The following is a 115,343-nucleotide window of genomic DNA, read 5'->3' on the forward strand; positions in this document are numbered from 1 at the left end:
ACTGCCACTAGGTGGGAGAGTATGTCGTCGCCTTTCTTTTAAACCTTCATTATTAATTTAATGAAGGTTTTTTTATGATTTTAATTGGGTTATTTAGACTCACTAATATTGTAACTTTTTTATATAACCTATCATTTTAAATGGTAGGTATTTTTTTGAGAATAATCAGCTTAATTTAAATAAGCATTAGTAAAACAAAACCATAGTAAAACAAAAATAAATAGAGACAGATGAAAGCGATTAAAGAAAAGAACGGAAAGAATATAACTGCAATTGTTATAACAAATACTATTGCGAAGCGAAAAATTTGGACAAATAGAAGAAGATATTCATTTTAAATAAATGAAAATTATTAAAATTCTCATTATAACATAATGAGAATTTTTTTTGCTAAAATTGAAAATATTATTAAATAATTACATTATAACCCATTTTTCTAGTTTCTTTGTGAAACCTAATGAAACATATTTTAATCATAGCGATTTTATCTATTTCAAACTTCACTTTTGCACAAGTGGGAGGTGAAAACGTATTTAATTTTTTAAATGTTAGTACGTCAGCACGACAGGCTGCCTTAGGTGGTGAAGTATTAACGTTATATGATGATGTTAATCAACCTTTGTGGAATCCATCAACTATAAACAAAGAAATAGACAATCAGGCTTCTGTTAGTTATGTTGATTTTTTGGCTGATATTAATTATGGTTCAGCAACATTTGCTCATTTAATTAATAGACGAATAGGTACATTACATGCCGGAGTTACCTATGTAAATTATGGAACGTTTATCGGTGCAGATGAGTATGGTCAAGAAACTGGAACTTTTAAGGCAAAAGATCTTGCTTTGTCAGTTGGCTATGCTTATAGAATTCCTAAAAGTAATTTTCACGCTGGTGCTAATCTAAAATATATCAGTTCTAGTATTCAAAATTATACATCAAATGGAATAGCCGTTGATTTTGGCTTAACTTATTTTAATGATAATAAACCATTTATAATATCAGGAGTTATAAGGAATATTGGTTATCAGATTAATGTTTTTGATGAGGAAAGAGAAACTTTACCTTTAGAAATTGCTGTGGGTGCATCTTATAGATTGACTAATGTTCCATTACAATGGCATGTCACTCTTGATAATTTACAAAAGTGGAATGTGGCTGTAAGGAATCCATCTGATAGTCAAACGAGTATAGACGGAGAAACTTCAAATGATAATATTTCATTTTTAGATAATGCTTTTAGGCATGTAGTGGTAGGAGCAGAACTTTTTCCTGACAAGGTCTTTAATTTGCGTTTAGGCTATAGCTTTAGGAGAGGTAAGGAATTACGATTAACAGAAAGTAGAACTTTTGCTGGACTATCGGCTGGGTTCGGTTTACAATTAGGTAGATTAAAGTTTAATTATGCTTTTACGAAATACCATCCGGTAACGAATACAAATACATTTACCTTGAATATTAATTTAGCCAAGAAAAATTTTAATAAGTAATGTCAAAAAAAATAATTATTGCTATAGATGGGTTTTCATCTACAGGTAAAAGTACTATAGCCAAGCAATTGTCTAAACAATTAGGATATGCTTATGTTGATACAGGAGCTATGTATAGGGCTGTAACTTTTTATGCAATGCAACATAATTATGTAAGTGCTGATTTTTTAAAAGAGGAAGAGTTAATTAAAAATCTTAAAGAAATTAGCCTGAAATTTAAGTACAACGAAAAACTGAAATTTTCAGAGATGTATTTGAATGATAAAAATATAGAGAAAGAAATTAGGACTATGGAAGTTTCTCGTATGGTAAGTAAAGTTGCTGCGATTTCAGCAGTACGTAGAAAGTTAGTTGAACAACAACAAGAAATGGGGAAGGATAAAGGACTTGTAATGGATGGTAGAGATATTGGTACTGTTGTTTTTCCTGAAGCTGAATTAAAGTTGTTTATGACTGCTTCTGCAGAAAAACGTGCAACTAGACGCTATAAAGAATTATTAGATAAAGGAGATAAAGTCAGTTTTGAAGAAGTTTTACAAAACGTTCAACAGAGAGATCATATTGACTCTACCCGTAAAGATTCTCCACTTATTCAAGCAGAGGATGCTATTGAATTTGATAATAGTGATATGGGGTTAAAAGAACAATTTGAGAGAATATTGTCCTTAGTAAATATTAGACTTGCAACTTTAGATAGTTAATCATTAATATTGAGAATAGTAAAGAAATCTTTCCATGCCCAGTTTTGAGCTATATAAGCTTTAGGAGATTCTAATTGCGTTCCAGCATCGGGACCTGATACTGCGTATCCAAAAATATTATAAATATTTTCTTTAGAATCAGTAATGATATTTGGGAATTTATCTTCTTTCAAAAGTGATAATGTAACATTTTGAGGTTCATAATATGAAGTGAAAAACTTCATGCTTTTACTCCCTATAATAATTGCGGACCGTTGGTTTAATGTAGTGCTTACCGATTGTATTCCAATAGAGAAATTTTCATATTTGAAAAGTTCAATTTCTTCATCAATTTTTTTATTGAAAATACCATATGTAAAATCTGCATTTCCCAAGATTGATTCAGCTCTTTTTTTAAAAATAGATTTGTTTTTTATATTGTGGTTGAAAACTTTGGCATCAGGAAAATAATCTTTTACAAGTTTCCAATGGGTTTCTATTAAATTAAAATTATCCAAGGATTTATCAGCAAATTCTCCTTTTATCCCTTTCATAAGCATTTGAGACCAATACATTGTCAAATTTTCGTCAGATGGAACCATGTTATCTTTGTATAAATAACCAGAAGCTATTAAGTTGTAAATCTTATCGTTAATTTTTCTATTAAAACAAATGGCACTTTTTGTTAATGGACAAAAAGATACAGCGATATAGTGATCGTCGAAAAAATCATTTATGATTTCAAAATGATTTGTATAATAATAAGGATAAACACGAACTTCCTTTTTAAAGCTTATAAGTGCGACTTTTGAGCTGTCGTTTAAATCACTAATTTCATTGACAGATTTAAAATTTGGGGTATTCATTAAGTCAAAAAGACCTTTACCTCCAGTAATATTATTATTGTTTATAGTCCACTCTTCTTGTTCAGTTATTTCAAATTCATCACTAACTGGAGAATTATCTTGACAAGACCAAACTATTATTACGAGTAATATGTTTAAAATATTTCGTAGCATATTACGTAATTGTCGAAAAAACAATACAATCCTTACACTCTCTTAAGGGATATTTAAATATTTATGTGTTTGTAATGAAATTTTCCATTTTGGATTACTCATAACATAATCAACAATCATAGGTGTCATTTTTTCTTGATTGCTCCATTCTGGTTGTAAAAATAAAACACAATCATTACCAACTTTGCTAGCTTGTTCTTCTGCAAACTGGAAGTCATTTTTATTATAAATAATTACTTTTAGCTCGTTCGCTCTATCATAAACTTCTTGTAATGGTAATTTATTTTTTTTAGGCGAGAGGCAAATCCAATCCCATTTTCCTGTTAAGGTGTATGCACCTGAAGTTTCAATGTGAGTTTTTAATCCTTCTGATTGAAGGTGTTCTGTTAAATAATCCATGTTATACATCAGAGGTTCCCCTCCTGTAACAACTATGGTGTCGCTATATTTTTTTGCGTTTTGAACTATTAGATTTGTCATTGTAGCAGGATGTAAATCTGCATTCCAACTTTCTTTTACATCGCACCAATGACACCCAACATCGCAACCTCCAACTCTAATGAAATAAGCTGCTGTACCTGTATGGTAGCCTTCTCCTTGTATGGTATAGAACTCTTCCATTAATGGTAGAATTTCACCTTTATTTAATAATTGTTGCGTTTTATCATCTATCATGTTGCAAAGATAGTCGGATTGTGTTAATAATGCTATAATTTTAGTATTTGGATTCTCACTTTAATTTTTTAATCTTACTTTTATAGTCTCAAATGACACTGAAAAATTATGAGCAAAAAAGATGAATTCTTTAATTATATAAACGAAGGATATAAAGCGAAAGGAGAATATATAACTTTAGGTTCTGCAATGTTAGGCGAAGAAACGGTTACTGAAGCTTTTGTAAACATCCCATTAAAAACATTAAATCGACATGGTTTAATTGCTGGGGCAACTGGAACAGGTAAAACAAAGACGCTGCAAGTTTTAGCTGAAAATCTATCTGAAAAGGGAATTCCTGTTTTATTGATGGATGTAAAAGGTGATTTAAGTGGTTTGGCGAAGGCAAGTCCTGGGCATGCTAAAATTGATGAACGTCATACTAAAATTGGTTTGCCGTTTGAAGCAAGAGGATTTCCTGTTGAAATTTTAACTTTATCTGAGCAAGATGGTACGCGATTGAGAGCTACAGTTTCAGAATTTGGTCCTGTTTTATTATCAAGAATTTTGGATTTATCAGAAACTCAGAGTGGTATAGTTGCTATACTCTTTAAATATTGTGATGATAATAAATTGCCGTTATTAGATTTAAAGGATTTTAAAAAGGTATTACAATACGCAACACAAGAAGGCAAGAAGGAATTAGAAAGTGAGTATGGACGAATTTCAACATCTTCAACGGGTTCTATTCTGCGGAAAGTTGTAGAAATTGAACAGCAAGGTGGAGAATTATTTTTTGGAGAACGTTCATTTGAGGTTAGTGATCTAACAAGGGTTGATGATAATGGCAAAGGAATGATTTCTGTTTTAAGATTAACGGACATTCAAGATAAACCAAAGTTGTTTTCAACTTTTATGTTGCAGTTATTAGCCGAAATTTATGATACTTTTCCTGAGCAAGGAGATTCTGGAAGACCTGAATTAGTACTTTTTATTGATGAGGCTCACCTAATATTTAATGAAGCATCAAAAGCATTATTGAATCAAATTGAGAGTATTGTAAAATTAATCCGATCTAAAGGTGTTGGTATTTATTTTGTGACTCAAAACCCTAAAGACGTTCCTTCAGATGTTTTGTCGCAATTAGGTTTGAAAATACAACATGCATTGCGGGCTTTTACTGCAAATGATAGAAAAGCGATAAAACTCACAGCAGAAAACTATCCTGATTCTGACTATTATGATACCGCTGAAGTACTGACTCAATTGGGTATTGGAGAGGCGTTAGTATCTTGTTTAAATGAGAAAGGCATTCCCACTCCATTAGCAAGAACAATGTTAAGAGCTCCTATGAGTAGGATGGATGTTTTAACAGATAAAGAGTTGAAAGAATTAATTGCTCAATCTAAAATTGCAAAAAAGTATAACGAGGAAATAGATAGAGAAAGTGCTTATGAATTATTAGGAGAAAAAATTGAGAGAGCGGAGGAATTAGAAGTAAAAGAGAAAGAAGCAAAATCTAAAACAAGTCGTAAAACTTCAACAAGAAGTAGCACAAGAATGAATCCTATTGTTAAATTGTTGACGAGTGCTACATTTATGAGAGGTGTTTTGGGAATATTAAAAAAAGCAATGAAATAAATAAAATTTTATGAAAAAGTTAGTACTATTAATTTGTGTTGTGTCGTTAACCATGATTCAATGTAAAGAAGAAACAAATTATACTATAGCTAAAGAGCAAGTAGGTAAAATAACAGGGATGACTCAAATACAGGAGTTAGAATCAATATTTAAAAACGATTCAATTGTATCACATTTAGGTAAAGACAACGTTGCTGAAGCATCTTATGATGAATATTTAGTATATAGTAAGGAAGGAGATCATTTATTAACCATTGTTCCTAAAACAGAGCAAGACTCCTCTTCAACTATTGAGAATATCCAAATTTATGATAAAACCTATAAGACGACTAAAGGATTAGGTGTAAAGGGAGTTTTTAAAGATATTGTAGATAATTATACTGTGAATAAGGTGCAATCTACCTTTAGTACAGCTGTTTTATTTGTAGATGAACTAAATGCTACCATTACTATTGATAAAAAAGAGTTAGGTGTAAAAGATTTTGGTACTCAAAAAATTAAATTGGAGCAAATACCTGATTTAGCAAAAATTAAGGGAATTACGCTTTGGTTTAAATAAGGATGAGAGCAACACCAGAAAATTTAGCAGAGTTATGTAAAGAGAAAAAAACGGAGACAACGAAGTATTTTGCAAAACTCCGAAAAAAAACTCCTAAGAAGTTAGATTTGACAATGCAGGAGTCGCATGATGATGAATTTGAAAAATTTGATTGCTTAACATGTGCAAATTGTTGTAAAACAACAAGTCCAATTTTTACGAATAAGGATATATCTAGAATTTCTAAACATTTTAGAATGAAGGAAATTAATTTCATTTCAACTTATTTAGAAAAAGATGAGGATGATTTTATGATACTAAAGCAAGCACCATGTACTTTTTTGGATGAAAGTGATAATACGTGTACGATATATGACGTGAGACCTAAGGCGTGCAGTGAATATCCACATACGAACAGAAAAAAGTTTATTCAGTTAACAAATCTTACCTTAAAAAACACTGAAATTTGTCCCGCTGTATATAATATTATTGAAAAATTGAAGGTAAAATTACCATTATAAGATTTGTTAGGAATTTTCTTACGCAACCATATTTCTTTTTAACATCTTAATAGTATCAATTCATTACTATGGTACGCAAAGCATTTTTTTTATTGGTTTTATTAGTTTCATTTAATTCATGTGATACTGATGATGAAGCAGCTATTAGTGATTTTGAAATAGCCAAAGCCAAATGGGAAAAGCTCCAATTTAAAGATTATACCATTCAAGAGAATACCTCCTGTTTTTGTGGTGGATTGTTAGAATGGACAACTAAAGTGACTAGTAACGAAAAAGACACTGTTTATTACGATGATTCTAAACTGTATAAGGGGCAAACCTACCAAATGGTTTTTGATGGTGCTAAAACAATTGATGAAGCTTTTGATTTTATAGAACAATTTGATGTAAAAACAGTATATTATTTTGATGTAGTATACGATGAGCAATTTGGATTTCCAAAAAGTATTTCTATAGATTATGTAGAAAATATGGCTGACGATGAAATCACATATTTATATAGTAATTTTACACCCACGAAATAATCTTTACGATTATTTTAGAAATATCTGTTCTAATTGATTCCCCAATTCCTTTATTTTAGCGTTAGATAAGTTTGATAAAATAACGATAACTACTTTTTCTTCTGGATACATTAATAGGAGGGAAGAGGCTCCAATACCTCCGCCAGAATGGGAATAGCGATGCGTTTCTTTTTTTGTAGTATTTGTAGCAAATCCAATACCGTAATTGGTTTTTTTACCATCATTTATTACTTGTGATGTTACCAATTCAGTTACAATTTTATTGTTTACTAATGTGGGGTTGATAATTTCATTACCAAATAGAATTAGGTCATTTACTGTTGATAGAAAGCCACCCCCAGCAGCTTTAAATTCATTATTAACCACAGGGCCAATAATTATATCACCAGCATTGGTTTTTTTGTAAAATTGAGTTTTATGAGGTACAATTGAATCTGCTATTTCTAAAACTGTATTATTCATTTTTAAGGGTTCAAAAACTTCATTTTTCATATAAATAGAAAAAGGTTGATTGGCAGTTTTTTGAACTACTTCACTCAATAAATTCCATCCATAAGTACTGTATTTATAATCTGTACCTGGTTTAAATAATAAAGGATCGTTTTTGAATATACTTAGGCCTTCAGTAATATTCATTTTTTTGTTTAGTAGAAACTCTTTTCCTTTATAATGCCTAATTCCTGCAATGTGACCGGCAACTTGTTTTACTGTAAAATCATATTTCTTTTTAGGATAATTAGGTAAATATGCATAAATACTTGTATTAAAATTTAGTTTCCCGTCTTCTACTAGTTTAGCCAAAGCCAAAGCAGTTAGTGATTTAGAGATACTCGCAATTCGAAATTGTGTTTTTGCAGGATCAACTTTAGATTGTTTTTCTAGATCTCCATATCCCAAACCGATTGAATAAATGATACCATCATTTTTAGAAACGGCTATGGCTAAACCAGGAATTTTCTCTTTTTGTAAAAATCGAAGTGCTATAGCACTAGCAGAGTCACTCTCCTTTTGGTAATTAGAAGGAGGTGGTAAAGATCGTTTTGGAGGAGCTGATTGTGCGGTACAAAAATTATATGCTAGGATTGTTATTACAAAAAGTAACTTCTTCATTAATTATAAATTAAATATTTTAATCTTATTTTTTTAAAGTTTTCAATATCTGCTTGCCAAGTTTTTTTAATCTCATTTGAAGTTAATCCTTGTTCAATTTGTTGTTGCATTTTTTTTGTGCCTGCTAGTTTAGGCATAAAGCTGTTGAAAAAATTCTCCTTATCCTTACTTTTATTATAGGTTTCAATAAGCCATTCCAAATTAATAGAATTTAACTTTTTGACAGTTCTTAAATCTTTTCCATAACACAACTCACCTTTAAATTTAGGGTTTTTAGCACCTTCATTTGATTGCGGTTTAAAAGTGAAATTTGCCTTTGGTAAAAATGGAGCTCCAAATATTTGGAATTGCATTTCAGTACCTCTACCAGCACTTATTTCAGTACCCTCAAAAAAACATAGACTAGGATATAAATTTATTGATGTGTCATTAGGAAGGTTTGGTGAGGGTTTAATAGGGAGACTATATGGTGTTTGATGTGTATAATTTTTTAAAGGCATCACCGTTAAGTCACATTTTACATCATTTTCTAGCCATTTTTCACCATTTATCATTTGTGCATATTCACCTATTGTCATTCCATACACAATAGGTACAGGATGCATACCTACAAAACTCTTATATTTTTCCTCTCTCATTGGTCCGTCAATATAATGCCCATTCGGGTTTGGGCGATCAATTACTATTACAGGAATATTAGCTTCAGCACAAGCCTCCATCACATAGTGTAAAGTTGATATATATGTATAGAATCTTGTACCCACATCTTGTATATCAAAAATTATAATATCTAAATCTTTTAACTGTTCATAAGATGGTTTTTTATTTTTACCATATAATGATATTGTTGGTAAGCCTGTAATAGGATCTTTACCATCGGCAATTTTTTCACCAGCATCTGCTTTACCTCTGAAGCCATGTTCAGGTGCAAATACTTTTTTAATATCAATATTTAAAGAAATTAAGGTGTCAACAAGATGCGTAAAATCATTTTTTTTATTTTTCACTACACTCGTGTGATTACCTACAATCCCTATACGTTTTTGTTTAATTGAACTTAGATAATTTACTGGTGTAGAAATTATTATATCGCTAGCAATATCTGATAGTGACAAGCTGTCATGTACTGTATTTTGACTAATTTGGGTGTTATTTATTGTATTTTCACTTGCCGATTTATCTTTACATGAAATCAATGTGAAAACCAAAATAGAAACCCAAAAGAAATACGTATTTTTGAAATTGAAATTTATCATAAGGTTTGAACTACGAGTTATTTTTAGCTAAAAGAATTATTACTGGTAAACAGCATAAAAGTAGTATATCTTCATCAATTATAAAAATTGCTATAACGGCAATTGCTTTAGGAATTATTATCATGCTAATTTCTATTGCCACTACTGTTGGTCTTCAAAAAAAGATTAAAGAAAAAATATCTGGTTTTAATGGTCATATTCAAATTGCGAATTACGAGGATAATAATTCTCAAATTACTGTAAGCCCAATTTCTATAAATCAAGATTTCTATCCCGAATTTAAAAATGTTGAAGGAATAAAAAACGTTCAGAGTTTTGCAACCAAGGCAGGAATAATTAGAACGGAATCAAATTTTGAAGGTGTAATTTATAAAGGTGTAAATACTGATTTTGATTGGTCATTTTTCAAAACCTATTTAGTAGAAGGACATCTATTAAATATTACAGATAAAACATCTAATGATGTTTTAATATCTAAATTTATCTCCGAAAGACTGAATCTGAAATTGAATGATAAGTTTAACTTATTTTTTATAAAAGATGACGGTTCTCCACCCAATAGAAGAGTACCAACAGTTGTGGGTATTTATAATTCAGGGTATAAGGAATTTGATGAAAATTTTATTATTGGAGACATCAAAACTGTACAACGGTTAAACAAGTGGGAAGCAGATCAAATTGGAGGATTTGAAGTGATATTAGATGATTTTGATCAATTAGAAGAAAAAGGGACAGAAGTTTATAATCAAGTGGGGTCTACACTCAATGCACAAACCATTTCTGAAAAGTATGCACCTATTTTTGAATGGCTAGATCTTCTTGATACAAATATTATTGTCATAATTATAATCATGATATTGATAGCGGGTATTAATATGATTACGGCGTTGCTTGTATTAATTTTAGAACGCACACAAATGATTGGTATTTTAAAATCTTTAGGGAGTTCTAATTGGAGTATTCGTAAAATATTTTTATATAACGCCTCATATCTAATAGTAAAAGGATTATTTTGGGGTAATATTATTGGTATAGGCCTATTATTAAGTCAAAAATATTTTGGCTTTATTAAACTAAACCCTGAAAATTACTATGTAAATGAGGCTCCAGTTTATATCAGTGTTAATATGGTCTTAATACTTAACATTAGTACATTAATTTTATGTTTGCTAATGTTGTTAATTCCATCTTATATAGTTAGTAAGATTAACCCTGTAAAAGCAATAAAATTTGATTAAATTTGTAATCGAGTTTTTTAAATAAAGTATCTGTTATAAAGATTTAAGAATAAAAAGATAAATATTACAAAATGAAATACGACGTAATTATCATAGGAAGCGGACCTGGAGGATATGTAACTGCAATTAGAGCATCTCAATTAGGTTTTAAAGTTGCTATTGTTGAAAAAGAAAAATTAGGTGGAATTTGCCTTAACTGGGGTTGTATACCAACCAAAGCTCTATTAAAAAGTGCTCAAGTATATGAGTATTTAAAACATGTGGATGCTTATGGTTTAAAAGCCAAAGAAATAGATAAGGACTTTTCTGCGGTAATTCAAAGGAGTCGTAATGTTGCTGATGGTATGAGTAAGGGGGTTCAATTCTTAATGAAAAAAAATAAGATTGACGTAATTGAAGGATTTGGAAAAATTAAAGCTGGAAAAAAAGTTGATGTTACTGATACTAATGATAAAGTTACTGAGTATTCAGCTGATCATATTATAGTGGCAACGGGTGCTCGTTCTCGTCAATTACCATTTTTACCTATTGATGGTAAAAAAGTTATTGGTTATAGAGAAGCAATGACTTTACCAAAACAACCTAAAAAAATGATTGTTGTAGGTTCTGGGGCAATTGGTGTTGAGTTTGCTTATTTCTATCATTCAATGGGAACTGAAGTAACCATAGTTGAATATTTACCGAATTTAGTGCCTTTAGAAGACGAAGAAGTTTCTAAGCAATTTGGACGTTCTTTCAAAAAGTCAGGTATAAAAGTAATGACTGAAAGTAGTGTTACTAAGGTTGATACTTCAGGTAGTGGAGTAAAAGCGTTTGTTAAAACTAAAAAAGGCGAAGAAGTATTAGAAGCAGATATTATTTTATCAGCTGTTGGAATAAAAACGAATATTGAAAACATAGGTTTAGAAGATGTTGGTATTGCTACGGACAAAGATAAAATTATAGTAAATGATTTTTACCAAACCAATTTACCAGGTTATTATGCTATTGGTGATGTGGTTCATGGTCCAGCTTTAGCTCACGTAGCTTCTGCAGAAGGTATTACTTGTGTTGAGAAAATTGCTGGATTAAATCCCGAAGCCATAGATTATGGAAATGTTCCAGGTTGTACGTATGCTACTCCTGAAATTGCTTCTGTTGGAATGACTGAGGCTCAGGCTAAAGAAGCGGGTTACGAATTAAAAGTTGGTAAGTTTCCTTTTTCTGCATCAGGTAAAGCTCAGGCCTCTGGAAACCCTGAAGGATTTGTAAAAGTAATCTTTGATGCGAAGTATGGAGAATGGTTAGGTTGTCATATGATTGGAGCAGGTGTTACAGATATGATCGCTGAGGCTGTTTTGGGTAGAAAATTAGAGACTACAGGTCATGAAGTGTTAAAAACTATTCATCCTCACCCAACAATGAGTGAAGCTGTTATGGAAGCTGTGGCTGATGCATATGATGAAGTGATTCATTTATAATTGATCATATAAATAGAATAAGCTTTTAAAGCTAATTTTATTATTGTAAAATAAATAATAAAAACCCAAAGTATTTTGCTTTGGGTTTTTTGCTTTTAAGAAACGTTTTTTTATTCTTTGGTAATTTGATCTTACGGATTACCTTATCATAAAAACCCTAAATACAGGGGTGTTATGTAGAGTTAGCTCCTTTAGTTTTGTGATTGAAATCATTTAAACGATAAAGACTATACCATGATACTAAAAAGAATAATTGTACTCTCACTTTTTTCAATTGTATTTTATGCTTGTAATAATAACATTGATGAAAATTTGAATAATCAGGTAAATAACATTTCTGTACAGAAACCATCAGCTTATGATCAAAAATTAATAAAAATTGCTTCTATTGATAAAAGCTTTACTAATTATTCGGTTAGAGCTTTTGAAGTTTATAATGATTATATCAGTTTGTTTGGTAGTAACCCGGATAAAATGGAATTAGATACAATTGTTAAATTTTCTCAAATTGACGATTCTCAAATACATTCTTTAAAGCTTTTAGATAGTGCCATCACATTACCCGTTTTGAAAGAGCTAAATCCTTTAATTAGATCCTATAAAATAAATGCAAGAGCCTTTGCGGTAACCATTAATAGCTGTAAGTCTTATTATACTAAGAAGGAATATAAAAAAGATAAATATAATCAGGCAGGTGTATTGCATAAACTAACTATAGACATCTATTCTAAATTTAAAAAAGCAGATAGTATTTTAAGAATAAAAAGCGAAAAAATAGCTCAAAGTTTAGAAAACGAATATTTATACTCCTTGAATAAAGCAGGATTAGAAGTTGAATATTTAGCAATAGTAGGGAAAAAGGATGTGGATAATTTAAACACCCTTCTTAGTTCTAGTACTTATAATGATTTAAAAGTAGAAAAATTAGCAGGTTTACAATACAAAATTGAATCTAATTTTAACAAGTTAACAGAGTTAAAGCAATCTGACCTGAAGCAATTCAATCATAATACTACAGTTTATTATTCAAATTTAGAACAATTGAATCATTCTTTTAATGAGCTTATTCAACGTAAAAATGATAAAAAAAAGTTTTCAAAAGACGAATTGAAAAAGTTAAATAAAAATAAAATAGCTGCTAGTTCCGTAGATGGCTCAATAGAAGCTGTATTACTATCCTGTGAAAAATTAACGGATTCTTTTAAGGATTATAAATCAGATAAGGCTTATCCTAATCCTAAAATAGCGAGCACAAAAACCGAAATTGCCAATAGTGTTAAAATACCTAGTGCAATTAAATAAATTAGAACTAATTGACGGTTTTCTGATCTTATAGAGCTAAAGTAATTGTGAGCAAAAGGAATGATGATCGGTAAAAATATAAGCAATAGGGTATAGCCTATGGTTTTTGTAATTGTTGGTGTGTCATTATCTTTTTTAATATAGATTGCTCTTGCGGTAAAATGGCAAATTATTGGATAAGAAATTAAGAGTCCTACACTATTAACCCACTCCGAAAGAGCATAAAAAACATAGCTTAATTCTTCTTTTATTATTGGTACGGAAGATAAGCCGATATTAAAAATTAGATAAAAAAAGAAAAACAGATATGCAATACGAAACCATTTAAAAGGAATACCTAAATCTTTTTGACCTACAGACTGTACTGCACCTTTTAACCAAATTATTATAATTAAAACGGGAATTAAAAAGAGATAATTAATGGTCGAAGTTAACGTTGAAATAAAATTTTTAATAGTGTTACCAGAAGTCTCTATATTTTGATTTGTTACTGAAAGCGTTGTGTGTAGAATCATTAATACCAAAGGAAGTATTACCACTAAAATGGCTAATTTTTTTGAAGAAATATTGAAAATAAAATTGGAAATACTTTTCATTTATTAGTAACCTTCTTGTTACGTTTTTAAATAACGCAATGCACTCTCAGATAGTGTAAATAAATGGTTATAAAGAATATGAGCTATCAATAAATGTGAGTAGCTATACTATTATTTTAATTCTAATGGGTTTGGTTTATTTCTAGGGTCTTGGTTTAACAATATAACCATACTTAAAAATAACTCAGGTTCATTATCATAAAAATGATGCGGTTTTTCAAAAAATGTTTCTAATGAAACAGAGAAGAGTTCAATTAAATTACTTCCGGCATAATCTCTTAAAACAACATTTTCTTTATTTTTTATTTTCAGATACTTTAAATGAGCATGCTTTTTCCATTTTTCAAAAGCACTTTCTTTAAAAATTCTACTCAAATAGGATCTTGCAGTATTTTCAAAAATCAAACAATGTCCAAATTCATGAATGGCCAAATTTAATGCATCATCATTTATTTCAAACCCTTTTTTAACGGTAGGCCATGACATGTTAACGCGTTTTGTACGCAAGTTTACATCGCCATCTAAAAGTACATTATTATGCTTATAAGCATATGATGAAGGTGTAACAAATACATGATTGAATTTGGATAAGGTGTGCATGTTTAATCCAAATGTTATTTGAGCAAAAGCACTTGAAATAATGGTTTTCATTTTTTGCGTCAATATAAAATCAGGTTTAGAATCGAAATTGGTTCTAAAGCGAAAAATTAAGGTTCTAACAAGAAAGGTTTCTTTCTTGTTCTGCGACAAACCTTCATAATAAAAATTAGAATTTATTAATATTTTATGACACTCCTCTTTTGTAGATGATTTAAAAAGGTAACTAAGCGATTTGTAAATTAGTTTCAAGTTAATCTAATAATTAGTACAATTACAAAGAACTAAATCCAACTATATCATTCCTAGTTTCTGTTTCTTCGAAGTTATTTTCTGTTTGATTAGGTTGACCTAATAAAGTGAGGAAATGTGTTTTTAAATCTGGAAACTCTAACATCAATTCTCTAAAACTAGTAGTGGCTGCTTTTGATATAAAATAGCTAATTAATTTGACAAAAGATTTAATAGATGCTTTGCTAATAATTAGAATGTTACCAAAATTAGTGTTAAAAGCAGTGAGTTGCGAGTAAAGAGTAATTGCGGCCTTTTTTATACCATGTTTTTTTACATGAATATATGCCAATCTTAAATGGGCTTCATAGGTTACAAGTACTGGAGGTAAAGTACAATTTTCGAATTGCTGTTCAAATTGCTGGTCGGTTAATAGTTGGTGCTTTTCGGTCATGACCTAGGTTTATTTTAAATGTTATATTAATAAATAATTGGTTAGGTTATTTAATAATTTATATTGTATTCTTTATAATCATAGTTCCATAGGTGTACAATATTTATTATTCTTTTACAACACCTAACGTTGCTATTTGTCCCATTCTAATATTCCAATCTTTTTCAGAAAGCAAATATCCTTTTTCGTCGAAGATTCTAATTTCTGCCGTATTTGGACCAGAAAAACCTTCATTAAGGGCTTCAATGTCTATCCGATTATAACCTTTTATAAGGTCTATATTTATAATGTAATAGAGTCCCTTTAAACTTATACTAGATTTTAACATTTTCTCATTTAAGAAAACACGTATTCTATCTCCGTCAACAAGACTATGGTCTCTCACTTCAATTCTCACCGTATTAGAACTACTATGTAACGTTCCTAAACTAAAGTCGCTAGAACGTTTTACATTACTAACATCTTTTCCGTTAAAGTATTTTTTTGTGAGTATGTCATCTTCATCTTCATCTAGTCCAGAACTAGTCATAAAATTAGAGACTTTTTTCTTTGAAATTTCAGGTGGGTTAAAATATTTATCAACATTTGACTTGAACCCCAGTAAATAAGGCTTTTTTTCTACATTAAAAATGGATTCTTTTTCAGAAGTGTCTAAAATAGATAAATCGATTGTTTTTAATACTTTTTGATTATCATTTATTAAAAGGATTGTTTTTCTTGGAACAGAATCTAGTTGTGCAATTAATTGATAGCCACTTCCTATTAATAGGATCAGGCAAAAGAGAGGTTGTATAAAACGATTTAAATACATTGCTACTATATATCAATAGTTATACCGAAGATTAGGTTTTCGGTTACATTAGTTGTCAAAAGTAGATAAAAATAGTATGTGATTTTGTTAAAAATTAATTAATACTTGTAGTAATGTCATTTAAAACCTTAGGAAACGTCAAAATTATTTAATTTTTAATGTATTTTTGGAAAAAGATAAAACAATAATTATGGCAGCAATAACTTTAAAAGGAAATAGTATACACACAACAGGTGAATTACCAAAAGTTGGAGCACAAGCTCCTGATTTTAAGTTGGTAAAAACGGATCTTTCAGAATCTACCTTATCAGATTATAAAGGTTCTAACGTAATATTAAATATTTTTCCAAGCGTTGATACAGGCACATGTGCAGCTTCAGTAAGACATTTTAATAAGGAAGCATCAGAACTAAAGAATACAAAAGTTTTATGTATTTCAAGAGATTTACCTTTTGCACAAGCACGATTCTGTGGTGCTGAAGGAATTGAAAATGTAATTAATTTGTCCGATTTTGCCACAGGTGATTTTGGTAAGGATTATGGATTAACAATTTCTGATGGACCTTTAGCTCATTTACATTCAAGAGCCGTTATTATTTTAGATGCATCAGGTAAGGTAATATATGAAGAGCAAGTACCAGAAATAGTTGACGAACCAAATTATAAGGCGGCATTAGAAGCTTTACATAGCTAATAGTTTGAATTATTAGTTTAAAAAATAATTTTCGCCTACACATAAAAAGTAGTAGATTCTTTGTGTGTAGGCGAAACTTTTGATTGATGTAGAAATATTAATTAAATGAAAAATCCGAACGATAGTTTTTTAAAGGGCAGGCTGAGAAGTTTGAAATTTGCTCTAAGGGGGGCCGTTTTACTAATTACTACAGAGCATAGTATAATGGTGCAGTTTTCTATTGCAATACTAATAACCATTTTTGGTTTTGTAATGCAAATTTCTGCTACTGAATGGATGTTTCAATTGTTGGCTATTGGAATGGTTTTAGTTGCAGAGTCCTTAAATACAGGTATTGAAAAGCTTTCAGATTTTATACATCCAGACTACCATAAAAGGATAGGGTTTATAAAAGATATTTCTGCTGGAGCAGCAACCTTTGCTGCAATTATTGCCGTTATTATTGGTTTAATAATTTATATTCCAAAATTTTCTTAAACTTTCGTAACAAAATTAATAACTCTATTATTTTGTGTACTTTTGTCGCTCAATTAGCTCAAGCAAATTTTGTTTAAGTTAATGTGCTTAAAATCAAAGATTACTGACTATTTAACTACAAATGGCAAAAAAGAAAAAGACAACAACTAAAACAGCATCAAAGACCAAGAAAAAGAACGGAATTGTTAGTTTTTTAAAGAGTAAACAGACACATCTTGTTTTTGGAATTTTTTTAGCACTATTTGGTATCTTCTTATTAGTATCTTTTTTATCATTCTTTAATACTTGGAAGGCAGATCAAAGTCAATTGCATTTATTTTCTGATCGATTGGCAGAGACCAAAAACTTATTAGGAAAGATTGGGGCAAATATGAGTCACTTTTTTATTTATAAAGGCTTTGGTGTTTCCGCATTTATTATTCCTTTTTTATTGTTTTTCTCTGGGCTTTATATCTTATTTAATATTTCGTTTAAGGCCATGAGAACGGCATGGTTTTGGGGCGTTGTTTTTATGATTTGGTTGACGGTTGCAGTAGGATTCTTTTTTCCGAAAAATGCTTTGTTATCAGGTGTTATCGGTTTTGAGATTAACGACTATCTCATAGATTTTATTGGTAAAATTGGTATTTTCTTAATTTTACTTTTTACAGCCTTGGCCTATGTGATATCTAAATTTAAAGTAACACCAGAAAGTTTAAAAGCTAATCTTCCTAAAAGGATGACAAAATCTTCTAAAAGTGTTGGTATTGATGATATAACAGATGAAGGCTATATAGCAGAAACTATTCCGGAAAAACCAATTTCAGAATTAGAATTAAAAGTAGCTAAAAAGAAAGTAGAACCTGTTCAAAAACAAGAACCTAAAGTAGTGGTTAAGGAAGAGGTAAAAGTAACACCAAATAAGTTGGAAGTTACACCTACTGTTCATGAAGAAGTGAAGATTGAAGTTGAAAAAACGTTTGAAGAAGATCATCTTGTGGAAAGTCTTTCCAATAAATTAGTTGATGACTTTGGTGAGTTCGATCCAACTTTAGAACTTTCTGAATTTAAATTCCCCAGCCTAGACTTATTAAAGGACTATGGCAATGAGAATATAACGATTGACCAAGAAGAACTTGAAGCCAACAAGGATAAAATTGTTGAGACTTTAAATAATTATAAAATTGGTATTGCAAATATTAAAGCCACTATTGGGCCGACAGTTACATTATATGAAATTGTTCCAGAAGCTGGAGTAAGAATTTCTAAAATTAAAAATTTAGAAGATGACATTGCTTTGTCATTGGCGGCTCTGGGTATTCGTATTGTTGCACCAATTCCTGGTAAAGGAACGATAGGAATTGAGGTGCCAAATAAAAATTCGACTATTGTATCGATGAAATCAGTATTATCAACGCAGAAATTTCAAACTTCTAAGATGGAATTGCCGTTGGCGTTAGGTAAAACAATTTCGAATGAAACTTTTGTAATAGATTTAGCTAAAATGCCTCACTTGCTAATGGCAGGAGCTACAGGTCAAGGTAAATCAGTTGGTTTAAATGCGGTGTTAACTTCTTTGCTTTATAAAAAACATCCAGCAGAGGTTAAGTTTGTATTGGTAGATCCCAAAAAAGTAGAACTGACCCTATTTAATAAAATTGAGCGTCATTATTTAGCCAAATTACCAGACAGTGAAGATGCGATTATTACAGATACAACCAAAGTTATACACACATTGAATTCATTGTGTATTGAGATGGATAATCGCTACGATATGCTTAAGGATGCATATGTAAGAAATATAAAAGAATATAACGTAAAGTTTAAGACAAGAAAATTAAATCCCGAAAACGGACATGCTTTCTTACCTTATATTGTATTAGTAATTGATGAGTTTGCAGATTTAATTATGACGGCAGGTAAAGAGGTTGAAACACCTATTGCTCGTTTGGCACAGTTGGCAAGGGCAGTTGGTATTCATTTAATAGTGGCAACGCAACGACCATCAGTAAATGTTATTACAGGTATTATTAAGGCGAATTTCCCGGTAAGGGTGGCCTTTAGAGTAACTTCTAAAATTGATTCTAGAACCATTTTAGATGCACAAGGAGCAGATCAGTTAATTGGTAAAGGTGATATGTTAATTTCAACAGGGAATGAGGTAACAAGGTTGCAATGTGCTTTTGTTGATACTCCAGAAGTAGATAGAATAACGGATTTTATAGGTTCGCAAAGAGCATATGCTAGTGCACATATGTTACCTGAGTATGTTGGTGAAGAAAGTGGCACAGGTATTGATATAGACATGTCAGATAGAGATGAACTGTTTGAAGATGCCTGTCATGTAATTGTAAATGCACAACAAGGTTCAGCTTCTTTATTACAAAGAAAATTGAAATTAGGTTACAATAGAGCTGGGCGAATCATAGATCAATTAGAGGCCGCAGGTATTGTAGGTAAATTTGAAGGAAGTAAAGCGAGACAAGTTTTAGTGGCAGATATTTTAGCTCTAGAGCAATTATTAAAGGATGAAAAAGGACTTTAGGCTGTAAAAAAAGATTTAAATAGATAAGATTATAATAAAATGAGAAAGATAATTACAACCGTTATATTAATTTTAAGTATTTCATTTGCGTTTGCACAAGATGATGCAAAAGCAAAAAAGTTATTAGATGATGTTTCTAATAAAATAAGTAAATATGAAAATATTTATATTCAGTTTAAGTATAACCTAGACAATACAAAAGAAAAGGTACATCAAGAAACAAGAGGTGATGTGACTATGAAAGGAGATTTGTACAATGTTAATTTCTTAGGTACAAATCAGTTTTTTGATGGTAAAAAAACCTATACTATTATTACGGAAGATGAAGAGGTTAACATTTCTGATGCTGAAGATAATGAAGAAGGCACAATTACACCTTCAAAATTTTTCACATTCTATAAAAAAGGATTCAATTACAAATGGGACATCATTCAAGACTTAAGTGGTAGAAAAATACAGTATATAAAATTAATACCGATTGATAGTAATTCTGATATAAAGCAGATCTTATTAGGTGTTGATATTAATACAAATCATATTTATAAATTGATTGAAACAGGTAATAACGGAACGGTTACTACACTAACGGTTTCTGAATTTAAAACGGATCAAGCAATATCAAAAACACTTTTCACTTTTGATAAATCTAAATATGAAAATTATATTATAAATGATCTATAAGGTTATTTCGTAACTAGATTGAACTGGAATTTTTCATTGCTTATAGTTCGTAATAAATTGGAATTTATATAAGTTTATAAGTACTCCAATGTTTCGCCTATGTTATTCCGAATTAAGCTTTACTTTTGTATTTCATTAAAACATTTTATGTGAAACGAGGATTAAGAAATTTTAAAAATTACTTTAAAAAAGTAAAATGTTTAAAATTTTTAGTGCGAGAGCGTAGCGGTTACATGCGTTCTCAATTTTTTAATTAACTAAATTTGAATTAATTAAAAAGATTAAAACGCATGAAAATCTTAAACAGATACATACTAAAAAGTTTTTTAGTACCTTTTTTAGCAACCTTTTTTATCATACTGTTTGTACTTGTAATGCAAGTACTTTGGTTACAGTTCGATAAAATTGCTGGAAAAGGTATTGGTGTTGGGCATATTATACAGTTTTTGGGCTATATAGCTCAAATGCAGATTCCACTGGCATTACCCATTGCTATTTTGCTTTCTTCGATTATGGCTTTAGGGTCGTTAGCAGAAAATTATGAATTTGCAGCTGTTAAATCTGCTGGTATTTCTTTACAACGTTTTATTAGACCTCTCGTAATTCTTATGGTATTATTAAGTGGTTTAAATTTTTTATTTTTAAACTATGCCTTTCCAAGGGCAGCATTTAAATTTAAAAATATGTTGTCCGATTTAAAAAAAACGGAACCTGCACTTGCCTTAATACCAGGTACTTTTAATGATGAAATTCCAGGGTACAGTATCAAGTTTGACGAAAAATATGGTAAAGATGATAACCTCCTTAAAAATGTTCTCATTTATACTGATTTGGATCAAAATCAGCCCAATGTAAAAATAATTACTGCAGAAACAGGAGAAATTACAACAGAGAAAGGAAGTAAGTATATGACGCTTATTTTAAAAAATGGACATCGTTACGAAGAATTGCCAGAAAAGAGGCCAGATTATAAAAATGGGGCAGCATTACCAGGTACAAAAACAACTTTTAAAGAAGCTCTAATTAATATAGATATAGAGGATATGAGCAATGTTGACTCTAAAGATTATAAACAAGATAGGGAAATGCTGAGTTTAAAACAGCTCAATTATTATTCTGACTCGCTGAAAGTGCCCTTTGATGATTATATAGCCTCTAAAGCAAAAATATTTTTGGTTAGGGCTGGTATTAAAAGTAAAGATAAAGACACCACTGATTTTTCTAAAATTAATAAAAATATTTTAGAAAATTTTGATGATAAGGGCAAAGGTCAGTTATTAAACAATGCTGTTGAACTTTCTAAAAATACATTAGATGATATTGACGGGTTTAATTCTGTATTAAAAAACAAACGTAAATTTTTAAATGTCTATGATACTGAATACCATAGAAGATTGGCATTTTCTTTCGCTTGTTTAGTGTTGTTTTTTATTGGAGCTCCCTTAGGTTCAATTATCCGAAAAGGAGGATTTGGGTTTCCAATGATTATGGCAATTTTAATATTTGTTATTTATTTCTTTATTTCTACGTTAGGTAGAAATATGGCGTGGGCCAGTACGGTAACAGCTTCATTAGGAGGTTGGATGGCTACAATTATTTTATTACCCTTTGGTATTTTCTTGATGATAAGAGCTACCAAAGAAAAAGGTATCTTTAATTTAGATACTTTTTTAAACCCAATTACCAAATTTTTTAAAAACCTCTTTAATAGTAAAGATAAAAAAGTAATTAAGTGATGATTTCAACACAAGTAAATAAAGTACAATTGAATACCATAAAGGAAGCAATTGCTGATATAAAAAAAGGAAAGGTAGTCATCGTAGTTGATGATGAAGATCGTGAAAATGAAGGTGATTTTATTGCGGCTGCAGAAATGGTTACTCCTGAAATGATTAACTTTATGTCCGCCGAAGGAAGAGGGTTAATTTGTGCACCAATTATTGGTAGCAGATGTGAGGAGTTGGGTTTAGAGATGATGGTTCAGGACAATACGGTTTTGCATCAAACGCCATTTACAGTTTCAGTTGACTTAATTGGAGATGGTTGTACAACTGGTATTTCTGTGCATGATAGAGCGAAAACCATAAAAGCTTTAGTTAAAGACGATATAAAACCACACGATTTAGGCAGACCAGGGCATATTTTTCCGTTAAGAGCTAAAAATGGAGGGGTTTTAAGAAGAACTGGACATACAGAAGCTGCTGTGGATTTGGCAAGGTTAGCAGGCTTAAAACCGGCTGGTATACTCGTTGAAATTTTAAATGAAGACGGGTCAATGGCAAGATTGCCTCAATTATTGAAAGTTGCCAAGAAATTTGATTTAAAAATTATTTCAATTGAAGATTTAGTTGCCTATAGAATGCTTCACGATTCTTTAATAGAAAAAGTAGAAGATTTCCCTTTAAAAACACGCTTTGGAGAATTCAGACTTAGAGCTTATAAACAAACTACAAATAGTCAGGTGCATTTGGCTTTAACGAAAGGAAATTGGGGTGAAAATGAGCCCGTTTTGGTTCGCGTAAACTCAACATTAATTAATAATGATATTATTAGATTATTAACGAGTAAGCCAGATGATATGTTTAGTCGCATGTTTAAAATGATTAATGATGAAGGTAAAGGGGCAATTGTTTTTATAAACCAAGAAAATCAATCTTTTAACTTGTTAAGTAGGCTTAACATGATTAAAGATATACAAGAAGACAATACAACTAGAGTACCAAAAATTAAACCAGATACTAAAGATTTTGGTATTGGTGCACAAATTCTACATGATATAGGTATTTCTAAATTAAGAATAATATCAAATGATGATCAAATTAAGAAACGAGTAGGAATTATTGGTTATGGTTTAGAAATTGTTGAAAACGTTGGCTATTAATTAGTATTTATCACCTATGAGTTTCTTGCGAAAAATATTATATCCTTTTTCTTTATTATACGGGGAGATTACATCCGCAAGAAATGTTTTTTATGATAAAGGAATTCTAAAATCAACACAGTTTGATATTCCGACGATTGTAGTTGGGAATTTAAGTGTTGGAGGAACAGGAAAAACACCTCAAGTAGAATATTTAGTAAGACTATTACAAGATAAGTATAAGGTTGCTATCTTAAGTAGAGGGTATAAAAGAAGTACGAAGGGATTTATCATAGCAAGTACAAAAAGTACTGCATCTGAAATAGGAGACGAGCCAATACAGTATTATAAGAAATTCTCAGAGGTTATTGTTGCAGTAGATGCAGATAGAGTAAATGGTATTCAACAGTTAACTCAATTAGTAGATAAGCCTGAGGTTATTTTATTAGATGATGCTTTTCAGCACAGAAAAGTAGAAGCTGGTTTAAATGTTTTACTTACCCCATATAATGATTTGTATGTTGATGATAAAATGTTACCCACGGGTAATCTAAGAGAAAAGGTGAGTGGGGCAGAACGTGCAAAATTGATTGTGGTTACCAAATGTCCCTCTGAATTAAATGAAAAGGAACAATTCGAAATCACTAAAAAATTAAAAGCAGAGGTTCATCAAACGGTTTTTTTTTCTAGGATTAAATATAGCGAGACTATCATTTCAAAAACGACTACAATTACTTTAGATACTTTATCTTTGTACAAGGTGTTATTAGTTACGGGGATTGCGAAAACGGAACCGTTACTTGATTTTTTGAATTTGAAAAAGGTTAATGTTCAGCACTTAAGGTTTGCAGATCATTACAATTTTACAGAGAAGGATATTGAAAAAATAAGCACTACGTTTGAAGGTATTCAATCGGATAAGAAAATAATTTTAACTACTGAAAAAGATTATGTCAGGAGCTTTATAGACACCAAATTTGAGGTGTATTACTTACCCATTGAAACCCGTTTTATAGAGCATCAAGGAGATTTTAATAGGATTATTACAGATTATGTGGAACAAAGTACAAGAAACAGTTAGTTTTTTAAAGGAAAAAGGATTTTTAAATGCAGATTTCGGAATTGTTTTAGGTTCGGGATTGGGAGGTTTGGTTGATAGTATATCAGTTGAACAAAAACTGTCATATTCAGAAATTCCTCATTTTTCTAGATCTACAACACCTGGGCACTCTGGATTTTTAATTTATGGAACCTTGGCAGGTAAAAAGGTAATTGCCATGCAAGGAAGATTTCATTATTATGAAGGTTGGTCTATGCAAGAGGTCGTTTTTCCAATTCGAGTATTGAAATATTTGGGTATTGAAAACTTAATACTTTCAAATGCCTCTGGAGGTGTGAACTCCAATTATAAAGTAGGTGATATAATGATTATCAAAGATCATATAAATATGATGCCAGAGCATCCTTTACGAGGACAGAATGATGATCGTTTTGGTCAACGCTTTGTAGATATGCATGAAGCTTATAGTTTAAAAATGATAGCGAAGCTTAAAGAGGTTGCTTTAAAAGAAAACATCACCTTACAAGAAGGTGTTTATTTAGGATTACAAGGTCCAACCTTTGAAACACCAGCAGAATATAAAATGGTAAAATTAATGGGAGCTGATGCTGTTGGTATGAGCACCGTACCTGAAGTAATTGTTGCCAAACATATGGGGATGAATTGCCTTGGTGTTTCTATCGTTACTGATTTAGGAGTAGAAGGTCAGGTGGTTGCCGTTTCTCATGAAGAAGTTCAGGATGTAGCAAAAAAAGCAGGAAAAACCCTGAGTTTATTGGTAAAGAAGTTTGTTGGTAGTACAAATTCAAAATAAAAACGGGGTCAGTTCGAGTGCCACAGTTTTATGGTGTATCGAGAACAGTTACTAATCTTTAGTAATTCTAAACCCAAAACCGTCGTTTCTAGTTAGTATTGGAGATTGATATCGCACTTCGGGCATATGAATACCAAAAGGCAAAGGTGTATTGGTTTTTGCATCTACAGCATCATAAAACCAACTTACTCCTTTTGATATTTTCATGCTGTCTCTACCAATTTCTGGGCCCTTCGGGTTTTCAACTGAATTTAGCTCATCCAATTCAGGGTTGTACCAATCTGAAACCCATTCGCTAATATTACCAGTCATATCATAAATACCTAATTCGTTTGGTTTCAATTGACCAACTTTATGAAACGTACTGTCAGAATTTTCACCAACCCAACCTACTTCGCGGGCATCATTACTTCCGCTATATGTATATCCTTGACTTTTATTTCCTCCTTTTGCGGCAAATTCCCATTCTGCTTCAGTGGGTAGTCTTCCACCTGCCCAAATTGCAAAAGCATCAGCTTCTTCCCATGTTGCCAGCATTGGGTGTTCATCAACCCAATCGTCAGTATTTATCTTTTCAGCATATGCAGTTTTGATGGGCCGTTTTGGCATTTCCCTATTGGTTTGTTTACAGAACTCTTTAAACTGTTTTACTGTTATTTCATATTTACTGATATAAAAGCTACTTAATTTCACTTCTCTATTGGGACTGGTAAACCCCTTTATGGTATCAAAACTTGAATTAATTACATATTGGTTTTTACCTTGTGTAAAAGTCCCGCTCTCAACATGAATCCAGTCAATTTTGGGATTTTTGTTTTCTTCGTTGCAAGAAAATAGTGATAGAGCTAGTAATAATAGTAAGAGTTGTCTCATTTTAAATGTTTTTATAATTTAGGTTTTATTTTTTTAAAATAGTATCTCGAAGCTTTACCTCATTTAGTTTATTCCAGATGTCATGTTCAAAGTATTTGGGTGAAAATCTAAAAAGAACTACAGCTTTCTTTTTTCTCTCTAGGTAATAGTTTTCTACATGAACATTTAGTGTCATTTTTTTTTGAGTAGTAAAAGCATCAAATATTGAAATCTTTCCCGTATAGATAATCTTATTATTGGTATCTTCTTTTTTATCAAGTTGAGCCAATGTTTTTGGAAGTATTTTGTCTTTATCTTTATTTACACCCGTCATCAAACCATCAAAATAGAGTTGTAAATTTGATTCTATTTCTTTTTCTGATAAGGCTGAATTAGCTTTTACACTCCATGCGAAAGCATATGTCCAAAAGCCATCACTATCTACTTTTGCCCAACCTTTTGCAAAACGAATGTCTTCAAAGCCTTCATATTTAATTTCAGGGGCAAAATGTATCGGAAAAATGAAAATTTCTTGGCCCCAAGTACTATCCGTTTTTATTAAGTTTAGATCTACTTTTTCAAGTTCATTAGAATTAATTTCCAATTCTTTTAAAATTTTTATTCCATGTTCGTTTTTTGGGTTTAATTCTATCGATTTTTTATAGTTTTTGATTGCTTTAATGGTATCTCCCAAAGACAAAAGCACTTCGCCATAACTATCATAAAGATTAAAAGCACGCGGATACGATTCAATGCCGATTTTAAGCACTTCAGCTGCTATTTTAGGTCTATCAGATTGCAAGAATTTATAACTTACTATATTTATTTCATCTTCACTGAGATAGTATGTATCATTATTTTTGATGGATTTATAATGTTCAATTCCCTTAGTTGTACCTTTCTTATTTATCCCATCAAGTAAGGAATAAGCAGCTGATTTTTTTGGAAAGTCATACGTTTTCCCATAGAGAATACCCATAATGCCTTTGGTCATCGCATTTAGTGGAGCTCTCCTTATGTTACTTAAAAGGATCACTGTTGACTTACTAGAAGGAATGCGTGTAAAGATGGCACAAAACCCGTCGATAGTACCGTCATGGGTGACAGTTTCTACTTTACTATTTGAATTTCCTAGAAGCTTGTTTTTTATACTCCATCCATATCCATATTCACCTCCATAATTGGGGTCAGCGATATGTTTAGTAAATACCAAATCCATATACTTTTTAGTTAGTAACTTTTCTGAATATAAAGACTGATCCCAGCGGTACAAATCTTCAACTGTGGAATAAAGTGCTCCAGCCGCGGATGCAGTAGACATATCTACATAATTGGCGTTGTAATAATCTCCCCAACTTTTAAAATATCCTGAAGCTCTATTTTTTTGAAGGGCTCTGTGCTTATCAAAACCTGTATTAGTCATTTTTAATGGTGTGAAAATTTTGTTTTGTAAAACTTCTTCGTATGTCTTTTTAGTAATGGTTTCGACAATTAAACCTAATAAATTATAACCAGCATTGCAATAACTGAATTTTTCTCCTGGAGTAAACTCTAGCGGTAGTGCAGAGAATTCCTGTACCAGTTCCGTTAGTTTATAATTATCAGGCCTAAATGCTTTTTGTTTGGTTGATTCGTAAGAATTTGGAATTCCTGAAGAATGTGTAAGCAGGTTATGAATGGTGATTTTATCTCCATTTTCTTTAGGATAATTGGGTAGATAGGTTGATATAGTTGTATGTAAGTCGAGTTTTTTTTCAGCAACCAATTGCATAATCAGCATTGCGCTAAATTGTTTGGTAATGGAACCAATTCTGAATTTTGTATCTGGTTGATTTGGAATGTCCCATTCCATATTGGCCAACCCGAAACCTTTTTTATAAATAACTTTTCCTTCTTCAACAACTAGTGCCGTTCCATTAAATTCTCCATAATCAGCATAAGTACTGATGAGAGCATCAAGCTTATCTTCATTAGTCTGAGCACAAGATGTCGTAGTAATAGCAATTAAGGTTATTATTGTAAAGAAAATAGTTCTAATAATTGTTTTTACAGGAATATTCATAATGTGTCGATTTTATCTTTGTTATTAATCATTTAATTATGCCGTAAAACTATTATCACTTCAGGTTAAAAGTGTCAAAAAAATGTAAAAGAAGTGTCAATAATTATGAAACCTTATGAAATTGTATGTTATTTGAAGTAATTATGAGTAGCAAATTTATTTATTCCTTTATAGTTTTGATAACCGCTTTGGTTGCAACATGGATGTTGTTGGATTCAGATGATGATAATGAAGAGTTTTCAGAAGTAGTTAAAATCTCTTTACGTGATGCCGGTAATCAATTACTCCTTTCAAACAATGACACAACTTCATTAATATTACCAGTTGTTGCATTAAAAAAATCAAAGTATAAACTATCTTTTCAAAATTCGCTTACTTTTGAACCAAACACTTTGGTTTCAGTTATAAAAAGCAGTTTTCATAAATTAGAACTTCCTAAGTATTATCGTGTTGCCGTTATTCAATGTGCAGACCAAGAAGTAGCCTATAGTTATGAGATAAAAAATGAAACTGAAAACGATATCATACCTTGTGCAGGAAGGTTTTTACCAGAAAGGTGTTATACGATTGAAGTACGATTTACCAATAACACATTTTCTTTTCTCAATAAAAAAATAGTATTGTATTTACTTATAATCCTTGCTTTCCTCGCTTTTCAATTAGTTTCTTATAAAAGAAAACCACGTTTAAAAGCAGAAGGGATAAATGGCACTAATACTACTATTGGCAGTTTTCAATTTTATCCGGAGCAGAGTAAATTAGTAAAAGCGAGTACAGAAATCAACCTTTCGAAAAAAGAATGTGAGTTACTAGCTATTTTTGCTGCCAATCCGAACCAAATTATAAAACGTGTTGAATTGACGAAAAAGGTTTGGGAAGACAATGGTGTTTTTGTGGGTAGAAGTTTAGATACCTATATCTCTAAATTACGTAAGAAACTAAAAGCCGATGATACTATTAAATTAACTAACGTTCACGGTATTGGATATAAGTTGGAGGTGAATTAGGATAGATTTTTTTACCGGACTTCCTAAAAATATATAAACCTTTCAATTAAGTCTGAAGCCCGAATTTTTATAGGTTTTGTTGTAGATAGCCTTTTTTAGAATGGTAAATCACTAGTATCTCCCTCTATTCTATCTATTTTTGTGTTTTCAAATAAATCTTTATTAGCATAGGGACGTCCAATATATTCTCTAGAAAAATAGCAAGCCTCTAGCAGTTCAGCACTAGTCAATAAATACCATTCGTTTTTGTATTTATTTTTAACGTATTTTTTATGTAATGTTTTCTCTAGCTCCTTGAATTTTGGAGTGTGGAAAAATTCCACTAACCTATACTCAAATGGATTTCCAGTCTGTAATTGTCTTAATCTTTTTTCAATATTTTTTGTTAGTCCGATTTTAAATAATCCAGAGTCTTTTATAGAAATAATATATACACCTTTTTGGTTTTTTTCATTTTCAATAATGATATTTTTTCTTATATCTCCTTGACAATATTTAATCCCATCTTTCCAAAAAATCATTGGTTCTTCATCGGAGATTAAATGAAATCCATTTTTTATAAGCATTTCATGAGATGGGAAATACACATCTTTTTCTAAACAATCTCTATCTTCGAATTCCACTTTACATATTACTTTACTTGATAGATATTCTAGTTCATACCCTTCCATTTCCGAAAAATGTAACTCAGCTAAATATTCATCCATTCCGACAACAAACCAATCTTCATTTCCATCTGCACTGGAAATCCAGAACAATGTTTTCCTACAAATTATTTCTTCTTTCTTGTTCATTTGTTAGATTACCTACTACACCCAAATATACCGAATTATTAAATATCATTCTGGCAACAACACCTTTCCACTTAATTCAACTGCAAGTTTTTCATGATCCCTAACTAATTTTCCATTAACCAACACTTGGTCAAAACCTGTTGCTAATTGATGTGGATTTACATAATCAGCAGGTGCTTTTATGTTTTTAGGATCAAAAATGAGAATGTCTGCTTTGTTGCCAATGGTAAGTGTTCCACGTTTTTTTAGTTGTAAAATTTCAGCGGCATATGAAGTCATTTTACGTACAGCTTCTTCTAAATTTAAGATACTATCTTTTACCACATAGGTCTCAATAACTTTAGCAAATGTACCATGTCCACGAGGGTGATGACCTGTTTTACTACCATCAGAACAGATTCCAATAATCGGGTCTTTTAAAAAGGTTTCTTGTAATTCTTTATTCATTACAAAATATGCCCCAGAGGAACCTTGCGGACCTAAATCATCAATTAAAAACTGTTCAAACGGTTTGTTTTTTGAAGCAGCTGCTTCGGCCAATGTTTTTCCAGTATAAGGAGCAGAACCTAATAAGGTCGCTTCTGGTCCATTTCGTAAATTCACTTTGTTTCTAATAAAATCTTCCAATTCTTTTCTCCTGTTTTTCTTAGCTATTGCAAATTGTTGAGGTGTTTTTGACCAATCAGGAAATACGATGGAAATACCTGTATAACTTGCCATATATGGATACATATCGGCTGTTAATTGAATTCCAGACTTTCTGATTTTTTTGATGGTATCTAAAATTTGAATAGCTCGATCTTGTCCTTTACCGTAAACCGATTTTAAATGAGAAATATGAACACGTGCATTTGATCCTTGTCGGCTCAATTCTTTAATAGATTCTATTACCGCATCATCATCTTCATTACGCATATGGCTCATTACCATTTTGTTTTGCTCACCTGCTATTGCTGCCAAGGCTACTAATTCACTTTCTTCAGCGTATAAACCTGGTGCATATTCTAATCCCGTTGACAAACCAAAAGTATATTTTAAACGCTCCTTTAATAATGATTTTAATTTTTCCAATTGAACCTCATTAATTTTAGATTTGACACCAATGCCTGCTAAATTTCGCAAGGTGCCATGCCCCACAAATTCAATAATATTTACGCCTAAATTTTGTTCATTAACGTTGTCTAAATACCCTTTTAAATCTTTACTATTAGTACTAGAACCATCTTGACCCAATACAATACTGGTAACACCCATGGCTAAAAAATTCTCAAAATCAGGAGTACTTAAAGGGTTTCCATGAGCGTGTAGATCTATAAATCCCGGACTCACAGTTTTGCCTTTTGCATCAATTGTTAACCCAATTTTCAACTCAGGGTTGGTCAAATTACCGATGTAAAAGATACTGTCTGCATTTATATAAATAGTTGATGTATATGCTGGTTTACCTGTTCCGTCTATTATGTTTCCATTGATTATAGCTATAGCAACAGCGTCGATGTTAGGTTGAACAACAGTTTCTTGTCTTTCGATTTGAGACTCTTTTTCACTTTTTATCTTTTCATTCTTACATGACGTAAAGCTTATGAATAGTAGTGTAATAATAAAAAGGTAACGTTTTGATGTTATAGTTTTCATTGATTGTTTAAATTAAATTGTTTATAACCTAATATGATATGTACGTCACCCTGAAACAAATTCTGCATGACGTCTTTATATATTATTACTATAACAAGCAATTGGATTATTTAATAATTTTTAATGCCCATTGGTCTTGAGCTTTTAATAAATTTCTTAGGGCGTGTTTTATAATCCATTTTCTTTCTTTAGTAGGATTCACATTCCATTTTTCTATTAAGCTTCTACCAATTTCTGGGTTGTCTTTTAAGATATCGTTGATACAATTAGCCACAGATTTTTGAACATATTTGGAAGGGTCATCTTTTAAATTATTCAAGATGGGAATTATAGTTGTTGGATTTTCTATAAATAGATCCAATTTCTTTGCCCATGGCAATCGTGGCCTGACACCTTCACTAGACAATCTTCTAATATGTTTGTTTTTATGTTGAGACCATGTTGTTAATACATCCAATGTTTTGTCAGTATAACTAACTAAATAAGGTCTAATAGCATATTCTCCTGTATTTCTTTTGGTAATTTCTGCGATGGCATTCATGGAAACATCAAAATGTTCCAAACCATATTTTTCAACATATTTAGCAATAGGCATGATCCAATAATAATTGGTAAACATACCTGTCTCTTTCTCGTTTTCTGGACCTAATATTGTTACAAGTATTTTTATGTTTTCAGGTATTGAACTTCCTAAATGTGTATGGAAGGCATCAGCAATGAGCTCAACACGATCTTTTAATTCTAAAGTATCAATTTTACCAACCACAGTACTAACAAATTTGTCTTTTGGAAAATTGGAATCTTCGTTAAGAATTTTATCTGAAAGCATTTTTGCAAGTTCCTGATTAAACCAATATTTTAACTTTTTGAATGCCATTGATTATTAAAAGGTATTACTTATTCTTTATCTCCCGGATGATATATTTTTTCAGCTTTGGCTTCTACATCTTCACGATAATAAGAAACATCTTTAAATTTTACATCCGCATACCGTTGAGCTTGATCGTCAAAATGAGGAGAATTGGGGTCACCACTTTGTCCACCTGCTAGCATTGATTTCGCTTTTACCTTATCACCAAATTCTACCACAGCCACAAAACTATTACCTCTGGTGCCATAAATACGTTTTGTTTTTTGTCTAGAACGCATTCCAAATGCAGCCAAAGCACCCCATCTTGAAGTTGTTAGGCCAACCGCAATGCTCGGAGCATTATCATCGAATTTTTGATCAATAGCACCCGTTAAGCGTTGGTATCTACTAATTTCTCCCCAAGGGGTATTCCATGTTCCAAAATCTTCAGTGAGATGAGAAACACTTTTCTTCAACATCGTTAATCTTTCTACCAAAGGCGATTTTGTTCCCATAAAAGCAACTTTTTCCATTTCGTTTAATCCATTTGGAAAATTACCTTCACGGAGATAAAATTGACCATAAAAATGAGCTAAAGACATGGCGACACTCTCTTTAGAAACGGAAAAATCCCATTTACGTAAAACATCAATAGCCTCTTTTAATTTATGATCTTTTGGTGAAGATTTGTCATAAGCATCAATTAATCCTGGTATAGAAATTTCAAAAGCAGGCAAATAAGGATCATAAGCCATGGTTATCAGTTTATCAATCGTTAAATCCTTACTTTTTTCTAATAATCGGATGGCATGTACACCTCTAAAATTCTCACGATCAAGTGACATGTAATTTGGGTAATCCTCTTGTTTAGGACTATTTTCACCCGCACTTGTAAAAGGGGTAGAGTTACAATTTTGAATCCAACCCACTTCAGGATTTATCACCGTAATGTTTTCATCAACAGTATGCAACCCGTTCCAATCGGTTTCAGGATTGCTACCATCGACAGGGTTGGTATAATCAAATTTTACATTACGCTTTGGAATAAAATTACCATGATAATATGCTATATTTCCACCCGCATCAGCATATACCGTATTGTTAGAAGAATTGGTACGGATGTTCATCATTTCTCTAAACTCTTGATGTCCATTTAGTTTGGTACGTGTAAAGGATTGCTCCAAGGCTTTTACGGGATCCCACATAATGGCGGTTGTTACCCAATTGGAATCTATGGCATGTGTTATTGGACCGCGATGGGTTCTAAACATTTTAAATTTTTTCTCCGTTAGAGAATCGCCAACCTTGTATTTCAAGGCAACTTCAAGCTCTTTAACAGGACGTTGTTCGTCTCCGTATGTATAGGTATATCCGTTATCTGTTTTAGTAATGTCTTCTGAAAATTCATCTTTAATATCGGTATAGGTTGAGGTATGCATCCATCCCGTTTTTTCATTAAATCCTTGATACACAAAAAACTGCCCCCAAGTAACCGCTCCATAAGCATTTAAACCTTCTTCACTCACCACATGAACTTCACCACGGAAAAAGAAAGAAGTATGTGGGTTAATAAGTAACATAGCTTTACCAGATGCTGTACGCTTACCTGAAATGGCAAATCCGTTAGACCCTGCAGGTTCTTTTTCTAAGAAAGGTTCTTCAGTTTCATTAAATGCAATTTTATCAGTGGCATTTTCGTTTCCATAAAACGCTTCAATTTTTTTAGTTGAAATACCTTCAATATCGCCACCAATGGAGCCTTCACTAAAATACATGGGCATCCAAGGTTCAAAACGGGTTAATAATCTCGGTGTAACTTCAGGATGTGTAAACAAATAATAATTGATTCCATCCGCAAAAGCGTTACATAACTTTTTTAACCACTCCGGACTTTTCTCATAATTAGCAATGGCTTCGTCTTCGGTCATATATAATTTTGCACGCAAATCACTATATAAAGCTTCTTCACCTTCAACTTCTGCCAAGCGACCAGTAGCCCAAATATAATTTTGCTCCACCCGATTAAAATCATCTTCACATTGAGCGTATAGTAAACCAAAAACGGCATCAGCGTCTGTTTTACCATAAATATGTGGTACCCCAAAATTGTCACGAATAATTTCAATGTTTTCTGCTTGAGTTTGCCAACGTTGTACTTCTTTTGAAACTTTTGGAGACTGTTTACAGCCTATAGCAAGTAGTATAATGAGAATGGAAAAATTTTTCATTTCGAGTTTGTATATTAGAGTATGGAAGTAAATGTAGTTAATTTAATTAGTACTGACATAATCATAAATGGTCTTAGAAATTTTCGCCAATTGATCGGTGCCCTTGTCAAAATCTTTTAAATTTTTAGAAAGTAAAACTAATACATATGTACGACCATTTGGTAAATACACAATTCCAGCATCATGATGAACACCTGTTATGGAGCCTGTTTTATGAGCTACTTTCACTTCTTTAGGTAAATACAGTGGAATCATATCATTAAACTGTTGGTTTTTTAAAATGGTAAGCATTGAGGCACAATCTTTTTGAGATCCCGCTCTATCATTTGCTATTGCTTTCATAATAAGCATTAAATCTCTGGCTGTTGTGGAATTACTTAAACCTTTATCATATGCTTTTTGATCTTCTACACCACGCAATACTTCTATGTGTTCAGCTCCTAAATCTCGCATGGTCGCCGTTACTTTTTTGGCATCCACTAATTCGATTAATACGTTAGTAGCTAAATTGCTACTCACGGTAATCATATTATACATTAAATCACTAATAACGACCTTAGAACCAATTTTGTTATAGATTATATCGTCACTGTCATCGATAACGTCCATACTATACAAACTACTGTCAACAATACTTTTAAATTCATTTTTTAGGAGAATAGAATCGTTTAGGTTAAATTTTTCTTCAGCTGCTTGCTTAAAAAGTTCAATCATCACTGGGACTTTCATCGTACTAGCCGCATGAAATTTTTCATCAACATTTATAAACAGACTGCCTTCTGGTGCTGAGAGATTAAAAAAGGCAACGGCTACTGTTCCGTCAATAGAATCAATCTGCGATAAGATTGTTGTTTCAAGGTTTTCTTTTTGAGATGTTTCTTTTTTACAGGAACTAATCGCTACAAAAAAAAGAAGAAGTAAACCTGTCGTCATTGTAATTTTAAGAGTCATTATTCAGTTCATTTTAGGGTTTATTTTCTATAACCAGGACCGTGCACAACTCTTCCTGGCTTTTTATTGGTATGTTCACCATCTTTTAATACTTGTGTACCGTTTACAAAAACATGCACCATTCCGCTTGCATATTGGTGTGGTTTATCAAAAGTGGCATGGTCTTGGACTTTGTCAAAATCAAAAACAACAATGTCGGCATAATTGCCCACTTTAAGGCTACCACGTTTTTTAATTTTGAGATTAGAAGCAGGTAAAAAAGTTAATTTTCGGATGGCTTCTTCTAGAGAGATGACTTTTTCATCTCTAGTATATTTACCTATTACCCTTGCAAAATTACCGTAAGCACGTGGATGTGTACTGTATTTTAAAAAGTCACCCTCAGCTGCGTAAGAACCTGCATCAGAACAAAAGCTCATCCAAGGTAAAGCGACTTGATTTTTTACATTTTCTTCAGACATCATAAAATAAACAGTGCTCACATCACTTCCGTTTTGTACTACTAAGTCCATGGCGGTTTCTTCGGGTGAAGTATTTCTCATTTTAGCTACTTCAGCTAAGGTTTTTCCAGTTAAATATCGAAGGCTATCATTGCTAAATCCGGCCAATATCATTTTCTCAGCAGAGCCTGCAGCTTGCATTAAACTTTCCCATTCAATAGCAGGTTTCCGCATGTCTTCTAATACTTTTTTACGAATTTTAGGGTCTTGTAAACGTTCTGCCCATTTGCTATAACCACCTTCTTGAACCCATGGTGGCATGGACGCATCTAAACCTGTTGAACCTGCAATATAACTATACATATTGGCGGTAATGGTTAATCCAGCTTTTCTTGCAGAGTCAATTTTGGCAACAACGGCGTCATATTTATACCAATTGTCTTTTCCACTCATTTTAAGATGGTAAATTTCGGCTCGAATATTCGCTTCTTTAGCTATTCGAAGGAGTTCATCGATACTTTCTAATAATTTATTGCCTTCACTACGGATATGTGAGGTGTATAACCCATCATATTTTGCAGCAACTTTAGAGATTTCAATTAATTCTTCGGTGGATGAGTAAAAGGCAGGAGCATAAATCAATGAAGAACCGATACCCATGGCACCTTCTTCCATCGCCTGTGATACCATTATTTTCATGGAGTCTAATTCTTCTTCTGTAGGAGCTCTATCTTCATAACCCACAGTATTAATTCGCAACGTAGTGGCACCGATAAAAGAAGCAATATTGGGAGAGACGCCTTTATCAACTAGGGCATTTAATTTGTCGTTTAAAGAAATCCATTCTATAGTATTATTTACTGTATCTACTTTCTTTGTTGGGCCCATAGAAGTTCCTTCTCCAAAAACTTCAAGGGTAACACCTTGTTTTATATCACCAAGAGATCGTCCATCTGTATTTAATGCTGCGGAAGCCCAGCTTAACATATTGATAAAGCCAGGAGAAACCACTAAACCAGTAGCGTCAATTTCCTGATTAGCTGTTTTATTTTTTAAATCGCCTATGGCAGTAATAGTATCTGCATTAATGCCAATATCTCCAATACTAAATGTGTTTCCTGATCCATCTATTATTTTACCGTTTTGTATTAAAATGTCATAATCAGGTTGCTTTGTACAACTTAACATTGATAAAAACGAAAAAAAAATGACAGTTATTTTTAGTATATTCATCTGTAAGAGCGTAGTTTAGGTTTAGGATTAACGAAGTTACAATTATTATGGAAATTGAAGGTAAAAAAAAAGACTATCATTTCTGACAGTCTTATCATCGGTATAAAAATACTTTATTATCTTATTTGTCCACGCATTAAACCTCCAGCATAATCGGTTGAATGTACATTAACGTAAAGGGCATCAGTTTTTATTGTAGAAAGCATATCAGCATCTAAGATCATAGTTTTAGTCACACCCAATTGTGTGTCATCAGTCAACTCAAGGTTGATTTGAACGTCACCGTTTACAGTGGCATCTCCGCTATGCATATGACCAGCAGTAATGGCATCTCCTGTTTGTAAATTTGTAACAGATACATTATAATAAACTTTATCTCCTATAATTCTAAAAATTGCAGTTCCGCTATCATTTCGGTCTGTGATCGAAGGAATTTCATTAGTTGGGGATAACATTACATTATAGGCCTCATCTATTACTTGGTCCAATTGACCACGAACTAATCCATTAGGGTTTTCAGTTGAATGTACATTAACATATACATCATCGCCTAATAGTGTTTCCACTTGTGCCTCTGTTAATTGTACAATTCCCGTGGCTTCATTGCCTTGAAACACAATATCGGTACCATTTACTAAGCTAATAGCAGGTGCACCTGTAGAAACAGGATCGCCGGTATGTAAGTGTGCCACTGTTAATTCATCGCTTGCTGAAAGATCATTAACTACAATTGAAAATTCAATTTGATTTTCTGAATTTAAAACCAATAAAAATGTTCCCGTTTCATCTCTGTTTTCAACAATTGGAATTTCATTTTCTGTAGTTAAGGAAATATTTCCTGACGCAATAATAGATGGTCCTGAACTATCAGTGTCATTACAACTTGTTGTAAAACCTATTAAAACCGTACAAAATATTAATAATAGTGCTTTTTTCATTGAGATATTGTTAAGTTTTACCTACTTCAGTTTTGAGTCTTTTTTCGGCTAGTTCCGACTTAATTAATGATGCCTTAGTTACTGAAGGGTTGTGTGTAAAAATGAATTATTTTTTTGCTATTACAAAATACGCTATAAATGAGAAGTTTAATTGACGCATTTCCATAAGTTGATGGCTCAAATGCAAAATATTGAGCTACTTTTTATAATTACGGTCATTTAGAAGTTTCAATTCGTTTTATGACTAACTAATATTGACTGTTTTTAATTGTTTTATAATAACCGAAAAGTTAGAAAATTTAGTTTTTAATAGTAAAAGATTTTTTTTGAATAAGAAAATTATAAATTTTAGTCTTTTAAGCCCCAAGTAGGGGTAAATGCTTAATCTTATGGTACATTAAAGCCATTGAAATACAGTGCTTTAATTCGGTTTCTGGGATGTTGTCATTAAGTTTAAAAACAATGGCTCTATTCCCTTCAAATTCAAATGTGTCTTTATAAATTGTTTTAAAAGTAGTTACTAATTTAGAAGTGCATTTGAAGTAAATGGCAAATTGTTCTGGTGTTTTAGTCTTCCAATCGATTCTAACAGTACTGCCGTTTTTGGATAGATAACTAGGTTCTCCCCATTTTAAAGTTTCTTCTAAATTTTCAAGGCCTTCAATTTCGGAAGCAGCTTCTATAATTAAAGCTCTTAATTGATTCATTTGTTGTTGAACCTCTAGTGGATAAGCGTTAAAAACTTCTTTAGTTTTTGGGTTAGTGGTTAATTTCATTGTATTCTAAATGTTATTTTAGTTTCCAACATACTACTACTACAAATTCTGATATTAGTAAAAGGATTATTCAAATATAACGATAAAAGCTGAGGTTAATTAAAATATGAGTTCTCTAGTGCTTTAACGATAAATGACTGGTTAATAGGGGGGATTATTTTTGAACATCAGTAGAGGTAATGGTTTTCTCAAGTTTAGATGTATTGTAAAGTTTTATACATCCCATAATTACAACATGAGAAAGTACGAATATGGCTCCAAAAAATAATACACCAAGTGAATTTCCATATCTTATATTAGTAGAATCTAAAAGTACATATAGCATTATTAGTGAATAAATTGCGAAACATAAAGCATTCCATTTGTAAAAGTTTTTATGTTCAGCCGAGAACAAGTTATAAGCTAAAAAAAACAAACATTACCGCATATGCAATGTAAAGGATATTAAATTCGATAGTGGTTGGAATCATTTTTTTGTTTCTATGTTTTACATAACCTTAAAGCTCTAAGGTTAATTTTATTTGTTCAATTTTTATAATGATACAAAAATGATAATGATGACTAAAAATGAAAAGTTACGCCTGATTAAACGTAACTTTTCAATGTTGAAATTTAAGTTTTTATTTTTTAGATGCAATATTTAGGGGTGTATTTTTACACATCTAGTGTAACCACAGTTCTTCCTTTTAATTTTCCTTTTAACATTAAAGCAATCTTTTCATTTAATTCATTTAAAGATATTTCATCAGCAGCTTCGGTTAATCGGTCATTTTTCCATTCCTTAGATAACTTATTCCATACTTTTTCTCTGTAGGTCATTGGGTAGTTTTGAGAGTCTATACCAATTAACGTAACACCTCTTAAAATAAAAGGAAAAACGGTTAAATCAAGCTTTGGAGATGCAACATTTCCGCAGCAAGTTACAACACCCATTGGATGTGTAGATTTAATGATGTTTTCTAGAATAACACCACCGACAGTGTCGATACCTCCAGCAAAACTTGACTTCAAAATGGGCTTTTTGTCCATTGTTTCAAAATCTTTTCGCAATACAATTTCATCAGCTCCAAGTTTCTTTAAAAATTCAATTTCAGATTCTTTACCTGTAATAGCCACAGTTTTATAGCCAAGTTTGTTTAGTATAGAGATACTTAAAGAACCTACACCTCCGCTAGCACCTGAAACTATAATAGGTCCATCTTCGGGCTTAACTATTTCACTTAATCTTAATACTGACATTCCTGCAGTTAATCCTGCCGTTCCAATAGTCATAGCTTCTTTCAGGGTAAGATTTTTTGGTAGCTTAACCACCCAAACTTCTGGTACTTTAACGTATTGAGCAAAGCCACCATCTGTATTCATTCCTAAATCGTAACTGGTGACAATAACTTGGTCTGATACTTTAAATTTATTAGATTCCGATGACACTATTGTACCGGCCGCATCAACTCCTGGGGTGTGTGGATAATTTCGCGTTACGCCTTTATTACCAATACTAGACAACGCATCTTTGTAGTTTAAAGAACTGTAGTGTACTTTAATTAGTAATTCACCTTTTTGCAATGGCGTAAAAGGTATTTCTTTAATTGAAGAAATATAGTTTCCATCTTTCTCTTCTACTCTAAAGGCTTTGTATTTTGATTGCTTGTTCATAGTTGCTGTTTCTATATGTTTTACTTACTTTTACAACAAATTTCGGTCAAAATATTCTGATATACAAGAGCTTACAAATTGTTCACTAACGAACATTTTGTTCCGTTTTGTCTGTTTATAAAGTGTTTAAGCATAAAAAAAAATGAAAAAAAGTTATTGTCCTATTGATACTTTTATAAATACGATTAAGGGGAAAAGAAAAGGCACCATCATTTTACATCTTTTTCAAGGAGATAAGAGGTATAGTGAATTGGTTAGATTAATGCCTGATATTAGTGAACGTATGATTTCTAAACAACTTAAGGAGTTGGAGAAAGATAGTTTGATTCACAGGCAAGTATTCCCAGAAGTGCCACCTAGGGTAGAGTATAGCTTGACAAAGCTGGGCAAAGACATACATCCTGTTTTAAAAGGAATGTATAAAGGTGGCTTACTTTTTGAAAATAGTATTGAAAGTGTAGATTAATTATTAAGCACTATCTCACTTAGCAAATTGAACTTTTAATCTATAAAACAAACATTACTAGGTTTTAATTATTTTCCTTTAGATAATAGTCACGTAGGATAAAAAATGCTTGCTTTTTCATTCCTTTTTCAGATATTAACCCTTTTCTATTAAAATCATCTTGAATTCTTTTTAAAGGACGTCTTGAAGAACGGAAGTCCATCAAAATCCATGGAGATAAACCTGCTAAAAAATCAATATTTCTCATCATCTCAATATTGGTTCTATAGACCTCTGCTTGATATTCTTCTGTCCAACGTTCATTCTTTTCACCATGTAAACCGTATAATGCTCCACCACCAACTTCACTCATAATCATAGGTTTGTTATAGGCACTAGCCCATTTTAATTTTGAACAACTCTCGGTTGATCCAGCATACCATCCACAATAATTATTTATACCAATTACGTCTACAGCTTTTCCAAGAGGATCTTCTATTAAGTTTTCATCTTTGCCATAACCTTGCGTATCTAAAGCAGCGGTAATTAATCGGGTATTATCAAGTTCTCTAGCTTGTTCCACTAGATTCTCTATAAAAGACAATCGTGCCTCACTTTCAGGTGTTTCATTGGCCATTGACCATAAAACAATTGCAGCTCGGTTTTTATCACGCGAAATCATTTCGGTAAGTTGATTCTTTGCGTTCGCATAGGTATCTTTATTTTCAAATTGTATGGTCCAATACACTGGTATTTCAGACCAAATTATAAAGCCCATTTTTTCTGCTTCACGCACCATTGTTTCACTATGAGGGTAGTGTGCCAATCGTATAAAATTACAACCTAATTCTTTTGCCCATTCTAACAGTATTTTGCATTCTTCTTTAGAAACAACACGTCCAGTTTTGAAAGGGGCTTCTTCATGAATACTGATCCCTTTTAAAAAGATATCTTTTCCGTTTAATAAAATTTTAGTGCCTTTGGTTTCTATGGTTCTAAATCCAATTTGATCTGTAATTTTATCCGTTGCTGTTTTTAAAATGACTTCATACGTTTTTGGTTTTTTAGGCTCCCAAAGCACTGGCTTCGCCTTCATAGAAAATTTAGCGATACCATTTTGTACAACGGCATTTACATTTTTTTTAAGTTCAGGGATGCTTACATTTACAGCATCACCATCTTTTCCATTTTTAACAGACACCCAACCTTCAATAGTTTTGGTATTTCCTTTTGGTAACTGAATTGAATAATCGGCTATATGCGATATTGGCGTTTTAACCAAATGTACTGATCTTGTAATTCCTCCATAGTTCCACCAATCTTGATTTACGGTAGGTACATTTTCTTTTTTTCGTTTGTTATCTACTTTTACAACTACAAAATTATTTCCTTCTTTCAATTTATCAGTAACTTCAAATTGAAAAGGTGTATAACCACCTACGTGAGAACCGATACGTTCACCATTAAGATAAACGATAGATTCATAATTAACAGCTTCAAAATATAAAAAAGCCAATTCATTACTATCAATGGTATAATTAAAGTCTTTTTTGTACCAAACGGTACCTTCATAATAGTACAATTTGTCCATTTGTGTATTCCAATCACCAGGAACCATCAATTGCGAACTGGTATCGAAGTTATATTCGATGAGGTCAGAAGGTGATTCCATTTTTTTATTTTTAAAGTATCCATCATCTTTTACCTGTAATCTATGGTTGTAATAACCATTCTCAAGAGGATCGACAATAATATCCCACATGCCATTTAATTCTATTTTTTCTCTCGAGTCAATATTTTGTAATAAGTCAGAAAATCCAGTTTCTTGAGCTGTTAGTGGTGTATTTAAAATGATTACAAATACAATTAGGATGCTTTTAATTAATTTCATGGTTGGTTTTTGTTCAAGGTTATTCTTTTTAACATTTATTTTTTTTAATGTAAACCTTAATTTTTAATAGGGCTAATGCTGTTGAAAACAATAATAAATGTGTTTATGAAAGTGATGTTTTTTAACAGAACTAAGTTAATGAAAGATAATGAGTGAGCAGTAAAATGCGGTTAAAATTTTTCCAATATTATCATCATAAATACTTAAAAAAGTATTTGGAAAAAATTCAAAAGTTATTATTGATTTACTCCTTGTTATTTAGGTGTCTCGCTAATGATACGCCCATACTTGCACAGGCTTGTAATAGATATCCTCCAGTAGGAGCATCCCAGTCTACCATTTCGCCAATACAATATTGATGGGGTAAATTTACAAGTTCAAAATTTTTAGAAATAGCTTTTAAATCAATTCCTCCTACGGTAGAAATGGCTTCGTCAATAGGAGCGGTATTCGTTATTTCTAATGGAAATTCTTTGATGTTTTTGGTTAATGTATCTATATTTAAATAGGATGCTTTTGGTAGATATGTTTTTAATAGATCAATTTGAGATGTACTTAGTTTTAGTTCTTTTTTTAAGGTCTCCGTGGTATTTCTATAAGTAGATAATGTTAGTTTAGAATGAACATTTTCTACAGTAAGCGAAGGTTTAAAATCAATAAAAATCGTTGCATTTGATTTTGCATTCAACTGTTCTCTAATTTGTGGACTTAATCCGTAAATGGAATTTCCTTCTAATCCAAATTTGGTAATAACGGCTTCTCCTTTCTGAGTACTGGAATTGCAAGTAATAGTGATGTTTTTTAAAGGAGTTCCTTCATGCTTTTTAATAAAATCAGGTTTCCAATCAATTTGATATCCGCAGTTTGAGGCTTGAAATGCTTTTGTTTTGATTCCCTTTTTAGAAAAAGTATCTCGCCAGATGCCGTCAGATCCTGTAATTTTCCAACTGCCACCGCCTAATGAGAAGACGGTATAGTCTGTTTGTGTTGATATATTATTAAGTATAGGATTATTATGATCATCCCAACCAGAAAAAGTTTGCTCATATTTGATAATGACTCCTTTTTCTTTGAGGGTATTGAGAATGGCATTTAGCACTTCAATAGGTTTGATTCCTTCCGTAGGATACACTCTTTTACTGCTTCCTATATAGGTGGAAATCTCAATTTGATCAAGCCAATTTCTAAAATCAGTATTGGTAAAGTCAAGTAATGCTTTCTCTAAGAAATTATTTGGAGTATACCGTTTAATAAATTTATCAATCGATTCTGAGTGTGTTAAGTTAAAACCGCCTTTACCAGCAACTAAAAATTTACGACCAGCCGTTTTGTTTTTTTCATAGATAGTAATCGCAAATTTTTCAGCATCTAAAAAAGCAGCCAATACTAAAGCTGATGGTCCGCCACCTATAATTGCAATTTGTTTTTTCATGAAACGAAAATAGTTGTTATTTAAATGCCTAAAACACTATTCGTTAATAGCATACTGTATTTGGTTAAGCTATGATTTAATTTGATGTTACCTCATATATATTATACCACAATACGCCTCAAATATGACGTTTTTGGCACCTTTCAATTTATCTAAATACCTTCAACAAATTTTAAAAAGACTTTTTTATGAAGGTCAAGATCCATATTTGGAGAAAGTGAGGCACGTACAATATAATCTTTATCACCTTCTTTGGTTGTTCCTTGTGTTGAGGTGGCTGGTATTGTCCAATAACATCCTTTTAACTGACCGTAGCTCACACAGAACTTACTCTCATCAGGAATCTCTGTAATCATTAAATTGATTAATTTTAAATTCAAAGCTCTCTTATAGGTCTCTTTTTCTTCATCAGTTTTTCCTTTTGTAGGAAGATCTAATGAAAACACAGAAGGGGTAAATCCTTGTGCTGCCAACTCTTTTGAAACAAAATTAATTTTCGCATCTGGTAATACGTCATGAATAAAGTTTACAAATTCACGCGTATTTTTATAAGCATCAATTATCCTTTGATTCATAGAAGGCAACTGTTTTGCTAATATCTCATATTGAAAAGCTGTAGCTTCATTATCGCAAATTGTTAGATGCAATTCTATTTTGTCCATCAATGTTGCCGTTTTTGTGTTTCCTACACAGTAGCCAGCAGTACATTTTCCACCACTAGGGAATTTTGAGCCACTAGCAAAGGAAATAGTCCTAACGGTTGATAGTATGTCACCTTCGCCTAAAAAGTGGACATTTGGACAAAATGTTTGATCTAAAATAAATACAGGATCAATGGCTATATTACCCGTTGGAGTTTTTCTTTCTTTACGTAAAGCTTCTTTTAATTTTTTTAAATCAGGAACTTCAACTCTTGGGTTTGTTGGAATTTCAGCTATGATGTATGGAATAGCATCTTCTTTGGCAATTTTATCTAAAACGATAGTAATACTTTGTACCATATCATTATCACCATCTACAGGTAAATCTACTATTTCAACATTGTCAATACAAGCGGCAACACGTCTGGATTGATCATTTGTACCGCCATAACAATTTGGAGGAACAATGAATTTGATTGCTTTTCCTTTATGATTTTCTAATGCATCATGAATAAGCCCCATCATAATGGCATATTGAATGGATAATCCACTTGAAGCCACGAGTGGTTTCGTAGTTGTATTTGTAATTTTTACAATGGAATCTAATACACTTGTTTTATTAGGCTCGCTAATATTTTTCTTAGTTTCGATAGAAGATTTTGCTACAAGCGACTTTAAAGCAGCGAGAGCATTAGCTGGCGTCATAGCGATGGTTTCTCTTCGTCTTACATGCTGAATATCGGAAACATAATTTTCATTTTGTTTGCCATTTATAACTAAAATACTACCCAATTGTCCATAAAGCCCTATGAAAAAGTCAATGTTTGGATTTGTATGAATTGCACCAATTTGATCTTGTTCTGAAATAAAGATTGTACTTCCTTTAAACTCAGAAATGTCATCTGTGTTTTCCACTTTCTTTAGCTCAAAGTTGTAACCATACACACGTTTTATGATTTCAGCATCAAAAAAGGCTGGTAAAGCATCTGTATAAACAATTTGTGTATTTTTATGAGCTAATAAATTTTTTCTTAGCACAGCCAAAACTGGAACTGATTTAGATGAAAAGCTGATTACATTTTCTGATTTTAAATCATGTAATTTCGCAATAGCCCATTCGAGTACACAAGATAAAGGATGACCTAAACGAATATAATCATACGCAGTAGGTAAATCATTCAGTGCTGCAGCTTCAGAATTATGATCATTAAACAACGTTTCAAACTGCTCTAAAAATTGAGTTTTTGCCAATTTTTCATCATAAATATCTAATCGATGAGTTGTCATACTCAACCAGCCCGTAGGCATATTTTCTAATACCTCATTAATAAAATTGAGAATTCTATTTTCTACCATTTTTTTCACCTTTATATAGACTGGCAAGGTACAATTAATTAGATTTTTTTTTAGGTATTTCATGGTGTATTATTAGGCTTCGTCAAAAAATAATCAGCAATGACTTTATAGTACACCTAATAAATAACTAAAGAGTTTAACTATTATTTATTCATATAAACTCAATATTTTTTTCACTTCTTTTTTAATAGAATTTATCTGTTCCATTTTATGTAGTGTTACAGCTATATTTTTGGGTATGGGTTTATTTACAATCTGTAAGACTTCATAATAGTAATGCAGAATTTTACTAAAGCCTTTGGGGATGTTTTCAAGGTTAATTTTGGTAAGAATTACTTCAATAGTTTGATGTAAAACATCTATAAACACGCCTTTTAATTGGAATAAACGATCAAACTGTTCTGCAACACGTGCCATAGGAATAGCATTTGCTTCATTGGCAACCAATTTAGATGTGGCCAATGTGAATTCATCCAAATTTAAATACTGATGCGTTATAAGCAACTCTAACCAATCAAAAGCACCGGTACGAATGGGTGTTTTGCTACAAAATAAAGATAAAGTAAGAAATAAATAGCCTGCTTTATGAAGTGGTACTGGGTATTCTGCGTTATATTTTACTACTTCTAAAATAGACTTTGTTTCGCTGGCTTCTATATCTGACAGGTAGTTAAATGCGTTTAAAATTAGGTTTACATATAAAGGGTCTTGTAAATATCCATCTCTAGAAAACCAATGGCTTACATCTGCAATAATAAATTCTGTATTGGTTAAGTGATGTTCTAAGTAACCATTTTGAGTAACGTTTACGGTATAAATATCTGTATGTTTTATATTTTGTACTAAATATGCCCAGCTATATTTTCGATCATCAGAATATCTGCGTGCAACGTTCCAGTCCCATTCTGTAGGCGTTTTATACCAATCTTGGTTTTCATGTTTTGATATGGTCGCTTCAATCGCTTTGTTCGGATTTTTAAGAGCGTAAGCCGTTAGCCAAATGGAATCTAGATTTTTTATTTTTTGGGGATTAAAACTGGCCTTGTCATCTAATAAAAATGCAAGAATGTCATCATGTTCCTGAGATATAGAAGGTCTTTCTTTTGGTATCGGAGACCATCTGTTTAATCTACACATTGCAGAACAGAAATCAGTTTCATCGGGTATTTGATTTGCTTTTTTATAAAGTTCTAAGCGTTCAAAAAAGACAATAGGATCAATTTCAAAATGGTTATGGGTTGGTATACTCAACAATGGAAGTACTTTTTTAAGCTGAATTTGATCTAAGACATAGACCACTCTTTTAAATCGATAATACAACGCATACCATCTATTTGCAGTATATAAAAAACGGTCTTCTTTTTTTACTTTTTGCTCCCATTCCTGTTTTTCCATGCTGAAATTTGATGGAGTAGGCGAGAGCCACATACAAATAAGTTCAGCCACCATAACATGATGTACACCGACACGAGCTGTAATATCTAAATATTGTTCTTCTGCAATTCTTTTGGCTTGTTTTAATGTAGGTTGTAAGGTTTTATAATTGGTGTCTTTGAGGTTATAGTATCTAAGAATACCTTCTAAAAATAATTCGTAATCTAACACATCATTGCTTTTAAGCACTTTAGAAGTTAGAAAAATGAAATCATCTTCATTATCTATATACTGTATCTTGTTTTTGGCATTACATGGTTCTGGAATATATGCTTTTTGTTGATATGTGTCATAAGAAACAGCAACTTCGCTTTCTCCCAATAAAGCACTCAATGCTGACTTTACTTCAGAATGCATTGTGTCTATAAAAGGAAGTAGAGCGTCTTTTACCTCTTCATTTGGTTCAGGTAAAAGTTCATAACATTTTTGTGCAGCCAATTGTACTTTATTATCTTCTTGAATAAAAATAGGGGCTAAATTTACACAGCATAGTTCAACGAGGTTTTTGTCTTTTTTTAATCCTTTGTAAAGAATTGCCAAAGCCGTTTTTAGTCCACCAGTTAATTTTTCTGAATAGACAATGCCATCTAACGAATTTATAAAAAGGTTCCAGTCAAATGATTTGTGGTTCGCAATTTTCTTTAACTCTTGTAATCCAAAATTAACAAGTAAATTTCTATCATTATATAATAGTTGTATCAATTGATTTTGGCAAACACTATTTTCTTCAGCTGTAAAAGCTAAATCTCTATAAATGTTTTTTGCCCATCCATGCGTGGTCTGTTTAAGCGTTGGGTTATTAAAGGCTTCAAATAGCTTTTGCTGAATAGTGGCTCTAGGTATGCGACCACTAGTTACTAATTCTATAATAATGGCAGCTATATTAAATTCTCTATCTAAAAAGAAAGCACTATCTACACCCAATTCCATTTCAAAAACAGCCATTAATATGTCTATTGTAAAATCGTCTTGAGGAAAGAAAGCATAGAATTTTTCTTTCATGTCTTCTTTAAAATCCTTGCTATAACTGGCTCCATGCCATACGTTGAATCGTGTTAAGCAGGCCACAAATATTTGACGATCAAAAGGGACTTTTCCTCGGTTGTATAATTCTCTAATTACGCTGTACGGAATTCTTGTTAAAAAACTTTCCGGAGATGCGATATCAGCTTTTATTTCTTGATATCGTTTTTCAGGATTTTCTAAATTATAAAACACAATTAATTCCGCAATATCAACATCATCAAGTGCTTGTAAATCTATATCTAGTTCTTTTATATTTAAAACACTGGTGTGTATTCTAGCCACAATACGAAGTATAAGACTTTGTTTTGCAGTATAATTCTCAGTAGACAACTTTAGCAAATGCTCATCTAGATATTTCCGTTCTTCCCATACTTTTCCTTTGATCCAATTACAAGTACCTGTTACTTCTTCATTTTTTATACGGAGTTCATAGTCTTTACAAATTTTTTTCATAATTCAAATTCTTCAAGTAATTGTTTTAATTCTTTTTCAGTATTATTCTTTAATATTTGTGTTGCCAGAATATGTTTACATGCACCTCTACTTGTTTGATGAGTGGCAAACCATGTGCAGGTACACAACGTTTTATGAGGCGTAATAATTACTTTATGAAAAAGACCGCTACCTTTTATTTTTGTTTCTGTTTCTTCATCTGAATTTTTCACCCACTCATAGTCCCCCTTTTTTATAAGTTTGAGTGCATTTTTGTATCGCGGATTTAAACTTTCTACGCTACTCATTTTAAAAGGTAGTTTTCGGTAATAGTAGTTACCTTCATTTAAATCAAAACCAAGCAAACCCATGGCCGAAAGACGTGTAGCTACACTTTTAAACTCGATAGAAGGAAGGTCTTTTAAAATAGGGTCATCTGGCGAAAATTCTTCATTAATATGAGCATAAGTATTTAGTTTTTGCATCCATTCTTCAGGAATATCTTCTATCAAATTTTCTAATGTATTTCCTTCTCCAGAAAACCCTCTCCAAAAACTTCTTGAAAGTATGGCTGTAAAGCGAACCTTAGGGAGTTCAAATTGAAAAGCGGTAGCCTGTTCTGACTCGGTAGTATAAATTATAAGTTTCTGAGCAAGTGGACGTAGATTTTCTAAGAGTCGCAACCGATGAATACCACCAATGCAGATACTTCCCTTTGTGTTTATTGGAGATAGAGCCGGTTTTTTACCTCTAAAGCTTAAGTAGTAATCATCTTTAACATCTCCTTTGGGTATTGCTCTATAAAGTAATTGTATTTGCAATTTATCTAGTACGGCTACTTCCTTCATGGCTGCACTTAACAACTGTACGGTTGCCATACCTTTAATCCATCGAATAGGGAGCGAAACTTTTTTCTCAATTACCTTATGATCTCGTTTTTGCATGACAAACTCTTTTTTTCCTATTGAAAAAAAGACATGTTCACCTTTGTTAATTTTGCTTAATGCAGCAATCATTTCGGTATTGAAGTCTACGTTTGTAGTGCCCTGTTGTAAAAACTCACCATCTAATGCTTCAGGTAAAATAGTTACTTTTCCGTAAACGCTACAGCACGATGAAAAACCTTCTAAACGAAGTTTTTCTCCTCCGGCGGTAATTACAGGATCTCGTAATGCACTGCCAAGAGGCATAAAATTAGAAGCTACAATTTTAGATAGCGTTAGTAGGCTTCTAGCAATGGTATACGGTTCTTTAAGTTTTCCCCAAAAGAAACAAGGGACTTCTTTTTCTTCAAAAGACTCGTTATAGTGAGATAAAAAGATTTCGCTTCCGTTCTTTCCTTTTGTAATTGTAGAAGGCTCGTTGTATTGATAGGTAATGTCCATTAAAACGTTGGTTTTTTACTTGTTTTAAAATTTGAATAATCTTTTTTGGAACATGTAATACCGTTCAAAGAAAAACTATTATTTATATTGCTAACGAAAGAAAAACTCTAAATATTACAATTGATATTAAATGCCATGAATTTTGTGAAAAGAAAGTGAAAAGTCATAAAAGTTTAAAATCATTTACAATAATAATTTTTATAAAATTAGTTATGTTTCTTAATCAACTATTTTAGTAATTAAAACTTCCCAATTTAGGAGTAGGGGAAATTTGAGTAAGCATTTTATCACAGTTCTTTGTTGTAAGTGGTTATTTTATTCATCCAAGTGTTTTTTCATAAAGTCGGCAATTACGTTTTTATTAGAATCTGTGCTATTTGAAAGTGAATTGATAATATTTCTCCTTTCATTCGCTGTTTTATTTTGGCTCAACTTTTCTTTAGCTTGTATTTCAGTAACATTTATTTCAAAGGCTACAATTCCTTTTATCATTTTTATTTTAAATTCTTGCGGTAAATTATTCCATTGTTGTTTGTACTCAGTTTCATAATTCTCAATTGTATTTTCCAATAATTGATATACGTTGTCATAATCATTAATAACTTTTCATTGTCCGTAGGCATGGACGGAAATATAATTCCATGTGGGTACATTTAATTCTTTCTCATAATTTTTTGGGGAAATGTAGGCGTGAGGTTCGCTAAAAATAACTAAAACTTTACTTTTTTCAATATCTTTCCATTGTGCGCTTGCTTTGGCGAAGTGAGAGGTTAATATAATATTGTTCTCGTTTTCAGAAACTAGAAACGGCAAATGTGTCGCAATAGGTAAATTATTTTTAGAAGTAATTATTGTTCCAAAACTAAATCGTTTTATAAAATCAATTATTTATTTTTTATCTGTTTGTATGTTATTCTTCGGAATGTACATGTTTTTGATGGTGTCAAATTGATTTTTTACGGCAGGTATAAGGAGCGTTTTATTACTTTTTATAAAATGACGTGGTACTATTTTATTCTAATATTTGTTCTTGTCTAATCAACATTTCTCTAATCTTATTATATTTCAACTCTTGAACGGCCTTATTTTCTTCTATTGCCAAACTAGCAATAACTGCTGAGCTTTGACCTAGAACCATAAATACGGGTTCCATCCTAATTGATCCAAATGCAATATGTGAAGCACTTAGGCAAATGGGAACAATCAAATTAGAACATTCTTCTTTTTTTGGTACAATTGATTGGTAACTGATAGGAAAAGGTGCTTTAACATGAGCTTCTACATTTCCTTCATTTGATACATAACCTTTTGAGTTTACATAGCGTTTAATGTGGTGAGAATCCATTCCGTAGGCAGCCATTCCTATAGGATCATCGACAATTTCAATTCCTTCACAGTTTTTTTGAGTCATTACATAATTGCTAATCATTCGGCGTGCTTCTCTAATGTATAATTGTTGTTGCCAACCATCTTCGCTGTCATATTCATCTTTACATGTTCCCCATTGTGACACCTTATCTCTTACTTTTTTAGGAATACGTGGATGATTGGCTAAGGTCCACATTAATCCTTGTTGATAGTGTAGATGACGTGCTACAATTTTTTGACGTTTTTCATACGAAGCTTCGGGGTATTCCCAGTTCTGTCCAATAAAATCAGTCGAAAAACCCTTTTGATTATTGGTGTCCGTTTTCCGATTAGGCATAGCAGAATTTATCCATGGAACCAAAGCATCACCATAAGTGTACATTTTTTCTATGGGACCGACAGCAGCTTCATAATTACGGAAAAGAAGCTCATATTCAAGTTCGTCATAATCTTTTGGTTTCGTAAATGGTATCCTGTTTTCTGGATGGTCAGTCAACGTCATTCTGAAGCAATAAGCCTGTATTCGTTTGTCACCTTGTCCGTCTATTCCTGAGCCTCCTTCAGTAATAAAAGGGAGAAGCCCGCTTGAAGGATCTCCTTTTACGATATAAGGATCAACGCCATCAATGAAATTATGGTAAATACTATTATTTGATTTTGTGCCGAGTAATGTTTTACTGATGTGCTCGGCCTGAACACCATTTAGAGACTCTCCAAATTGAGAATTAGATTCTCTTCCAATGGTGTAATTCACTCCAGCAGCTGCCATTAGATCACCTTCATAGGTGGCATCAATAAACATTTTACCTGAATACGTTCTACCTGATTCCATAGTAATGGAATTAATAAAGCCATTGTTCTTTGAAACACCAGATATTCGGTTAAGTTGCTGGTTATAAACAATTTGTATATCAAGGTCTTTGATCATGTTTTCGAATACTTTGAGTGCAACTGAAGGTTCAAAAGTCCACATAGCATCTTCCTTTTTGTTAGAACGTGTTTGTCCTCCATCCAAATACTCAGATTTTCGCTGCCAATTCCAATTGGTAGAATCTTGATAGTGTTTTTTTATGTTTTGATAAAACTCACGAGCAATTCCTCCAATTACTCTTTTATTTCCGATGTCAGTCTGACCTAGACCACCAGTGGTAAGACCACCAAGGCGATTTGTGTGTTCTATTACTATAACTGAATTTCCAAGCCTAGCGGATTGAATTGCGGCGGAAATTCCGGTAGAGGTGCCACCATAAATAACTACCTCAGCTGAGTTTAATTTTTCCTTTACTCCTTTTTTATGATCACAAGAAATAAAAGTGCCTATTATTAATAGGGAAATTGTATAAAGTAGTTTTGTTACTTTCATATGTTTTACAATTGGCTTAGTTAGGTTTATACACTTCAATGTTGGTGCATATAATTACAAACGTAATTATGCATCTAATTTAGCAATTAAAAACCATATTTAAAATCAGAAAAGTTATGATTTTGTTAGTGAACGTATTCATAGAAGTAAGCTATTACTTGCAATCAATTATAAGTGTTTTGGGCAATTTTTATTTTATTATATGTTCAAATTTTAACTAGTCATAAATAGTATTATTATTATTAAGTTTAATATTCGCATTTAGTTTTGATATGTTTGCTAACGTATGTGTAAAGATAGTAAAACGTTAGTTTTATTCTCTTTACATAGTGTTAGTTGTTGTTAATCGGAACTCAAAGGCAGTTTCCTTTGAGTTAGTAAGTAAAATAACTTGCCTCTATGGATTTTAGCTAGAGCTAAAAAACGTAGAGAGGAAGACTGTACAGACCAATAAACTTGACTTTGTCATAATAAAACAGTACCTTGAACTCAGTTCGACTTTATATCGTGAAACGATTGTAAATCAGGATTTACTCGATTCCCTGAATCTAAAGTCGGTGTGGGTGTGGGTGAAGGTAATCCCCTTTTTTTATCAATGTCACGGTTATTTTACATCTTATTTCTCTCCATAAACATTGGATTTTACGAACCTCCGAATTAATGACTATTAACAATTGTATAAACGTATTGCGTTTATATCCGTTATAATTATAATAGTTTTATTCTTGTAATAACGAAGCTAAAGAAACAGCACTTCAATTGGGTTGGAGTAGGGGTTTTATTTAGCGACTGCTTACCAAATGTAGCCATAAAATGGCAATAACACAAATGAAAAACTACTCTTAATTATTGTTTGTTGTGAGTCGTTAAAACAGGCTTTTGCTATCGCTACATCAAGGTTACCTTACTACCATAATTATAGAAGGACTTTTGTTGTAAATTAATTTGGTTTTACTGGTTTTTTAGCACAGTACTTTGTTAGCGGTCGTTTTTTAATTAAATAAAATCCCATAGGATATTACAAGTGCTCCAAACCAAAATAAAGAAGCATAAATCTTATAAATATTTTCCTCATTGTTGATTAGAAATTTTATTGGCTGTCTATTAATGTTTTTTTGATTATTTCTTTTGTGAAACCCAACCAATGCTTTAATCATATATCTAACAATAAAGCGGTTCCACAAGTAAATAAATCCGAATAAACATAGGACTTGTAAAAGTTTATATAATATTTCCAAATCTCAATTAAGTTTAAATTTTCGTCCTTCTTTATATCCAATTGGTAATTTTGGACTTTTAATTCCGAATGGACCAGAACCATTATCGTTATAATAGTATTCTTTCTTATCATCCGAATATCTGCCAGCACAAAGCAGATTGAAAGTTGTGCTTTTCCTGCTCGATTTTAGCACATTAATGTCAATCCAAACTGGCACTTTTCCATTCCGATATAGTAATTCGACAACTTCTTTGTCGGTCAAATCCAAGTTCATTTTTCCATCATCCTCTGGATAAATGTCAAATTGGGTTAGATTTGGATTGTCAGTTGAAGCATTTAAAATCACGTTGTATTTAAAATCAGTTGTCAGTTTGTTTTTTACATAATTTTCCGCAAATTTCAATGATACTAAACTTGCTCCCTTTAGATGGAATAAAAATTCTTGCTTCGTCATTTCTCAAATGTTGCCTAACTATTGTATAAACGCAATACATTTATTCCCATTATAATAAGTATAGTTTTTTCTTGTAATTACGTAGCTAAAACAAACAGTAATTCAATTGGGTTGGAGTAGGGTTTTATTTAGCGACTGCTTACCAAATGTAGCCATAAAATGGCAATAACACAAAAGAAATTCTAGTCTTAATTATTGTTTGTAATAAGTTGTTTAAATAGGCTTTTACTATTGCTAAATCAAGAGTAGCTTACTACCATAATTATAGACAGGCTTAATTGGTGCATTAGTGTGGTTTTACTGGTTTTTTAGCACAGTACTTTGTTAGGGTGCGTTTTTCTTATTTTCCTTTATTATTTCAGGTAATATTTTATTCAATTCAGAATATCTCTCCATATTCATTAGGCTATCACGTACTTCTGTTAATTGGTAAATAAGTATTTCGGGAATATTATATTTTACACCAATACTCTTTCTTCTCTCTGTCTCTGTATAGTTTTTGTATTCATCCCATTTAATTCTAGGTGTATTAACTAAATTTATCTGTTCTTTCAAAATATCAAAAAGTTCTTTTGTTTCGTTTGAATTACTTTCAAAGTAACCAATTTGTTTTAAAATGTCTTTTGGTAATGCGTAAGGCCAATTTTCTAAAGAATTTCGTCTATGATTATACCAACTTCCTCTTTTAAAATTATGGATTACAATTTTCTGAAGAACAAGAGTGTCAATTGATACTTCATTCCCTTTTGCAAAGGCTGTTTTAATACTGTTCACTTGTTCAACGGAACTTTCAGCGTGCCATTTTTTAAGTATTTCAATTGTTTTACTGTCGTATTCAATTCCGTAATTTACTTTCGATTTAGAGATTTCTTTGTCAATGTATTCATAGTCCTTTTCGTATCGTTTAAAATAAGCATTATTAAGTTTTTCTTGGTCAACTGTACTTGTTTTAGAAAGTGTAAATGCTGTAATCGTACAAATAAGTAATGAAAGAAATATCCATTTTCCTGCTCGATAAACAAGTCTAACTGAAAACCAACTTTGAGCAAAAAATACAATTGGAATAAGAACAAATAAAATCCAATAATCATTATATAGATTTAACTGGTTATCATAACCTGGAGTTCCAAACAATATAAATGGCAATATCGAACCAAATCGAGCAATCATCATTAAGATTAACCAAAAAATTAATAAAGCATTTGTTCTTGACAGTTGTTTATAAAGTTTGTCCATTTTTCTTGTACGAGTTCGATTACCCATCCAAATCCAAATTGCAAGTCCTAATACAGTTGATAGTGAAGCGAAAAAGTAGTTAAAAAAGGTTAACTCTTGATTTTCTAAAATTAATAAGTCGGCTGACGTACTCGTAAAAAACCGAAAAACTTCTCTTGCTTGATTAAAAGCCAAGGAAATTGATAAGGCTGAAATAAAACCTGCTAGAATTCCAAACCAAAATCTTTGTTTTCCAATATTTTGAACTGATATTTTGCTCTTATTAAAACTTATTCTTGTCATTCAGTTTTTTGAATTCAACGGATTTTTGTCGTAATGCACCCTAACGTATGTGTAAAGATAGTAAAACGTTAGTTTTATTCTCTTTACACATACGTTAGTTGTTGTTAATCGGAACTCAAAGGCAGTTTCCTTTGAGTTAGTAAGTAAAATAACTTGCCTCTATGGATTTTAGCTAGAGCTAAAAAACGTAGAGAGGAAGACTGTACAGACCAATAAACTTGACTTTGTCATAATAAAACAGTACCTTGAACTCAGTTCGACTTTATATCGTGAAACGATTGTAAATCAGGATTTACTCGATTCCCTGAATCTAAAGTCGGTGTGGGTGAAGGTAATCCCCTTTTTTTATCAATGTCACGGTTATTTTACATCTTATTTCTCTCCATAAACATTGGATTTTACGAACCTCCGAATTAATGACTATTAACTATTGTATAAACGCAATGCGTTTATACCTGTTATGTTTATTATAGTTTTTCTTGTAATTACGTAGCTAAAGCGAACAGCACTTCATTTGGGGTGGAGTAGGGTTTTATTTAGCGACTGCCTACCAAATGTAGCCATAAAATGGCAATAACACAAATGAAAATCTAGTCTTAATTATTGTTTGTAATAAGTTATTAAAATAGGCTTTGGCGATTGCTAAATCAAGATTAATATATGATGGGAACTATAAAAGTACTTTTGTGGTAAACTAATGTGGTTTTACTGGTTATTTAGCACAGTACTTTGTTGTGTGCAGTTTTTATTCAGCTATTCTTTTCTTCAAATCCATTCTTTCGTGCAATATTCTCGTTATTTCAACATAATTTTCGTTCAAAGTTCTGTAGAATATTATATGTCGATTTGCACTCATTCCGAGAAGTTGCTTTGATATTCCATCGTAGAATTTCCCTATGTCTGGGCTTTCTGCAATTTCTTGACAATTAGAAATCAGATCAGCGTAATATTTGTCAGCTTGTTTTTCCGACCAAATCTCAAATGTATAATCCCAAATCTTTGATAAATCCTCAACAGCTTTATTAGTCAACTTATATTCAGCCATTCGGGTGCTTTTTCGCTTTTAGAGATTCAAGATGTTTTTTTGGGTCAAAGTCGTGAGCTATTCCACTGTCAATTCCTTCTTGAATTGCTTTTTTCAATGCAATGACTTTACTTTCTTCTTCTTCTAAAAGTCTTAATCCTGCACGAATAACTTCGCTAACGTTTTTAAATCTTCCTTGGCTTATGCTACTTTGCACAAATTGGTCGAAATAATTTCCGAGTGATATTGATGTGTTTTTATTCATTTGAGTACTAATTTAAATCAAATATACCAAAAATTGGTATAATTACCAAATTCCCCAAATTGCACACAACTATTGTACAAACGCAATACGTTTATCCCCGTTATAATTAGTATAGTTTTATTTTAGTAATTACGTAGCTAAAACGAACAGCACTTCAATTGGGGTGGAGTAGGGTTTTATTTAGCGACTGCCTACCAAATGTAGCCATAAAATGGCAATAACACAAATGAAAAACTACTCTTAATTATTGTTTGTAATAAGTTATTAAAACAGGCTTTTACTATTGCTAAATCAAGGTTTCCTAAAGACCAGAATTATAAATGTGCTTTATTGGTAAGTTAATGTGGTTTTGCTGGCTTTTTAACACCGCTCTTTGTTGTAATTAGTTTTTTTTTCTTTTCTACTTCGTCTTTAAAAAAGTCAACTAAATGATGTTTTCCAAATTGTTCTGCTTTATTGTCAAAAGCCATTAGTGTCAGGAAAAATTCAATGGGGCCATATGTTTTTGAGGAAGTAAAAGTCCTTAAGCTCCAAATGATGAATTTTCGAATCCAATCAGGTAAATGCACTATTTTTGGTTTTTTACCCCATGCGTTTAAAGCGAGTTTAGCCAATTCATTTTGAGAAAGCATATCAGGGCCGCCAACGGTAATTTCGTGTTGGTCTGAACTTATCTTATCAACACAAACTTGGGCTAAGTCTTCTCCATGTATAGGGTTCAGTTTAAAATCACCTTTCCCAAAGAGGTACACTTTCCCTTTTTTTGCCATGTCTAGAAAATCTCTCATGTCAGAGAAAAAACCATTGGGTCGCATAATGGTATAATTCAATCCTGAATCTTTGAGTTCGTCTACAAACCGTTCTTTCGCTTCGAAAATTTTAAGATATCTGAGCTTGTCACCACCGATGGCAGAAACATATAGAAGCGAAGCTACACCTGATTGTTTGGCTTCATTTAAAAGGTTAGCATTTCCTTGGTAGTCAACATCCATGTAGGTGAGACCATCTTTTTGTCTCGTTATACCAACTGAAGTAAACACCCAATCAATATTTTTACATACTCCACTTAAACTTTTCGGATCAGTTATTTCTCCAATGAAAAAATCATTTACATCATTGAACAATTTTTTTTGGCTCTCTTTTCTAATTAAAACACGAACGTCAAATTTTCTTTTGGTCAATTCTTTAACAATATACTGTCCTAAATATCCTGTTGCTCCAGCAACCAATACTCTTTTGTTATCCATTTCCTTTTATTAATTGCCAAGTCCAAAAAAAATGGCGGACTTTGGTTAAGCTTGAAACTTTAAATTAAGCACGAAAAATTGTATTAATTAAGCAACTTTATAGCACGTTTTTTTTATCCAATCAGTTTTTCCAAATGTCTTTCTACTTTCATTTCTAAACTGACTAATTCTCCTTTGTAAAAAACACTATTTATAATCCAAGGAATGGGCATTTTTCGACCCTCTTCTTGAGATTTAATGTGGTTAATTTCTAAAGGAATATTTTTCTTTTTCGCATATTCTTTCAATAATTCATTTGTGTAAAATTCTGTAAATGGACACGTATTTGAATAGTATGCTGTAATTCCATTATTATTTGGGCAATTACCTGATTTTGCACTTTCCATAAATTTTGGAAATTCAGAATTGGGATTTGTTTTTAATCCCCATAGTTTAAAGTAAGGTTTTGCCTCGTCAATAATTTCAAACCCTTGATGTTTGAGGAATTTTGGGTCAGTCATAAAAGGTCTTTTTTTATCACTCGAAACTGCAATAATACCGTCCATTCCTTTTGAGTCGGCTAAGCATTGTTCTAATAATCTTTTTCCGTTACCTTTTCCCTTGAATTGTCCAGAAACCCAAAAACAATTTATGACCATAAAATTCTTTCCAATCAATGGAAGCCAAGAGTTTTTTATTGGTACATATTCGATAAAAACTTTTCCTCGAACGTCAACTTTTTGAAAATTATAACCATTTTTAAATTCTTTCTTTAACCACTCTTTTTTCTTTTCATATCCATCCCTACATTTTTTGTCACTTATTGCACAACAAATATGTTCATCTTGAATATTCTTATCGGTAAGTTTTAGAATTTCCATTTTTTTTTTGGCTTTATCAAAAGTAAAATGGTTGTGCTTTTTTATCTATGATAATTATCAACTTTACTAAGTTAATCTAGGTGTCTCTTCAAATGTGCTATAATTATTGGAATATGTAGCGTTTCAAAGCACTCCCATATCAAACGGTTATATATTTAATGTTGTCTGGTTGTTATTTTCCTTTTCATTAAAAATAATTGATATTTTCCAAATCACACTCCACTTTTCTAATAATTAAAACTTCGAAAATTGATAGCCTTCCTTCTTTAAATTAGTAATTAGATCATCTAGTTGTAAATATAATTTATCTTTTCTTTTTGGGCTAGTACCAGGGTGAATAAGCAAATGAAATCCATTCATACTGCTTGATGATTCATAGCTATATATACTTTCTAAAATAGCATTACTTGAGATATAGTTAGACATGTCAGGGGTTGTATAGTCCGCATTGGAACGTGTACCACTAGAGAAATTGATTGTGGTTTGGTTCAATTGTGAAGCTATTTTCACTACTTTTTTATTGTACCATTCATAGGGTGGCATAAAATATTTTGGATGAATATCTAGCTTTTTCAAAGCAAGAAGGTTCTGTAATATATCCTCTTTTATACGTTTTTCTGAATATAAAAGGCTGTCTCTTTTAGTCCAATCGCAATACAAGAGATGTTTATCAGAATGAGCTCCCACAAAGTGCCCCTGTTTCGCAATGTCTTTTACTAAACCCTCATTATTCCTTACAAAATCACCTGTAAGAAAGAATGACCCTTTTACTTTTTGTTTATTTAGAACGTTTAATACAGATTCAAAACCTTCAACATAGTCATGACCTGTAAAACATAGGTAAATATTTTTATTTAAGGTATCAGACCTAACTATTGCTCCTTCCTTATCAACTATACGTTGTGCATAAAGAGATATATTGATTATAGAAAACAGTAAACTTAAAATTATTTTATTCACTACTTAATTTGGTTAAAATTAGAAGTAATTCGGCTGAACCATCCAACGTTGGTTCGTTAGTACTATAATCTGCCCAGTCATCCATGTACTTAATGTGTTTAGGTTGTAAATGAGCGTATTCATCAGGTTCAGACGGTGTAATTCCAATCATTTTATCGTGAATGGTGGACCAAAGTGGGCCATCAACAAGGCTTCCTTTGATAGGCTTTTTATAAATTCTCCAAAATGGCATATGTACATCTACCGGTGTGTCAGCGTTCTCTGGAATTTCTGTAATCATACTCGAATTCCAAGGGTTCAATCCTAATAACCAATCCATATGGTTTTGCATGAGAAAGCGGTACTTTTTTGAACCTGTCATTTCTTCATACAGCATTGCTTGTGTAGCGACAGCAGCAGCCAGATTATTAGAACACCAAATAAACAGATGGCCTACCCCATACGGGTTTTTCTCTGCTCTCTTTTTTATTTTTTCTAAATTGTGTTCATAATACGAGCTCATTTCTTTTTTGTCTATTGAATCACCAACTTGCCACAAGGCATAATGCCCCATGTTTACAAAGGGATACATTTCATAGTGGCTGGCAGTATCTCGCTCCATCCAAGACCAATTACCAATGATTTTAGCATAAGTTCTAGCATCTTTAAGAAATATTTTCTTTTTAGAAATCTTATACAAGGAAGCCGCAGCCCATTCCATATCATCCGCCCAAGTATTTTCCTCATAGCGATACGGAGCTCCAAAGCTGTTACCTTGCTGGTAACCTTCTTGCTGCTTGCCCATGTTGTACAATTCGTGTGCAGCCTTTAAACAGGCTTGAGCAAACACTTCATATTCCTTAAACTGGCTAAACACTTGATACCCTAATGCTAGCGTAGCAGCCGAACGACCGGCTAAATTAGCAATTCCTGTTGCTTTGCTTTTGTATTTGGAAAGTCCTTGGGGCTTACCTGTAGCATAATAAACGGGCCTAAAATTATTTGGTCCCCATCCATAATCGGCATTTTCTTCATGGGGTAATTTAAAGCCTCTATGATCTCTATCATCTGCAACTTGATGATACAGTTCATCGGGACTTGGATGAAGTTTTAAGATCCATTCTAGGCCCCACTTTGCTTCATCTAGTACGTCAGGTAATTTATTTACACCTTTTAGACCTCTAGCATCAACCTTATCCTGAAAACTGCTTGGTTTCATTTGATAGGCCATAAGCAATCTGGCGGTCGTGTTACTGCTCGTTATCAGATATTTTAATTGGTCGCCAGCATCGTGCCAACCACCAGTAGCATCAATTCTGGTAGAATCTAACCTTTTGCCGAAGAAACTTAATCCGTCTTTTTGATGGCAGAACTGTTTGGTATACGGATTAAAACCACAACGTTGTGTTCTTATAAAGCTAACGACATTTTCTTGCCATTTAGGATAAGCACCAATAGTAAAAAATTGACTTTTAATTTGGTGTTCATTTAGTTCAAAGTGATACGTTCCTGCAATTTTAAAATCAGAAAAATCTGCCGTATAATAATGAGAAAATGGATGCCAAGACGCTGCATGAAGTATGGTTTTGTACGTTTTTAGTGTTACCCCTTTCTCATTTTTTAATATCAATATTGGATTGCTAAGTGCTCCTTTACTAAGAATAACCGCTTTTTTTGGCATATTGTTTGGGTAACCCTGTAAGTTAACTCTAATCTCTACTTCAGATTTTGCCTGAGCATTAATGGCAAAAGCCCCAATCATCAGAATGAAAAATACTCGAATAATACTCATAAATCATTGCTTTTTGTACTGCTTAATTTTAGTATTCAATTTTCTTAATGCCGTACAACCGTTCTTGTATGGTTAGTTGTGTGGTTTGAGCAATGAATTTACTAAATAAAACGCGAATGACGAAATTCCGAAGGAATTTTCCAAGTGAGCTATATCTAGCATTTAAGTTTAAATATTGTTAGCTACTATTATGAGTATTTAAGAAACATTATGTGATTTGGATTTGATCGTGTTTCTGATATTTTGAAATTATATTTTCCTATAATCTTAAATCCTATTTTCGTATAAAAATGTATAGCTCTTAGATTTTCTTCCCAAACCGCTAGCCAAATACCTTTTTGATTTTGATTTTTTGATAATTGAATGATAAAATCAAAGAGTTTCGTGCCTAATTTTTGTCCATAAAACTCTTTTAAAAGATATAACCGGTCCAATTTAGTTACGTATAACTCATTGATGTCTTTGTTAGGCGTATTCAATTGAATTTTTGAAAATCCAGCAGCTTTATTGTTGAAATAGATTATATGATATTGAATTTTCGTGTTTTCAAACTCTTTAGATATATTCTTTGTGTTGTAAGTTTTAGAAACAAAACTATTAATATCTTCTGCAGATGCACTGTTTCCGTGAGATTCTAAAAATGATTTTTTTCCAATTTCAGCAATTAATTCAGAATGCTCAATACTTGCTTTTACTATTTTAATCATTGGTGTAAACTTTCATAATTTTTTTCGCATCATTTGTAATATCACTATGATCAATATGCTTACTATTTACCAACGTGTTGGTCTCTTCCGCAAGAACAAAACGATGGTTTAAATGTGATCATTTTCAGATGATGAAGTTGTAAAAAGAAGATGAATTTTAGAATAAAGAGAGCATATATTATAAAAACGTCAAAATGACCTAAATAATATTAACCTCGGCTTCAATAGCAATATTAAATTTATCAAAAACGGTTTTCTGAATTAATTTTGATAGAGCCAATACTTCTTTTCCGGTAGCATTACCATAATTAACCAATACCAAAGCTTGGTTTTTATGGCTTCCAGTATTTCCAATTCGTTTACCTTTAAATCCTGATTGTTCTACCAACCAACCTGCTGGCACTTTAATTTCAGTATCAGATACCTTATAATGGGGTGCATCTGGAAATTTTTCTTGTAGGTTCTTAAACTCAGAAGCTAAAATAACAGGGTTCTTAAAAAAACTACCGCTGTTACCCAAATCTGCTGGGTCAGGTAATTTACTTTTTCTGATGGCGATAACAGCATCTGAAATATTTTTTATAGTAGGGGTTTCAATTCCGTTTTTTTTCAATTCTGCCTGAATAGCCCCATAAGAACTATTTAATTGATGTTTGTTTTTGGTAAGTTTAAAAAATACGTTGGTAATAATATAGTTACCTTTCAATTGGTTTTTAAAAACGGAGTTTCTGTAGCCAAAGGCACACTCCGCATGGGTGAAGGTTCTTGTTTTACCAGTTTCAATTGCTACGGCTTCAACAGTTAAACACGTGTCTTTTAGTTCAACGCCATATGCACCAATATTTTGGATAGGAGCTGTACCTACATTGCCAGGTATGAGTGACATGTTTTCAACACCTCCAAAATTATGAGCAATACACCACAATACAAACTGATGCCAGTTTTCACCAGCAGCAACTTTTACAATTACATCGCTGTCACTTTGCTCAACAATTTCTATCCCTTTAAAGGCAATATGAACTACTAATTTATCAATATTTGTTGTAAGCAACACATTACTACCTCCGCCAAGTATAAAAAAATCTTTTTCTTGTTCTAAAAGGATACACAAAGATTCTATGCTTTCGATAGAAACAAATTGTTTGGCATTTACATCAATACCAAACGTATTATAGGGCAGTAAAGAAATGTTATGTTGAATTTGCATTAGTCTTTGTATACTTTTAAAGCTTCTTTTAATATTGCAACTGATTTGATTAAACTTTCCTTATTTAGTACATATGCAATTCTTACTTGGTTGAGTCCCACCCCAGGAGTAGAGTAGAAGCCAGCTGCAGGTGCCACCATAATTGTTTCACCGTTAACATCAAAATCTTCTAAAAGCCATTGTGCAAAACGGTCGGTGTTTTTTACAGGCAATTCAGCAATACAATAAAAAGCTCCTTTTGGAGTACCTACCTTTACACCTTCAATTTTTTGTAATTCAGATACTAATGTATTTCTACGATCTACATATTCTGTAATAACAGCATCAAAATAACTTTGTGGTGTTTCTAAAGCCGCTTCACTAGCAATTTGAGCAAATGTAGGTGGACTTAAACGTGCTTGGGCAAATTTTAATGCCGTTTGTATTAAGGTCTTGTTTTTAGATACTAAACAACCAATACGTGCTCCACACATACTATATCGTTTAGATACAGAGTCAATTACAATAGCATTTTCTTCTAAACCTTCTTCTTGTAGTATCGAATAATGTTCTAAACCATCATACGTAAATTCTCTATACACTTCATCGGCAATTAAAAAGAGATCATGCTTCTTTACAATTGCAGCTAGTTTTTTTATTTCTTCTTTTGAGTATAAGTATCCTGTCGGATTGCCAGGGTTACAAATTAAAATAGCCTTTGTCTTTGGAGTAATTAATTTTTCAAACTCCTCAATAGGAGGTAAGGCAAAGTTATCGTCAATTTTAGAAACCACAGGCACAATAGTAACCCCTGAAGAGGTTGAGAATCCGTTATAGTTGGCATAAAAAGGTTCAGGTATTATTACTTCATCATCAACATCCATAATGCTACCAAATGCAAAAAGAAGAGCCTCACTACCACCAGTAGTTACGATAATATCGTCATGTTTAACATGAATATCATTTTTAGCATAATAATCCGCTATTTTTTGACGATACACTTCAGAACCTTCTGATCTAGAATAGGCTAGAATTTCTAACGAGTTATTTTTTACTGCGTCTAAGGCTATTTTGGGTGTTTTTATATCGGGTTGACCAATATTTAAATGATAAATGATTTTACCTGCTTTTTGAGCTTTCTCAGCATATGGTACCAATTTTCGAATTGGAGATTGCGGCATTAAGCTTCCTTTTTTTGATACTATTGGCATAACTATAATTAAAATCTGTTCGTAGAACAAAATTGCGAAATTTTATTCAATTTCTACCTTAGAAAATAAAATATTAAAACATCATAATTTCAAAGGTGAATGGCTACTAAATTTAAAGGTTTGAGTTGAGTAATGGATAGTCAAATTCTTAAAAATAAGTCATTTAAAAAGTTAAAGTCTTAAAAAAAATAGGAATTTATTGAATAATTCACTATTTTTAAGAATACTTAAATTCATTTTATAAATTTGAAAGTCAGATTTTTACATATTGTTTTAGTACTGTTTGTTGTTAGTAACAGTTTTGCTCAAGATAAATTTAATATTCTGGGTAATAAGGATAGTTATGCCTTGTCTTTTAAAATGGTTAATAATTTAATTATTATTCCCATTGAAGTGAATGATGTAAAGCTGAATTTTTTATTAGATACTGGTGTTGATAATTCTTTACTGATCAATCTAAAATTAGAAGATTCGCTAAACCTTAATAATGTTGAAGAGATACGTTTAAGAGGTCTCGGTGAAGGGGATCATGTTAATGCAGTAAAATCTAAAAATAACACTTTTAAACTGGGTAAGATTTTTAATGACAAGCATATGGTCTATGCTATACAAAGTGAAAATTTAGACCTTTCTTCACGTTTGGGCATTGATATAAACGGAATTATTGGTGGCGATTTATTTAGAGATTTTATTGTTGAAATTAATTATGCTACGCAACGCGTAAAGTTTTACAATCCAGATACCTATACCTATAAAGATTGTAGACGCTGTGAAGATTTTGAATTGCATTTTTATAAAAATAAACCATACATCTATGCATCAGTTGATGTTGATAAAGAAATACCTGTTAAATTATTAATAGATTCTGGAGGTAGTGATGCCTTATGGCTTTTTGATGAATCTAGTTTAGATATTTCTATTCCAGAAAAACATTTTAATGATTATTTAGGAAGAGGGTTAAGCGGTAATGTATATGGTAAACGAAGTAAGATAAAAAAAATAATGTTGGGTACTTATATACTTAAAGATGCCAATGTAGCCTATCCTAATTATAGTTCTATCGAAAAAGCATATCGGCATGAAGAGAGAAATGGTTCATTAGGTTCAGAAATCTTAAAGCGGTTTAGAATTGTTTATGATTATCCAAACAAAAGATTGACCATTAAAAAACCATCTAAATATTTTAAAGATCCATTCTTATATAATATGAGTGGTATTGAGTTGATGCATAATGGAAGTAAGATGGTAAAAGAGAGGCAATCAGACCTATTAAAATCGAATTCTGAAGGTAGTGATCGTGCAACGGTTCAAATGGTGTATAGTTATGTGTATTCTTTGAAACCATCCTATAAAATTGCAGAACTAAGAAAAGATTCACCGGCTTATCAAGCAGGTTTACAAAAAGACGATATCATTTTAGAAATTAACAGAAAGGCTTCTTATAACTACAAACTTCAAGAAATCACTTATTTGTTTTCTAGTAAAGAAGGTAAAAAGATAAAATTGTTAGTTGAGCGGAATGGCGTAGAATTAAACTTTGAGTTTAAACTTAAAAAACTCCTCTAAAAATATTATTTTTTTTTATAAAATTAAAAAAGCGACCAAAGTTGGTCGCTTTTATAGTATATAAAACTCTAAATTTAAAACTATTTTAATTTCTCTGAAAGCATAGTGCCTTCCACTTTCTACTTCACTTCTCCTATAGGGAGCTCAGAAATGATTTTTTATCAGTTCTAGATGAGGTAAAATAAATTTTTATTGTTCTGGTGTAGCAACCATACTTTTTTCATGGTTTTCTAACTTGGTTAGGCTACTTTCTTTTTTTACATTTCCACGAACTGGTATAACAATTTTAGGTCTATCAGCATTAGAAGTAATTGTTATTGATTTGGCTATTTGGCCAACTCTGTTGGTGTCATATTTTACTGCTATTTCACCAGTTTGGCCCGGCATAATAGGTTCTTTTGGTGCAGAAGGTACTGTACAACCACAACTACCTGTTACTCTAGATATGATTAAAGGTGATTTACCAACATTGGTAAATTTTAATAATCTCACGCCATCGGCATTCTTTTCAATTGAGCCATAGTCAACATTTTTTGTTGCAAATTTAAACTTTGGGGCATTAGGATCTACTTTTGTTGCTGTAGTTTCCTCTTGGGCATTTATTGAAAAACTGATACACCCGATAAATAATAATACTGCTAATTTCTTCATTTTTATTTGTAATTTATTAAAGTATAAAGATATAAAATTATAACGACTAATTTATTTTTGTATTGTTTAGAAATTGTAACTTTGCTAATTGTTTTCAAAAACTATACCAAAATATGAGTATTCCCTCTAAATATGATGCTAGCCAAGTAGAAAGTAAATGGTACAATTACTGGATGAAACACAATTATTTTCATTCAACACCTAATGAAAAAGAACCATATACTATTGTAATTCCGCCTCCAAATGTAACTGGAATTTTGCACATGGGCCATATGTTAAACAATACAATTCAAGATGTATTGGTAAGACGTGCACGTTTACAGGGTAAAAATGCTTGTTGGGTACCTGGTACAGATCATGCTTCTATTGCTACAGAAGCAAAAGTAGTTGCCAAACTAAAAGAGAATGGCATTCAAAAAAATGACCTGTCTCGTGAAGAATTTTTAAAGCATGCTTGGGATTGGACAGATGAATATGGTGGTGTTATTTTAGAACAATTAAAAAAGTTAGGTTGTTCTTGTGATTGGGATAGAACCAAATTCACATTAGATGATGACATGAGTGAGTCTGTTATTAAAGTTTTTATTGATTTATACAATAAAGGCATGATATACAGAGGTTTTAGAATGGTAAATTGGGATCCTGAAGCTAAAACTACCTTGTCAGATGAAGAAGTACATTACGAAGAACGTCAAGGAAATTTATATTATTTAGAGTATAACATTGTTGATAGTGATGAAAAAGTAACTATTGCTACTACACGTCCGGAAACCATTTTAGGGGATACTGCAATTTGTATTAATCCGAATGACGAGCGTTTTACGCATTTAAGAGGAAAAAAAGTAATTGTACCCTTGTGTGATCGAGTAATACCGATTATTGAAGATGAATATGTAGATATAGAGTTCGGTACAGGTTGTTTAAAAGTAACCCCTGCACATGACGAAAATGATAAAAATTTAGGAGATAAACACAACTTAGAAGTTATTGATATTTTTAATGAAGATGCTACGTTAAATAGCTTTGGATTACATTATCAAGGTAAAGATAGGTTTGTAGTAAGAAAAGAAATCTCTAAAGAATTAGAAGAAAAAGGCTTTTTGGTAAAAACAGAAAGTCATTTACATAAAGTAGGAACATCTGAGCGTACAAAAGCGGTTATCGAACCACGTTTGTCTGATCAGTGGTTCTTAAAAATGGAAGAATTAGCCAAGCCAGCGATAAAAGCGGTGTTAGAAAATGATGAGGTTAAGTTTTTTCCACAAAAATTTGAAAATACCTATAGACATTGGATGGAAAATATTCGCGATTGGAATATTTCTAGACAGTTATGGTGGGGCCAACGAATTCCGGCCTACTATTTTGGAGATGGTAAAGAAGATTTTGTAGTGGCTGAGAGTAGGGAAGAGGCTTATGAAAAAGCAATTGCCAGAACTAAAAATCAAAATCTAAAAATTGAAGACTTAAGACAAGACAATGATGTATTAGATACTTGGTTTTCTTCTTGGTTATGGCCAATGAGTGTTTTTGATGGTATTCGTAATCCTGAAAATGAAGATATTCAATACTATTATCCAACCAATGATTTAGTAACAGGTCCAGATATTTTATTCTTTTGGGTAGCTCGTATGATTGTTGCGGGTTATGAGTTTAAAAATGAAAGACCGTTTGAGAATGTATATTTTACAGGATTAGTAAGAGACAAACAACGACGTAAAATGAGTAAGTCGTTAGGTAATTCACCTGACGCTTTAAAATTGATTGAAGACTATGGAGCTGATGGTGTTCGTGTAGGCTTATTGTTAAGTGCAGCAGCTGGTAACGATTTAATGTTTGATGAGGCGTTGTGCCAACAAGGAAAACAATTTGCCAATAAAATTTGGAATGCCTTTAGGTTGGTAACCGGATGGGAAGTTGATGCAACTATTGAGCAACCTAATTCTAGTAAAATAGCTATTGAATGGTATGAAGCTACTTTTCAAGAGACATTGGTTGAAATTGAAGATCATTTTAGTAAATACAGACTTTCAGATGCCTTAATGGCAACCTATAAATTAATTTGGGATGATTTCTGCTCATGGTTACTAGAGATGGTAAAACCAAATTATGGTGCACCTATTGATGCTGAAACTTATAAAAGTATCATTGCTATTTTTGAAAATAATTTAAAAATATTGCATCCGTTTATGCCGTTTTTAACGGAAGAAATTTGGCAATTTATTGAGAAGAGAAGTCCTGAGGATGCCTTAATTGTTGCCGAATGGCCTAAGAATGCAATTATAAATACGGATTTAATAAAACAGTTTGATTTCACTAAAGAGGTTGTTTCAGGGATTAGAAATATCCGAAAAGAGAAAAATATTTCTTTCAAAGAAAAAATCGGATTCTCGATATTAAACAACGAAAATTCTGCAACTATTTTTGATGATGTTATTCAAAAATTAGGAAATTTAGAGAGTATAGAAACCGTTAGTGAAGCGGTGCAAGGAGCGTTAACTTTTAGAGTAAAATCGAATGAGTATTTTATTCCAATAGCTGGAGCTGTAAATGTTGAAGACGAAATTAAAAAACTAACCGAAGAGTTAAATTACACGGAAGGGTTTTTAAAATCGGTACAGAAAAAACTATCGAATGAACGTTTTGTTTCTAATGCACCAGATCAAGTAGTAGCAAGTGAAAAGCAAAAAGAAGCCGATGCTGTTGCTAAAATTGAAACGTTGAAAGCGAGTTTAGCAAGTTTGAAGTAGGTTAGCATAAATACGTTGAGGTAAGTTTTAGTGTAGTTTATTGTTGAAATTATCAAAAATGAAAAGTAAAAAGATAGTACCCTTTATATTTGGATTAATTTTTATAACAATATCTTGTAGCTCAGATGCTGTAGATTTGAATCCAAATTATCCTAGTGAATTTATCAATACCTGGTTAGAATCCTATGAAGAGGACTATGGAATTTATAGACCCTCTGACTATACAACTTTTCCTGAATCATTATATAGACAGTCCTATGCATTTATGATTAATAATGAATGTGAATACTTGGTGTTATCTCCAGTGGATGCTCATTATATTGAAAAAGGTTTTTGGGAATACATTGAAAAAGAGAACGTTATAAATATATATAATCCTGATAAGGAATTATTTAAAAAATTAAAAGTGACTACGATTTCATCTGAGCTTTTACAAATTGAATAAAAGCAAACCTTTTGCCGTGTATAAATCACAGCTATTCTTAGTTAAATTTAAAACAAAATCAATCCAACAGAAATACATATTGTACCTGAAATTCCTGCTCCAATGAGGTTACAGGAATATGGTGTTGGTATTTTTATTGCTGCCTTAACGAAATCAGCTTTAAAGAAAGTAATTAAGAAAAAGTATGTTACGGTTAATGATGTTAGTGCAACTACAGCCACAATAATACATGGAGGTGAGTGCATACGCTTAACCATCCCTAAGGAAGTAGGTACAAATAAGAAACTCATCTTTCCGCTTACAGTTCTATTTGAAGATGAACACTTGGCTGTGCTTCATAAGCCTGCAGGTATTTTAGTCAGTGGTAATAGTTTTAAAACAGTTGCCAATGCATTACCACGAAATATTAAATACAGTAACCTATCTGATGCTACCACACCACAACCTGTACATCGCTTAGATTATGCAACCACAGGCGTTTTATTAGTAGGGAAAACGAGTAGTAGTATTCGTGCTTTAAATAGGTTATTTGAAGATAAAAAAGTTGAGAAAACTTATTATGCCGTGACTATTGGTGAAATGGATAGTGATGGAAAAATTACGACTACAATTGATAGCAAACCATCACAATCGAATTATAAAAAACTAGATGCTGTTTTCTCAGAAAGGTTTGATAAACTTAATCTGGTACAATTGGAGCCTAAAACAGGTAGAAGACATCAATTACGTAAGCATCTGGCAAGTATTGATAATCCGATTCTTGGAGATGCCACTTATGGTATTGAAAACTTGATTTTAAAAGGTAAGGGGTTGTATTTACATGCGTATTCGTTACGTTTTACACATCCCTTTACAAATAAAAAAGTCTATTTTAAGGATGAATTTCCAGAGCGGTTTCAAAAACTATTTAGTTCTAAAATTTCAGAAATTGTTTTTGAAAACAACAAAAACTAAATTTGAAGGCCAGTCTTACTTACAAAAAATAGTTAATCAATAGTTTTAGCAGAGTCAGCTACCAATCGATTAATCTCGTTAAGCTCTTTATCTGTCAAATAACGCCATTCACCAACAGGAGTGTCTAATGTGATATTCATTATTCTAACACGCTTTAATTTAGTTACTCTGTAGTCTAAATGTTCGCACATTCTACGTATTTGTCGGTTCAATCCTTGTGTTAAAACAATGTTGAATTGATTCTTGTTAAGTTGTACTATCTTACATTTACGAGTAACTGTATCTAAGATAGGAATACCATTACTCATTTTTTGAATAAAATATTTGGTAATGGGTTTGTTAACAGTGACTATGTATTCTTTTTCGTGATTGTTTCTAGCACGTAATATTTTATTTACAATATCGCCATCGTTCGTTAAAAAGATAAGACCTTCACTTGGCTTGTCTAACCTACCAATAGGAAAAATACGAGAAGGATATTTAATATAATCTATTATATTGTCTTTTTCTACACGCGAGTCAGTTGTACAAACAATACCAATGGGCTTATTAAAAGCAATGTAAACGGGTTTTTCTTTGGGCTCCGAAATGAGTTTTCCATTTACTCTAACTTCATCTTCAGGTTTAATTTTTGTTCCCAATTCAGGTACGTTACCATTGATGGTAACTCTCCCTTCATTGATTAACTTGTCAGCTGCTCTTCTAGAGCAATAACCTACTTCGCTTAGGTATTTGTTTATGCGTGTTCCTGTATTTTCGCTCACTTGTTTGTATTTGTCTGCAAAATAAAAAGAAAAAACCCATTGAGCAAAGTCAATGGGTTTTTAAATATTGAGTTGCGGTAAGTTATTAAGAAAATAACTTTTCCATTTTTTGTTTTTCTTCAGCTGCTAATTGAGCATCTACTAAAATTCTACCACTATGTTCGTCAGTAGTAATTTTTTTACGAGTAGCTATTTCAACAATTTGTTGAGGTGGTATTGTAAAGAAAGATCCACCAGAAGCACCTCTTTCAACAGCCACTACTGCTAAACCATTTTTAACATTGGTTCTAATTCTTCTATATGCATTTAAAAGACGTTCATCTATCATTCCACTATATTCAGCAAATTTTTTGCCTAACATTTTTTCTTCTTTTTCTGTTTCTGCTAAAATAGCATCCAACTCTCCTTTTTTATGCTTTAAATGTGTGTTTTTATCTTTTAATTTTTCTTTAGCACCATCAATAATTACATTTTTGTGCTCAATTTTTACAGCAAATTCTTTGATGTGTTTTTCTGCTAGTTCAATTTCAAGTTCTTGAAATTCAATTTCTTTACTGATGGAATCAAATTCTCTGTTATTTCTAACATTTTTCTGCTGAGTAGTATATTTTTTAATTGCACTCTTAGCTTCTTCAATTGTATTTTTTCTGTTTTTAATACTTGTCTCCAAATTTTCAATATCATTATTGAAATTTGTTAACCTTGTATTTAAACCTTCAATTTCATCTTCTAAATCTTCAACTTCTAATGGTAATTCACCACGAGTGTTCTTAATTTCATCAATTCTAGAATCAATCAATTGTAAATCGTATAAAGCTCTTAATTTATCTTCTGCGGTTAATTCTTTTTTTGCCATTTGTTTATATGTAATTGATAGGATTTGTATTTGTTCCTGATAAAACGACTGCAAAATTACGGAATTTTTTCGTAAGATAATCTACCAAAAGATTTTTTGTGAACTGTTCACTCTCATAATGTCCAATATCTGCTAAAACAATCTGATTTTCAGCCTTGTAAAAATCGTGATACTTAAAGTCTGCAGAAACGTATATATCTGCACCAGAGTGTTTAGCAGCATCAATAGCAAAACTACCTGAACCACCTAAAACAGCGACTTTTTTTATAGGTTTATTTAATAGATTTGAATGTCTTATCGCCTTAAGGTTAAACTTTTCTTTTAAAAGAGATAAAAAGTCAGCCTCATTCATAGCTTCCGAAAGCTCGCCGACCATACCCATACCGATATGCTGGTGCCTATTATCAGTAGTAACAATATCATAGGCTACTTCTTCGTAAGGATGCGTGTTTAAAAGAGCTTTTAAAACAGCACTTTCTAGATGTTTTTCAAAAATAACGCCAATAAATGTTTCTTTTTCTTGCTGTAAAATACCTTTTTTACCAATAGCAGGATTTGAATTTTCATTTCCTTTATAAGTACCTAAACCACGGATGTTATAACTGCAATTTGAATAATTACCAATATCTCCAGCACCAGCATCAAATAAGGCTCTACGCACTCTGTCAGCTACTTGATCTGGAACATAGGTGGTTAATTTTTTTATGAATCCTGATTTTTGAAGTAAAATTTTAGTCTTAGCCAAATTCAATTTTTCAGCCATCATGGCAGAAACTCCTTTTACGGAATTATCTAATGCTGTATGCATGCTATAAATAGCGATATCATTTTTTATAGCTTTTACTACAACACGTTCAACATAATTAGCACCATTTATTTTTTTTAATCCCGAAAAGATAATAGGGTGGAAGCTCACAATAAGATTACACTTTTTTGCGATAGCCTCATCAACCACAGTCTCTAACGTATCTAAAGTAACCAAAACACCTGTTACTTCGGTTTGGTAATTACCAACTAACAGACCTACATTATCAAAATCTTCGGCATACTGCAGTGGTGCAATTTCTTCAAGTGAATTGGTAATTTCTTTTATGGTCATATTCAAAAGTGTTTCTAAATGTTAGTTCAAAGTCAAAGTTACTAAATAAAGACGAAGAAATTATACTGTTAAGTTACAAAGCAATAAAGTAGTTGTAAGGAAAAATTTAAGTATCTGATTTAGGATGCTTCAATTTAGTTTTTTAACTGTTATCTTTTTTGGTTCTGGGTTTATGAAGTTTTAAATCTTTACTAAGTCATACGAGATGCGTATATTTTTTTTACTATTTTAGTGTTTCTAATTTCACGAACCTTCCAAATGAAAAATTTACTCCAAGTGCCTTTGTTTATAATTGTTGTTTTGGGTGCTGTATTAAGCAGTTATGCCCAACAAACAAAACTAATGACCAATCCCGCTTTAAGCGATAAACACATTGCATTTATTTATGCGGAAGACTTATGGGTAGCTAATCGAGATGGTTCTGAGCCGAGAAGATTAACGATAGATCATGGCATTGAGTCTAACCCAGTTTTTTCGCCTGATGGAACTATGATTGCTTTTAATGCCGAATATGATGGTAATAGCGATGTTTTTATCATTCCTTCTAGTGGTGGCGTTCCTAAAAGGTTGACATATCATCCATATAGTGAGTTGGTCAGAGATTTTACCCCAGATGGAAAAAGTGTATTGTTTATCTCACAACGTAATACCCATACCAACCGTTTTGCACAACTTTATACAATTCCCATAAATGGCGGACAGGTTACAGAACTGCCTATACCAACAGCGTATCATGCGTCTTATGCTGATGATGGAAAGTCGATTGCATATACACCGTTATCTGAGGCTTTTACCCAATGGAAACATTATCGTGGTGGAAGAGTTTCAAGAATTTGGCTTTATGATACAACTAGCCATAAGGTAGAAGAAATTGCAAAACCCGTAGGTGGTAGCAACGATACTAAACCACAATGGATGGATAATGTGGTGTATTTTAAAAGTGATAGAAATGGTGAATTCAACTTGTATAGTTACCAAACGACCACCAAAGAAATTAAACAACTCACTGACTATAAGGATTTCCCTGTGTTGGATATTAGTGCTCACAACGGAGCCGTTATTTTTGAACAAGCGGGATTGTTACATATCTATGATGTCAGTTCTGATAAAGTAAATACGCTAACTATAAATATTTCAACAGATTTGTTGGAATTACGACCTCGTTTTGTTTCAGGAAGTGATTATATCCGCTCTTTATCAATTTCACCTTCTGGGGCACGAGTGGTTGCCGATTTTAGAGGTGAAATTGTCACAGTGCCTGCAAATAAAGGAGATGTTAAAAACTTGACGAACTCGGCAGGAACGCATGAGAAATTCCCGGAATGGTCACCTAATGGAAAGTTTATCGCTTATTTTTCTGATGATTCTGGCGAATATGGCCTACATATTCAAAATATAAAAACGAATACAATTACCAAAATTCCATTAAGTGGTACTGGATTTTATGCTAATGTTCATTGGTCTCCTGATAGTGAGAAACTGTGTTTTATAGACAATGGAAGGAATTTATATGTTGCGGAAATTTCTAGTAAAAAAGTGGTTAAAATTGCCCAAGACGATAGGTTTGTTCCTGGTGATTTGCGTGAGCTTTTTGGCAGTTGGTCACATGATTCTAATTGGGTTTCATATACCAAGATTATTGAAACGAGTTTTGAACAAGCCTTTTTGTATTCTACGGAAGCCAATAAATCGTATGCTTTGTCTGATGGACTTTCAAGTGTGTCAGAACCAATTTTTGATCCTAGTGGTAAGTATTTGTATATGCTAGCTTCTACAGATGCGGGTCCCGTTGTAAATTGGTTTGACCAGTCTAACATAGATATGGAAATGAACTATTCTATTTATTTGGTTACACTTCAAAAGGAAGTTGTTTCTCCATTAGCAAAAGAAAATGACGTTGAAGAAATAGCAGTGGCAGTAGAAGATGAAAACACAAAGGGTAAAGATAAAAAAGGTAAAAAAGAAAAAGAATCGAAGCCTGTTTTAAAAATTGACAGGGAAGGTTTACAACAACGTATCATTAGTTTGCCAATTGGTAAAGGATATTATCACAACCTTCAATCTCCAAATGAAGGAGAATTGTATTATGTGGCTTCCTCGTATCATTCCGACAAGTCTACCTTACAAAAATTTGATTTTAAGGATAGAGAATCGAAAGAATTATTTGAAGCTGGAGATTTTCAGATTTCTGCTAATGGCAAAAAAATGCTATATCAAAACCAAGAGGCATGGTTTGTCGCAGACGTCGGTGAAAAAGCCAAAGAAGCTCCTGTTAATTTTGGAGCCATAAGTGTAAAGATAAATCCCAAAGAAGAATGGAATAATATTTTTAACGAAGCTTGGCGTGTAAATCGTGATTATTTTTATGACCCCAATATGCATGGGGCGGACTGGAATGCCATGAAAGAAAAGTATAAACCATTTATAGAATATGCAAGCACTAAAGGAGATATATACCGAGTTATGGAATGGATGTTTAGTGAAATTGCAGTCGGGCATCATCGTTTTTCAAGTAGAGGAGATCATTTGAATAGTTCTGAACGGATTCAAGGAGGATTGTTAGGAGCTGATTATCAAATTAGTAATAATAGGTATCAAATAAAAAAAATATATGGAGGGTTAAATTGGACACCTGATTTACGTTCACCTTTAACAGAACCGGGTGTAAATGTTGAAGTAGGCGACTATATCATTGCAGTAAATGGTAATAATATTACGGCCGATGCTAATTTTTATAGCTTTTTTGAAAATACAGCAAATAAAATCACAGAGTTAACCATAAGTAAAACTGCCCATGGATCGAATGCAAGAGTTGTGAATGTTACACCTATAGCTTATGATCTTAATTTACGCAATAGAGAATGGGTAGAAGGCAATATTAAAAAAGTAGATAAAGCAACCAATGGGCAAGTTGCTTATGTGTATGTACCAAATACGGCGGGTGCAGGTCATGAGTATTTTAAACGTTACTTTTTCCCTCAAGCAACAAAGAAGGCCATTATTATTGATGAACGTTACAATGGTGGAGGTTCTTTAGCCGATTATTATATCGATATTTTAAAGCGTCCGGAACAAGCTTATTGGAATTTTAGATATGGTAAAGATTTAAAATCGCCAAGTGCGTCTATTCAAGGTCCAAAAGTGATGATTACAGATGAGACGGCAGGTTCAGGTGGTGATTATTTACCTTGGATGTTTAGAAAATTTAAGTTGGGTACCATTGTAGGAAAACGTACTTGGGGCGGTTTAGTTGGAGTGTTAGGTTATCCTGAGTTTATTGATGGAGGTATTGTTACAGCTCCTAATGTTGCTTTTTATACAAAAGACGGTTTTAGAGTTGAAAATGAAGGTGTAGCACCAGATATTGAAGTAGAACAATTACCAGAGTTAATCGTAAAGGGTCATGACCCACAATTAGAAAAAGCCATTGAGGTTGCGTTAGAACAATTAAAGCAAAATCCACCCAAAGAAATACAAACACCAGCGTATCCAAATAAAGTGAAGAATTAAGAGAAATCCAGGTATATATCCATAGAACAATATGTAAGAAAAATAATTATTCATATATAGCTTTATATATATCGAAGATATTTTTAGAGATAGAATTTGAAAATAGTTAAATTAGAATAAATTAAAATGAGCAGATCAAACAAAATCTTTATCAATACCTTACTATTATTTATCATATCAAATTCTTGGGGGCAAATAACTTCAGATAAAGAAGTAGGTAATATACAGGAAAATAAAATTTTAAATTATCTTTTCAAAAGCGATTCAGAAGACTATAAGTGCTTTAGAATTCCTGCAATTGTGACCACAAATGAAGGAACTTTATTGGCCTTTGCAGAAGGGCGAAAAAAAGGCTGTTCTGATACAGGAAATATTGATTTGGTAATGAAAAGGTCTGAAGATAATGGCCAAACATGGAGCAACTTAATGGTAATTTGGGATGATGGAGATAATGTTTGTGGAAATCCGGCTCCAGTAGTTGACAAAATTACAGGAGCTGTACATTTATTATCAACATGGAATCTAGGTGAAGATCATGAGTTTGAAATAATTGCGGGAAAAAGTAAGGATTCACGACGGATTTATACCTTGACTTCTACTGATGATGGTAAAAGTTGGTCAACACCAAAAGAAATTACAACATCGGTTAAAAAGGAGAATTGGACTTGGTATACCACTGGTCCAGTGCATGGAATTCAGTTAGAAAATGGTAAAAATAAGGGAAGACTTGTAATTCCTTGCGATCATATTGAAGCAGAATCGAGAAAATACTATTCCCATATTATTTATTCAGACGATCATGGCATGACCTGGAAATTAGGTGGGCGAACGAATCAAGATCAGGTAAACGAATGTGTGATAGTTGAATTAACTAATGGAAATTTAATGCTTAATATGCGTAACTACGACCGCACTCAAAAAACAAGAAAAATTGCGATTAGTAAAGATGGTGGTTTGACTTGGGGAGATCTTTATGCGGATAATAAGTTGATTGAACCCATTTGCCAAGCAAGTCTTTTAAAAGTAAATGAAAATAAGGAATCAGTGCTGTATTTTTTAAACCCTGATCATGAAAATAAACGTGAGAATATGACACTCAAAAAGAGTTTGGATAATGGCGAAAATTGGACAAGTGTTAAAGCATTATTTGCAGGGGCCTCAGCGTATTCAGATTTAACATTACTTTCTAACGGAAACTTGGGCTGTTTTTATGAAGCTGGGAATGATAATGCTTATGAAGGTATAGTGTTTGAGGTAGTTGAGTTGTAGTTGTTTTGGAAGGTCTTTGGGCTTTTTTAAATTAGAATTATCTGAAGAAATCTTTCGACTTTTCCCAATACACATCCATTTCTGCCAAGGTCATGTCAGAAAGTGCTTTACCTTCCTTTTTTGCGGCTTTTTCTAAGAATTGAAAACGATTGATAAACTTTTTATTGGTTTTTTCTAAGGCATTTTCAGGATTTACCTTTATAAATCGAGCATAGTTTATGAGTGAGAAAAGCACATCACCAAACTCACTTTCAATATGTTCTGTATTACCTTTTTCTATTTCGGCTTCCAGTTCAAAAATTTCTTCTTTTACCTTATCAAAAACCTGATGAGGTTCTTCCCAATCAAAACCGACACCCGCTACTTTTTCCTGAATTCTACTTGCTTTGACCAATGCAGGTAAACTTTTAGGCACACCTTCTAAGACGCTCGTTTTACCTTCTTTGAGTTTTAGTTTTTCCCAATTTTGTTTTACTTCCTCTTCATCTTTTACCTCAACATCTCCATAGATATGTGGATGTCTGTGAATCAATTTATCAGAAATACTATTGGCAACATCAGCAATATCAAAAGCATTGGTTTCTGAACCTATTTTAGCATAAAAAACAATGTGCAATAACAGGTCACCCAATTCTTTTTTAACTTCCACAAGGTCGTTATCAAGTATAGCATCACCCAACTCGTAGGTTTCTTCAATCGTAAGATGCCTTAGAGATTCTAGGGTTTGTTTTTTGTCCCAAGGACATTTTTCTCGCAACTCATCCATTATATCTAATAGACGGTTAAAAGCTGCTAAATGTTCTTTTCTAGACAAAATTTTAGGGTATTAGGGTATTAAGTTATTGCGTTTTATTGGCCTTCATTTAATAGTTTTATTGTCATTCAGAGGTACGAGGAATCTTTTAATCGCAAGTTTTGATTAAAAAGATTCTTCATTCCGTTACACTACATTCAGAATGACATGTTAATTAATGCTTGTGAGCGATGATTGCCAACTCCTACTGCTACTGAAAACTATTCTTCCTCGTCATTACTATCCTCTTTAATAGAAGAGAAATCAAATTTGTTAGTAGCAAGAACATTATACCATTGAACCACTTTTTTTATATTAGAGGCATATACTCTTTCCTCATCATAGTTAGGAAGTACTTCGCTAAAAAATGATTTTAATTTATCGTTACTTTCTTTATGGCTAAGAGCTTCTTCATTACTCAGCTTTTCTGCCATATTTTTAAAAATGATACGCAAAGGCATTTCATCTTCATAGGTGTAAATGGCAATATCATTTAATACACTTACATTTTGCATTGCACTTACCGGAATCCTTTTTTTATCAATTAAAGACTGTACTAACAATCCGCCTTTGGTTTGTGAAACAATTTCGTATAATCCTGGTTTGCCAGTAATAGCAACAATTTTCTCTAATGTCATATAATATTATTTTTTAGGAAATTTCATTCGATAATCAACGTCAATATTCCCTTTACTTATGTTATTTAATTTTTTCTTTAATAATCGTTTTTTTAATGAAGATAACTTATCGGTAAATAAAATACCTTCAATATGATCGTATTCGTGCTGAACAACTCTGGCGGCTAATCCGTCCAATTGTTCAGTATGTTTTTTGAAATTTTCATCAAAATACTCAATCGTGAGTTTTTCATTTCTAAAAACATCCTCATTAATATTGGGAATGCTTAAACAACCTTCACTAAATGCCCATTCATTTCCTTCTTCAGAAGTGATTTTAGCATTTATAAATACTTTGCTGAAATTTTTCAGAAAGTCTTGCTCCTCTTTGCTTAAGTCATCATCTTCAGCAAATGGAGAGGTGTCAACAATAAACAAACGAATGGCTTTACCTATTTGAGGAGCTGCCAAACCTACACCACGAGCATTTTTCATAGTGGCTTTCATGTTTTCAATAAGCTCAATTAAATTGGGATACTCTTTATCTATTTCTGCTCCTACTTTTCTCAAAACAGGATCTCCGTATGCAACTATGGGTAATACCATTTGTAAATTTAATTTTTAAGGTTGTAAAGATACGATTGTAAAATAATTGTCGCACTAATTTCGTCAATTAATGCTTTATTTTGACGTTGTTTTTTTTTGAGACCACCATCAATCATGGTTTGGAAAGCCATTTTTGAAGTAAAACGCTCATCTACTCTTTTTATCGGTATTGTAGGATGCACTTTAGTTAATCTATTGATAAACGGAATGATAAGTGCTTCACTTTCTGAAACTTCGTTGTTCATTTGTTTGGGTTCACCTACCAAGAAAAGCTCTACTTTTTCTTGCTTCAAATAATCGACTAAAAAGTCAAAAAAATCATGTGTAGCAACGGTTGTAAGTCCAGATGCAATCAATTGCAATTCGTCAGTAACGGCAACACCTGTTCTTTTTTTACCAAAATCTATTGCTAAAATACGGGCCATATGTGGTTAAATTTTATACAAAAATAGCTTTTATGTTATAAACAACTAAAATTATGTCGATTTTAAATGAAGGGTTTATATTTGCCTCAACAATAGTAGAATTGTTATTGTTATCATGAATAGATGCGATGCATTGCATTTTGTGTGATAACTTAATAAAAACAGATAAACATAAAAAATGACCGAATTACAGAAAAATATTGAAGCAGCATGGGATAATCGTGAATTGCTTAAAGAGGAATCAACGCAAAAAAATATAAGAAAAGTGGTTGCCTTATTAGATGAAGGTAAATTACGTGTAGCTCAGCCTACCTCATCTGGATGGCAAGTTAACGAATGGGTTAAAAAAGCAGTAGTATTGTATTTTCCTATTCAAAAAATGGAAGTATTAGAGGCTGGTATTTTTGAATATCATGATAAAATACCATTGAAGAAAGGATATAAAGAAAAAGGAATTCGTGTCGTACCAAATGCTGTAGCACGCCATGGAGCCTATATTTCTAGCGGTACCATTTTAATGCCTAGTTATGTAAATATAGGAGCCTATGTCGATGAAGGTACTATGGTTGATACTTGGGCTACCGTTGGTAGTTGTGCTCAAATTGGTAAAAATGTGCATTTAAGTGGTGGTGTTGGTATTGGTGGTGTATTAGAACCATTACAAGCAGCTCCAGTTATCATAGAGGATAATTGTTTTATTGGTTCTCGTTGTATTGTAGTTGAAGGCGTAAGAGTAGAGAAGGAGGCTGTTTTAGGAGCAAATGTAGTATTGACAATGAGTACCAAAATAATTGATGTAACTGGTGATGAGCCAGTTATTACGAAAGGTGTGGTGCCTGCGGGATCTGTAGTGATACCAGGAAGCTATACCAAATCTTTTAAAGCAGGTGATTATAATGTACCATGTGCATTAATAATTGGTAAAAGAAAAGAAAGTACTAATAAAAAAACATCATTGAACGATGCTTTACGTGAATATGACGTGGCGGTTTAGTTATGGCAGAGATCACGAAAATGTTTGGCATGTAATATGTCTTTAACTACTTTTTTATGATGTGATTTGTTGAAGAAAACGTGGGTATAATGCCACATTCTTTCAAATACTTTTTCAAATGGTTGATTTATTAATGAAGCATATTCTCTGCTCATTATTTCAACCATTTCTTTTTTTGGACTAATTCGTGAAAAATTTTCCATTCTTTGGTCAAACGAAAGGGGTTCAAATTTCATTCTATTTAAATCTACCAAATAAAAATTATAACCGTCATTGTTTTTTACAATCAAAGTATTTCCACCAGAATGATCTAAAAAATGAATTCCTTTTTCATGTAGCTTAAACGTAAATCGCGTAAAAGCTGCTAAAATAGTCTCAAATTCAGGGTGATTAGGTTGTTTTAGTAAATCTTTTATCGTGAAATCATAATCTAAGAACTCGCTAATATAGAAACTGTGTTTCAATCCAAACCATGAAAAATATTCAATGTAAGCAATAGGAGTGGGGGATAGAATATTTAAACTAGTAAGCTTTTTGGTGTACTCATACGACCTTTTTGCCTTTGATTTTCTAATATACTTGTAGGCAATTTGATTCATTAAAAACGGAATCTTAAATGATTTTACAACCACAGTTAAATTGGGTAAATCAATTTTTTTTACGCTATTTCTTTTACCAGTTCCAAAACCATTTTCAAATGAATTAAAATTTAAAATAGTTTCAACTAAATCAGCTTTTAATACTTTGTATTTTTGATCAATGTGCATTTTCATTTTGTAAAATTATTACAATAAATTAAATTAATACTAAGAATTATAAAACAAATATTAAATTTGCTGTAACTGACAGAGCTTGAATAGAAAAAATAAAATAACAGCTATTATCCCTACCCTAAATGAAGAGATTCATATACAGGCTGCTATAGATTCTGTTAGCTTTGCCGATGAAATTATTGTCATAGATTCGTTTAGTCGTGATAAGACGATTGAAATTACTGAAAAAAATAAAGTTCGTGTTATACAACGTGAATTTGATGATTTTTCTTCCCAAAAAAACTATGCTATAGAGCGGGCAACACATAACTGGATATACATTCTTGATGCTGACGAGCGGGTAACAGACTTGCTAAGACAAGAAATTATTACGACACTAGATCAACCTAATGAATTTGTAGGTTTTTTTGTGTTTAGAACGTTTTATTTTTTAGGTAAAAAACTAAATTATAGTGGATGGCAACGCGATAAAGTAATTCGACTTTTTAATAGAGAATTTTGTAAGTATGATGGTAAATTGGTACATGAAACCATCGAAGCAAAGGGAAATATTGGATACTTAAAGAATAAGCTAGAACATTATTCATATCGTGGTTACGATCATTATGTCAATAAATTAAACCATTATTCAGCTCTAAAAGCGAAATCGCTGAATGAAAAGGGAAAGAAAGTTACCTTTTATCATATATTAATTAAACCACCTACTCGATTTATAATACATTATATTATAAGATTAGGCTTTTTAGATGGGTTTCCTGGCTTTGTTATCTCTACCGTTCATGCCAATGGCGTTTTAACAAGGTATATTAAATTGTGGATTTTAAGGAGTAAATTATAATACTATGCTACAACCAAAATTTTTATTATATGTATCTTATAAATATGGTTTTCCTATAGTTAGACCTTTGCAAGATGAATTGATAAAAAGGGGGTATGAAGTAGCTTGGTTTATAGAAATTGAAGAAAACAAGAAGTTTTTAAAAACAAATGACTACTTATTAAATTCTATAGAAGAGGTCTTAGAATTTGATGCCGATATAAATTTAGTATCATCCAATGAAATTCCACATTTTTTTCCAGGAATAAAAGTACAGGTATTTCATGGGTTTAGTGTTGACAAAAGGAGTCATAAAAAAGGTCATTTTAGAATTCGCGGATTATTTGATTTGTATTGTACACAAGGTCCTTCAACTACCAGAGAATTTAAAAAGTTATCATATAAACATAAACACTTTGATGTTATAGAAACGGGCTGGTCGAAAGTTGATGATTTATTTCCAACACAAAAAAAAGAGAATAAAAGACCAATAATACTTTTAGCCTCAACGTTTACTAAATCTATGAGTTTAGCTCATGATGATGAGGTATTTGAAGAGGTGAAAAGAATAATTAAATTAAATAAATGGGATTGGTTAATTACACTCCATCCTAAGATGGATAATAAAATTGTTGAAAAATTTAAATCCATTAAAGAAAAAAATGTTACTTATATAGAAAATTTAAATGATTTAGAGCCACTAAAAATAGCAGATGTAATGCTTTCTGATACTTCTTCGGTAATTACTGAGTTTTTAATTCAATATAAACCAGTGGTTACTTATAAGAATAAAAACCCTAAAAGGCATTTAATAAATATAAAGACGGCAGATGAAATAAAACAAAGTATATTATCGGCTTTAGAGTTACCAAAAGCGTTAATGAGTAATATTAAGAGTTATGTGGATGAAATTCATCCGTATGATGACGGAAAATCGAGTGCTAGAGTTGTTGATGCAACACTTTTATTTATAAAAGAGAATAGGAAGAAACGACTAAAGTCAAAACCATTAAATTTTATTAGAAAATATAAAATGTGTAAAAAATTTAAATTTTACAAGCTATAGTATTTATGACGAAAATAATTTACAGAGTATTAAAAAACTTTAAATTTTTACCAAAGCCTACGGTGTTAAAATTAAGATACAAATATTACACAGGCAAAACATTAAGATTAAATAAACCAGTTGAGTTTAATGAAAAATTACAATGGTTAAAAATGTATTACCATGTTCCTTTACTTACTCAGTTAGCTTGTAAATATGAGTCTAGGACTTATGTTAAAGAAAAAATAGGAGCACAATACCTGAATGAATTATATGGCGTTTATGACGCTCCAGATAAAGTTGAATTTGATAAATTTCCAAAACAATTTGTATTAAAAGGAGTTCATGGAAGTAGTTTAAATATTATTGTAAAAGATAAATCAACGTTAGATGTAGCTGATGTAAAGTTAAAGATGCAAAAATGGATGCAACATTGTCAGTATAAAAGAGTCGGTTATGAATGGGCATACAAGAATATAAAGCCCAGAATTATTTGTGAAAAATATTTGGAAGAACCTGGTAAAGATGCTATATCAGATTATAAGTTTTTTTGTTTTAATGGAGTACCGAAATTTATTCAAATAGATATTGATAGATCCGCAGAACACATGAGGTGTTATTATGATATGGACTGGAATAAACTTCCATTTAAATCTATTGATATGGCATTTTTAGAGGAAAATGTAGTTAAACCCTCAAATTTTGAGGAGATGAAGAAATTATCCATAACATTGGCTGATAAACTACCGTTTGTTAGAGTAGATTTTTACGCTATTGATGGTGTTACTTATTTTGGAGAACTAACATTTTATCCTAAAGATTGCAAGAAAGAGTTTACGCCAGAGAAGTACAATAAAATTATCGGTGATTATCTGGAATTACCAAAAATTCCTAATGGTCAAAAAGTGATAACCTCTATTTCGTGAAACAAGAAATTAAAAATAGTTTAGCTATATTGAGATTGGGTAAAACAATCCTTTATCCAACGGATACTGTTTGGGGTTTGGGATGCGATGCTACAAATGAAAAAGCAGTTTCCAGAATATTTGAAATAAAGAACCGTAACGAAAGTAAAAGTTTAGTGATTCTCGTTGATGGTATCAAAATGCTTAAAAAGCACGTGAGTGATATTTCAAAGGAAGTTGTCGAAATACTCAATACTTCTGAAAGGCCGACTACAATTATTTATAACAACCCCATTGGGTTAGCAAAAAACGTTATCGCGAAAGACAATACGGTGGCCATTAGAATTGTTAAACATGATTTTTGCCAGAAAATAATTGCAGCAATGGGTCATCCTCTAGTCTCTACTTCAGCAAATAATAGTGGTATGCCTACCCCTAATTCTTTTAAAGAAATTGATCAATCTATTTTGGAGGCGGTTGATTATGTGGTAAATTTGCAACTTGAGAAAATTACGACAATTCCTTCTAGAATAATAAAAATTTCTAATAATGGAGAGATTATCGTAATTAGAGATTAATATTTATGCCAGAGAACTACAAAAAAGCAATTACTTCTGAAATATTTGAATACATAACAAAAGCTTCTAAACTACTTGGTTTAGAGAGTTATGTTATTGGTGGTTTTGTACGTGATTTTTTATTGAAAAGAGACAGTGGTGCCAAAGATATTGATATTGTGACCGTAGGTAGTGGTATTGAATTAGCAAAACATGTAGCCAATTTATTACCGAATAAGCCAGAAGTGCAAGTTTTCAAAACATATGGTACAGCTATGCTTCGCTATAAAGAGGTTGAGGTAGAATTTGTAGGTGCAAGAAAAGAATCATATGCTAGAGAGAGTAGAAATCCTATTGTAATTGAAGGCACGTTACAAGATGACCAAAATCGAAGAGATTTCACTATAAATGCAATGGCATTAAGTTTAAATGAAGGTAGCTTTGGTGATTTATTAGATCCATTTAATGGTATGGAAGATTTAGCTAATGGTATTATAAAAACACCTTTAGATCCCGATATTACATATTCAGATGATCCTTTACGGATGATGCGTGCCATACGTTTTGCAACACAACTGAATTTTACTATTGAAGAAAACTCTCTAAATGCCATTACAAAAAATGCAGATAGAATAGATATTATTACTAGAGAACGTATTGTAGATGAATTGCATAAAATATTATTATCAGCAAAGCCATCGATAGGATTCAAGCTTTTAGAAAAAACACACCTTTTAGGACGGTTTTTACCAGAATTAACGGCCTTAAAGGGCGTGGAAGAAGAAAAAGGACAATCTCATAAAGATAATTTTTACCATACGTTGCAGGTGGTTGATAATATTTCTGAAAAAACAGAAAACTTATGGTTACGGTGGACTGCCTTATTGCATGATATTGGAAAAGCACCCACAAAACGGTTTGATAAAAAAATAGGTTGGACATTTCATGGGCATGAATTTGTAGGTTCAAAAATGGTTTATAAATTATTTAAACGCTTAAAAATGCCCTTGAACGAAAAGATGAAATACGTTCAGAAATTAGTGTTATTGAGTTCTAGACCTGTAATTTTGGCTGAAGACGTGACTGATTCTGCCGTACGACGTTTAATTTTTGATGCCGGTGAGGATATTGAAGATTTAATGACACATTGTGAAGCAGATATTACGACACAGAACGCTAAAAAGAGAAAACAATACCTCAATAATTTTAGAATGGTACGTGAGAAGATAGCCGATGTAGAAGAGCGTGACCAAGTTCGTAATTTTCAACCACCAATTACCGGCGAGCTAATTATGAAAACTTTTAATTTAAAACCTTGCCGACAAATAGGTACCTTAAAAGAGGCAATTAAAGAGGCAATTCTTGAGGGTGAAATTAAAAATGATTACGAAGAGGCGTATCAATTTATGTTAAAAAAGGCTAAGGAAATAGGAATGTAACAAACCTATTTACCAATAAATCTTTAGAGATGAAGAAAGTAAATAAATTAAGTGAATTAGCAGCTACAGCTATTAGTGGAAATGATATAAGCTCTTCCGTATTATATGTATCTGCATTGTCCATCGCTTTTGCAGGACAGTATGCATGGATAACTTTATTAATAGTTTCATTTGTACTTTTTCTATTCAGGAAAATATATGGAGAAGTTGTAGGGGCCTTACCCTTAAATGGTGGAGCGTATAATGCGTTATTAAATACCACGAGTAAGCGAACAGCATCTTTCGCAGCAACACTTACACTTTTATCGTATATGGCAACAGCAGTTATATCTGCAAATGAAGCAATTCATTATTTGCACCATATCGTTCCTCCAATGCCAATTATCATATCAACTATTGCTTTACTGAGTGTATTCGCTTTTTTAGTTATTGGTGGTATTTCTGAGTCTGCTAAAGTAGCAATCGGTATTTTTATATTTCATTTAGGGTCTTTAGTAATACTTGTCGGATTTATTGTTTTTTACTTATTTCAGAATGGTATAGAAACATTTATTCAGAATTGGGAGTGGCCACTTGAACATGGTAGTATTACCAATGCTATATTTTTAGGGTTTTCCGCATCCATGCTTGGTGTTTCAGGTTTTGAAAGTTCTGCAAATTTTGTTGAAGAACAGAAAAAAGGGGTTTTTCCAAAAACGCTAAAAAATATGTGGATTATAGTAAGTGTTATTAATCCGTTAATGGCGGTATTTGCATTAGCTTTATTTGCATTACCAGTGCTACAAAGTCCAGATTATCAAAATACATTATTAATTGAAATGGGTAGCCATGTAGGAGGGGAGTGGATTGCAGATTTAATCGCGGTTGATGCCTTTTTGGTATTGAGTGGTGCCGTTTTAACTTCTTTTGTAGGAGTTACAGGGTTGTTAGAAAGGTTGGCTTTAGATCGGATAATGCCACCATTTTTTCTGAAGAAAAATAAAAAAGGTAGCTCTTACAGAATAATTATTATGTTTCTGATTTTGTCAATTTCTGTATTAGTATTTACTAAAGGAGAAGTGCAGCTTTTGGCTGGTGTTTATACAATTTCATTTTTATCTGTAATGGCGTTATTTGGCATTGGTAATATTCTTTTGAAAGTTAAAAGGAGTGAGTTACCAAGACCGGAAAGGGCATCTTGGCTTGGTGTATTGGTCGCAATTGCGGCGGTTATCATTGCTTTAATTGGCAATATTTCAATACCGCCTAAAGATAATTCACCTAGTAATGTTTCGGTGTTTTTGTATTATTTTATTCCTACAATTTTGTTTGTTATGGCAATGTTGAATAGAACTTTGTTGTTGAAATTTGTATTAATATCAATTGATTACTTGTTTTCTCCAATACGTAAGTTTGTAATTTCATCTGATAGAAAAATTAGAGATGTAATAAATAAAATTAACGATCAAGAGTTTGTTTTTTTTACGAGAGGTGATAACATTGCCAGTTTAAATAAAGTGATGCTTTATGTTGGTAAAAACGAACATACAAAACGCATAAAAATTGTGACAGTTTTAGGGAAAGGTCAAAAATCTCCTCCAAACCTTGAGATGGAAATTGATTTTTTAGATAGAGAGTATCCTGAAATAAATATTGATTTTGTAAAAATAGAGGGGGAGTTTACACCAAAATTAATCCAAGAATTATCTAAAAAATGGAATGTACCCGTGAATTTTATGTTTATAGGTTCCCCTGGTGATAAATTTCCATATAGAATTGAAGAATTAGGAGGCGTTCGACTTATTATTTAAAAGATAAAAGCTGATACTTATTCCCAATAGATAGATGAAGTCTCGAACTTATTTTCTAAAATTTATTTTCATATTTTAGAATTAAAATTTTAGGTTAGATTAAGTTTTTTACCAATCCTTTTTAGGATTGTTAATTAAGTAAAATCTTATTTATTATACCAATTAACATGATAGACCTTATTAAAAAACATCCTGTTTTAAGTTTTTGTTTGTTTACAGCAATTATGCTTTTACCAAATTTAGATGTTATAGATGTTTCTATAATGGAAGCTAGAAATTTTATCACAGCTCGAGAAATGGTAAATGATGGTAATTGGTTCCTAACGACAATGAACGGAGTACCACGTTATCAAAAACCACCATTGCCAACCTGGCTTGCAGCTTTTTCAGGAATACTTTTCGGAATTAAAAGTGTTTTTGCCTTGCGGCTTCCGTCCATTATGTTTGTAATGCTAGTTGCTATTGGCATTTTTAAAATATCGCAGTTATTAGTTATGGACACTAAACAAAGTTTACAAAATAGTTTTATTGCTATAACCTCTTTCTATATTATTGGAATTATTATTGAAGAACCGTGGGATATTTTTGCACATGGGTTTATGTGCTATGCCATTTATCAATTATTTCTGTTGTTTGAAAAGGAAAGGGGATATTGGAAACATGCGATAATAGCGGGGTGTTTTATCGGATTTTCAATATTAAGCAAAGGTCCAGTTTCTATATATGCGTTAATGCTTCCTTTTTTATTGGCTTACGGTTTTACCTATAAATTTAAACATTTTAAAACGAAAGTTTTGTCCTATTTAAGTGTTATTATCCTAGCAGTAATTGTAGGTGGTTGGTGGTTTTTATATGTACGATTACAAGACGTTGATACGTTTAAGGCTATTGCTGAAAATGAAACCAATAATTGGTCAAGCTACAATGTTAAGCCCTTTTATTATTATTGGAGCTTTTTTACACAAAGTGGAATTTGGACTATAATTGCGTTTATCAGTTTGTTATACCCCTATTTGAAATCTAGAGTAAATCATTTAAAAGCCTATCAATTTAGCTTACTTTGGACACTTTTAGTATTGGTGCTATTGTCAATTATTCCAGAAAAGAAATCAAGATATTTAATGCCAATTCTAATTCCATTAGCAATAAATATTGGGTTTTATATTGATTATTTGATGAGGTGTTTTAAAACAATGACTGATAAGCGGGAAACATTTCCTGTTTATTTTAATTTTGGTTTAATTGCATCCATTGGAATTACATTCCCAGTGCTAGCATATCTCTTTTTAAAAGAGAATATTTCAAATCATTTGGTTACTTACAGTCTTGCTTCCATAGTTCTATTTACACTTAGTGTTCTAATTATTTTTTATTTAAAAAGAAAAAATATGAATATGGTGTTTAGACTAACTGTCCTGTTTTTTGCGAGTATATTGTTGACAGCTTTACCGCTTGCCGAGAGTTTTAAGAGCACTAGCTACAATTCCATTTCCAATCTTAAAATCGAAGCAGAAAGCCAGGGTTTTAAAATTTATGGGAATAATTATATTTCGCCAGAAATGATTTGGTATTTTGGCGGCAAAATTCCTTTCATTTCTTTAGATGAAGGTTTGGAAAAGTTACCAATAGAGCATAAATTTGGGTTATTGACTAAGGAGGCTTTAGATGAAGGTGTTTTACTGAGGTTAAGAAACAATTTTATTATAAATAAAATAACAACTTACAATTTAAATAGTGTTTCAGAAGCGTCTAAAACATATAAAAATAGGCTATTGAATGTTTATTATATTTTTGAAAGAAGATCGTAAATGTTCTTGTTAGGTTAAAATAAATCAAAAGAATGATTATCAAGTTAGTATACTCCATATTATATAATTATCTCTGCTTTAAATAAATACATTCTCACTACTATTTAACTACACGAAATAAATGATGTTTGATTTAATAGTAAAGCTATAAGCGTTTTAAATCGGCTATCAATAGTTTAATAACATATGATTAGTTATTAATCTTGTTAGATTACATATGGCACATTTTTAACAAACTCCTAAAAAACATTAAATGTTTTCACTTATCTTTGAATATATTTGATTATTAATAAATAGGCTTTAATAGATATGAAAAAAATAATTTTCCCGATGCTGCTTTTTTGCATGTCAATCACTTTTTCTCAAATAAAGGTTGATGATGTGAAAACATTTACGCTAGAAAATGGTATGAAATTTTTAGTAGTAGAAGATTTTTCAATCCCCAATGCCAACATGTACTCGTTCTATAAAGTGGGCAGTCGTAATGAGCATCAGGGAATTACTGGACTTTCTCATTTTTTTGAACATATGATGTTCAATGGAGCAAAAAAGTATGGACCTAAGTTATTTGATCAAACCATGGAATTTAATGGAGGTTCAAACAACGCATATACTACTGAAAATGTAACGGTTTATACCGATTGGTTCCCTGTTTCAGCACTCGAAACTATTTTTGATTTAGAAAGTGATCGTATCGCAAACTTAAGTATTGATCCAAATATGGTTGAAAGTGAAAGGGGAGTGGTTTTAAGTGAACGACGTACAGGACTTGAAAACTCGCCATGGAGATCATTAGGTGAAGCCGTTCAAGCAACTGCTTTTCAAGAGCATCCTTATCATTGGCCAGTTATTGGATACCAAGATGATATGAAACATTGGACTCAAGGTGATTTAGAGCGTTATTTTAAAACTTATTATGCTCCTAACAATTGTGTCGTAGTTATTTCAGGTGCCGTTAAAACGGAAGAGGTAAAACGGTTGGCAAAAAAATATATGGAACCAATACCTGCTCAGCCGGAGCCACCTAAAGTTTTTATTGTAGAACCTGCTCAAACAGGCGAAAGACGAATTACGGTTCAAAAAGATGTAGCAGCACCATATATGATGATAGGCTACCATACACCTGAAGCGAAGAATGATGATTATTACGCCTTAGATATTTTAAGTTCTATTCTTACGAGTGGTAATTCTTCTAGATTGTACAAAGCGTTGGTAGATAGTCAATTGGCAATTGGAATATTTACCGATTATGGCTTAAGCTTTGATCCTTATCTCTTTAATTTTTATGTAGTGTCTAATCAAGAAGTGTCTACAGATACTGTTGAAAAAACTATTTATGATGTACTTGATAAGATCAAAGAAGAGGGAATTACAGAAAAGGAGCTTCAAAAAATTAAAAATCAAAAGTTAATGGAATTCTATAATCAAGTAGAGACTATTGATGGTAAATCGAATAATATTGGGACGTACGAACTCTTTTTTGGAGACTATAAAAAAATGTTTGATGCTCCAGCAAATTTTAACAAAGTTACGATTGATGATGTTAAACGTGTAACAAAAAAATATTTTACTAAAAGTAACAGAACAGTAGGTGTTCTAAAAGCCAATGTTGAAGAATAATTAGTGTTAAAAAAATCAAAATCTGAATAATGAAAGCAATGCGAAAAACAACAATTTTATTTTGTTCATTACTTGTAATGGCTTTAAATATACAAGCACAATCATATAAATTACCTGATTATAAAAGCTTTACATTGTCTAACGGACTCACCGTTAATTTAATGGAACAACATGACGTACCTGTAATAAGTGTGTCTGTAATATTACCTGCAGGAGCTATTTACGATAGTAGCCAATCGGGTATTGCTTCGTTAACAGCCAATGCCTTAAAACATGGTACTAACAATTATACTAAAAGTAAACTAGATGAAGCGTTAGATTATGTTGGTGCAACTATATCTACTTATTCGGGTAAAGAATATGCGGGTTTGTCATCTAAATTTGCCACCAAGGATCAAGAGTTAGTTTTAAATCTAATAAAAGAAATTTTAATTGCTCCTACTTTTGATGTTACTGAATTTGAAAAAGCAAAGGCAAGAACGTTGGTTTCTTTAACTCAAGAAAAGGAAAGTCCTCGTTCAGTGATAGGAGATTATAATAATAAATTAATTTATGGTAATCATGTTTATAGCAATAAAATAAACGGATTAGAATCTACAGTGAGCCAATTTACTGTTAATGATATAAAAAGCTTTTATAAAACTCATTATTCACCAAATAATGCTGCCATTAGTATTGTTGGAGATTTTTCTACAAAAGCAATGAAAAAATCGATTTCAAAATTGTTTTCAAGTTGGAAAAAAGGAAAGACAAGTGAAAATTTAGCATCTCAGCCCGTAGTTCCCTATAGTGAAGCTAAAGTACTATTAGTAAATAAAGAGGATGCCAAAGAAACTACGTTTTATATTGGAGGTAAAGGAATTAGTAGAAACAATACTGATTATATTGGTATTGATATTGTGAATACGCTTTTTGGGGGTAGATTTACTTCCATGTTAAATGACGAATTGAGGGTAAATTCAGGTTTAACTTATGGAGCTGGAAGTCGATTTAATACCTACAGATATAGTGGTACTTTTTACATCAGTACGTTTACGGCTCTTGAAACTACAGAACAGGCCATTGATAAAACGTTAGAGGTCTTACGTAATCTACATGAAAACGGATTGGATGAAAAGGGCTTGACTTCTGCTAAAAATTATGTAAAAGGACAATTTCCACCGGATTATGAAACTACAGGTCAGTTAGCAGGATTACTGTCTGAAATGTTTTGGTTTGATTTTGACAAATCGTTTATTAATGATTTTGAAAAAAATGTGGATGCCATAAACTTAAAAAAAGCAAATGAAATTATTAAAACATATTTTCCTAAAGATAAATTGCAGTTTGTCCTAATAGGAAAGACAGAAGCCATTAAGGATATTGCCAAAAAATATGGAAAGGTAATTAATGTAGAAATAAAAGAGGAAATTACTGGAGAATATTAGTCAGTATCTATAAAAAAATTACGGTTATTATCTGAATGAATAGATTTTAATTTATTTTTAAGTGATATTTTTTTAATAACCCTTCCAGTTGGTTGGCTGAAAATTGCCCTCCTTTTATCTTGTTATTCTCAGGGTCAATACTAAAATTATAAGCGGTAGTAAAATCCGCTTTCTCAAGGTTTGTGTTTTCAAAGTTGGCATTTTCCAGGTTGCAATTCTTAAATTGAGCATTAGAAAGTTCAGCACCTGAGAAATCAACTTCTTTTAAACTACAATCTATAAAGTTTTGATTTTTTAATTTACGTTGGTAAAAAGAGGCAAAATCTAATTGACAATCGGTAAAGGATGCAATAAAAGTAAACTTGTTTGCACTGTCAAAAGGCAGTCCTAAAAGCTTACAATTCGTAAACTCAACTTCATTAAATATGGTTGCATAAATTTTCGCAGAACTTAAGTCGCAATCTACAAATGAACAATCCACAAAGGAAATGGAGGAGAGGTCTGTATTTGAAAAGATACAATCTATAAAAGTACAATCTTCATACTCGTCTACAGGTAAAGGACTTGCGGTGTAATTTTTTTTCTTAAAAGTTTGGCTTTCAATCATTGTGAATTAAATATTACTCAAGGTCAAAATAAAAAAATGCCACATTTTCATGTGGCATTTGAACACGTTTACTTTTTTCTCAACTCAAAAAGGTCTTTTCGTCTGTCTTTTAAGTTTTTTACGCTTCCAAATTGATGGAGCTCACGTAACAAATCAATATCGACGTCTGCTATTAAAATCATTTCGGAGTTTTGCGTTGCCTCTGCTTTTATTCCATTGGTGGGAAAAGCAAAATCACATGGTGTAAATACCATAGATTGAGCAAACTGGATATCCATATTATGCACTTTTGGTAAATTACCAACACTACCCGCAATGGCTACATAACATTCGTTTTCAATTGCTCTTGCTTGAGCACAATTACGTACTCTTGAATAGCCATTTTGTGTATCTGTTAAAAAGGGTACAAACAAAATATCCATACCTTCATCTGCTAATAACCTACTTAACTCAGGAAACTCTACATCGTAACAAATTAAGATACCTATTTTACCACAATCGGTATCAAAAGTTTTTAATTGATTGCCACCAACCATTCCCCAAACTTTAGCTTCATCAGGGGTAACATGCAATTTTTCATAACGTTCAATGGTACCATCTCTACGGCATAAATAACCTACGTTATAGAGCCTGTCATCTCTCATTTCAGGTAAACTACCAGAAATAATATTGATGTTATAAGAAATAGCCAATGAAGAAAATTTTTGAACAATAGCATCCGTATATCCTGCCAATTCTCTGATTGCATCAGGAGTTGGTAAGTGGTTGTTGCCCGCCATTAGCGGAGCATTAAAAAACTCAGGGAATAAAGCGAAATCTGATCTGTAACCAGATACGGCATCAATAAAGAATTCAGCTTGTTGCAATAGTTCGTCTAGATTTTTATAAGGACGCATTTGCCATTGAATTAACCCTAGACGGACAATTTTTTTGACTATACTCGCTTTTTTTTGTTGTTTTTCAAAATAGATATTATCCCATTCTAATAAAACAGCATAGGCGTCAGAGGCTTTATCATCCTCTAAATAATTTTTTAAAATTTTTGTGGGATGGAAATCATTTGAAATCTGAAAATTTAAAACAGGATCATGAATCTCTTTCCTCTTTACTTTGTTTAAGTACTCTTTTGGAGTTAACTCTTCCTTGTATTTATGATAATTAGGAATGCGACCACCAAAAGCAACCCCTCTTAGATTTAAACGTTCACAAAGCTCTTTTCTGTAATCATACAAGCGTCTACCTAAACGCATTCCTCTAAATTCAGGTTTGATAAAAACCTCAATACCATATAAAACATCGCCCTTCTTAGTATGCGTGCTAAAGGTATAGTTACCCGTAAGTTCTTTATAGGTGTTCTTTTCGTCAAATTGAGCATAGTCAATAATAATTGATAATGCACAACCGGCAATTTGATTGTTGATTTTTATAACGACTTGCCCTTCAGGGAATAGTCTAATTAAAGTATTTATTTGTGATTCTTTCCAATAGCTGTCAGGCATATTGGTGTAAGAAGCAATCATTACTTCTTTAAGTTCTTGATAATCATCTAAACTTAAATAGGTTAACTCAATATTTTCTATATCTTGCATAAACGAAGAATAAAAATTTAAGATAAAATAGTATTAAAGTTTTCGAGTTCCACTTTTTTTTTCGTGGAGTGACGAGTAATTTTTATTTTAAAATATTTCTGGCAATAACCAGTTTTTGAATTTCGGTAGTACCTTCACCAATAGTACATAATTTAGAATCTCTATAAAATTTCTCTACAGGAAATTCTTTGGTATAACCATAACCACCATGAATTTGTACAGCTTCATTGGCTACTTTTACACACACCTCAGAGGAATACATTTTTGCCATGGCTCCAATTTTTGTAACACTTTTACCCGTGTTTTTTAAATAAGCTGCTTTGTGTAATAAAAGTTCAGAGGCTTCAATTTCTGTGGCCATATCTGCCAATTTAAAAGAAATACCTTGGAAAGAGCTTATAGGTTTTCCAAATTGAACACGTTCTTTCGAATATTTTAAAGCCGCTTCGTAAGCACCTTTTGCTATACCTAGACTCAGTGCTCCGATAGAAATTCTACCTCCGTCAAGTACCTTCAATGCTTGGACAAAACCATTTCCTTCAATTCCTAATAAGTTATCTTTATGAACACGGCAATTATCAAAAATAAGTTCCGCTGTTTCAGAAGCTCTCATTCCCAATTTATCTTCTTTTTTACCAGAAGAAAAGCCTTTTGTACCTTTTTCAATAACAAAAGCAGACATACCACGTGAATCTCCTTTTTCTCCTGTTCTAGCCATAATAACGGCCACATCTCCGCTTATACCATGAGTGATAAAGTTTTTTGCACCATTAAGCACATAATAATCACCATCTTTTACCGCTGTGGTATTCATTCCACCGGCATCAGAACCAGTATTGTGTTCCGTTAATCCCCAGGCACCAATCCATTCAGCAGAAGCTAATTTAGGTAACCATTTTTTCTTTTGTTCTTCATTACCGAAGTAATTAATATGACCTGTACATAATGAATTATGTGCAGCAATAGATAACCCAATAGATGGATCAACTTTAGATATTTCTTCAATAATAGCTATATATTCATGATAACCTAAACCTGAGCCACCATATTCTTCAGAAATGAAAACACCCATAAAGCCTAATTCACCAGCTTTTTTAAACAAGGAAACAGGAAATGTTTGTGCCTCATCCCATTCCATAATATGTGGACGAATATATTTTTCAGCAAATTCTTTAGCCGCTTCGGCTATATGGTTTTGTTCTTCAGAATATTCAAAATTCATAGTAGTGTTTTAATTGTTTTTTCGTTTAACGGAATTCTGTGTATGAATCTAATAGATTAATACTTCAAAAATTACCAGCTAACGAGCCTCCAAATATAGTGCTATTCTATCAAATTTATCTTTGGGAAAGTCAGGTATTTTTTTGAGTTCTTTTAACAATTGGATTTCAGCAACTTCATCCCTATATTCGAATATTTTTTTGGTAAGTTCATAATCAATATAGACAATTGATAGTACCTCTTTAAATGTTGCCGTATTTACATTTATTTTTGTGATAGATGGTTTTGATAGTACTTTGTATCTGAGCAAAACCTTATCAGCAATCTCTTTATCTAAGTAATACACTTCGTAGAGCTGAGTATTAAAAGAAAAACCACTCAATTTTTTACGATAGTCAATAATTCGTTTTGCTAATTTTTCACCTATACCGTTAATTGTTCGCAGGTCTTCAGCTGTTACAGAATTTAAATCGCTAATTACAATAGCTTCATTTTTATCTTTTGCGATTGAATTATCAGTTGTAATTAAAGTATTACTCTCTTTTTTATTCCATTTATTAGAATTCTTTTTAGGATTTGTAATCCAATCTGGAAATTTAAAATAGGGAGCAATTACTGCCAGTAAACTGTCTGATATTTTTGTTATTTCTTGAAATTGTTTGGCAGAATTTACAAATTTTCCGGCTGCTCTGTGTGTTAGTAATCTGTCAATTTCGTCAGTATTCAGACCTAATTGATACCCTTTAGAGTCGGTTAAATAACTTGGGTTAAACGGATATATTTTTGGAAAAGATTTGTTTTCTTTTTCGACTATTTTAATTTTTTTAATAGAATCAATTTTGTTTTGAATCTGAATCGTTTCCATAGTATCAATGGAGTCATTATTTTCAAATTTAGGGATAACAAAAAAATAAATAAGTTGAAGGGTAATTATAATTAATGCCAAAAAGAAAATCCCATTCCGTTGGCTTTTATTGAACCAGAAATGGGATTTCATATTATATTGTTTTTGAATTATTAACTTTCTTTTCTTGCCTTTATTGCTGCAAGATATTTGTTTAATTCTTGTTTAACCTTGGGAGCCAATAGTACTAAACCAATCATATTTGGAACCATCATCGCAAATATCATTGCATCTGAAAAACCAATAACTGATCCTAAACTCGCAGCTGCACCGATTACCACAAAAATACAGAATAAAAGCTTGTAAGCATATTCCATTTTTTTTGATCTTCCGAAAAGATAAGCCCAACCTTGAAAGCCATAATATGACCATGAGATCATTGTACTAAAAGCAAATAAGACAACGGCAATTGTCAATACATATGGAAACCATGAAATTGCAGATTCAAATGCACCCGACGTAAGTAAAATTGCTTGTGCATCATTTAATGAGGCATTTTCGGCGGTAACATTTCCTGTAATAATAAGCACTAAAGCAGTCATGGTACATACTACCACAGTATCAATAAATGGCTCTAATAAAGCGACCATACCTTCAGATGCTGCATATTTTGTTTTTACAGCTGAATGGGCAATTGAAGCAGATCCAACACCGGCTTCATTTGAGAATGCAGCACGCCTAAATCCTTGTACTAAAACACCTACTGCACCACCAGCTACCCCTTCAGGGCTAAAGGCACCATTAAATATTTGCATAAAAGCATCACCTATCATTTCGTAATTGGCAATGATAACGAATAAAGAAGCTGTAACATAAATTACCACCATAAATGGTACAATCTTATCTGTAACCTTTGCTATTTTTTTAATACCACCTATAATTACAATTCCTACAAGAACAGCCATTACAAGTCCAAACATCCATCCTCTGTCATGTAAAAAAGAGGCGTCACCACCAGTTATACTTTCTACCAATTGAAAAGCTTGATTTACTTGAAACATATTACCACCACCAAAAGATCCGCCAATTACAAAAACGGCAAACACACCAGCCAATACTTTACCCAATCCACCAAGACCTTTAGATTTAAGACCTTTGGTTAAATAGTACATCGGCCCTCCATACACAGTACCGTCTGCTTCTATATCTCTATATTTAACACCTAGTGTACATTCAACAAATTTTGAAGCCATTCCTAAAAGTCCCGCTACTATCATCCAAAAGGTTGCACCAGCACCACCAATAGAAACGGCAATAGCGACACCAGCAATATTTCCTAAACCTACCGTTGCAGAAAGTGCAGCTGTTAATGCTTGAAAGTGTGATACTTCTCCTTCATGTCCTTCTACTCTTATGGTATCAGGGTTATCTTCTTCATCAGTAAATTCTAGTTTAGCCATTTCAACCTTATGATTTTTTCTGTCTTCAAGGTCGTCATACTTTCCTCTAACTATATTAATTGAAGTCCAAAAACCACGGAAACTTATAAGATTAAAATAAAAAGTAAAATAAGTAGCACCAAGTATAAGAGGGAATAATACCCAATAAATTGAAACCTCTTCAGAAAAAGGAATTTGATAAAAAATGAAATCAACAAACCAACCTGTAGCATTACCAAAAATGCGATCAATTTTTTCATCTACACCTTCTTGTGCAAAAATGGCAATTGGAGTTAACAAAAATATAAAGTTTAGTAGCTTTTTATTCATAATAAATGGAGTTGATTTTTATAATTTAATCTGCAATATCTTAAAAAAAATGGAGTTAATGAAAGTTTTAAGAGTAAAAATTATTATTACTTCAACAGGTATCAATTTAAATATGGAAAAAAGTTGTATATTATAGCATAAAATTTAAACTAAATGCCAAATCTAATTTATGAGTAAAAAAACATTAGTCCTTGGTGCTTCAACCAAACCCAGCAGGTACTCTTATGTAGCCATCAAAAGATTTTTAGAAAAAGATATTGAAGTAAGGGCGATTGGATTAAGAAATGGATCAGTAGGGCCAGTTCCTATTGAAACAGATAAACCCGATTTTAAAGACATTGATACGGTTACTTTATATTTGAACCCAAGAAGGCAAACAGAGTATTATAATTATATTATATCGTTAAAACCTAAACGGGTAATATTTAATCCAGGTGCTGAAAATGATGAATTTGTAGCCTTGTTAACGGAGAATAATATTAAAGCTGAAGTAGCATGTACTTTGGTGATGTTGTCTGTTGATGCGTATTAAGAGGTTAGAAGGTTTCGTGCTTCGAATTAAATAGTTCAGGTTTAGCTTTGTGGATTTTTTTTAACGTAACTTTTTATTAGAATACTTATTTCAAACTTAAAAAATTTAAGTCCTCGGTCTTCTGGTCTTTTCAACCTTAATTTTGAATATCTCGTTTTATATTTCAGCCTTTCCACTTCCGACCTTTTTTCATATTACTAACAATAAATATGTCCGAATTTATCTACAAACGATAATTTCGGACTTTTTTGAAATACAGTTCTGTAGTTTTATTGTATAATTTTAAAAAGAACTTTATGAAGTATTTAATTGTTGTTTTATTTCTTGTATTTCCTTTATCGTTATTGTCTCAAAACAATAGCGAATCTTTTCATTTGAATTCAATAGCGATTTCTCCTGGTATTTATTTTGATAATAGTACATCTGGTCTGGTAATAAACGGAGAATTAAGTTTTGCTTACAAAAGTAATTTATTTACTTTTTCGGCTACCACGGGTAGCGAAGTGAATTTTTTTGATAATCACGATAATTTCTATTCTTTAAATTTATTATATGGTCGAGAGTTTTCTTTGGGTCGTAAATTTTCAATTGATGCACATGCTGGCATCGGATATTTTTCATTTAAATCAACTAGGTATCATTGGGAAGGTGATGAAAGTATATTGATTGATAATCCAAGGACTACAATAGGTTTACCTGTATCTGCTAGAGTTAGATATAAATTTAATGATTTTATATCATTAGGATTAAAGTTTGAGGAGAACTTTAATTCGGTTAACTCTGTTTTTAATACTGGCGTTATTGTACAATGGAATTTTAAAAAGCGGAAAAAATAAAACGATTATTTATTGTTTTTTTTACTAATATTTTCAATTAAATCATAGTGACAATCAGACAGTATCGTTAATTCAAGTAAAACTTGGTTTTTATTATTTGAATCTGGAATTAATGAAGTGAGCTCAATAACCCAAATCCATTTTGGTACTGGATAATTTTATAATGTAATTCTAAAATAAATATTAAGAAGTACTTTATAAAGTTTATAATGCTATTATTAGCACTCGTTTTGTTTACATTTTTATAATACATTGATGATTAGTGTTTTACGCTATTGGCCATTGCCCAAATTGGCGAAAATACTTTTGGTTGTTTTGTTATATAGATGATAAACTATTTTAACCTAGGGGTGGGGCTGGTAGTTTGGGTAGTGCCTCTGCATATCATGTAGTTTCTTGGGTAGTAAGTGGTAATAATACAACTAATGTGTTAGATGTAAATAACTTTCAGGAAGGTAAACAAAATAATAATTTTGTTATGCATTTTCAAACTTCTTCAGAAAATTTATTAGTAGAATACAATAGTTAAAGCGGTTTTTTCTGTAGGATTTGTATGTTTTTAAATGTATTTGACATATCTTTATTTTTTGTAATTAGGAGTTTTAATTCGTCGCTAACTTAGAAAGAAATAATTTATTATTCCTTGGTACCAATCAAAATATGCAATCCAACGGTATTAACTTGTTGAACACTCTTCTTATTGCAGGTGTCATTCAAGGATTTTTATTTAATATTATTACCTTTTTTAAAAATAAATTATCAAACAAAGCAATACTGTTTTTGAACCTGACGATTTTTTTTCTTTCAGCTAATAATTTACAGGCATGGTTGATAAATAAGAATTTTATTTCCATCAATTTTTATATAAAGTACATGCAAATTCCTTGGTACTTTTTTTTAGTACCCATGTTTTATTTGTTTTTGATCAATTATTTGAAATTTAACAAAAGGTATAAATCGTTCCTTGTATTTTCAATTGTTCTATTTGTAGTTGCTATAATAATAAGGCTAGTTTTATTGATCTATTTAAATACTCATAATTATAGCCAAGAATATACAGATGGTTTTATTGATCAATACAATTTAATTGAAGAGACTATCATATTTGTATATAGTATTTCAATTTTTTATTATTCGGTTTACATCATTTTTACTTATAAAAAAGAACTTCTCTTTATATTAAATTTCGACAATTTAAATTGGATTAAGTTTTTTCTATTTTTCTCTATGGGTTTGGTTTTATTATGGATAATTGCTCTTTATAAGAGTCACGAACTTGCAAAGTTTAATCCATCAGAATATTATGACCCTATAAGAATTAGTATATCGATTCTAATATATTGGTTGGGATATCACGGGACTAATCAACTGCGATTTGTAAATAGTAGGATATTCATTAGAAATCAAATAAGAAGTCAAATAAATGTAAATCAATCTGTTAAAATACGTAATGAAGATAATAGGGATGATAATAAACAACAAGCTCATTTTATAGAGATTGATAGTTATATTAATAATACCAAGAAATTTACAGATGCAAAGTTGAGTTTGGAATCTTTAGCCGAAGAGTTAAAAATTAGTACTAGTTTTCTGTCATCAATTATTAATAAAGGAAATAAAACCAGTTTTACCGATTATATCAATGATTATCGTGTAAATCAGGCAAAAGAACTTTTAAAAGATGTGGAGTATGCAAACTATAAAATATTAAGTATTGGACTAGAATCCGGTTTTAATTCTAAATCTACATTTTATTCAGCATTTAAAAAGCATACTGGTATAACTCCAGTGCAATATAAAAAGTCAGTGCTTAATTTTGATGAGCAATAATTAGCTTGTCAGGAACTTTACTATCAATTTTAATAGTTTTACCTTCTTTTGCCAATGTAACGTTGTCAAAAACAGTTTCCGCTTCCTCTTTAAATAGGTTGAGGTCTTCATATCTACTGGAATAATGACCTAGTATTAATTGACCTACTCTTGCTTCTTCAGCTATTTTAGCTGCTTCTTCTGCAGTAGAGTGTTTCGTTCTAACAGCAGTTTCTTGCCTGTCTTTTAAAAAAGTTGATTCATGGTATAATAAATCTACATTCTTTATTATAGAAGTTATCTCAGGTTTGTAAACGGTGTCGCTACAAAAAGCGTAGCTAAGTGGTTTATTTGGGTTAAATGTAAGTTGCTCATTTGTTATTACATGACCATTAGCTTTAACAAAATCTTTACCATCTTTTAAATTCTGATAATCGCAAATTTCAATCTCAGAATATTTTTTAATGGCGTTCATATTTAATTTCCTTTCACCAACTTTTTCTTTGAATAAAAAGCCATTGGTATACACACGATGCTCTAATGGTATTGTGAATACTTCCATTTTGTCATCTTCAAAAATGAGTTCTTTATTAGGGCTATTAAGCTCATGAAATATGATATCAAACTGAGGCCAAGAATTACTCGTTTTCAATTGTAACATAATGATTTCTTTTAGGCCCGTTGGAGCATAAATGTGTAAATCATTTTTGCGGTTTAAAAGTCCAAATGTTGAAATCAAGCCAATTAGTCCAAAAAAATGATCACCATGTAAATGAGAAATAAAGATATGACCAATGGTCGAAAATTTAATTTTATATTTTCGTAATTGCACCTGAGTTCCTTCACCACAATCAATTAAAAACCGTCTGTTATTAATTTCTAAATATTGTGATGTTGGATGTGCAAATGTCCTTGGAGTAGCTGAATGACAGCCCAATATGGTCAAACTAATGCTCATTTAATAACAATACGTTTAGATTTAATTTCAGTATTTGTTTTTAATGAATAGATGTAAATTCCCGAATCTAATTTGTCTCTATAGAAGGGGATGGAGTTCGCACCAACTTTTGTAGTATACTTTTGCGTATAAACTACGTTTCCAATCAGGTCTTTTACTGAAAATAAAATTTCGAAAACAGCAGCTGCTTGAAATTTAATTTTAGTTGTAACGCTAAAAGGGTTGGGTGAGGCTGCAATTTCTTTAAGAGCAGTAACCGATTCTTGGGTACCGCCATTTTTTTTCTGCTGTTGTGCTACAACCGCTGAAGAAAGTGAAACCAATAAAAATAATAAGAGTAGTTTTTTTACCATAAGCTATTTAAAGTTTTATTTAATTATTCCCATTTATATTAAAAACCTAAGTCTCGTTCAATATTTTCCATTTCTATAATATCAAAGGCCTCGACGTGTGTAGGTACAACAATCATTTCATTGGGGAAGTCATCTGCCTCAATTTCATTTAAAATAATAACAAATGACATGCCATTATTTTTATGCTGTTTTACAATTGGCAAAAATAACAAGATATTTTCTTTATCTATCCCTTTTGACTTAGAAAAATCAAGAATGACATTCTCATTTTTAAATTTAGCATATTTTTTTGAGAAATTCGAAAAAAAATCAAGAATTGATAATTTTTCATTTGTAATAACAGTTGCTATATCTGTTTTTTCTATAATCATTTTTTTATTTGTTGAGCTAATAAATAGATAACAGCCATGCGAATTGCAACACCATTTTCTACTTGATTTAAGATAATGGACTGATCTGAATCAGCTACATCGCTTGTAATTTCTACACCTCTATTAATAGGTCCTGGATGCATTATTACAATTTTCTTGCCAAGACTATCTAGCAGTTGCTTATTTATGCCAAAAAGCTGTGTGTACTCTCTAATAGAAGGAAAATATTTAATATCCATTCGTTCATGCTGCACCCGTAAAACGTTAGCAACATCGCACCATTCCAACGCCTTTCTTAAATTGGTCTCAACTTCTACACCTAAACTTGTTATATGTTTTGGAATTAAAGTTGTGGGACCGCAAACTTTTACTTTTGCTCCTTGTAATTGTAAGGCAAAAATATTTGATAAGGCGACTCTTGAGTGTAAAATATCACCAATAATGACTATCTTCTTACCTTTAACTGTGCCTAATTTTTCTTTTATAGAATAACTATCTAATAAGGCTTGTGTAGGATGTTCATGTGCCCCATCACCAGCATTTATAATTCGAGCATCAACATGTTTAGATAAAAATACACCTGCACCAACATTGGGGTGTCTCATAACAACAATATCAACTTTCATGGAAAGAATGTTGTTTACTGTATCAATAAGAGTTTCTCCTTTTTTTACCGAAGATTGACTGGCAGAAAAGTTAATTATATCTGCAGAAAGCCTTTTCTCGGCAAGTTCAAAAGATAATTTAGTTCGTGTACTGTTTTCAAAAAACAAGTTGGCAATAGTAATATCTCGCAGCGAAGGAACTTTCTTAATAGGTCTATTAATTACTTCTTTAAAATGGTCTGCTGTTTCAAAAATTAGATTAATATCTTCATTTTTGAGATATTTGATTCCTAATAAATGCTCTGTGCTTAACGCTTTCATTTTAATTATTGCTTAATAAGTAAACGGCATCTTTTTTATCGTTTTCGAGCCAAGACACTTTAACTTTTTCTGAATTAATAACATCTACTTGTCTTCCTTTATAATTGGGTTGTATTGGTAAATGTCTACTAAATCTTCTATCTATTAATACTAACAATTCTATAGATTCTGGTCGTCCAAATGACTGTAGAGCCGTTAAGGCTGATCGTACACTTCTACCTGAAAACAAAACATCATCGATAATAACCACATTTTTGTCCTCAACAATAAAGTCAATAGTTGTATTACTGGCAGCCAAAGGTTCATCTCTACGTCTAAAATCATCACGATAAAAAGTAATATCTAGCTGTCCCAGTTTAATATTAGAGATGTTATAATCATTCTGTAAAATTTCTTTTAATCTCTTGGCAAGAAAAATACCCCTTGGTTGCAAACCAATTAATACTGTGTCCTTAAAATCGTTATGATTTTCAATGAGCTGACAAGCCAAGCGATGTAGGATGATGTGAATATCTTTTGCGTTAAGTAATGTCTTCTTTGCCATTAGAGCAGTGCGAGCCTTTGATTGTAGGACAAAAATACATTTTTTTTTAATAAATAAAACGGTTTATAACGTGTTAATTAATTTGTTAACAACATTTGGGCTGTACACCTGATAAAAAAAGAGTTTAGAGTAATTTTAAATTCATAAGAAAACCTGATTATATGCACGCATTTCAAAGTGATGATGATGAAATTCCATTATCAAAATTTGAATCAATGTTGAAAACAAATAGCGTATATTTTTTCGATTCAACTGAATTTGAAGAAATTATAATACACTATATGAATGTTGGTAAGATGTCATTGGCTAAAAAGGCTTTAGATTTAGGGTTGAGACAACATCCTGATTCTGTAGCTTTAAAACTGGCCTTTGTTGAGGTGCTCTTATATGAAGATAAAATTAATAAAGCAGAAGAGTTATTAATTGAATTGGAAGAAATTGAGCCTTTAAACGATCAAGTTTTTCTTCATAAAGCCAGTTTGTTGTCTAAAAAAGACAAGCATATAGATGCTATCTTGGCGTTGAATCAAGCACTTTTATATACCGAAGATGAAGCGGATGTTTATTCTATGATAGGCATGGAGTATTTGTATATGGAAGATTTTGATACAGCTCGATTAAATTTTGCCAAATGTTTGGAAGTAGAATTTGATGACTATTCAGCTTTATATAATGTAATTTATTGTTTTGATATGCTAGATCAGCATAAAGAAGCTATTGATTATTTATTAAATTATATAGAGAAAGATCCATATAGCGAAATCGCTTGGCATCAATTAGGTCGACAGTACTTTATGATGGATAATTTTTCAGAGGCTTTAAATGCATTTGATTATTCCATTTTAATTGATGAATATTTTATTGGAGCCTATCTAGAAAAAGCAAAAACACTTGAGGAATTAGGAAGGTTTGAAGAAGCTATAGCCAATTATCAATTGACGATTAGCTTAGATGATGGTACGTCATTTGCGTATCTTAGAATTGCCAATTGCTATGAGCAAATGGGGGTTACAAAACAAGCACTTAAATATTACAATATAACGGTAAAGGAAGATCCTTTGTTGGATAAAGGGTGGCTTGCTCTTACCAATTTATATGTTAAAAATAAGAATTATCAAAAGGCACTTTATTTTATCAATAAAGCCTTATTAATAGATGAAGATAATTCAATCTATTGGATGCGTTATGCTGAGATTAATCTAAAATTAAACTTTTACGAAGAGGCTACAAAAGGCTTTCAGAAATGTTTAGATTTGGAAGACTATACCTTGGATATTTTTATAGCCTTGGCGGATATATTGCAATTTATTGGCGATTTTGATGATGCTATTGCAGTGTTATTAAGGGCTAAAAAATTATATGAGGATTTTGCTGAGATTGAATATCGTTTGGCTGGATTACATATCTTAAATCAAAAAGAAAAAGAAGGCCTAGTATTACTTAAGGCCGCCTTAAAAATTGATTATGATTATCATCATATCATTAAAGAATTGTATCCTTCAGTTTATGATTTAGAAGCCGTTAGGGTTTTAATTGCATCTTCTTAACGCTCCGAATAATAAATAGTCCATTTTCCAATTACTTTTTTAGAGTTGTAACTATTTTGTAACCAAAGTAACTTTTCTGGTAATGGTTTTTTGTAGACTAACAATACCGTTGGGTTTTTAGTGATTTCGTGTAAACTATTAAACTCATTAGGGTTTTGCAGATTGATAAGGTGTTTTTTCCAATTTAAATCTTCTTCAAATTGCGTTTCTCTATTTAACGATTCATCGCCATCGTATAAAGAAATAATAGATTTATTCAAGCCAAATGCAATAGCGGATTTTCTTGTATTATAAACTAAAATAGCTCTGTTATTTAAATTGTTTTGAAGTATAAAATCAGTTATCGGTCTGGTACCATTTACTTTTAACTCATTTTTAGAAAATATAACAGAGCTACTTATTAAAAGTAATAAAGCAATTAACAAGGAAGTGAATATAGGTTTCGATTTTACTTCTACTACTTTAGAATTATAAATAACAATAATTAGTATTAAAATGACAGCACTAGCAATGGCTAAATAAAACGGAAAATCAATATCAAAATCAATAAATGGAGCAACGATAAACGCTAAGGTGATGAGACCCGAAAACCCCAATATAATTCCGTTTACAACTTTAACTTTTCCTATTTCAATTTTTGAAAATAAATGAGCTGTTAGAATAGCAATTAAACTATATAATGGCAGTATATATAAAATACGTTTTGAAGAGGATATTGAAAAGAATACCAACGGTATAAGCACTGCAATTAACAAGGCAAAATGCAATGTTTTAAATTTAAATAGGCTCTTTTGGTCTTTTAATAAATAGAGTAGAGCTAAAAACCAAGGTAATCCAACTACCGGAGCAAAAGCTAAGAAATACCAAAACGGTTCGGTTCTTCCAAAGGCATTTTTAGAGAACCGATCAGCCGTTTGTTTGCCTAAAAAATAATCTACAAAAGCTGGGTTTTGAATACCTAAATAGATAAACCATGAAGATGCAATGCCTAGAAATAAGGTCCATGCTAATATATGATGAAAAGAAAATTTTCGCTTTGCTTTTTCGGTACGATTATAAAATATAATAAAGAGAACAGGGACGATAAATATAACAGGGCCTTTCGTTAAAAAACCTAAGGCTAAACTTATGGTGAATACATACAACGATTTTAAAAATCCTGTTTTACGATAATTCACCCAACTGTAAATACTCAATAAAGCAAAAGTGGCTAAAAAAGCATCAGTAGTCAAGTTTCGAGAGGAAATTAAAACCAAGGGAAACGTAAAATAAATAATAGATGCCCATAAGGCCGTTTTTTTATTATTGAAAAGTAAAATGGTCAATTTATATACTAAAAGTATTTGTAACAAAACAGCCAACTGCAAAAAGAACCGTGCTCCAAAAGGATTAACACCAAATATTTCATAACCCAATGCCGTAATTTGATAGGTAAAAGGAGGTTTATGATAATGATGAACATCTAATAAATTAGGATGAACATAATCTCCTGTTGCATACATTGCTCTGCCAATTTCTGCATATCTAGCATCGCTACTTTCTAATACACCATACGAACCCACATTAATAAGAAGGGCAACAGCGGCAATGATTAAAAATATGTTAAAATTATAATTATTTTTCATCTAAATGTACTTTAATTATCTTTCTAAAAATGAATTACCCAATAAGGGTTTTTATTTATCTTGCTTTAACAGTAAAACGATATTTCTACTATAAATAACAAACCCAAATAATTGGCCAATAAACAATACAGGGTCTCTTCTGATAATGGCATAACTTAAAATCATTAAAGAACCTACTAAACTTAAAAGCCAAAACCCAAAAGGGAGTGTTGATTCTTTTTTACGCTCAGAATAGATCCATTGATATACAAATCGTAGGGTGAAAATAATTTGTCCTACGCTTCCCCATATTAATAAATTAAGAGGAATATCTTCATTTCTAAATAAACGTTCTATATCTATTTGATCATTATTAAATGAATAAACAGCAATTAAAAAAGGAAAAGCGAATAAAAAACCACGTAAAAAAATTGGTAATTTTTTCCAAGAACCTTGCAATTGCATATTTCTAATGTAAATAAAATAGGTTAAGGATTGTCCGAGCATAATTGCAAAATCATCTCGTAACCAGCCATAAATAAACAGTAAAAAAGAAGCAATTAAACTTAATTGCCAAAACAGTTCAGGCGTTAATACTTTTTTTACTTTTTCAGATTGAATCCATTGTAATAACAATCGAGCTGAAAATAAAATTTGAGCAGCAAAACCTATAATGTAAACGACGTACTTATATGAAAGCCAATCGCTCATGAACCGATTTTTGACTTTTCTATGGTATAATTAATATACCTTCTACGCATCCATCTATATCCGAAAGTATCACGAAGTGCTTTAAAAGATCGGTTAAAAATATTGAATTTAGATTGACCTGCAATACGCTCAAAATGCTGTACTTTAATTTGTTTTATTTTACCATCTTGTAGCAGTATTAATGCGGGTATAAAACGATGCATTCCTTTAAAAAACGGAATTCTTTTAGCAGATTCAGTATGGATTACTTTTAGGGGACAACCCGTATCTGTAATACCGTCATTAATTAAACCACGTCTAATACTATTGGCAATTAACGATTGTATTTTTTTATTTAAGGTATCTTTTCTTTTACCTCTAAATCCAATAACAGCTTGGTAATTATCAATGTCTTCTAACAAGATATCAAAATCGTATGGTGTGGTCTGAAGGTCAGCATCAATATAACCAATTAACTGGGTGTCAATATGATCTATACCAGCTTTAATTGCAGCACTTAGTCCGCAATTTTCTTTAAATTTAAGGAATTCAAAATCAGGGTTATCAGTACAAATTTCGACAATTTTATCGAAACTTTTATCTGTTGAACCATCATCAATAAAGAGAACTTTACTTTTGGTTTTACTTTTTGAAAAATAATCAGTAAACGTACTGAATATCCTATCTAAATTGTCAATTTCATTAAAAACGGGAATGATAATAGTCATTCTATACTCCATAGGCTTATTGGTTTAGATAGTGGACTGGTTTAAACCAGTTAGATTTTGCAAATGTACAAATATTTAAAAAATCAAATTACAGTACTTCTTAAAAAATAGCTCCAAACAATTTAACTATATTTGGGGCTAATTTTTATTGTTTATGCAAAGGAGTTTAAGAGAATATATCGCAATTACCTTCAAAGGAATTGCCATGGGGGCCGCGGATGTTGTACCGGGAGTATCCGGTGGTACAATTGCTTTTATATCTGGAATTTATGAAGAGTTATTGGATACTATTAGCAGTATCAATTTGAATGCATTAAAAATTTTAAAAAAGGAAGGAGTTAAAGCCGCATGGAAGGCGATAAACGGAAATTTTTTATTTGCACTTTTGTTGGGAATAGGAATTAGTATCCTTTCTTTAGCTAAACTCATAAAATATTTACTAATAAATGAACCGGTTCTATTATGGGCATTCTTTTTCGGATTGGTATTGGCAAGTGTGTTTTTTGTTGGAAAACAAATTAGGGAATGGAATATTTTAAAAGTGGTGGTTTTATTTTTAGGTACAGCTATCGGTTATTATATTACAATTTTGCCACCTGTTGCAGCTCATGACACCTCTACATGGTTTTTATTTATGTCAGGAGCCTTGGCTATTTGTGCGATGATATTACCTGGTATTTCGGGAGGCTTTATTCTTCTGTTACTCGGTGCTTATAAACCCGTAATAACGGCTATTGATGAACGAGACTTTAAAACGCTATTTACTGTTGCTGTAGGAGCTATAGTTGGTTTGTTAGCCTTTTCGAGAGTATTAAAATGGCTTTTTGATAAATATAGAAACGTTACCTTGGCGTTATTAACAGGATTTATTGCAGGTTCCTTAAATAAAATTTGGCCTTGGAAAGAAATTCTTTCATGGCGTACAAACTCTCATGGAGAGGAAGTTCCTTTTATGGAAGAAAGTATTTCACCATTTAATTATGGTGGAGATCCTGAGATTGTTTGGGCATGCTTGTTGGCAATTTTAGGTGTTTTAGTAATTTACGGATTAGAAAAATTTTCAAAAGTGAAAGTCGCATAATATGTCTAAAGAGCGTACCATTTCGGATAGGTTTTTCCTTTTTTTGAAAGGATTGGCGATGGGTGCGGCAAATAAAGTGCCAGGTGTTTCTGGCGGTATAGTAGCTTTTGTCGGTGGTTTTTATGAAGAGTTGATTTATTCATTACAAAAGGTTAATGGAAAAGCTTTTAAATTATTGTTAAACGGTCGTTTTAAAAGTTTTTATAAATATACCAATGCACAATTCTTAATCTTAATTTTTTCAGGTAGTATTTTTAGTTATTTTACGGTTTCTCAAGTTCTTGATTATTTTATAAAAAATTACGAGTTGTTCGTTTGGAGTTCTTTTTTTGGTATGATAATAGGCTCTATTTATTATATCAGTAAGCAATTCAAAGATTGGTCTACTAAAAATATAATGGGAATATTTTTCGGAATTTCAGTGGGCATTGCTATTAGCTTTATGAGCCCTGCAAAGGAAAACGACAATTTGTTTTTTGTATTTTTTTGTGGGATAATTGGTGTGACAGGAATGACTTTACCGGGATTATCAGGCTCATTTATTTTGATATTGTTAGGTAACTATGTATTGCTTTTAGTTGATTCCGTTAATATGTTATACAAAACCATTATTGATATTTTTCAAGGTGATTTTGAATTTTTAAAAGATGTAGTTAGAATACGATATTTAAAGATTGTAGGGGTTTTTGGAGCTGGTTCCGTCTTTGGTTTAGTATTTACCTCTCAAATTTTAGCTTATGTATTAAAACGTTGGCATCAATTAGTAACAGCTGTAATTATTGGATTTATTAGTGGTTCTTTGGGGATTGTTTGGCCATGGAAACGTGCGGTTTATAAATTAGATAATGATAGTTTTTTACTTGATTCTAAAGGGCAAAAAGTAATACAAAACTACAAACGATTTATTCCCGATTTTACAGAAACAGAAACATGGTTGGCCATTACTTTTATGTTATTAGGAATTGGAATTGTTTTATTAATTGATTTTTATGGAAAAAATGCTAAAAAAAAGAAAATTCGGATTGATAGGTAAAGACATTTCCTATTCTTTTTCGAGACATTATTTTACTAAAAAATTTAAGAAATTAAATTTAGTCAATCACGAATATGGTAATTTTGATTTTCAAAATATTATTGAGTTTTCAGAAATCAATTTGAAAGAAGTTTCAGGTTTTAATGTGACAATTCCCTACAAAGAAAAAATAATAGCTTTTTTAGATAAGATAGATACTGTTGCAGAGGAAATAGGAGCAGTGAATACTATCAAAATAACTAATGATCATAAATTGATCGGATTCAATACAGATTATTATGGCTTTCAAGAATCTATAAAACCTTGGATACAATCGCATCATAAAAAAGCGTTGGTATTAGGTACTGGAGGTGCATCAAAAGCTATATTGTATGTGCTAAAAAAACTAAATATTGAATATACAGTAGTATCTCGTACGCCCATAGCTGGTCAGATTTCGTATGATCAAATCACAGAGGAAATAATGCGTAATTACACAGTGATTGTGAACAGTACTCCTTTAGGAACATTTCCTGATGTAGATAAATGTCCTAATATTCCTTATGAACACCTTAGCGATAAACATTTGTTGTTTGACCTAATTTACAATCCTGACAAAACTACTTTTTTAGCAAAAGGAGAGCAAAAAGGAGCCAAAATTGTAAATGGATCAAAAATGCTAGAATTACAAGCTGAAAAAGCTTGGGAGATTTGGAACTTATAGGCTCACTGTGCTTTACGCAACCAAACAAAAAATATTGTATCTAAATATATAAATAGGTTTGCATTTTGTCAATCCTATTACTATCTTTAAAAACTTTTAGTTTTAAAAGTGGAACCCTTAAACATTAAAATAATGTTAGACGATAAATCAAATAGTACAGAAGACGAAAAATCAACGGAAAAAGAAACCGAAGCAAATACAGAAAATGTAGAAAATTCGAAAAAAGATGCCGTTGTTGAATCAATTTCTGAAAAGGAAGTTGAAAAAACAGAAATC

At 31.8% G+C, this 115,343-nt stretch carries 102 protein-coding genes and 1 pseudogene (1 of these 103 running past the window's edge); 43 read left to right on the top strand and 60 right to left on the bottom strand.

All coding sequences use genetic code 11. The features are described from left to right. The first annotated feature begins 457 nt into the window (after nucleotides 1–457). Both porQ and cmk read left to right on the top strand, forming a co-directional pair. On the top strand, nucleotides 458–1,489 hold the full coding sequence (gene porQ / locus D3P13_RS17920; RefSeq protein WP_117884265.1) for a type IX secretion system protein PorQ: 1,032 nt from the start codon (nucleotides 458–460) through the stop codon (nucleotides 1,487–1,489). Beyond that, on the top strand, nucleotides 1,489–2,190 hold the full coding sequence (gene cmk / locus D3P13_RS17925; protein ID WP_117884266.1) for a (d)CMP kinase: 702 nt from the start codon (nucleotides 1,489–1,491) through the stop codon (nucleotides 2,188–2,190). The genes porQ and cmk overlap by 1 nt, the downstream gene beginning before the upstream one ends. On the opposite strand, the gene D3P13_RS17930 is transcribed toward cmk, so the two are convergent. Further along, nucleotides 2,187–3,188 (bottom strand): DUF3179 domain-containing (seleno)protein, encoded by a 1,002-nt coding sequence (locus D3P13_RS17930; RefSeq protein WP_117884267.1) that lies wholly within the window; start codon nucleotides 3,186–3,188, stop codon nucleotides 2,187–2,189. The two genes, cmk and D3P13_RS17930, sit on opposite strands and share 4 nt — an antisense overlap. Before the next feature lie 42 nt (nucleotides 3,189–3,230). Next, nucleotides 3,231–3,863, bottom strand: a complete 633-nt coding sequence (locus tag D3P13_RS17935) for a 7-carboxy-7-deazaguanine synthase QueE (RefSeq protein ID WP_198680062.1) — start codon at nucleotides 3,861–3,863, stop codon at nucleotides 3,231–3,233. Nucleotides 3,864–3,971: 108 nt separating this feature from the next. Here D3P13_RS17935 and D3P13_RS17940 point away from each other — a divergent pair, with 108 nt between their 5' ends. The 4 genes from D3P13_RS17940 to D3P13_RS17955 all read left to right on the top strand — a co-directional run bounded on the left by D3P13_RS17940 (nucleotide 3,972) and on the right by D3P13_RS17955 (nucleotide 7,066). Beyond that, nucleotides 3,972–5,483 carry a helicase HerA-like domain-containing protein gene (locus D3P13_RS17940; protein ID WP_117884268.1) on the top strand — a complete coding sequence of 504 codons (1,512 nt, stop codon included), beginning with the start codon at nucleotides 3,972–3,974 and terminating at the stop codon, nucleotides 5,481–5,483. A gap of 10 nt (nucleotides 5,484–5,493) precedes the next feature. Continuing rightward, nucleotides 5,494–6,042: a hypothetical protein gene (locus tag D3P13_RS17945; RefSeq protein WP_232829237.1), complete on the top strand. Its 549-nt coding sequence runs from the start codon at nucleotides 5,494–5,496 to the stop codon at nucleotides 6,040–6,042. A 2-nt stretch (nucleotides 6,043–6,044) separates the two neighbouring features. Beyond that, nucleotides 6,045–6,542 (top strand): YkgJ family cysteine cluster protein, encoded by a 498-nt coding sequence (locus D3P13_RS17950; RefSeq protein WP_117884270.1) that lies wholly within the window; start codon nucleotides 6,045–6,047, stop codon nucleotides 6,540–6,542. A 68-nt stretch (nucleotides 6,543–6,610) separates the two neighbouring features. Beyond that, nucleotides 6,611–7,066 carry a DUF6174 domain-containing protein gene (locus D3P13_RS17955; protein ID WP_117884271.1) on the top strand — a complete coding sequence of 152 codons (456 nt, stop codon included), beginning with the start codon at nucleotides 6,611–6,613 and terminating at the stop codon, nucleotides 7,064–7,066. A 9-nt stretch (nucleotides 7,067–7,075) separates the two neighbouring features. On the opposite strand, the gene D3P13_RS17960 is transcribed toward D3P13_RS17955, so the two are convergent. Together D3P13_RS17960 and D3P13_RS17965 are read right to left on the bottom strand one after the other, a co-directional pair. Continuing rightward, nucleotides 7,076–8,176 carry a serine hydrolase domain-containing protein gene (locus D3P13_RS17960; protein ID WP_117884272.1) on the bottom strand — a complete coding sequence of 367 codons (1,101 nt, stop codon included), beginning with the start codon at nucleotides 8,174–8,176 and terminating at the stop codon, nucleotides 7,076–7,078. Next, entirely contained in the window at nucleotides 8,176–9,432 is a 1,257-nt protein-coding gene (locus D3P13_RS17965) for an exo-beta-N-acetylmuramidase NamZ family protein (protein WP_117884273.1), read from the bottom strand. Before D3P13_RS17965 ends, D3P13_RS17960 begins: the two co-directional genes overlap by 1 nt. 5 nt (nucleotides 9,433–9,437) lie before the next feature. Here D3P13_RS17965 and D3P13_RS17970 point away from each other — a divergent pair, with 5 nt between their 5' ends. The 3 genes from D3P13_RS17970 (at nucleotide 9,438) to D3P13_RS17980 (ending at nucleotide 13,432) form a co-directional block, all read left to right on the top strand. Further along, nucleotides 9,438–10,670: an ABC transporter permease gene (locus D3P13_RS17970; RefSeq protein WP_117884276.1), complete on the top strand. Its 1,233-nt coding sequence runs from the start codon at nucleotides 9,438–9,440 to the stop codon at nucleotides 10,668–10,670. Nucleotides 10,671–10,741: 71 nt separating this feature from the next. After that, nucleotides 10,742–12,130, top strand: a complete 1,389-nt coding sequence (gene lpdA / locus D3P13_RS17975) for a dihydrolipoyl dehydrogenase (protein WP_117884278.1) — start codon at nucleotides 10,742–10,744, stop codon at nucleotides 12,128–12,130. A gap of 234 nt (nucleotides 12,131–12,364) precedes the next feature. Continuing rightward, nucleotides 12,365–13,432: a DUF3829 domain-containing protein gene (locus tag D3P13_RS17980; RefSeq protein WP_117884280.1), complete on the top strand. Its 1,068-nt coding sequence runs from the start codon at nucleotides 12,365–12,367 to the stop codon at nucleotides 13,430–13,432. Here D3P13_RS17980 and D3P13_RS17985 read toward each other — a convergent pair. The 4 genes from D3P13_RS17985 to D3P13_RS18000 form a co-directional block, all read right to left on the bottom strand. After that, nucleotides 13,357–14,028 (bottom strand): hypothetical protein, encoded by a 672-nt coding sequence (locus tag D3P13_RS17985; RefSeq protein ID WP_117884282.1) that lies wholly within the window; start codon nucleotides 14,026–14,028, stop codon nucleotides 13,357–13,359. The two genes, D3P13_RS17980 and D3P13_RS17985, sit on opposite strands and share 76 nt — an antisense overlap. Before the next feature lie 111 nt (nucleotides 14,029–14,139). Next, nucleotides 14,140–14,877, bottom strand: a complete 738-nt coding sequence (locus tag D3P13_RS17990; protein ID WP_232829238.1) for a zinc-dependent peptidase — start codon at nucleotides 14,875–14,877, stop codon at nucleotides 14,140–14,142. Between the two features lie 22 nt (nucleotides 14,878–14,899). Further along, nucleotides 14,900–15,310 (bottom strand): hypothetical protein, encoded by a 411-nt coding sequence (locus tag D3P13_RS17995; RefSeq protein ID WP_117884284.1) that lies wholly within the window; start codon nucleotides 15,308–15,310, stop codon nucleotides 14,900–14,902. A 106-nt stretch (nucleotides 15,311–15,416) separates the two neighbouring features. Continuing rightward, on the bottom strand, nucleotides 15,417–16,121 hold the full coding sequence (locus tag D3P13_RS18000) for a hypothetical protein (RefSeq protein ID WP_117884286.1): 705 nt from the start codon (nucleotides 16,119–16,121) through the stop codon (nucleotides 15,417–15,419). A 190-nt stretch (nucleotides 16,122–16,311) separates the two neighbouring features. On the opposite strand from D3P13_RS18000, the gene tpx reads away from it, so the two are divergent. The 8 genes from tpx (at nucleotide 16,312) to D3P13_RS18040 (ending at nucleotide 25,231) form a co-directional block, all read left to right on the top strand. After that, nucleotides 16,312–16,815, top strand: coding sequence for a thiol peroxidase (gene tpx, locus D3P13_RS18005; RefSeq protein WP_117884288.1), 504 nt, complete (start codon nucleotides 16,312–16,314; stop codon nucleotides 16,813–16,815). A 105-nt stretch (nucleotides 16,816–16,920) separates the two neighbouring features. After that, nucleotides 16,921–17,292, top strand: coding sequence for a diacylglycerol kinase (locus tag D3P13_RS18010; protein ID WP_117884290.1), 372 nt, complete (start codon nucleotides 16,921–16,923; stop codon nucleotides 17,290–17,292). 121 nt (nucleotides 17,293–17,413) lie between these two features. After that, nucleotides 17,414–19,816, top strand: a complete 2,403-nt coding sequence (locus tag D3P13_RS18015; RefSeq protein ID WP_117884292.1) for a DNA translocase FtsK — start codon at nucleotides 17,414–17,416, stop codon at nucleotides 19,814–19,816. Nucleotides 19,817–19,855: 39 nt separating this feature from the next. Then, entirely contained in the window at nucleotides 19,856–20,497 is a 642-nt protein-coding gene (locus D3P13_RS18020) for a LolA family protein (protein WP_117884294.1), read from the top strand. Between the two features lie 290 nt (nucleotides 20,498–20,787). Next, on the top strand, nucleotides 20,788–22,233 hold the full coding sequence (locus tag D3P13_RS18025) for an LptF/LptG family permease (RefSeq protein ID WP_117884296.1): 1,446 nt from the start codon (nucleotides 20,788–20,790) through the stop codon (nucleotides 22,231–22,233). Next, entirely contained in the window at nucleotides 22,233–23,378 is a 1,146-nt protein-coding gene (gene ribB / locus D3P13_RS18030; RefSeq protein ID WP_117884298.1) for a 3,4-dihydroxy-2-butanone-4-phosphate synthase, read from the top strand. The genes D3P13_RS18025 and ribB overlap by 1 nt, the downstream gene beginning before the upstream one ends. 16 nt (nucleotides 23,379–23,394) lie before the next feature. Further along, complete coding sequence (lpxK, locus tag D3P13_RS18035; protein ID WP_117884300.1) at nucleotides 23,395–24,438, top strand: tetraacyldisaccharide 4'-kinase; 1,044 nt, start codon at nucleotides 23,395–23,397, stop codon at nucleotides 24,436–24,438. Beyond that, nucleotides 24,410–25,231: a purine-nucleoside phosphorylase gene (locus tag D3P13_RS18040; RefSeq protein ID WP_117884302.1), complete on the top strand. Its 822-nt coding sequence runs from the start codon at nucleotides 24,410–24,412 to the stop codon at nucleotides 25,229–25,231. The genes lpxK and D3P13_RS18040 overlap by 29 nt, the downstream gene beginning before the upstream one ends. Before the next feature lie 51 nt (nucleotides 25,232–25,282). Here D3P13_RS18040 and D3P13_RS18045 read toward each other — a convergent pair whose 3' ends face one another. Then, on the bottom strand, nucleotides 25,283–26,104 hold the full coding sequence (locus tag D3P13_RS18045) for a formylglycine-generating enzyme family protein (RefSeq protein WP_117884304.1): 822 nt from the start codon (nucleotides 26,102–26,104) through the stop codon (nucleotides 25,283–25,285). Nucleotides 26,105–26,129: 25 nt separating this feature from the next. Beyond that, nucleotides 26,130–28,145 carry a serine hydrolase domain-containing protein gene (locus tag D3P13_RS18050; protein WP_117884306.1) on the bottom strand — a complete coding sequence of 672 codons (2,016 nt, stop codon included), beginning with the start codon at nucleotides 28,143–28,145 and terminating at the stop codon, nucleotides 26,130–26,132. Between the two features lie 143 nt (nucleotides 28,146–28,288). Between D3P13_RS18050 and D3P13_RS18055 the strand changes: the two genes are divergently transcribed. Further along, a complete protein-coding gene (locus D3P13_RS18055) occupies nucleotides 28,289–29,152 on the top strand; it encodes a winged helix-turn-helix domain-containing protein (protein WP_232829239.1) in 864 nt (287 codons plus the stop codon). A 95-nt stretch (nucleotides 29,153–29,247) separates the two neighbouring features. Here the strand turns inward: D3P13_RS18055 and D3P13_RS18060 are convergent, their stop codons facing one another. From D3P13_RS18060 to D3P13_RS18105, 10 genes are all read right to left on the bottom strand, one after another. Next, entirely contained in the window at nucleotides 29,248–29,946 is a 699-nt protein-coding gene (locus tag D3P13_RS18060) for a GIY-YIG nuclease family protein (RefSeq protein ID WP_117884309.1), read from the bottom strand. A gap of 45 nt (nucleotides 29,947–29,991) precedes the next feature. Continuing rightward, entirely contained in the window at nucleotides 29,992–31,581 is a 1,590-nt protein-coding gene (locus D3P13_RS18065) for an N-acyl-D-amino-acid deacylase family protein (protein WP_117884311.1), read from the bottom strand. 106 nt (nucleotides 31,582–31,687) lie between these two features. Further along, complete coding sequence (locus D3P13_RS18070) at nucleotides 31,688–32,458, bottom strand: DNA alkylation repair protein (protein WP_117884313.1); 771 nt, start codon at nucleotides 32,456–32,458, stop codon at nucleotides 31,688–31,690. Nucleotides 32,459–32,478: 20 nt separating this feature from the next. Next, nucleotides 32,479–34,659, bottom strand: a complete 2,181-nt coding sequence (locus tag D3P13_RS18075) for an acylase (RefSeq protein ID WP_117884315.1) — start codon at nucleotides 34,657–34,659, stop codon at nucleotides 32,479–32,481. A 42-nt stretch (nucleotides 34,660–34,701) separates the two neighbouring features. After that, entirely contained in the window at nucleotides 34,702–35,610 is a 909-nt protein-coding gene (locus tag D3P13_RS18080; protein WP_198680063.1) for a serine hydrolase, read from the bottom strand. A gap of 20 nt (nucleotides 35,611–35,630) precedes the next feature. Further along, entirely contained in the window at nucleotides 35,631–37,283 is a 1,653-nt protein-coding gene (locus D3P13_RS18085; RefSeq protein WP_117884317.1) for an N-acyl-D-amino-acid deacylase family protein, read from the bottom strand. Between the two features lie 116 nt (nucleotides 37,284–37,399). After that, the gene (locus D3P13_RS18090) at nucleotides 37,400–38,221 is read right to left on the bottom strand and encodes a CHRD domain-containing protein (protein WP_117884319.1); all 822 of its coding nucleotides are present in this window, start codon (nucleotides 38,219–38,221) and stop codon (nucleotides 37,400–37,402) included. A 356-nt stretch (nucleotides 38,222–38,577) separates the two neighbouring features. Continuing rightward, complete coding sequence (locus tag D3P13_RS18095) at nucleotides 38,578–38,997, bottom strand: DUF1801 domain-containing protein (protein ID WP_117884321.1); 420 nt, start codon at nucleotides 38,995–38,997, stop codon at nucleotides 38,578–38,580. Between the two features lie 154 nt (nucleotides 38,998–39,151). Then, a complete protein-coding gene (locus D3P13_RS18100; protein WP_157972962.1) occupies nucleotides 39,152–39,322 on the bottom strand; it encodes a hypothetical protein in 171 nt (56 codons plus the stop codon). A gap of 329 nt (nucleotides 39,323–39,651) precedes the next feature. Further along, nucleotides 39,652–40,650, bottom strand: coding sequence for a YhdH/YhfP family quinone oxidoreductase (locus tag D3P13_RS18105; RefSeq protein WP_117884325.1), 999 nt, complete (start codon nucleotides 40,648–40,650; stop codon nucleotides 39,652–39,654). Nucleotides 40,651–40,792: 142 nt separating this feature from the next. Between D3P13_RS18105 and D3P13_RS18110 the strand changes: the two genes are divergently transcribed. Beyond that, entirely contained in the window at nucleotides 40,793–41,116 is a 324-nt protein-coding gene (locus tag D3P13_RS18110; RefSeq protein WP_117884327.1) for a winged helix-turn-helix transcriptional regulator, read from the top strand. Between the two features lie 64 nt (nucleotides 41,117–41,180). On the opposite strand, the gene D3P13_RS18115 is transcribed toward D3P13_RS18110, so the two are convergent. From D3P13_RS18115 to D3P13_RS18200, 18 genes and pseudogenes are all read right to left on the bottom strand, one after another. Then, nucleotides 41,181–42,986, bottom strand: a complete 1,806-nt coding sequence (locus D3P13_RS18115) for a glycoside hydrolase family 2 protein (RefSeq protein ID WP_117884329.1) — start codon at nucleotides 42,984–42,986, stop codon at nucleotides 41,181–41,183. A 244-nt stretch (nucleotides 42,987–43,230) separates the two neighbouring features. After that, nucleotides 43,231–44,418 (bottom strand): BaiN/RdsA family NAD(P)/FAD-dependent oxidoreductase, encoded by a 1,188-nt coding sequence (locus D3P13_RS18120; protein ID WP_117884331.1) that lies wholly within the window; start codon nucleotides 44,416–44,418, stop codon nucleotides 43,231–43,233. Between the two features lie 152 nt (nucleotides 44,419–44,570). Continuing rightward, the gene (locus tag D3P13_RS18125) at nucleotides 44,571–46,415 is read right to left on the bottom strand and encodes a PLP-dependent aminotransferase family protein (protein ID WP_117884557.1); all 1,845 of its coding nucleotides are present in this window, start codon (nucleotides 46,413–46,415) and stop codon (nucleotides 44,571–44,573) included. A 147-nt stretch (nucleotides 46,416–46,562) separates the two neighbouring features. Further along, entirely contained in the window at nucleotides 46,563–49,328 is a 2,766-nt protein-coding gene (locus tag D3P13_RS18130) for a DUF6493 family protein (RefSeq protein WP_117884333.1), read from the bottom strand. Beyond that, nucleotides 49,325–50,692, bottom strand: coding sequence for an SWIM zinc finger family protein (locus D3P13_RS18135; RefSeq protein WP_117884335.1), 1,368 nt, complete (start codon nucleotides 50,690–50,692; stop codon nucleotides 49,325–49,327). Before D3P13_RS18135 ends, D3P13_RS18130 begins: the two co-directional genes overlap by 4 nt. Before the next feature lie 315 nt (nucleotides 50,693–51,007). Then, nucleotides 51,008–51,580 (bottom strand): annotated as a pseudogene (locus D3P13_RS18140) (FMN-binding negative transcriptional regulator). Between the two features lie 124 nt (nucleotides 51,581–51,704). Next, complete coding sequence (locus D3P13_RS18145; protein ID WP_117884337.1) at nucleotides 51,705–53,423, bottom strand: FAD-dependent oxidoreductase; 1,719 nt, start codon at nucleotides 53,421–53,423, stop codon at nucleotides 51,705–51,707. Between the two features lie 1,241 nt (nucleotides 53,424–54,664). Beyond that, the gene (locus D3P13_RS18150; RefSeq protein ID WP_117884339.1) at nucleotides 54,665–55,096 is read right to left on the bottom strand and encodes a hypothetical protein; all 432 of its coding nucleotides are present in this window, start codon (nucleotides 55,094–55,096) and stop codon (nucleotides 54,665–54,667) included. A 324-nt stretch (nucleotides 55,097–55,420) separates the two neighbouring features. Beyond that, on the bottom strand, nucleotides 55,421–56,614 hold the full coding sequence (locus D3P13_RS18155; RefSeq protein ID WP_117884341.1) for an MFS transporter: 1,194 nt from the start codon (nucleotides 56,612–56,614) through the stop codon (nucleotides 55,421–55,423). Nucleotides 56,615–57,359: 745 nt separating this feature from the next. Further along, nucleotides 57,360–57,659, bottom strand: coding sequence for a type II toxin-antitoxin system RelE/ParE family toxin (locus D3P13_RS18160; protein ID WP_117884343.1), 300 nt, complete (start codon nucleotides 57,657–57,659; stop codon nucleotides 57,360–57,362). Next, entirely contained in the window at nucleotides 57,652–57,903 is a 252-nt protein-coding gene (locus tag D3P13_RS18165) for a type II toxin-antitoxin system ParD family antitoxin (protein ID WP_117884345.1), read from the bottom strand. Before D3P13_RS18165 ends, D3P13_RS18160 begins: the two co-directional genes overlap by 8 nt. Nucleotides 57,904–58,241: 338 nt before the next feature. Beyond that, nucleotides 58,242–59,150 (bottom strand): SDR family oxidoreductase, encoded by a 909-nt coding sequence (locus D3P13_RS18170; RefSeq protein WP_117884347.1) that lies wholly within the window; start codon nucleotides 59,148–59,150, stop codon nucleotides 58,242–58,244. A 113-nt stretch (nucleotides 59,151–59,263) separates the two neighbouring features. After that, nucleotides 59,264–60,010, bottom strand: a complete 747-nt coding sequence (locus tag D3P13_RS18175) for a YoaP domain-containing protein (protein WP_117884350.1) — start codon at nucleotides 60,008–60,010, stop codon at nucleotides 59,264–59,266. A gap of 234 nt (nucleotides 60,011–60,244) precedes the next feature. After that, nucleotides 60,245–60,970 (bottom strand): polysaccharide deacetylase family protein, encoded by a 726-nt coding sequence (locus D3P13_RS18180; RefSeq protein ID WP_117884352.1) that lies wholly within the window; start codon nucleotides 60,968–60,970, stop codon nucleotides 60,245–60,247. Further along, a complete protein-coding gene (locus tag D3P13_RS18185; protein WP_117884354.1) occupies nucleotides 60,963–62,741 on the bottom strand; it encodes a glycoside hydrolase family 9 protein in 1,779 nt (592 codons plus the stop codon). The genes D3P13_RS18180 and D3P13_RS18185 overlap by 8 nt, the downstream gene beginning before the upstream one ends. A gap of 188 nt (nucleotides 62,742–62,929) precedes the next feature. Then, a complete protein-coding gene (locus D3P13_RS18190) occupies nucleotides 62,930–63,448 on the bottom strand; it encodes a GNAT family N-acetyltransferase (RefSeq protein ID WP_232829240.1) in 519 nt (172 codons plus the stop codon). Between the two features lie 199 nt (nucleotides 63,449–63,647). After that, nucleotides 63,648–64,655, bottom strand: a complete 1,008-nt coding sequence (murB, locus tag D3P13_RS18195) for a UDP-N-acetylmuramate dehydrogenase (protein ID WP_117884356.1) — start codon at nucleotides 64,653–64,655, stop codon at nucleotides 63,648–63,650. Next, a complete protein-coding gene (locus tag D3P13_RS18200) occupies nucleotides 64,655–65,845 on the bottom strand; it encodes a pyridoxal phosphate-dependent aminotransferase (protein WP_117884358.1) in 1,191 nt (396 codons plus the stop codon). The genes murB and D3P13_RS18200 overlap by 1 nt, the downstream gene beginning before the upstream one ends. 246 nt (nucleotides 65,846–66,091) lie before the next feature. Between D3P13_RS18200 and D3P13_RS18205 the strand changes: the two genes are divergently transcribed. After that, nucleotides 66,092–67,411, top strand: a complete 1,320-nt coding sequence (locus D3P13_RS18205; RefSeq protein ID WP_117884360.1) for an aspartyl protease family protein — start codon at nucleotides 66,092–66,094, stop codon at nucleotides 67,409–67,411. A gap of 189 nt (nucleotides 67,412–67,600) precedes the next feature. Here the strand turns inward: D3P13_RS18205 and D3P13_RS18210 are convergent, their stop codons facing one another. Then, on the bottom strand, nucleotides 67,601–68,062 hold the full coding sequence (locus D3P13_RS18210) for a DUF1573 domain-containing protein (protein ID WP_117884362.1): 462 nt from the start codon (nucleotides 68,060–68,062) through the stop codon (nucleotides 67,601–67,603). Nucleotides 68,063–68,175: 113 nt separating this feature from the next. Between D3P13_RS18210 and D3P13_RS18215 the strand changes: the two genes are divergently transcribed. From D3P13_RS18215 to D3P13_RS18225, 3 genes are all read left to right on the top strand, one after another. Next, nucleotides 68,176–70,809: a valine--tRNA ligase gene (locus tag D3P13_RS18215; protein WP_117884364.1), complete on the top strand. Its 2,634-nt coding sequence runs from the start codon at nucleotides 68,176–68,178 to the stop codon at nucleotides 70,807–70,809. Nucleotides 70,810–70,867: 58 nt separating this feature from the next. After that, nucleotides 70,868–71,254 carry a hypothetical protein gene (locus D3P13_RS18220; RefSeq protein WP_117884366.1) on the top strand — a complete coding sequence of 129 codons (387 nt, stop codon included), beginning with the start codon at nucleotides 70,868–70,870 and terminating at the stop codon, nucleotides 71,252–71,254. 102 nt (nucleotides 71,255–71,356) lie between these two features. Further along, nucleotides 71,357–72,208 carry an RluA family pseudouridine synthase gene (locus tag D3P13_RS18225; RefSeq protein WP_117884368.1) on the top strand — a complete coding sequence of 284 codons (852 nt, stop codon included), beginning with the start codon at nucleotides 71,357–71,359 and terminating at the stop codon, nucleotides 72,206–72,208. Between the two features lie 32 nt (nucleotides 72,209–72,240). On the opposite strand, the gene rluF is transcribed toward D3P13_RS18225, so the two are convergent. The 3 genes from rluF to D3P13_RS18240 all read right to left on the bottom strand — a co-directional run bounded on the left by rluF (nucleotide 72,241) and on the right by D3P13_RS18240 (nucleotide 74,927). Further along, on the bottom strand, nucleotides 72,241–72,972 hold the full coding sequence (gene rluF, locus D3P13_RS18230; RefSeq protein WP_117884370.1) for a 23S rRNA pseudouridine(2604) synthase RluF: 732 nt from the start codon (nucleotides 72,970–72,972) through the stop codon (nucleotides 72,241–72,243). Between the two features lie 85 nt (nucleotides 72,973–73,057). Continuing rightward, nucleotides 73,058–73,828 (bottom strand): zinc ribbon domain-containing protein, encoded by a 771-nt coding sequence (locus D3P13_RS18235; protein WP_117884372.1) that lies wholly within the window; start codon nucleotides 73,826–73,828, stop codon nucleotides 73,058–73,060. A 4-nt stretch (nucleotides 73,829–73,832) separates the two neighbouring features. Next, nucleotides 73,833–74,927, bottom strand: coding sequence for a Nif3-like dinuclear metal center hexameric protein (locus D3P13_RS18240; protein ID WP_117884374.1), 1,095 nt, complete (start codon nucleotides 74,925–74,927; stop codon nucleotides 73,833–73,835). A 258-nt stretch (nucleotides 74,928–75,185) separates the two neighbouring features. Between D3P13_RS18240 and D3P13_RS18245 the strand changes: the two genes are divergently transcribed. Together D3P13_RS18245 and D3P13_RS18250 are read left to right on the top strand one after the other, a co-directional pair. Next, nucleotides 75,186–78,437, top strand: a complete 3,252-nt coding sequence (locus D3P13_RS18245) for a S41 family peptidase (RefSeq protein WP_117884377.1) — start codon at nucleotides 75,186–75,188, stop codon at nucleotides 78,435–78,437. A gap of 126 nt (nucleotides 78,438–78,563) precedes the next feature. Beyond that, a complete protein-coding gene (locus tag D3P13_RS18250) occupies nucleotides 78,564–79,706 on the top strand; it encodes a sialidase family protein (RefSeq protein ID WP_117884379.1) in 1,143 nt (380 codons plus the stop codon). 37 nt (nucleotides 79,707–79,743) lie between these two features. Here the strand turns inward: D3P13_RS18250 and mazG are convergent, their stop codons facing one another. From mazG to ruvX, 4 genes are all read right to left on the bottom strand, one after another. After that, nucleotides 79,744–80,523, bottom strand: a complete 780-nt coding sequence (gene mazG, locus D3P13_RS18255) for a nucleoside triphosphate pyrophosphohydrolase (protein WP_117884381.1) — start codon at nucleotides 80,521–80,523, stop codon at nucleotides 79,744–79,746. Between the two features lie 197 nt (nucleotides 80,524–80,720). Beyond that, complete coding sequence (locus D3P13_RS18260) at nucleotides 80,721–81,137, bottom strand: DUF5606 family protein (RefSeq protein WP_117884383.1); 417 nt, start codon at nucleotides 81,135–81,137, stop codon at nucleotides 80,721–80,723. A gap of 6 nt (nucleotides 81,138–81,143) precedes the next feature. Beyond that, nucleotides 81,144–81,722: a peptide deformylase gene (gene def / locus D3P13_RS18265; protein ID WP_117884385.1), complete on the bottom strand. Its 579-nt coding sequence runs from the start codon at nucleotides 81,720–81,722 to the stop codon at nucleotides 81,144–81,146. Nucleotides 81,723–81,730: 8 nt separating this feature from the next. Further along, complete coding sequence (gene ruvX / locus D3P13_RS18270) at nucleotides 81,731–82,147, bottom strand: Holliday junction resolvase RuvX (protein ID WP_117884387.1); 417 nt, start codon at nucleotides 82,145–82,147, stop codon at nucleotides 81,731–81,733. Between the two features lie 178 nt (nucleotides 82,148–82,325). Here ruvX and D3P13_RS18275 point away from each other — a divergent pair, with 178 nt between their 5' ends. Further along, nucleotides 82,326–83,141, top strand: coding sequence for a 2,3,4,5-tetrahydropyridine-2,6-dicarboxylate N-succinyltransferase (locus D3P13_RS18275; protein WP_117884389.1), 816 nt, complete (start codon nucleotides 82,326–82,328; stop codon nucleotides 83,139–83,141). Here D3P13_RS18275 and D3P13_RS18280 read toward each other — a convergent pair. After that, a complete protein-coding gene (locus tag D3P13_RS18280) occupies nucleotides 83,138–83,914 on the bottom strand; it encodes a Kdo domain containing protein (RefSeq protein ID WP_232829241.1) in 777 nt (258 codons plus the stop codon). The two genes, D3P13_RS18275 and D3P13_RS18280, sit on opposite strands and share 4 nt — an antisense overlap. Before the next feature lie 79 nt (nucleotides 83,915–83,993). Here D3P13_RS18280 and D3P13_RS18285 point away from each other — a divergent pair, with 79 nt between their 5' ends. From D3P13_RS18285 to D3P13_RS18325, 9 genes are all read left to right on the top strand, one after another. Next, the gene (locus D3P13_RS18285) at nucleotides 83,994–84,752 is read left to right on the top strand and encodes a glycosyltransferase family 2 protein (RefSeq protein WP_117884391.1); all 759 of its coding nucleotides are present in this window, start codon (nucleotides 83,994–83,996) and stop codon (nucleotides 84,750–84,752) included. Nucleotides 84,753–84,756: 4 nt separating this feature from the next. Continuing rightward, nucleotides 84,757–85,797 (top strand): CDP-glycerol glycerophosphotransferase family protein, encoded by a 1,041-nt coding sequence (locus tag D3P13_RS18290; RefSeq protein ID WP_117884393.1) that lies wholly within the window; start codon nucleotides 84,757–84,759, stop codon nucleotides 85,795–85,797. 5 nt (nucleotides 85,798–85,802) lie between these two features. Continuing rightward, nucleotides 85,803–86,702 (top strand): ATP-grasp fold amidoligase family protein, encoded by a 900-nt coding sequence (locus D3P13_RS18295; protein WP_117884395.1) that lies wholly within the window; start codon nucleotides 85,803–85,805, stop codon nucleotides 86,700–86,702. Next, nucleotides 86,699–87,259 (top strand): L-threonylcarbamoyladenylate synthase, encoded by a 561-nt coding sequence (locus tag D3P13_RS18300; protein ID WP_117884397.1) that lies wholly within the window; start codon nucleotides 86,699–86,701, stop codon nucleotides 87,257–87,259. Before D3P13_RS18295 ends, D3P13_RS18300 begins: the two co-directional genes overlap by 4 nt. A gap of 5 nt (nucleotides 87,260–87,264) precedes the next feature. Then, nucleotides 87,265–88,677, top strand: coding sequence for a CCA tRNA nucleotidyltransferase (locus tag D3P13_RS18305; protein WP_117884399.1), 1,413 nt, complete (start codon nucleotides 87,265–87,267; stop codon nucleotides 88,675–88,677). A gap of 29 nt (nucleotides 88,678–88,706) precedes the next feature. Next, nucleotides 88,707–90,467: an APC family permease gene (locus D3P13_RS18310; protein ID WP_117884401.1), complete on the top strand. Its 1,761-nt coding sequence runs from the start codon at nucleotides 88,707–88,709 to the stop codon at nucleotides 90,465–90,467. A 167-nt stretch (nucleotides 90,468–90,634) separates the two neighbouring features. After that, the gene (locus D3P13_RS18315; RefSeq protein WP_117884402.1) at nucleotides 90,635–92,275 is read left to right on the top strand and encodes an ArnT family glycosyltransferase; all 1,641 of its coding nucleotides are present in this window, start codon (nucleotides 90,635–90,637) and stop codon (nucleotides 92,273–92,275) included. A 309-nt stretch (nucleotides 92,276–92,584) separates the two neighbouring features. Beyond that, entirely contained in the window at nucleotides 92,585–93,895 is a 1,311-nt protein-coding gene (locus D3P13_RS18320; RefSeq protein WP_117884404.1) for a M16 family metallopeptidase, read from the top strand. 29 nt (nucleotides 93,896–93,924) lie between these two features. After that, on the top strand, nucleotides 93,925–95,322 hold the full coding sequence (locus D3P13_RS18325) for a M16 family metallopeptidase (RefSeq protein WP_117884406.1): 1,398 nt from the start codon (nucleotides 93,925–93,927) through the stop codon (nucleotides 95,320–95,322). A gap of 46 nt (nucleotides 95,323–95,368) precedes the next feature. Here D3P13_RS18325 and D3P13_RS18330 read toward each other — a convergent pair whose 3' ends face one another. From D3P13_RS18330 to D3P13_RS18350, 5 genes are all read right to left on the bottom strand, one after another. Further along, nucleotides 95,369–95,929, bottom strand: a complete 561-nt coding sequence (locus D3P13_RS18330; protein ID WP_117884409.1) for a pentapeptide repeat-containing protein — start codon at nucleotides 95,927–95,929, stop codon at nucleotides 95,369–95,371. A 68-nt stretch (nucleotides 95,930–95,997) separates the two neighbouring features. Beyond that, nucleotides 95,998–97,518, bottom strand: a complete 1,521-nt coding sequence (locus tag D3P13_RS18335; protein WP_117884411.1) for a bifunctional GNAT family N-acetyltransferase/carbon-nitrogen hydrolase family protein — start codon at nucleotides 97,516–97,518, stop codon at nucleotides 95,998–96,000. 82 nt (nucleotides 97,519–97,600) lie between these two features. Then, nucleotides 97,601–98,740, bottom strand: a complete 1,140-nt coding sequence (locus D3P13_RS18340) for an acyl-CoA dehydrogenase family protein (protein ID WP_117884413.1) — start codon at nucleotides 98,738–98,740, stop codon at nucleotides 97,601–97,603. A gap of 78 nt (nucleotides 98,741–98,818) precedes the next feature. Continuing rightward, nucleotides 98,819–99,736: a helix-hairpin-helix domain-containing protein gene (locus D3P13_RS18345; RefSeq protein WP_117884415.1), complete on the bottom strand. Its 918-nt coding sequence runs from the start codon at nucleotides 99,734–99,736 to the stop codon at nucleotides 98,819–98,821. Nucleotides 99,737–99,756: 20 nt separating this feature from the next. After that, the gene (locus D3P13_RS18350; RefSeq protein ID WP_117884418.1) at nucleotides 99,757–101,352 is read right to left on the bottom strand and encodes an alanine/glycine:cation symporter family protein; all 1,596 of its coding nucleotides are present in this window, start codon (nucleotides 101,350–101,352) and stop codon (nucleotides 99,757–99,759) included. Nucleotides 101,353–101,521: 169 nt separating this feature from the next. Between D3P13_RS18350 and D3P13_RS18355 the strand changes: the two genes are divergently transcribed. From D3P13_RS18355 to D3P13_RS18365, 3 genes are all read left to right on the top strand, one after another. Further along, nucleotides 101,522–101,884 (top strand): CoA-binding protein, encoded by a 363-nt coding sequence (locus D3P13_RS18355; protein ID WP_117884420.1) that lies wholly within the window; start codon nucleotides 101,522–101,524, stop codon nucleotides 101,882–101,884. A gap of 296 nt (nucleotides 101,885–102,180) precedes the next feature. Further along, nucleotides 102,181–102,720, top strand: a complete 540-nt coding sequence (locus tag D3P13_RS18360; protein ID WP_117884422.1) for an outer membrane beta-barrel protein — start codon at nucleotides 102,181–102,183, stop codon at nucleotides 102,718–102,720. A 1,017-nt stretch (nucleotides 102,721–103,737) separates the two neighbouring features. Next, nucleotides 103,738–104,550 (top strand): helix-turn-helix domain-containing protein, encoded by an 813-nt coding sequence (locus tag D3P13_RS18365; RefSeq protein WP_157972963.1) that lies wholly within the window; start codon nucleotides 103,738–103,740, stop codon nucleotides 104,548–104,550. Here D3P13_RS18365 and D3P13_RS18370 read toward each other — a convergent pair. Genes D3P13_RS18370 through pyrR form a run of 5 tightly spaced genes read right to left on the bottom strand, consistent with a single transcriptional unit; the run spans nucleotide 104,531 to nucleotide 107,681 of the window. Further along, nucleotides 104,531–105,487, bottom strand: coding sequence for a ribonuclease Z (locus D3P13_RS18370; RefSeq protein ID WP_117884425.1), 957 nt, complete (start codon nucleotides 105,485–105,487; stop codon nucleotides 104,531–104,533). The genes D3P13_RS18365 and D3P13_RS18370 overlap by 20 nt on opposite strands. After that, complete coding sequence (locus D3P13_RS18375; protein WP_117884427.1) at nucleotides 105,484–105,840, bottom strand: T9SS type A sorting domain-containing protein; 357 nt, start codon at nucleotides 105,838–105,840, stop codon at nucleotides 105,484–105,486. Before D3P13_RS18375 ends, D3P13_RS18370 begins: the two co-directional genes overlap by 4 nt. A 38-nt stretch (nucleotides 105,841–105,878) precedes the next feature. Further along, entirely contained in the window at nucleotides 105,879–106,211 is a 333-nt protein-coding gene (locus tag D3P13_RS18380; RefSeq protein ID WP_117884429.1) for a ribonuclease Z, read from the bottom strand. Continuing rightward, a complete protein-coding gene (locus D3P13_RS18385; protein WP_117884431.1) occupies nucleotides 106,208–107,137 on the bottom strand; it encodes an aspartate carbamoyltransferase catalytic subunit in 930 nt (309 codons plus the stop codon). The genes D3P13_RS18380 and D3P13_RS18385 overlap by 4 nt, the downstream gene beginning before the upstream one ends. 1 nt (nucleotide 107,138) lies before the next feature. Further along, nucleotides 107,139–107,681, bottom strand: a complete 543-nt coding sequence (pyrR, locus tag D3P13_RS18390; RefSeq protein WP_117884433.1) for a bifunctional pyr operon transcriptional regulator/uracil phosphoribosyltransferase PyrR — start codon at nucleotides 107,679–107,681, stop codon at nucleotides 107,139–107,141. Nucleotides 107,682–107,842: 161 nt separating this feature from the next. Here pyrR and D3P13_RS18395 point away from each other — a divergent pair, with 161 nt between their 5' ends. After that, entirely contained in the window at nucleotides 107,843–109,228 is a 1,386-nt protein-coding gene (locus D3P13_RS18395; protein ID WP_232829242.1) for a tetratricopeptide repeat protein, read from the top strand. Here the strand turns inward: D3P13_RS18395 and D3P13_RS18400 are convergent. Genes D3P13_RS18400 through D3P13_RS18410 form a run of 3 tightly spaced genes read right to left on the bottom strand, consistent with a single transcriptional unit; the run spans nucleotide 109,225 to nucleotide 112,262 of the window. Next, nucleotides 109,225–110,853 carry an ArnT family glycosyltransferase gene (locus D3P13_RS18400; protein WP_117884435.1) on the bottom strand — a complete coding sequence of 543 codons (1,629 nt, stop codon included), beginning with the start codon at nucleotides 110,851–110,853 and terminating at the stop codon, nucleotides 109,225–109,227. The genes D3P13_RS18395 and D3P13_RS18400 overlap by 4 nt on opposite strands. A gap of 51 nt (nucleotides 110,854–110,904) precedes the next feature. Beyond that, complete coding sequence (locus tag D3P13_RS18405; protein WP_117884437.1) at nucleotides 110,905–111,543, bottom strand: lipid-A-disaccharide synthase N-terminal domain-containing protein; 639 nt, start codon at nucleotides 111,541–111,543, stop codon at nucleotides 110,905–110,907. Next, on the bottom strand, nucleotides 111,540–112,262 hold the full coding sequence (locus D3P13_RS18410) for a glycosyltransferase family 2 protein (RefSeq protein WP_117884439.1): 723 nt from the start codon (nucleotides 112,260–112,262) through the stop codon (nucleotides 111,540–111,542). Before D3P13_RS18410 ends, D3P13_RS18405 begins: the two co-directional genes overlap by 4 nt. A gap of 142 nt (nucleotides 112,263–112,404) precedes the next feature. Here D3P13_RS18410 and D3P13_RS18415 point away from each other — a divergent pair, with 142 nt between their 5' ends. From D3P13_RS18415 to D3P13_RS18430, 4 genes are all read left to right on the top strand, one after another. Continuing rightward, nucleotides 112,405–113,331, top strand: a complete 927-nt coding sequence (locus D3P13_RS18415; protein ID WP_117884440.1) for a DUF368 domain-containing protein — start codon at nucleotides 112,405–112,407, stop codon at nucleotides 113,329–113,331. A gap of 1 nt (nucleotide 113,332) precedes the next feature. After that, nucleotides 113,333–114,364, top strand: coding sequence for a DUF368 domain-containing protein (locus D3P13_RS18420; protein ID WP_117884442.1), 1,032 nt, complete (start codon nucleotides 113,333–113,335; stop codon nucleotides 114,362–114,364). After that, entirely contained in the window at nucleotides 114,321–115,067 is a 747-nt protein-coding gene (locus D3P13_RS18425) for a shikimate dehydrogenase family protein (RefSeq protein ID WP_117884444.1), read from the top strand. The genes D3P13_RS18420 and D3P13_RS18425 overlap by 44 nt, the downstream gene beginning before the upstream one ends. A 132-nt stretch (nucleotides 115,068–115,199) precedes the next feature. Continuing rightward, nucleotides 115,200–115,343, top strand: partial view of a DUF349 domain-containing protein gene (locus tag D3P13_RS18430; RefSeq protein ID WP_117884446.1) — the beginning only. 1,869 nt of this gene lie beyond the right edge of the window; 144 of the gene's 2,013 nt are visible here — the first part of the coding sequence; the start codon lies at nucleotides 115,200–115,202; the stop codon falls past the right edge of the window.

Origin of the sequence: Aureibaculum luteum, assembly GCF_003449015.1 — a bacterium.
In the GTDB taxonomy this organism is placed as follows: Bacteria; Bacteroidota; Bacteroidia; order Flavobacteriales; family Flavobacteriaceae; genus Aureibaculum; species Aureibaculum luteum.

Excerpts from the sequence above, each read along its gene's own strand:
- porQ (WP_117884265.1), top strand. The coding sequence starts at position 458 with ATGAAACATATTTTAATCATAGCGATTTTATCTATTTCAAACTTCACT.
- cmk (WP_117884266.1), top strand. The coding sequence starts at position 1,489 with ATGTCAAAAAAAATAATTATTGCTATAGATGGGTTTTCATCTACAGGT.
- D3P13_RS17930 (WP_117884267.1), bottom strand. The coding sequence starts at position 3,188 with ATGCTACGAAATATTTTAAACATATTACTCGTAATAATAGTTTGGTCT.
- D3P13_RS17935 (WP_198680062.1), bottom strand. The coding sequence starts at position 3,863 with ATGATAGATGATAAAACGCAACAATTATTAAATAAAGGTGAAATTCTA.
- D3P13_RS17940 (WP_117884268.1), top strand. The coding sequence starts at position 3,972 with ATGAGCAAAAAAGATGAATTCTTTAATTATATAAACGAAGGATATAAA.
- D3P13_RS17945 (WP_232829237.1), top strand. The coding sequence starts at position 5,494 with ATGAAAAAGTTAGTACTATTAATTTGTGTTGTGTCGTTAACCATGATT.
- D3P13_RS17950 (WP_117884270.1), top strand. The coding sequence starts at position 6,045 with ATGAGAGCAACACCAGAAAATTTAGCAGAGTTATGTAAAGAGAAAAAA.
- D3P13_RS17955 (WP_117884271.1), top strand. The coding sequence starts at position 6,611 with ATGGTACGCAAAGCATTTTTTTTATTGGTTTTATTAGTTTCATTTAAT.
- D3P13_RS17960 (WP_117884272.1), bottom strand. The coding sequence starts at position 8,176 with ATGAAGAAGTTACTTTTTGTAATAACAATCCTAGCATATAATTTTTGT.
- D3P13_RS17965 (WP_117884273.1), bottom strand. The coding sequence starts at position 9,432 with ATGATAAATTTCAATTTCAAAAATACGTATTTCTTTTGGGTTTCTATT.
- lpdA (WP_117884278.1), top strand. The coding sequence starts at position 10,742 with ATGAAATACGACGTAATTATCATAGGAAGCGGACCTGGAGGATATGTA.
- D3P13_RS17980 (WP_117884280.1), top strand. The coding sequence starts at position 12,365 with ATGATACTAAAAAGAATAATTGTACTCTCACTTTTTTCAATTGTATTT.
- D3P13_RS17985 (WP_117884282.1), bottom strand. The coding sequence starts at position 14,028 with ATGAAAAGTATTTCCAATTTTATTTTCAATATTTCTTCAAAAAAATTA.
- D3P13_RS17995 (WP_117884284.1), bottom strand. The coding sequence starts at position 15,310 with ATGACCGAAAAGCACCAACTATTAACCGACCAGCAATTTGAACAGCAA.
- D3P13_RS18000 (WP_117884286.1), bottom strand. The coding sequence starts at position 16,121 with ATGTATTTAAATCGTTTTATACAACCTCTCTTTTGCCTGATCCTATTA.
- tpx (WP_117884288.1), top strand. The coding sequence starts at position 16,312 with ATGGCAGCAATAACTTTAAAAGGAAATAGTATACACACAACAGGTGAA.
- D3P13_RS18010 (WP_117884290.1), top strand. The coding sequence starts at position 16,921 with ATGAAAAATCCGAACGATAGTTTTTTAAAGGGCAGGCTGAGAAGTTTG.
- D3P13_RS18015 (WP_117884292.1), top strand. The coding sequence starts at position 17,414 with ATGGCAAAAAAGAAAAAGACAACAACTAAAACAGCATCAAAGACCAAG.
- D3P13_RS18020 (WP_117884294.1), top strand. The coding sequence starts at position 19,856 with ATGAGAAAGATAATTACAACCGTTATATTAATTTTAAGTATTTCATTT.
- D3P13_RS18025 (WP_117884296.1), top strand. The coding sequence starts at position 20,788 with ATGAAAATCTTAAACAGATACATACTAAAAAGTTTTTTAGTACCTTTT.
- ribB (WP_117884298.1), top strand. The coding sequence starts at position 22,233 with ATGATTTCAACACAAGTAAATAAAGTACAATTGAATACCATAAAGGAA.
- lpxK (WP_117884300.1), top strand. The coding sequence starts at position 23,395 with ATGAGTTTCTTGCGAAAAATATTATATCCTTTTTCTTTATTATACGGG.
- D3P13_RS18040 (WP_117884302.1), top strand. The coding sequence starts at position 24,410 with ATGTGGAACAAAGTACAAGAAACAGTTAGTTTTTTAAAGGAAAAAGGA.
- D3P13_RS18045 (WP_117884304.1), bottom strand. The coding sequence starts at position 26,104 with ATGAGACAACTCTTACTATTATTACTAGCTCTATCACTATTTTCTTGC.
- D3P13_RS18050 (WP_117884306.1), bottom strand. The coding sequence starts at position 28,145 with ATGAATATTCCTGTAAAAACAATTATTAGAACTATTTTCTTTACAATA.
- D3P13_RS18055 (WP_232829239.1), top strand. The coding sequence starts at position 28,289 with ATGAGTAGCAAATTTATTTATTCCTTTATAGTTTTGATAACCGCTTTG.
- D3P13_RS18060 (WP_117884309.1), bottom strand. The coding sequence starts at position 29,946 with ATGAACAAGAAAGAAGAAATAATTTGTAGGAAAACATTGTTCTGGATT.
- D3P13_RS18065 (WP_117884311.1), bottom strand. The coding sequence starts at position 31,581 with ATGAAAACTATAACATCAAAACGTTACCTTTTTATTATTACACTACTA.
- D3P13_RS18070 (WP_117884313.1), bottom strand. The coding sequence starts at position 32,458 with ATGGCATTCAAAAAGTTAAAATATTGGTTTAATCAGGAACTTGCAAAA.
- D3P13_RS18075 (WP_117884315.1), bottom strand. The coding sequence starts at position 34,659 with ATGAAAAATTTTTCCATTCTCATTATACTACTTGCTATAGGCTGTAAA.
- D3P13_RS18080 (WP_198680063.1), bottom strand. The coding sequence starts at position 35,610 with ATGACTCTTAAAATTACAATGACGACAGGTTTACTTCTTCTTTTTTTT.
- D3P13_RS18085 (WP_117884317.1), bottom strand. The coding sequence starts at position 37,283 with ATGAATATACTAAAAATAACTGTCATTTTTTTTTCGTTTTTATCAATG.
- D3P13_RS18090 (WP_117884319.1), bottom strand. The coding sequence starts at position 38,221 with ATGAAAAAAGCACTATTATTAATATTTTGTACGGTTTTAATAGGTTTT.
- D3P13_RS18095 (WP_117884321.1), bottom strand. The coding sequence starts at position 38,997 with ATGAAATTAACCACTAACCCAAAAACTAAAGAAGTTTTTAACGCTTAT.
- D3P13_RS18100 (WP_157972962.1), bottom strand. The coding sequence starts at position 39,322 with ATGCTATATGTACTTTTAGATTCTACTAATATAAGATATGGAAATTCA.
- D3P13_RS18105 (WP_117884325.1), bottom strand. The coding sequence starts at position 40,650 with ATGAACAAGCAATCAAAATACAAAGCCTTTAGAGTAGAAGAGAAAGAT.
- D3P13_RS18110 (WP_117884327.1), top strand. The coding sequence starts at position 40,793 with ATGAAAAAAAGTTATTGTCCTATTGATACTTTTATAAATACGATTAAG.
- D3P13_RS18115 (WP_117884329.1), bottom strand. The coding sequence starts at position 42,986 with ATGAAATTAATTAAAAGCATCCTAATTGTATTTGTAATCATTTTAAAT.
- D3P13_RS18120 (WP_117884331.1), bottom strand. The coding sequence starts at position 44,418 with ATGAAAAAACAAATTGCAATTATAGGTGGCGGACCATCAGCTTTAGTA.
- D3P13_RS18125 (WP_117884557.1), bottom strand. The coding sequence starts at position 46,415 with ATGGTAGAAAATAGAATTCTCAATTTTATTAATGAGGTATTAGAAAAT.
- D3P13_RS18130 (WP_117884333.1), bottom strand. The coding sequence starts at position 49,328 with ATGAAAAAAATTTGTAAAGACTATGAACTCCGTATAAAAAATGAAGAA.
- D3P13_RS18135 (WP_117884335.1), bottom strand. The coding sequence starts at position 50,692 with ATGGACATTACCTATCAATACAACGAGCCTTCTACAATTACAAAAGGA.
- D3P13_RS18145 (WP_117884337.1), bottom strand. The coding sequence starts at position 53,423 with ATGAAAGTAACAAAACTACTTTATACAATTTCCCTATTAATAATAGGC.
- D3P13_RS18150 (WP_117884339.1), bottom strand. The coding sequence starts at position 55,096 with ATGACGAAGCAAGAATTTTTATTCCATCTAAAGGGAGCAAGTTTAGTA.
- D3P13_RS18155 (WP_117884341.1), bottom strand. The coding sequence starts at position 56,614 with ATGACAAGAATAAGTTTTAATAAGAGCAAAATATCAGTTCAAAATATT.
- D3P13_RS18160 (WP_117884343.1), bottom strand. The coding sequence starts at position 57,659 with ATGGCTGAATATAAGTTGACTAATAAAGCTGTTGAGGATTTATCAAAG.
- D3P13_RS18165 (WP_117884345.1), bottom strand. The coding sequence starts at position 57,903 with ATGAATAAAAACACATCAATATCACTCGGAAATTATTTCGACCAATTT.
- D3P13_RS18170 (WP_117884347.1), bottom strand. The coding sequence starts at position 59,150 with ATGGATAACAAAAGAGTATTGGTTGCTGGAGCAACAGGATATTTAGGA.
- D3P13_RS18175 (WP_117884350.1), bottom strand. The coding sequence starts at position 60,010 with ATGGAAATTCTAAAACTTACCGATAAGAATATTCAAGATGAACATATT.
- D3P13_RS18185 (WP_117884354.1), bottom strand. The coding sequence starts at position 62,741 with ATGAGTATTATTCGAGTATTTTTCATTCTGATGATTGGGGCTTTTGCC.
- D3P13_RS18190 (WP_232829240.1), bottom strand. The coding sequence starts at position 63,448 with ATGATTAAAATAGTAAAAGCAAGTATTGAGCATTCTGAATTAATTGCT.
- murB (WP_117884356.1), bottom strand. The coding sequence starts at position 64,655 with ATGCAAATTCAACATAACATTTCTTTACTGCCCTATAATACGTTTGGT.
- D3P13_RS18200 (WP_117884358.1), bottom strand. The coding sequence starts at position 65,845 with ATGCCAATAGTATCAAAAAAAGGAAGCTTAATGCCGCAATCTCCAATT.
- D3P13_RS18210 (WP_117884362.1), bottom strand. The coding sequence starts at position 68,062 with ATGAAGAAATTAGCAGTATTATTATTTATCGGGTGTATCAGTTTTTCA.
- D3P13_RS18215 (WP_117884364.1), top strand. The coding sequence starts at position 68,176 with ATGAGTATTCCCTCTAAATATGATGCTAGCCAAGTAGAAAGTAAATGG.
- D3P13_RS18220 (WP_117884366.1), top strand. The coding sequence starts at position 70,868 with ATGAAAAGTAAAAAGATAGTACCCTTTATATTTGGATTAATTTTTATA.
- D3P13_RS18225 (WP_117884368.1), top strand. The coding sequence starts at position 71,357 with ATGAGGTTACAGGAATATGGTGTTGGTATTTTTATTGCTGCCTTAACG.
- D3P13_RS18235 (WP_117884372.1), bottom strand. The coding sequence starts at position 73,828 with ATGGCAAAAAAAGAATTAACCGCAGAAGATAAATTAAGAGCTTTATAC.
- D3P13_RS18240 (WP_117884374.1), bottom strand. The coding sequence starts at position 74,927 with ATGACCATAAAAGAAATTACCAATTCACTTGAAGAAATTGCACCACTG.
- D3P13_RS18245 (WP_117884377.1), top strand. The coding sequence starts at position 75,186 with ATGAAAAATTTACTCCAAGTGCCTTTGTTTATAATTGTTGTTTTGGGT.
- D3P13_RS18250 (WP_117884379.1), top strand. The coding sequence starts at position 78,564 with ATGAGCAGATCAAACAAAATCTTTATCAATACCTTACTATTATTTATC.
- D3P13_RS18260 (WP_117884383.1), bottom strand. The coding sequence starts at position 81,137 with ATGACATTAGAGAAAATTGTTGCTATTACTGGCAAACCAGGATTATAC.
- def (WP_117884385.1), bottom strand. The coding sequence starts at position 81,722 with ATGGTATTACCCATAGTTGCATACGGAGATCCTGTTTTGAGAAAAGTA.
- ruvX (WP_117884387.1), bottom strand. The coding sequence starts at position 82,147 with ATGGCCCGTATTTTAGCAATAGATTTTGGTAAAAAAAGAACAGGTGTT.
- D3P13_RS18275 (WP_117884389.1), top strand. The coding sequence starts at position 82,326 with ATGACCGAATTACAGAAAAATATTGAAGCAGCATGGGATAATCGTGAA.
- D3P13_RS18280 (WP_232829241.1), bottom strand. The coding sequence starts at position 83,914 with ATGAAAATGCACATTGATCAAAAATACAAAGTATTAAAAGCTGATTTA.
- D3P13_RS18290 (WP_117884393.1), top strand. The coding sequence starts at position 84,757 with ATGCTACAACCAAAATTTTTATTATATGTATCTTATAAATATGGTTTT.
- D3P13_RS18295 (WP_117884395.1), top strand. The coding sequence starts at position 85,803 with ATGACGAAAATAATTTACAGAGTATTAAAAAACTTTAAATTTTTACCA.
- D3P13_RS18305 (WP_117884399.1), top strand. The coding sequence starts at position 87,265 with ATGCCAGAGAACTACAAAAAAGCAATTACTTCTGAAATATTTGAATAC.
- D3P13_RS18310 (WP_117884401.1), top strand. The coding sequence starts at position 88,707 with ATGAAGAAAGTAAATAAATTAAGTGAATTAGCAGCTACAGCTATTAGT.
- D3P13_RS18315 (WP_117884402.1), top strand. The coding sequence starts at position 90,635 with ATGATAGACCTTATTAAAAAACATCCTGTTTTAAGTTTTTGTTTGTTT.
- D3P13_RS18320 (WP_117884404.1), top strand. The coding sequence starts at position 92,585 with ATGAAAAAAATAATTTTCCCGATGCTGCTTTTTTGCATGTCAATCACT.
- D3P13_RS18325 (WP_117884406.1), top strand. The coding sequence starts at position 93,925 with ATGAAAGCAATGCGAAAAACAACAATTTTATTTTGTTCATTACTTGTA.
- D3P13_RS18330 (WP_117884409.1), bottom strand. The coding sequence starts at position 95,929 with ATGATTGAAAGCCAAACTTTTAAGAAAAAAAATTACACCGCAAGTCCT.
- D3P13_RS18335 (WP_117884411.1), bottom strand. The coding sequence starts at position 97,518 with ATGCAAGATATAGAAAATATTGAGTTAACCTATTTAAGTTTAGATGAT.
- D3P13_RS18340 (WP_117884413.1), bottom strand. The coding sequence starts at position 98,740 with ATGAATTTTGAATATTCTGAAGAACAAAACCATATAGCCGAAGCGGCT.
- D3P13_RS18345 (WP_117884415.1), bottom strand. The coding sequence starts at position 99,736 with ATGAAATCCCATTTCTGGTTCAATAAAAGCCAACGGAATGGGATTTTC.
- D3P13_RS18350 (WP_117884418.1), bottom strand. The coding sequence starts at position 101,352 with ATGAATAAAAAGCTACTAAACTTTATATTTTTGTTAACTCCAATTGCC.
- D3P13_RS18355 (WP_117884420.1), top strand. The coding sequence starts at position 101,522 with ATGAGTAAAAAAACATTAGTCCTTGGTGCTTCAACCAAACCCAGCAGG.
- D3P13_RS18360 (WP_117884422.1), top strand. The coding sequence starts at position 102,181 with ATGAAGTATTTAATTGTTGTTTTATTTCTTGTATTTCCTTTATCGTTA.
- D3P13_RS18370 (WP_117884425.1), bottom strand. The coding sequence starts at position 105,487 with ATGAGCATTAGTTTGACCATATTGGGCTGTCATTCAGCTACTCCAAGG.
- D3P13_RS18375 (WP_117884427.1), bottom strand. The coding sequence starts at position 105,840 with ATGGTAAAAAAACTACTCTTATTATTTTTATTGGTTTCACTTTCTTCA.
- D3P13_RS18380 (WP_117884429.1), bottom strand. The coding sequence starts at position 106,211 with ATGATTATAGAAAAAACAGATATAGCAACTGTTATTACAAATGAAAAA.
- D3P13_RS18385 (WP_117884431.1), bottom strand. The coding sequence starts at position 107,137 with ATGAAAGCGTTAAGCACAGAGCATTTATTAGGAATCAAATATCTCAAA.
- pyrR (WP_117884433.1), bottom strand. The coding sequence starts at position 107,681 with ATGGCAAAGAAGACATTACTTAACGCAAAAGATATTCACATCATCCTA.
- D3P13_RS18395 (WP_232829242.1), top strand. The coding sequence starts at position 107,843 with ATGCACGCATTTCAAAGTGATGATGATGAAATTCCATTATCAAAATTT.
- D3P13_RS18400 (WP_117884435.1), bottom strand. The coding sequence starts at position 110,853 with ATGAAAAATAATTATAATTTTAACATATTTTTAATCATTGCCGCTGTT.
- D3P13_RS18405 (WP_117884437.1), bottom strand. The coding sequence starts at position 111,543 with ATGAGCGATTGGCTTTCATATAAGTACGTCGTTTACATTATAGGTTTT.
- D3P13_RS18410 (WP_117884439.1), bottom strand. The coding sequence starts at position 112,262 with ATGGAGTATAGAATGACTATTATCATTCCCGTTTTTAATGAAATTGAC.
- D3P13_RS18415 (WP_117884440.1), top strand. The coding sequence starts at position 112,405 with ATGCAAAGGAGTTTAAGAGAATATATCGCAATTACCTTCAAAGGAATT.
- D3P13_RS18420 (WP_117884442.1), top strand. The coding sequence starts at position 113,333 with ATGTCTAAAGAGCGTACCATTTCGGATAGGTTTTTCCTTTTTTTGAAA.
- D3P13_RS18425 (WP_117884444.1), top strand. The coding sequence starts at position 114,321 with ATGGAAAAAATGCTAAAAAAAAGAAAATTCGGATTGATAGGTAAAGAC.